General features: G+C 60.4%; 122 protein-coding genes, 1 tRNA gene and 1 pseudogene (1 of these 124 cut by a window edge). 52 read left to right on the top strand and 72 right to left on the bottom strand.

Going from position 1 to position 108364, the window contains the following annotated elements:
* From B9Z34_RS11535 to B9Z34_RS11520, 4 genes are all read right to left on the bottom strand, one after another.
* Window positions 1-372 carry the 5' portion of a copper chaperone PCu(A)C gene (locus B9Z34_RS11535; RefSeq protein WP_108428258.1) on the bottom strand. The gene continues 117 nt to the left of window position 1, outside the view, so 372 of the gene's 489 nt are visible here — the first part of the coding sequence; it begins with the start codon at window positions 370-372; its stop codon lies beyond the left edge, outside the window.
* A gap of 137 nt (window positions 373-509) precedes the next feature.
* Entirely contained in the window at window positions 510-875 is a 366-nt protein-coding gene (locus B9Z34_RS11530; RefSeq protein WP_108428285.1) for a DUF2946 family protein, read from the bottom strand.
* 34 nt (window positions 876-909) lie between these two features.
* Window positions 910-1608 carry a response regulator transcription factor gene (locus tag B9Z34_RS11525; RefSeq protein WP_108428257.1) on the bottom strand — a complete coding sequence of 233 codons (699 nt, stop codon included), beginning with the start codon at window positions 1606-1608 and terminating at the stop codon, window positions 910-912.
* The gene (locus tag B9Z34_RS11520; RefSeq protein ID WP_108428256.1) at window positions 1605-3614 is read right to left on the bottom strand and encodes a sensor histidine kinase; all 2010 of its coding nucleotides are present in this window, start codon (window positions 3612-3614) and stop codon (window positions 1605-1607) included. The genes B9Z34_RS11525 and B9Z34_RS11520 overlap by 4 nt, the downstream gene beginning before the upstream one ends.
* Before the next feature lie 339 nt (window positions 3615-3953).
* Between B9Z34_RS11520 and B9Z34_RS11515 the strand changes: the two genes are divergently transcribed.
* Genes B9Z34_RS11515 through B9Z34_RS11500 form a run of 4 tightly spaced genes read left to right on the top strand, consistent with a single transcriptional unit; the run spans window position 3954 to window position 14569 of the window.
* Window positions 3954-5096, top strand: coding sequence for a TolC family protein (locus tag B9Z34_RS11515; protein WP_158268725.1), 1143 nt, complete (start codon window positions 3954-3956; stop codon window positions 5094-5096).
* A gap of 50 nt (window positions 5097-5146) precedes the next feature.
* The gene (locus B9Z34_RS11510; RefSeq protein ID WP_158268724.1) at window positions 5147-7237 is read left to right on the top strand and encodes an ATP-binding cassette domain-containing protein; all 2091 of its coding nucleotides are present in this window, start codon (window positions 5147-5149) and stop codon (window positions 7235-7237) included.
* On the top strand, window positions 7234-8418 hold the full coding sequence (locus B9Z34_RS11505; RefSeq protein ID WP_108428253.1) for an HlyD family type I secretion periplasmic adaptor subunit: 1185 nt from the start codon (window positions 7234-7236) through the stop codon (window positions 8416-8418). Before B9Z34_RS11510 ends, B9Z34_RS11505 begins: the two co-directional genes overlap by 4 nt.
* A 37-nt stretch (window positions 8419-8455) precedes the next feature.
* On the top strand, window positions 8456-14569 hold the full coding sequence (locus B9Z34_RS11500) for a hypothetical protein (RefSeq protein ID WP_108428252.1): 6114 nt from the start codon (window positions 8456-8458) through the stop codon (window positions 14567-14569).
* A 232-nt stretch (window positions 14570-14801) separates the two neighbouring features.
* Here B9Z34_RS11500 and B9Z34_RS11495 read toward each other — a convergent pair whose 3' ends face one another.
* From B9Z34_RS11495 to istA, 3 genes are all read right to left on the bottom strand, one after another.
* Window positions 14802-15134: a helix-turn-helix domain-containing protein gene (locus B9Z34_RS11495; RefSeq protein WP_108428251.1), complete on the bottom strand. Its 333-nt coding sequence runs from the start codon at window positions 15132-15134 to the stop codon at window positions 14802-14804.
* 91 nt (window positions 15135-15225) lie between these two features.
* On the bottom strand, window positions 15226-15984 hold the full coding sequence (istB, locus tag B9Z34_RS11490; RefSeq protein WP_108428250.1) for an IS21-like element helper ATPase IstB: 759 nt from the start codon (window positions 15982-15984) through the stop codon (window positions 15226-15228).
* A gap of 11 nt (window positions 15985-15995) precedes the next feature.
* Window positions 15996-17540 (bottom strand): IS21 family transposase, encoded by a 1545-nt coding sequence (gene istA, locus B9Z34_RS11485; RefSeq protein WP_108428249.1) that lies wholly within the window; start codon window positions 17538-17540, stop codon window positions 15996-15998.
* 50 nt (window positions 17541-17590) lie between these two features.
* On the opposite strand from istA, the gene B9Z34_RS14500 reads away from it, so the two are divergent.
* The 5 genes from B9Z34_RS14500 to B9Z34_RS11465 all read left to right on the top strand — a co-directional run bounded on the left by B9Z34_RS14500 (window position 17591) and on the right by B9Z34_RS11465 (window position 20228).
* Window positions 17591-17833, top strand: coding sequence for a hypothetical protein (locus B9Z34_RS14500; RefSeq protein WP_146179656.1), 243 nt, complete (start codon window positions 17591-17593; stop codon window positions 17831-17833).
* Window positions 17834-18042: 209 nt separating this feature from the next.
* Complete coding sequence (locus B9Z34_RS11480) at window positions 18043-18693, top strand: glutathione S-transferase (protein WP_108428248.1); 651 nt, start codon at window positions 18043-18045, stop codon at window positions 18691-18693.
* An 84-nt stretch (window positions 18694-18777) separates the two neighbouring features.
* Window positions 18778-19146, top strand: a complete 369-nt coding sequence (locus B9Z34_RS11475) for a TraR/DksA C4-type zinc finger protein (RefSeq protein WP_108428284.1) — start codon at window positions 18778-18780, stop codon at window positions 19144-19146.
* Between the two features lie 63 nt (window positions 19147-19209).
* Window positions 19210-19623, top strand: coding sequence for a VOC family protein (locus B9Z34_RS11470; RefSeq protein ID WP_199220118.1), 414 nt, complete (start codon window positions 19210-19212; stop codon window positions 19621-19623).
* 5 nt (window positions 19624-19628) lie between these two features.
* Window positions 19629-20228: a MarC family protein gene (locus B9Z34_RS11465; protein ID WP_108428283.1), complete on the top strand. Its 600-nt coding sequence runs from the start codon at window positions 19629-19631 to the stop codon at window positions 20226-20228.
* 18 nt (window positions 20229-20246) lie between these two features.
* Here the strand turns inward: B9Z34_RS11465 and mrdA are convergent, their stop codons facing one another.
* The 4 genes from mrdA to B9Z34_RS11445 all read right to left on the bottom strand — a co-directional run bounded on the left by mrdA (window position 20247) and on the right by B9Z34_RS11445 (window position 24807).
* Window positions 20247-22229: a penicillin-binding protein 2 gene (gene mrdA / locus B9Z34_RS11460; RefSeq protein ID WP_369907647.1), complete on the bottom strand. Its 1983-nt coding sequence runs from the start codon at window positions 22227-22229 to the stop codon at window positions 20247-20249.
* A 2-nt stretch (window positions 22230-22231) separates the two neighbouring features.
* The gene (gene mreD, locus B9Z34_RS11455; protein WP_108428246.1) at window positions 22232-22753 is read right to left on the bottom strand and encodes a rod shape-determining protein MreD; all 522 of its coding nucleotides are present in this window, start codon (window positions 22751-22753) and stop codon (window positions 22232-22234) included.
* The gene (gene mreC / locus B9Z34_RS11450; RefSeq protein ID WP_108428245.1) at window positions 22750-23691 is read right to left on the bottom strand and encodes a rod shape-determining protein MreC; all 942 of its coding nucleotides are present in this window, start codon (window positions 23689-23691) and stop codon (window positions 22750-22752) included. The genes mreD and mreC overlap by 4 nt, the downstream gene beginning before the upstream one ends.
* Before the next feature lie 72 nt (window positions 23692-23763).
* Window positions 23764-24807, bottom strand: a complete 1044-nt coding sequence (locus tag B9Z34_RS11445; protein WP_090044524.1) for a rod shape-determining protein — start codon at window positions 24805-24807, stop codon at window positions 23764-23766.
* Between the two features lie 213 nt (window positions 24808-25020).
* On the opposite strand from B9Z34_RS11445, the gene gatC reads away from it, so the two are divergent.
* The 7 genes from gatC (at window position 25021) to B9Z34_RS11410 (ending at window position 30362) form a co-directional block, all read left to right on the top strand.
* Window positions 25021-25320, top strand: coding sequence for an Asp-tRNA(Asn)/Glu-tRNA(Gln) amidotransferase subunit GatC (gene gatC, locus B9Z34_RS11440; RefSeq protein ID WP_108428244.1), 300 nt, complete (start codon window positions 25021-25023; stop codon window positions 25318-25320).
* 3 nt (window positions 25321-25323) lie between these two features.
* The gene (gene gatA, locus B9Z34_RS11435) at window positions 25324-26784 is read left to right on the top strand and encodes an Asp-tRNA(Asn)/Glu-tRNA(Gln) amidotransferase subunit GatA (RefSeq protein ID WP_108428243.1); all 1461 of its coding nucleotides are present in this window, start codon (window positions 25324-25326) and stop codon (window positions 26782-26784) included.
* A 4-nt stretch (window positions 26785-26788) separates the two neighbouring features.
* Window positions 26789-28240, top strand: a complete 1452-nt coding sequence (gene gatB / locus B9Z34_RS11430) for an Asp-tRNA(Asn)/Glu-tRNA(Gln) amidotransferase subunit GatB (RefSeq protein WP_108428242.1) — start codon at window positions 26789-26791, stop codon at window positions 28238-28240.
* Window positions 28241-28257: 17 nt separating this feature from the next.
* Window positions 28258-28746, top strand: coding sequence for a hypothetical protein (locus B9Z34_RS11425; RefSeq protein ID WP_108428241.1), 489 nt, complete (start codon window positions 28258-28260; stop codon window positions 28744-28746).
* A 29-nt stretch (window positions 28747-28775) separates the two neighbouring features.
* Window positions 28776-29342: a hypothetical protein gene (locus B9Z34_RS11420; protein ID WP_146179655.1), complete on the top strand. Its 567-nt coding sequence runs from the start codon at window positions 28776-28778 to the stop codon at window positions 29340-29342.
* 336 nt (window positions 29343-29678) lie between these two features.
* On the top strand, window positions 29679-29939 hold the full coding sequence (locus tag B9Z34_RS11415) for a type II toxin-antitoxin system prevent-host-death family antitoxin (RefSeq protein WP_108428281.1): 261 nt from the start codon (window positions 29679-29681) through the stop codon (window positions 29937-29939).
* Window positions 29940-29948: 9 nt separating this feature from the next.
* On the top strand, window positions 29949-30362 hold the full coding sequence (locus tag B9Z34_RS11410; RefSeq protein WP_108428239.1) for a type II toxin-antitoxin system VapC family toxin: 414 nt from the start codon (window positions 29949-29951) through the stop codon (window positions 30360-30362).
* Here the strand turns inward: B9Z34_RS11410 and B9Z34_RS11405 are convergent.
* On the bottom strand, window positions 30355-31365 hold the full coding sequence (locus B9Z34_RS11405) for a fumarylacetoacetate hydrolase family protein (RefSeq protein ID WP_108428238.1): 1011 nt from the start codon (window positions 31363-31365) through the stop codon (window positions 30355-30357). The two genes, B9Z34_RS11410 and B9Z34_RS11405, sit on opposite strands and share 8 nt — an antisense overlap.
* A gap of 103 nt (window positions 31366-31468) precedes the next feature.
* On the opposite strand from B9Z34_RS11405, the gene B9Z34_RS11400 reads away from it, so the two are divergent.
* The 3 genes from B9Z34_RS11400 to B9Z34_RS11390 all read left to right on the top strand — a co-directional run bounded on the left by B9Z34_RS11400 (window position 31469) and on the right by B9Z34_RS11390 (window position 33851).
* On the top strand, window positions 31469-32299 hold the full coding sequence (locus B9Z34_RS11400) for an IclR family transcriptional regulator (protein WP_108428237.1): 831 nt from the start codon (window positions 31469-31471) through the stop codon (window positions 32297-32299).
* A gap of 89 nt (window positions 32300-32388) precedes the next feature.
* Complete coding sequence (locus tag B9Z34_RS11395) at window positions 32389-33516, top strand: DUF3108 domain-containing protein (RefSeq protein ID WP_233249569.1); 1128 nt, start codon at window positions 32389-32391, stop codon at window positions 33514-33516.
* A 53-nt stretch (window positions 33517-33569) separates the two neighbouring features.
* Complete coding sequence (locus B9Z34_RS11390; RefSeq protein WP_108428235.1) at window positions 33570-33851, top strand: DUF3567 domain-containing protein; 282 nt, start codon at window positions 33570-33572, stop codon at window positions 33849-33851.
* A 123-nt stretch (window positions 33852-33974) separates the two neighbouring features.
* Here B9Z34_RS11390 and B9Z34_RS11385 read toward each other — a convergent pair whose 3' ends face one another.
* Window positions 33975-35057: an AbrB family transcriptional regulator gene (locus tag B9Z34_RS11385; RefSeq protein ID WP_108428234.1), complete on the bottom strand. Its 1083-nt coding sequence runs from the start codon at window positions 35055-35057 to the stop codon at window positions 33975-33977.
* Between the two features lie 57 nt (window positions 35058-35114).
* On the bottom strand, window positions 35115-36449 hold the full coding sequence (locus B9Z34_RS11380; protein ID WP_108428233.1) for an aminotransferase class III-fold pyridoxal phosphate-dependent enzyme: 1335 nt from the start codon (window positions 36447-36449) through the stop codon (window positions 35115-35117).
* Between the two features lie 175 nt (window positions 36450-36624).
* On the opposite strand from B9Z34_RS11380, the gene purU reads away from it, so the two are divergent.
* The 3 genes from purU to B9Z34_RS11365 all read left to right on the top strand — a co-directional run bounded on the left by purU (window position 36625) and on the right by B9Z34_RS11365 (window position 40031).
* Window positions 36625-37473 carry a formyltetrahydrofolate deformylase gene (purU, locus tag B9Z34_RS11375; protein ID WP_108428232.1) on the top strand — a complete coding sequence of 283 codons (849 nt, stop codon included), beginning with the start codon at window positions 36625-36627 and terminating at the stop codon, window positions 37471-37473.
* Complete coding sequence (locus B9Z34_RS11370) at window positions 37473-38348, top strand: LysR substrate-binding domain-containing protein (protein WP_108428231.1); 876 nt, start codon at window positions 37473-37475, stop codon at window positions 38346-38348. The genes purU and B9Z34_RS11370 overlap by 1 nt, the downstream gene beginning before the upstream one ends.
* A gap of 174 nt (window positions 38349-38522) precedes the next feature.
* Entirely contained in the window at window positions 38523-40031 is a 1509-nt protein-coding gene (locus B9Z34_RS11365; protein WP_108428230.1) for an FAD-linked oxidase C-terminal domain-containing protein, read from the top strand.
* Between the two features lie 133 nt (window positions 40032-40164).
* Here the strand turns inward: B9Z34_RS11365 and B9Z34_RS11360 are convergent, their stop codons facing one another.
* Window positions 40165-40665 (bottom strand): transposase, encoded by a 501-nt coding sequence (locus B9Z34_RS11360; protein ID WP_108428229.1) that lies wholly within the window; start codon window positions 40663-40665, stop codon window positions 40165-40167.
* Window positions 40666-40935: 270 nt separating this feature from the next.
* On the opposite strand from B9Z34_RS11360, the gene B9Z34_RS11355 reads away from it, so the two are divergent.
* From B9Z34_RS11355 to fahA, 5 genes are read left to right on the top strand one after another with little or no spacing between them, the layout of a single operon-like run.
* Window positions 40936-41370 (top strand): MarR family winged helix-turn-helix transcriptional regulator, encoded by a 435-nt coding sequence (locus tag B9Z34_RS11355; protein WP_108428228.1) that lies wholly within the window; start codon window positions 40936-40938, stop codon window positions 41368-41370.
* Window positions 41371-41391: 21 nt separating this feature from the next.
* Complete coding sequence (locus B9Z34_RS11350; RefSeq protein ID WP_108428227.1) at window positions 41392-43083, top strand: FAD-dependent monooxygenase; 1692 nt, start codon at window positions 41392-41394, stop codon at window positions 43081-43083.
* 9 nt (window positions 43084-43092) lie between these two features.
* Window positions 43093-43281, top strand: a complete 189-nt coding sequence (locus B9Z34_RS11345; protein ID WP_108428226.1) for a DUF2783 domain-containing protein — start codon at window positions 43093-43095, stop codon at window positions 43279-43281.
* A gap of 25 nt (window positions 43282-43306) precedes the next feature.
* Window positions 43307-43843, top strand: a complete 537-nt coding sequence (locus B9Z34_RS11340; RefSeq protein WP_108428225.1) for a VOC family protein — start codon at window positions 43307-43309, stop codon at window positions 43841-43843.
* Window positions 43844-43852: 9 nt separating this feature from the next.
* Window positions 43853-45172, top strand: coding sequence for a fumarylacetoacetase (fahA, locus tag B9Z34_RS11335; RefSeq protein WP_108428224.1), 1320 nt, complete (start codon window positions 43853-43855; stop codon window positions 45170-45172).
* A gap of 191 nt (window positions 45173-45363) precedes the next feature.
* On the opposite strand, the gene B9Z34_RS11330 is transcribed toward fahA, so the two are convergent.
* Window positions 45364-47160, bottom strand: a complete 1797-nt coding sequence (locus B9Z34_RS11330; protein WP_369907649.1) for a carboxyl transferase domain-containing protein — start codon at window positions 47158-47160, stop codon at window positions 45364-45366.
* A gap of 96 nt (window positions 47161-47256) precedes the next feature.
* Between B9Z34_RS11330 and B9Z34_RS11325 the strand changes: the two genes are divergently transcribed.
* Entirely contained in the window at window positions 47257-48273 is a 1017-nt protein-coding gene (locus tag B9Z34_RS11325) for an asparaginase (protein ID WP_108428222.1), read from the top strand.
* Window positions 48274-48291: 18 nt separating this feature from the next.
* Here B9Z34_RS11325 and B9Z34_RS11320 read toward each other — a convergent pair whose 3' ends face one another.
* Entirely contained in the window at window positions 48292-48975 is a 684-nt protein-coding gene (locus B9Z34_RS11320) for a YggS family pyridoxal phosphate-dependent enzyme (RefSeq protein ID WP_108428221.1), read from the bottom strand.
* A gap of 132 nt (window positions 48976-49107) precedes the next feature.
* Between B9Z34_RS11320 and B9Z34_RS11315 the strand changes: the two genes are divergently transcribed.
* Window positions 49108-50013, top strand: coding sequence for an NAD(P)-dependent oxidoreductase (locus B9Z34_RS11315; RefSeq protein WP_108428220.1), 906 nt, complete (start codon window positions 49108-49110; stop codon window positions 50011-50013).
* Between the two features lie 105 nt (window positions 50014-50118).
* Here the strand turns inward: B9Z34_RS11315 and B9Z34_RS11310 are convergent, their stop codons facing one another.
* The 3 genes from B9Z34_RS11310 to B9Z34_RS11300 form a co-directional block, all read right to left on the bottom strand.
* A complete protein-coding gene (locus tag B9Z34_RS11310) occupies window positions 50119-50745 on the bottom strand; it encodes a BON domain-containing protein (protein ID WP_108428219.1) in 627 nt (208 codons plus the stop codon).
* The gene (locus B9Z34_RS11305; protein ID WP_108428218.1) at window positions 50746-51330 is read right to left on the bottom strand and encodes an SIS domain-containing protein; all 585 of its coding nucleotides are present in this window, start codon (window positions 51328-51330) and stop codon (window positions 50746-50748) included.
* 65 nt (window positions 51331-51395) lie between these two features.
* Entirely contained in the window at window positions 51396-51782 is a 387-nt protein-coding gene (locus tag B9Z34_RS11300; RefSeq protein WP_108428217.1) for a YraN family protein, read from the bottom strand.
* Window positions 51783-51796: 14 nt separating this feature from the next.
* Between B9Z34_RS11300 and rsmI the strand changes: the two genes are divergently transcribed.
* A complete protein-coding gene (gene rsmI / locus B9Z34_RS11295; protein ID WP_108428216.1) occupies window positions 51797-52696 on the top strand; it encodes a 16S rRNA (cytidine(1402)-2'-O)-methyltransferase in 900 nt (299 codons plus the stop codon).
* Between the two features lie 165 nt (window positions 52697-52861).
* Here the strand turns inward: rsmI and B9Z34_RS11290 are convergent, their stop codons facing one another.
* The 13 genes from B9Z34_RS11290 to hpaR form a co-directional block, all read right to left on the bottom strand.
* Window positions 52862-53785 (bottom strand): DMT family transporter, encoded by a 924-nt coding sequence (locus tag B9Z34_RS11290; protein ID WP_108428215.1) that lies wholly within the window; start codon window positions 53783-53785, stop codon window positions 52862-52864.
* A 61-nt stretch (window positions 53786-53846) separates the two neighbouring features.
* The gene (locus B9Z34_RS14560; protein ID WP_158268723.1) at window positions 53847-54008 is read right to left on the bottom strand and encodes a hypothetical protein; all 162 of its coding nucleotides are present in this window, start codon (window positions 54006-54008) and stop codon (window positions 53847-53849) included.
* A gap of 101 nt (window positions 54009-54109) precedes the next feature.
* Window positions 54110-55132, bottom strand: coding sequence for a 2-dehydropantoate 2-reductase (locus B9Z34_RS11285; protein ID WP_108428214.1), 1023 nt, complete (start codon window positions 55130-55132; stop codon window positions 54110-54112).
* Window positions 55129-55923, bottom strand: coding sequence for a class II aldolase/adducin family protein (locus B9Z34_RS11280; protein ID WP_108428213.1), 795 nt, complete (start codon window positions 55921-55923; stop codon window positions 55129-55131). Before B9Z34_RS11280 ends, B9Z34_RS11285 begins: the two co-directional genes overlap by 4 nt.
* Before the next feature lie 25 nt (window positions 55924-55948).
* Window positions 55949-56938 (bottom strand): Bug family tripartite tricarboxylate transporter substrate binding protein, encoded by a 990-nt coding sequence (locus B9Z34_RS11275; RefSeq protein ID WP_108428212.1) that lies wholly within the window; start codon window positions 56936-56938, stop codon window positions 55949-55951.
* Between the two features lie 65 nt (window positions 56939-57003).
* On the bottom strand, window positions 57004-57819 hold the full coding sequence (locus tag B9Z34_RS11270) for an aldolase/citrate lyase family protein (RefSeq protein WP_108428211.1): 816 nt from the start codon (window positions 57817-57819) through the stop codon (window positions 57004-57006).
* 167 nt (window positions 57820-57986) lie between these two features.
* Window positions 57987-58802, bottom strand: a complete 816-nt coding sequence (gene hpaH, locus B9Z34_RS11265) for a 2-oxo-hept-4-ene-1,7-dioate hydratase (protein ID WP_108428210.1) — start codon at window positions 58800-58802, stop codon at window positions 57987-57989.
* Between the two features lie 107 nt (window positions 58803-58909).
* Window positions 58910-59341: a 5-carboxymethyl-2-hydroxymuconate Delta-isomerase gene (locus B9Z34_RS11260; RefSeq protein WP_108428209.1), complete on the bottom strand. Its 432-nt coding sequence runs from the start codon at window positions 59339-59341 to the stop codon at window positions 58910-58912.
* Between the two features lie 10 nt (window positions 59342-59351).
* Window positions 59352-60278: a 3,4-dihydroxyphenylacetate 2,3-dioxygenase gene (hpaD, locus tag B9Z34_RS11255; protein ID WP_108428280.1), complete on the bottom strand. Its 927-nt coding sequence runs from the start codon at window positions 60276-60278 to the stop codon at window positions 59352-59354.
* 36 nt (window positions 60279-60314) lie between these two features.
* Complete coding sequence (gene hpaE / locus B9Z34_RS11250; RefSeq protein ID WP_108428208.1) at window positions 60315-61784, bottom strand: 5-carboxymethyl-2-hydroxymuconate semialdehyde dehydrogenase; 1470 nt, start codon at window positions 61782-61784, stop codon at window positions 60315-60317.
* Window positions 61785-61943: 159 nt separating this feature from the next.
* Window positions 61944-62708, bottom strand: coding sequence for a fumarylacetoacetate hydrolase family protein (locus B9Z34_RS11245; RefSeq protein WP_108428207.1), 765 nt, complete (start codon window positions 62706-62708; stop codon window positions 61944-61946).
* Window positions 62705-63349 carry a fumarylacetoacetate hydrolase family protein gene (locus B9Z34_RS11240; protein WP_108428206.1) on the bottom strand — a complete coding sequence of 215 codons (645 nt, stop codon included), beginning with the start codon at window positions 63347-63349 and terminating at the stop codon, window positions 62705-62707. The genes B9Z34_RS11245 and B9Z34_RS11240 overlap by 4 nt, the downstream gene beginning before the upstream one ends.
* Window positions 63346-63837 carry a homoprotocatechuate degradation operon regulator HpaR gene (hpaR, locus tag B9Z34_RS11235; RefSeq protein WP_108428205.1) on the bottom strand — a complete coding sequence of 164 codons (492 nt, stop codon included), beginning with the start codon at window positions 63835-63837 and terminating at the stop codon, window positions 63346-63348. Before hpaR ends, B9Z34_RS11240 begins: the two co-directional genes overlap by 4 nt.
* Before the next feature lie 370 nt (window positions 63838-64207).
* On the opposite strand from hpaR, the gene B9Z34_RS11230 reads away from it, so the two are divergent.
* The 6 genes from B9Z34_RS11230 (at window position 64208) to B9Z34_RS11205 (ending at window position 69168) form a co-directional block, all read left to right on the top strand.
* Window positions 64208-64984, top strand: coding sequence for a hypothetical protein (locus B9Z34_RS11230; RefSeq protein WP_146179654.1), 777 nt, complete (start codon window positions 64208-64210; stop codon window positions 64982-64984).
* A 9-nt stretch (window positions 64985-64993) separates the two neighbouring features.
* Window positions 64994-66043, top strand: coding sequence for a nitronate monooxygenase family protein (locus tag B9Z34_RS11225; protein ID WP_108428203.1), 1050 nt, complete (start codon window positions 64994-64996; stop codon window positions 66041-66043).
* Between the two features lie 28 nt (window positions 66044-66071).
* Window positions 66072-67457 (top strand): DNA repair protein RadA, encoded by a 1386-nt coding sequence (gene radA, locus B9Z34_RS11220; protein WP_108428202.1) that lies wholly within the window; start codon window positions 66072-66074, stop codon window positions 67455-67457.
* Window positions 67458-67474: 17 nt separating this feature from the next.
* Complete coding sequence (locus tag B9Z34_RS11215) at window positions 67475-67915, top strand: glycerate kinase (protein WP_108428201.1); 441 nt, start codon at window positions 67475-67477, stop codon at window positions 67913-67915.
* A gap of 94 nt (window positions 67916-68009) precedes the next feature.
* A complete protein-coding gene (locus B9Z34_RS11210; RefSeq protein WP_108428200.1) occupies window positions 68010-68948 on the top strand; it encodes a branched-chain amino acid transaminase in 939 nt (312 codons plus the stop codon).
* Window positions 68949-68961: 13 nt separating this feature from the next.
* On the top strand, window positions 68962-69168 hold the full coding sequence (locus B9Z34_RS11205) for a zinc-finger domain-containing protein (protein WP_108428199.1): 207 nt from the start codon (window positions 68962-68964) through the stop codon (window positions 69166-69168).
* A 49-nt stretch (window positions 69169-69217) separates the two neighbouring features.
* Here the strand turns inward: B9Z34_RS11205 and B9Z34_RS11200 are convergent, their stop codons facing one another.
* The 3 genes from B9Z34_RS11200 to B9Z34_RS11190 form a co-directional block, all read right to left on the bottom strand.
* Window positions 69218-70558 (bottom strand): HAMP domain-containing sensor histidine kinase, encoded by a 1341-nt coding sequence (locus B9Z34_RS11200; protein ID WP_108428279.1) that lies wholly within the window; start codon window positions 70556-70558, stop codon window positions 69218-69220.
* Between the two features lie 7 nt (window positions 70559-70565).
* On the bottom strand, window positions 70566-71267 hold the full coding sequence (locus tag B9Z34_RS11195; protein ID WP_108428278.1) for a response regulator: 702 nt from the start codon (window positions 71265-71267) through the stop codon (window positions 70566-70568).
* A gap of 264 nt (window positions 71268-71531) precedes the next feature.
* Entirely contained in the window at window positions 71532-72902 is a 1371-nt protein-coding gene (locus B9Z34_RS11190; RefSeq protein ID WP_108428198.1) for an MFS transporter, read from the bottom strand.
* 73 nt (window positions 72903-72975) lie between these two features.
* Here B9Z34_RS11190 and B9Z34_RS11185 point away from each other — a divergent pair, with 73 nt between their 5' ends.
* Window positions 72976-73848, top strand: a complete 873-nt coding sequence (locus tag B9Z34_RS11185) for a M48 family metallopeptidase (protein WP_108428197.1) — start codon at window positions 72976-72978, stop codon at window positions 73846-73848.
* Window positions 73849-73939: 91 nt separating this feature from the next.
* Here B9Z34_RS11185 and B9Z34_RS11180 read toward each other — a convergent pair whose 3' ends face one another.
* A complete protein-coding gene (locus B9Z34_RS11180; RefSeq protein WP_108428196.1) occupies window positions 73940-74581 on the bottom strand; it encodes an MBL fold metallo-hydrolase in 642 nt (213 codons plus the stop codon).
* Window positions 74582-74800: 219 nt separating this feature from the next.
* Window positions 74801-75181, bottom strand: a complete 381-nt coding sequence (locus B9Z34_RS11175) for a hypothetical protein (RefSeq protein WP_146179653.1) — start codon at window positions 75179-75181, stop codon at window positions 74801-74803.
* 326 nt (window positions 75182-75507) lie between these two features.
* Between B9Z34_RS11175 and B9Z34_RS11170 the strand changes: the two genes are divergently transcribed.
* A complete protein-coding gene (locus B9Z34_RS11170; protein WP_108428194.1) occupies window positions 75508-75822 on the top strand; it encodes a BON domain-containing protein in 315 nt (104 codons plus the stop codon).
* Between the two features lie 146 nt (window positions 75823-75968).
* Entirely contained in the window at window positions 75969-76682 is a 714-nt protein-coding gene (locus tag B9Z34_RS11165; protein WP_108428193.1) for a methyltransferase, read from the top strand.
* 96 nt (window positions 76683-76778) lie between these two features.
* Here B9Z34_RS11165 and B9Z34_RS11160 read toward each other — a convergent pair whose 3' ends face one another.
* Window positions 76779-77570: an exodeoxyribonuclease III gene (locus B9Z34_RS11160; protein ID WP_108428277.1), complete on the bottom strand. Its 792-nt coding sequence runs from the start codon at window positions 77568-77570 to the stop codon at window positions 76779-76781.
* A gap of 10 nt (window positions 77571-77580) precedes the next feature.
* On the opposite strand from B9Z34_RS11160, the gene pyrE reads away from it, so the two are divergent.
* Both pyrE and B9Z34_RS11150 read left to right on the top strand, forming a co-directional pair.
* Window positions 77581-78285, top strand: a complete 705-nt coding sequence (gene pyrE, locus B9Z34_RS11155) for an orotate phosphoribosyltransferase (protein WP_108428192.1) — start codon at window positions 77581-77583, stop codon at window positions 78283-78285.
* A gap of 106 nt (window positions 78286-78391) precedes the next feature.
* Window positions 78392-78931 carry a C40 family peptidase gene (locus B9Z34_RS11150; RefSeq protein WP_108428191.1) on the top strand — a complete coding sequence of 180 codons (540 nt, stop codon included), beginning with the start codon at window positions 78392-78394 and terminating at the stop codon, window positions 78929-78931.
* Between the two features lie 54 nt (window positions 78932-78985).
* Here B9Z34_RS11150 and B9Z34_RS11145 read toward each other — a convergent pair.
* Window positions 78986-79061, bottom strand: a tRNA-Arg gene (locus tag B9Z34_RS11145).
* A 141-nt stretch (window positions 79062-79202) separates the two neighbouring features.
* Here B9Z34_RS11145 and B9Z34_RS11140 point away from each other — a divergent pair.
* Window positions 79203-79727 carry a cytochrome c5 family protein gene (locus B9Z34_RS11140; RefSeq protein WP_108428190.1) on the top strand — a complete coding sequence of 175 codons (525 nt, stop codon included), beginning with the start codon at window positions 79203-79205 and terminating at the stop codon, window positions 79725-79727.
* Between the two features lie 43 nt (window positions 79728-79770).
* Here the strand turns inward: B9Z34_RS11140 and B9Z34_RS11135 are convergent, their stop codons facing one another.
* The 12 genes from B9Z34_RS11135 to B9Z34_RS11080 all read right to left on the bottom strand — a co-directional run bounded on the left by B9Z34_RS11135 (window position 79771) and on the right by B9Z34_RS11080 (window position 89121).
* Window positions 79771-80328 carry a DUF2946 family protein gene (locus B9Z34_RS11135; RefSeq protein WP_108428189.1) on the bottom strand — a complete coding sequence of 186 codons (558 nt, stop codon included), beginning with the start codon at window positions 80326-80328 and terminating at the stop codon, window positions 79771-79773.
* Window positions 80321-81331 carry a YheT family hydrolase gene (locus tag B9Z34_RS11130; protein ID WP_108428188.1) on the bottom strand — a complete coding sequence of 337 codons (1011 nt, stop codon included), beginning with the start codon at window positions 81329-81331 and terminating at the stop codon, window positions 80321-80323. The genes B9Z34_RS11135 and B9Z34_RS11130 overlap by 8 nt, the downstream gene beginning before the upstream one ends.
* Before the next feature lie 4 nt (window positions 81332-81335).
* Window positions 81336-81785 (bottom strand): nuclear transport factor 2 family protein, encoded by a 450-nt coding sequence (locus B9Z34_RS11125; protein WP_108428187.1) that lies wholly within the window; start codon window positions 81783-81785, stop codon window positions 81336-81338.
* 118 nt (window positions 81786-81903) lie between these two features.
* Window positions 81904-82317, bottom strand: coding sequence for a F0F1 ATP synthase subunit epsilon (locus B9Z34_RS11120; RefSeq protein ID WP_108428186.1), 414 nt, complete (start codon window positions 82315-82317; stop codon window positions 81904-81906).
* A 70-nt stretch (window positions 82318-82387) separates the two neighbouring features.
* Complete coding sequence (gene atpD / locus B9Z34_RS11115) at window positions 82388-83791, bottom strand: F0F1 ATP synthase subunit beta (RefSeq protein WP_108428185.1); 1404 nt, start codon at window positions 83789-83791, stop codon at window positions 82388-82390.
* A 38-nt stretch (window positions 83792-83829) separates the two neighbouring features.
* Entirely contained in the window at window positions 83830-84717 is an 888-nt protein-coding gene (gene atpG / locus B9Z34_RS11110; RefSeq protein ID WP_108428184.1) for a F0F1 ATP synthase subunit gamma, read from the bottom strand.
* 27 nt (window positions 84718-84744) lie between these two features.
* On the bottom strand, window positions 84745-86298 hold the full coding sequence (gene atpA, locus B9Z34_RS11105; RefSeq protein WP_108428183.1) for a F0F1 ATP synthase subunit alpha: 1554 nt from the start codon (window positions 86296-86298) through the stop codon (window positions 84745-84747).
* 44 nt (window positions 86299-86342) lie between these two features.
* Window positions 86343-86873, bottom strand: coding sequence for a F0F1 ATP synthase subunit delta (locus B9Z34_RS11100; RefSeq protein ID WP_108428182.1), 531 nt, complete (start codon window positions 86871-86873; stop codon window positions 86343-86345).
* A 22-nt stretch (window positions 86874-86895) separates the two neighbouring features.
* Complete coding sequence (locus B9Z34_RS11095) at window positions 86896-87366, bottom strand: F0F1 ATP synthase subunit B (protein WP_108428181.1); 471 nt, start codon at window positions 87364-87366, stop codon at window positions 86896-86898.
* A gap of 36 nt (window positions 87367-87402) precedes the next feature.
* On the bottom strand, window positions 87403-87651 hold the full coding sequence (atpE, locus tag B9Z34_RS11090) for a F0F1 ATP synthase subunit C (RefSeq protein ID WP_019429175.1): 249 nt from the start codon (window positions 87649-87651) through the stop codon (window positions 87403-87405).
* Window positions 87652-87708: 57 nt separating this feature from the next.
* Complete coding sequence (gene atpB / locus B9Z34_RS11085) at window positions 87709-88587, bottom strand: F0F1 ATP synthase subunit A (RefSeq protein WP_108428180.1); 879 nt, start codon at window positions 88585-88587, stop codon at window positions 87709-87711.
* A 15-nt stretch (window positions 88588-88602) separates the two neighbouring features.
* Window positions 88603-89121 carry an ATP synthase subunit I gene (locus B9Z34_RS11080; RefSeq protein WP_199220117.1) on the bottom strand — a complete coding sequence of 173 codons (519 nt, stop codon included), beginning with the start codon at window positions 89119-89121 and terminating at the stop codon, window positions 88603-88605.
* Between the two features lie 191 nt (window positions 89122-89312).
* Between B9Z34_RS11080 and B9Z34_RS11075 the strand changes: the two genes are divergently transcribed.
* The 5 genes from B9Z34_RS11075 to yghU are packed head-to-tail and all read left to right on the top strand — an operon-like array spanning window position 89313 to window position 92729.
* A complete protein-coding gene (locus tag B9Z34_RS11075) occupies window positions 89313-89759 on the top strand; it encodes a CopD family protein (RefSeq protein WP_108428179.1) in 447 nt (148 codons plus the stop codon).
* A gap of 25 nt (window positions 89760-89784) precedes the next feature.
* Window positions 89785-90084, top strand: a complete 300-nt coding sequence (locus tag B9Z34_RS11070) for a DUF493 family protein (protein WP_108428178.1) — start codon at window positions 89785-89787, stop codon at window positions 90082-90084.
* 2 nt (window positions 90085-90086) lie between these two features.
* A complete protein-coding gene (gene lipB, locus B9Z34_RS11065; protein WP_199220116.1) occupies window positions 90087-90749 on the top strand; it encodes a lipoyl(octanoyl) transferase LipB in 663 nt (220 codons plus the stop codon).
* 47 nt (window positions 90750-90796) lie between these two features.
* Window positions 90797-91807 (top strand): lipoyl synthase, encoded by a 1011-nt coding sequence (gene lipA / locus B9Z34_RS11060; RefSeq protein WP_108428275.1) that lies wholly within the window; start codon window positions 90797-90799, stop codon window positions 91805-91807.
* Window positions 91808-91844: 37 nt separating this feature from the next.
* Entirely contained in the window at window positions 91845-92729 is an 885-nt protein-coding gene (yghU, locus tag B9Z34_RS11055) for a glutathione-dependent disulfide-bond oxidoreductase (RefSeq protein WP_108428176.1), read from the top strand.
* A 4-nt stretch (window positions 92730-92733) separates the two neighbouring features.
* On the opposite strand, the gene ptsP is transcribed toward yghU, so the two are convergent.
* Genes ptsP through B9Z34_RS11030 form a run of 5 tightly spaced genes read right to left on the bottom strand, consistent with a single transcriptional unit; the run spans window position 92734 to window position 97040 of the window.
* The gene (ptsP, locus tag B9Z34_RS11050; protein ID WP_108428175.1) at window positions 92734-94482 is read right to left on the bottom strand and encodes a phosphoenolpyruvate--protein phosphotransferase; all 1749 of its coding nucleotides are present in this window, start codon (window positions 94480-94482) and stop codon (window positions 92734-92736) included.
* A gap of 40 nt (window positions 94483-94522) precedes the next feature.
* Complete coding sequence (locus B9Z34_RS11045) at window positions 94523-94792, bottom strand: HPr family phosphocarrier protein (RefSeq protein WP_108428174.1); 270 nt, start codon at window positions 94790-94792, stop codon at window positions 94523-94525.
* A complete protein-coding gene (locus B9Z34_RS11040) occupies window positions 94761-95204 on the bottom strand; it encodes a PTS sugar transporter subunit IIA (RefSeq protein WP_108428173.1) in 444 nt (147 codons plus the stop codon). Before B9Z34_RS11040 ends, B9Z34_RS11045 begins: the two co-directional genes overlap by 32 nt.
* Before the next feature lie 13 nt (window positions 95205-95217).
* Window positions 95218-96495, bottom strand: a complete 1278-nt coding sequence (locus tag B9Z34_RS11035) for an MFS transporter (RefSeq protein WP_233249567.1) — start codon at window positions 96493-96495, stop codon at window positions 95218-95220.
* Window positions 96492-97040: a hypothetical protein gene (locus B9Z34_RS11030; RefSeq protein ID WP_108428172.1), complete on the bottom strand. Its 549-nt coding sequence runs from the start codon at window positions 97038-97040 to the stop codon at window positions 96492-96494. The genes B9Z34_RS11035 and B9Z34_RS11030 overlap by 4 nt, the downstream gene beginning before the upstream one ends.
* 53 nt (window positions 97041-97093) lie before the next feature.
* Between B9Z34_RS11030 and B9Z34_RS11025 the strand changes: the two genes are divergently transcribed.
* Together B9Z34_RS11025 and B9Z34_RS11020 are read left to right on the top strand one after the other, a co-directional pair.
* Window positions 97094-98338 carry a CaiB/BaiF CoA-transferase family protein gene (locus B9Z34_RS11025; protein ID WP_108428171.1) on the top strand — a complete coding sequence of 415 codons (1245 nt, stop codon included), beginning with the start codon at window positions 97094-97096 and terminating at the stop codon, window positions 98336-98338.
* Window positions 98338-99066, top strand: coding sequence for an alpha/beta hydrolase (locus B9Z34_RS11020; RefSeq protein WP_108428170.1), 729 nt, complete (start codon window positions 98338-98340; stop codon window positions 99064-99066). Before B9Z34_RS11025 ends, B9Z34_RS11020 begins: the two co-directional genes overlap by 1 nt.
* A 41-nt stretch (window positions 99067-99107) precedes the next feature.
* On the opposite strand, the gene B9Z34_RS11015 is transcribed toward B9Z34_RS11020, so the two are convergent.
* Complete coding sequence (locus B9Z34_RS11015) at window positions 99108-99770, bottom strand: DUF4197 domain-containing protein (RefSeq protein ID WP_108428169.1); 663 nt, start codon at window positions 99768-99770, stop codon at window positions 99108-99110.
* Between the two features lie 36 nt (window positions 99771-99806).
* Here B9Z34_RS11015 and B9Z34_RS11010 point away from each other — a divergent pair, with 36 nt between their 5' ends.
* Window positions 99807-100322, top strand: a complete 516-nt coding sequence (locus B9Z34_RS11010; protein WP_108428168.1) for a TlpA disulfide reductase family protein — start codon at window positions 99807-99809, stop codon at window positions 100320-100322.
* Window positions 100323-100358: 36 nt separating this feature from the next.
* Here B9Z34_RS11010 and B9Z34_RS11005 read toward each other — a convergent pair whose 3' ends face one another.
* On the bottom strand, window positions 100359-100811 hold the full coding sequence (locus tag B9Z34_RS11005; RefSeq protein WP_108428273.1) for a cytochrome c: 453 nt from the start codon (window positions 100809-100811) through the stop codon (window positions 100359-100361).
* A gap of 87 nt (window positions 100812-100898) precedes the next feature.
* On the opposite strand from B9Z34_RS11005, the gene B9Z34_RS11000 reads away from it, so the two are divergent.
* Window positions 100899-101579 (top strand): cytochrome b/b6 domain-containing protein, encoded by a 681-nt coding sequence (locus B9Z34_RS11000; protein ID WP_233249565.1) that lies wholly within the window; start codon window positions 100899-100901, stop codon window positions 101577-101579.
* Between the two features lie 61 nt (window positions 101580-101640).
* The gene (locus tag B9Z34_RS10995; protein ID WP_108428166.1) at window positions 101641-102126 is read left to right on the top strand and encodes a GNAT family N-acetyltransferase; all 486 of its coding nucleotides are present in this window, start codon (window positions 101641-101643) and stop codon (window positions 102124-102126) included.
* A gap of 60 nt (window positions 102127-102186) precedes the next feature.
* Here the strand turns inward: B9Z34_RS10995 and B9Z34_RS10990 are convergent, their stop codons facing one another.
* The 13 genes and pseudogenes from B9Z34_RS10990 to B9Z34_RS10930 all read right to left on the bottom strand — a co-directional run.
* A complete protein-coding gene (locus B9Z34_RS10990; RefSeq protein ID WP_108428272.1) occupies window positions 102187-102693 on the bottom strand; it encodes a peroxiredoxin in 507 nt (168 codons plus the stop codon).
* 104 nt (window positions 102694-102797) lie between these two features.
* Window positions 102798-103067 (bottom strand): 30S ribosomal protein S17, encoded by a 270-nt coding sequence (rpsQ, locus tag B9Z34_RS10985; RefSeq protein WP_108428165.1) that lies wholly within the window; start codon window positions 103065-103067, stop codon window positions 102798-102800.
* Between the two features lie 9 nt (window positions 103068-103076).
* On the bottom strand, window positions 103077-103271 hold the full coding sequence (rpmC, locus tag B9Z34_RS10980) for a 50S ribosomal protein L29 (protein ID WP_108428164.1): 195 nt from the start codon (window positions 103269-103271) through the stop codon (window positions 103077-103079).
* A 17-nt stretch (window positions 103272-103288) separates the two neighbouring features.
* Window positions 103289-103705 carry a 50S ribosomal protein L16 gene (gene rplP / locus B9Z34_RS10975; protein WP_108428163.1) on the bottom strand — a complete coding sequence of 139 codons (417 nt, stop codon included), beginning with the start codon at window positions 103703-103705 and terminating at the stop codon, window positions 103289-103291.
* 11 nt (window positions 103706-103716) lie between these two features.
* Window positions 103717-104595 (bottom strand): 30S ribosomal protein S3, encoded by an 879-nt coding sequence (gene rpsC / locus B9Z34_RS10970; protein WP_108428162.1) that lies wholly within the window; start codon window positions 104593-104595, stop codon window positions 103717-103719.
* Between the two features lie 12 nt (window positions 104596-104607).
* Window positions 104608-104937 carry a 50S ribosomal protein L22 gene (gene rplV / locus B9Z34_RS10965; RefSeq protein ID WP_019426902.1) on the bottom strand — a complete coding sequence of 110 codons (330 nt, stop codon included), beginning with the start codon at window positions 104935-104937 and terminating at the stop codon, window positions 104608-104610.
* A 9-nt stretch (window positions 104938-104946) separates the two neighbouring features.
* Window positions 104947-105225 carry a 30S ribosomal protein S19 gene (rpsS, locus tag B9Z34_RS10960; RefSeq protein WP_007847809.1) on the bottom strand — a complete coding sequence of 93 codons (279 nt, stop codon included), beginning with the start codon at window positions 105223-105225 and terminating at the stop codon, window positions 104947-104949.
* 10 nt (window positions 105226-105235) lie between these two features.
* Window positions 105236-106060 carry a 50S ribosomal protein L2 gene (gene rplB, locus B9Z34_RS10955; RefSeq protein WP_019426904.1) on the bottom strand — a complete coding sequence of 275 codons (825 nt, stop codon included), beginning with the start codon at window positions 106058-106060 and terminating at the stop codon, window positions 105236-105238.
* A gap of 2 nt (window positions 106061-106062) precedes the next feature.
* Entirely contained in the window at window positions 106063-106377 is a 315-nt protein-coding gene (gene rplW, locus B9Z34_RS10950; RefSeq protein WP_053172819.1) for a 50S ribosomal protein L23, read from the bottom strand.
* Window positions 106374-106994, bottom strand: a complete 621-nt coding sequence (rplD, locus tag B9Z34_RS10945; protein WP_019426906.1) for a 50S ribosomal protein L4 — start codon at window positions 106992-106994, stop codon at window positions 106374-106376. Before rplD ends, rplW begins: the two co-directional genes overlap by 4 nt.
* Window positions 106994-107659, bottom strand: a complete 666-nt coding sequence (gene rplC, locus B9Z34_RS10940; RefSeq protein ID WP_108428161.1) for a 50S ribosomal protein L3 — start codon at window positions 107657-107659, stop codon at window positions 106994-106996. Before rplC ends, rplD begins: the two co-directional genes overlap by 1 nt.
* 182 nt (window positions 107660-107841) lie before the next feature.
* Entirely contained in the window at window positions 107842-108156 is a 315-nt protein-coding gene (gene rpsJ, locus B9Z34_RS10935) for a 30S ribosomal protein S10 (protein WP_019426908.1), read from the bottom strand.
* A 74-nt stretch (window positions 108157-108230) separates the two neighbouring features.
* Window positions 108231-108364 (bottom strand): annotated as a pseudogene (locus B9Z34_RS10930) (elongation factor Tu); the annotation flags it as partial.

The following is a 108364-nucleotide window of genomic DNA, read 5'->3' as shown; positions in this document are numbered from 1 at the left end:
CGTCAGGGTCAGGGCCACACTGCTGTCTTTCATGAGCGGGGCTTTCAGGTCCATCAGCATCAGGTGGTAGCTGCCGGGCTTGAGCTCCACCACCTGGTTGGCGGGCAACTCCAACATGGGCATGGCGCGCATTTTCATGACCGTGCCGTCCATCTTCATTTCGTGGATCTCGGCCACCCCCGCCACCGGGGTGGACACGGCCACCAGGCGGGTGGCCTGCGGGGCGGTGAGCTTCATGAAAGCGCCCGTGGCTTTTTGGCCCTGCACGGTGGCACGGGCCCAGCCGCCTTCGATCTTGACCTGGGCACAGGCGAGGCTGCTGACCAGCAGGCCGATGAGCAAGCCGACGAGGTGTTTGGATGTGATGTTCATAGTGTGTTCTGGATTAAAAATGGATAAACCGGGTCCTGCTCCAGAGCGATGCGGTTTTTGCGCATGAAATTTCCTGAAAACAAAACACGGACGACGCAGCCAAGCGGCATCTGCCGCAGCGGCGTCAATGGAAAAGTTCAGGAAAATGCAGGCGGGCCGCGTGGCGGCAGCGGGGAGCCGGTCAGCCAGGCGATGTGGGCTGCCAGAATGGGGCGCAAAGCTTGAGCCAGGCCGCTGACCCGCTCAAAACCCGTCACCACGGGCGGTGGTGGCGCGCTGACATGGGTGCACAAGGGGCAATCCAGGCCACCCGAAGCGGCTGGGCCGTCGCCAGCATCGTCGCCCACCACCATTTTCATGCCGCCCATGGCCGAGCAAACCATCTCGGCGGCTTGGGGCTTGACCAGCGGCGATGCAACCGATGCCCCGATGAACAACGCAAACCACACCAGCACGAAGCGGGTGAGGAGGTGGGCGTTGCGCAATTTCTGCAAGGTGGACATGGTGTCCATTATTGCATCGGATACGCCACAGACATCAAGACAAACCAATCCGGATATTGGCTGTGAACGCATACCCTTGCCGGTGGGCAGTCTCCAAAGGCAGGGCCGTGCCCCAGGCCTCCTTGGCTTTGTTGCGCAGGCGTCGAATCAAAATTTCCAGACGTCTGAAATCGTAATGCTCTGGCTGATGCCCCAAGCTGATGACCAATTCCTCGCGTGAAACCGCCTGCCCCGAAAACTTGGCCAAGCGCTGCAGCAACACATGCTCCGAATGGGTCAATTTGAGCGCACGCCCGTCCGGTGCAAGCAATCGCCACCCTGTTTCATCCAGAACCCAAGACACAGGCGTCTGCCCGCGCAAACGCCGCATCAGGTTATGCACCAATGAAACAATCTCTTCGGGCAATACAGGCTTGACCAGATACACATCCGCCCCCGCACGAACACCGGTCACCCGGCTGAGCGCGTCACTGCGCGCGGTGGTAATGATCACGCCTTTATCACGCAGATCGTTGCGCTTTCTCAACCAACTCAAACCATCGCCATCGGGAAGGCCCAGATCGAGCAACAGCACATCAAAATCGTTCGAACCCATCCACACCTGCGCATCCGCCAGACTGCTCAAGCCATGCGCATCCAGTCCCTCCATGTTCAGGTAGGTGACCAGGGCATCTTGAAGATCAGGCTCATCCTCAATCACAAGAACACGGGCAAGTGGTGGCGAAAGCGTCATGGCGCGTCCTTGAATTGAATGTCTGGCAACCAGATACAAAAAGTGGCACCTTGCCCCGGGGTGCTGTTCAGCGTCACATGCCCGCCGTGCGCCTGGACAATGCGCTGAACAATGGACAAGCCCAGACCCACGCCACGCACCTGGCTTTCGGGTGCCAGTCTGAAAAACTCGGTAAAAATTTTCTCCTGCGAATTCGGGGCGATCCCCGCCCCCTCATCGATCACCGCAATCCCGACATACCCGGTCTTTGCCTGCGTCGCGATGGTAATGGTCGTGTCTGCCGGTGAATATTTCGCGGCATTGTCAATGAGGTTGGTCAGCGCCACACCCAAGTGGTATTCGTCGGCCACCAGGGTGTCGACTTCCGCAGCCAACTGCCAATTCACTGCATGGTTAAGCAAGAGATGGGGATTGGTCTGGATCAGCGTGCGCAGCCAGGCTTGCAAGGCCAGTGGTTTGGGCTCCAGCACCTCAAGGGACTGTGCAATCGAATCGCTGTGCAGCCATTTGTCAAACATCACGGTCAGCCGGTGGGTGGCACTGCCAATGGCCTCGAGCCGTTTAGTGATCTGATTGAGGCCTCGTTCGTGCTCCTTGCGCATCAGGCTGGCCTGGCTCTGGATGATGCTCAAAGGCGTGCGAAATTCATGCGAAATCATTGAGCCAAAACGCACATACTGCTCTCGCAGATTTCTCTCCAGCTTCAGGGCTGTTTCCAATTGCGCCGTTCGTTCCTGGACCGCCTGCTTGAGCTTGCCCTCGGAAGCCTGCGTCACCTCCAGCAAAGCCTGATTGGCTTGCAACGTTTGCGCCTGCGCAGAAACGTAGGCCCGGTGCTCCGTCCGCAAAATATCCGCCAGCGCCAACGCCATGAACAACATTTCAACCACCGTGGACAGCTGCACAGCATAAGACGTGAACCCATTGCTGGGCAGCACGCCATAAGACCGCAGAGTGGCAACCCCCACGCCCACCCAGAGGACCAGCCATCCGGTCATGAAAAAGCGGACATCCTGCCGCTGGCGCATGAATTCCTGCACCCCAGCAAAGCTGACCAGCAGGCCCATGACCAATGCATTGAACAACAACAACTGGTTGGCAAGCCCCTGCGCGCCGGGCAGCAAAAGTTGTACAAAGGACAGGGCAGCCGTGCACAAAAACAACGCTTCACTCACGCGCATAACCTGAACAAACCAGGGTCTTCCCTCGTGTGTGACCAATATCTTGCGGGCGAACCATGCGGCAAAAAATGCCGCCAGACTGAAAAACGCCGTTTGCGACACATCGTCGAAAGCTGGTGAGTCAGGCCAGAACTGCTGACGCCCAAAGCCATTACTGGCAAACATGCCCACACCAGCGCTGATGATGTAACACGCATAAATGAGGAAGCGCTTATCGCGCAAGGCAAGGTAAATAATCAACCCGTACATAGCCAGCACAACCAAACCACCGTAATACATGAACTGCAGCCACTGAAAACGTTGCTGATGCTGACGATAAGCGTCCGGTTGCCACACAGTCAGGGGGATGGTCAGTGAGTAATTCGACGTGACACGCAGGTAAAAGTGTTCCGCTTCGGTACTCACCTCCAGCGGAAAAACAAAGTGCCGATCGTAGTAAGGCCGACTGCTGAAAGGCCGACTGCTCCCAGTACGGACAACCGGCCCGCTCGGCGGATAAAAATCCAGTTCAGCCAGCTTGGCGAAATGCACCTCCAGCAGCCAGCTGGCGGGCGCGCTTTCCTGGCGCTGCAAAGGCACACGAATCCAATACGCCGATGAGGTGAAGCCGAAGTTCATCTCGGTGCCGCCACGCGTCCAACGGCGAAACTTGGCCTCCATGCCGCGCACGTCGTCCAAAGTCCATTTTCCGTCACGGTCTTCCAGGAATTCCGCGCCAGCCAGAAGGTTCACCTGCATGGACTGGCTGTTCAAAACCGAAGCTTGAACCCACTGGGCCAGCAGGCACCAACAAAGCGCCAGGATGGTGTGTTTCGCAAATTTCATAGGTTTCACAAAGATTATCCGCCGGCATTAGACGGCAGGAGTGCTTCACCGAGCAATGTCGGAATTTGTCGAAAAAATGTCGCATCAAGTCGCGAGTGACAGGAATTTGACGGAACTTGTCGACCTGGATGTATAGCGGATGAACACGTATCCCATAAAAATCAATATCAGCAATTTCAATCATCAATAACAACAAAAATCAATGATCGACGCATCCACGGATTGGGAGAAATCGGTATGAGGGCATGGATCCCCCTGTGTCTGGGCGCACTGGTCTTTGTAACGTCGGTCCATGCCCAAAGTGATGCAAGGGCCGGTTTTCTTGAGGCCGTCAGGATCATGGCCTACGCCCACCCCGCCACCCAGTCTGCCGCACGCAACCTCGATGCGGCAGCCCAGGATCAGAACGCCGCCCGTTGGCAACGCTTTCCCACCCCCAGCTTCCAAAGCCTCTCGCCCCAAGGTGGCGCAGTGGGCGACAAAACCAACCGACTGGTGCTGGAACAACCCTTGTACGCCGGAGGCCGCATTGACGCAGGCATCGCTGCCGCCGACCACCGCCTCACCGCTGGTCAGCACCAGCATCTGCAAGTGGCACAAGAAACTGCCATCAAACTGGTCAATACCTGGTACGACTGGCTACGCCTCAAAGACAGGGTAGGCGTGCAACAAGAAGGCGTGGAAGCACACCGCAAGCTGCGCCAACAAATCGAGCGTCGCGCACAAGAGGGTGTCAGCACTGAAATCGACTTGGCCTTAGCGGCTGCGCGTCTAAGCCAAGTTCAAAGTGAACTGTCTCAAACCCAGTCGGCACTCAGCGCCACACAAGAACAGCTGCGCCAACTGGCAGGCGAGCACTTGCCCATGCTGATCGCCGCAGGCACAGCGCTGCAATCACAAGCCCTGCCGCAACCCCGAACCTACTGGCTGGAAACCGCCCAACTTCGAGATCCACAACTGGCCAAGCTTGCCGCCGAATTACTGGCGGCCGATGCCGACATCCGCGCCAAGCAGGGGCAGCTCATGCCCACTGTCAGCGTCATGGTGGACCGCAATTTCACAGGTCTTCAACAAGGTACACGCACCTGGCTGCAAGTCAGCGTGCAGCCAGGCGCGGGCTTGTCCAGCGTGGCCGCCATACGCGCTGCGGTGGCACGCAAAGAGTCGGCAGCCGAAACCCGTCGCACTGCCGAACTTGAACTGCGCCAAAACCTGGCGGCCGACCTGGCCAGCCACCAAGCTGCACGCGAACAAATGGGCGTGGCCAGTTTGCTGCGGCAATCGACACAAGACGTTGCCGACTCTTACGCACGGCAATTTGTGGCAGGCCGCAAAAGTTGGCTCGAAGTGCTCAACGCCGTGCGCGAAGCCATGCAAGCCCGCTTGTCGGTGATGGACGCGCAAGCTTTGCTCGGACAAACCGCCTGGCGGCTGCACCTGCGCGCCTTTGGCCTCGAAACCTCGCCGGGAGCTGTCCTGTGAATGCCTTGTTCCCCGCTTTCATGCACCTATGCCGCCTCAGTCGCCAAGGGGTGAACCACCACACCGTGGTGTTCGCACTCGAAGACATCGGCGACGGCGAGCACAACCCCCAAGAGCTGCTCACCCGGCTTTGGCAGCACCTGGGTCGCCAGGGCGAGCCCATGCTCATGGAAGCACTCAGCCCCGACATGCTGCCTGCGCTTGTGTTCCACCCCGAGCGCGGCTGGGGCGTGGCAGAAGTGGTCGATGTGCGTGGCGGTCTGGTCGTAGCGGACGGGCGTGGTGACCAAACCCTGTGGAACCAGGAGACGCTCACTGCCGTTTCCAGTTTTCTGCTGCCCCCGCCAGAGGTCACCCAGTCCAACTCCACCTGGGCCCTCATCAAAGGCGCATTGACCCGGCACCGCAAAACCCTCATCAGTGCGGCGCTGGCCACCGCGCTCGTCAATGTGATCTCACTGATCGTTTCGCTCTACAGCATGCAGGTGTACGACCGCGTCATTCCCACGGGCGGCACCGCCACGCTGGTGGTGCTGACGGCGGGTGCCATCCTGGCTTCGCTGTTCGAGTTTGGCTTGAAATGGCTGCGCGGCCACGCGATTGACCAAGTCGGTGCGCTTGTCGACACCGATGTCTCGCGCCAACTGGTGGCCCGCCTGCTGGCGATACGCCTCGATGCGCGCCCGGCCCAAGTCGGCACGCTGGCCGCACAAGTGCGGGGTTTTGAGCATGTGCGCCAACTCATGACATCGGGCACTTTGTTCTTTGTGGTGGATCTGCCATTCGGCCTGCTCTTCCTGGCCGTCATCGCCATGTTGGGCGGCTGGACCGTGCTGCCACCACTGATCGTGGCCGCTTGCAGTGTCGCTCTGGGCTTGCATGCCGTGCGCAGGGTTCAAAACCTGAGCGAAAAAAGCGTGGTCGAAAGCAACCGCAAAAACGGTGTGCTGGTCGAAGCCATTGAAAGCGGCGAAACCCTCAAAGCCAGCCGTGGCGAATGGCGCCTGATGCGCCGCTGGAACGACTTGGTCGAAGATGTCGCCGTGACCGACCTGGCACTGCGCCAGCACAATGCCACCACCAGCTACCTGGTGACCCTGCTGCAAGGCATGGGTTATGTGGCCATGATCGCCACCGGCGCCATGCTCGCCATCAACGGTCAACTCACCACCGGTGCGCTGCTGGCTTGCTCCATCCTGAATGGTCGGGCCGTCAGCCCCTTGCTGCAACTGCCCTCGTTGTTGGTGCAATGGAGCCAGGCCAAGGTCTCGGTGCGCATGCTTGACCGCCTGCTGGCCTTGCCCACCGACACCGCCCCCGACAGCGAGCAGATCACCCCTGACCAGACCCTGGGCGACCTGCGGGCAGAACAGCTGCGGTTTGGTTACGCAGACGCCCCTGCACCCAGCCTCGCACTGTCCAACCCGCTGCACATTCGTCCCGGCGAACATGTCGGCATCCTGGGTGAAATCGGTTCGGGCAAATCCACCCTGCTCAAGCTGCTGGCCGGTTTGTACCGCCCCCAAGGCGGCATGGTGCAGCTGGACGGCATCGACATGGCGCACCTGAGCCCCGACTACCTGCGTCACGCGCTGGCCTATCTGGCGCAGGACTACTGCCTGGTTGGCGGCAGTCTGCGGGACAACCTGACCCTGGGCCTGGCAGACCCTGGCGATGCCGCCCTCATGCAAGCTTGCACTGCCACCGGGCTGATCCAGCTGGTCAACCGGCACCCCAAAGGCCTGGCCCTGCCCATCAGCGAAGGCGGGCGCGGTGTCTCGGGCGGTCAGCGCCAGCTGATCGGCCTGACGCGGCTCATGTTGGCCAAGTCACCGGTCTGGCTGCTCGACGAGCCCACCGCATCGCTCGACCAGACCACCGAAACCGCCGTGCTCAAGGCCCTGCAACAACACAGCCAGGGCCGCACCCTCGTTGTGGTCACCCACAAACCCACTTTGTTGCCCTTGTTTGACAGACTCATCGTCGTGAACCAAGGCCGCATCGTGCTCGATGGCCCGCGCGACGCGGTGCTGGCGCGGCTGCAAACCTCACGCAACGAGGGCCCCAACAAAACCGAGACGGCCCCTGTAACAGCGCTTCGCCCAACAAACCCTGCCACCATGAAAAAGGTCAGCGGATGAACACCCTCGTCAACACCCGACCCGGCACACGACTGGTCGCCCCCACCCCCCGTGCCGGTCGTCTGGTTTGGGCCACCGCCATCGTGGTGCTGGGGTTTGTGGCTTGGGCCTCCTGGGCTGACCTGGACCAGATCACCCGTGGCAACGGACAAGTCATCGCAAGCAGCTACACCCAGGTGCTGCAGGCGGTCGACGGCGGCACCCTGCACACGCTGGAGGTGAAAGAAGGCGACAGTGTCAAACGCGGCCAACTTCTGGCCAGGCTCGATGCCGTCAAAGCCCAGTCGAGCTATCAGGAAACGGCGGCCCGAGCCGCCGCCCTGAGCGCCAACATGGCCCGACTACGGGCTGAAGTGTTTGGCGGTGAGCCGCGTTTTGGCCCCGAGGTCACGGGCTACCCCGAATTTGTGAGCAACCAGCGCTCTCTGTTTGCCAAGCGCCAGTCGGCCATCCGCGAAGAAGTGGCCGCCCTGCAAGCGGCACTCGCCCTTGCCCGCAAAGAGCTGGACATGAACCTGCCCTTGGCCAAAAGCGGCGACGTGAGCCAGGCCGATGTGCTTCGCCTGCAACGCCAAGTGGCCGACCTGCAAGGCCAGATCACCAACCGCAGCAACAAATACATGCAAGACAGCCAAGCCGAGCTGTCCAAAGCCGAAGAAGACCTGGCAGGTGTGTTGCAGGTGCTGGCGCAACGCAAAGACCAGTTGGGTAACACCCGCTTGGTGGCACCGGTAGACGGCATTGTGAAAAACGTGCGCGTGACCACACTGGGTGCGGTGCTCAAACCCGGCGAAGAATTGCTGTCCATCGTGCCCGGCGGTGACGAGCTGATTGTCGAAGTCAAGATCAAACCCGCCGACATCGCCTGGCTCAAAACCGGATTGCCAGCCACCGTGAAATTTGATGCCTGGGACTACGCCCTGCATGGCAGTTTTGCGGGGCAGGTCAGCTACATCAGCCCCGACACCCTGCGCGAAGACACCCGCCAGGGCGAACAGACCTATTACCGCGTCAAAGTGGCCCTGAACCAGACCTCGCTGGTCAGCCACAAAGGCCACACCATCCCGCTGCAGCCCGGCATGACCGCCCAGGTCGACATCAAGACCGGTACGCAAAGCGTCCTCGAATACCTCACCAAGCCCATCACCAAAACCCTGTCGGAATCGATGGGCGAGCGTTAAGCATAGTTTCCCCGTTTATTTGTCCAAGGAGCCAAGCATGAGCAAAACTGTCGCCAAAACCAACCCTCAGGTCAACATAGAGCGCCTGCTGCACACTGCGCCGCAGCCTGAAAAGCGTGCCAGCGCCAAGCAAGACCCACGCAAAAAGCACGAAGAAGACACCCAAGTGGTGAGCGATGCCGATGCGCCACAAGGTGACGACATGGTTGTGGCTGCAGCACCAGCTGCTAGCGAGGCCCCCATGGTGCTGGCCCAGGCCAGCACAGCAGCTGCCGAAACCAGCACCGCCGCTGCGGGTGCGGCGGCTGCACCCGCCGTCAGCGGCTGGGTGATCGGCTTGGCTGCACTGGGTGGACTGGCCTTGGCCGCTAACAGTGGTAGCAGCAGTGCCGCCACTCCCACCTCTCCCACTACCCCCAATAGCAGCGTCTCTGGTACCGCCATTGATGGCTATCTGATCGGAGCAAAGGTTTACCTGATCGCACCCGATGGAACCAAAATTGACACTGGCGTGACTACCAGCACAGAAACTGGCCAGGAGGGCCGATTTACCATTCAGAATCCGAATAACTATGTCATCCAAATTGAAGGAGGCGTCAACGCTGACACGGGCCTCGAAAATACTGTAGTGCTCAAAGCGCCAGCTACGACAAATGGCAGCATCGTAGTCACACCCTTGACCTCGATGATCCAAGCACTGGTGGAAAACAACACCAGCATGACCCTCTCTCAAGCAGAGAGTGCTGTCAAACTTGCACTTGGCATAGACCCCGATAACAGCATTTCATTGACAACTTACGATCCAATTTCAGCCGGCAAAGAAGCTGATCAGGCCATCGCTGAAATCGGTGTGGCTGTGCAAAAAGCAGCCGCCTCGGTTGCCGCACTGATCGTACAAGCACAAGCGTCTGCAAGCGGTGATCCAGGCAAAATGGAAAGCATTGGCGCCGCAGTGCTACAGTCTTTGATCAATGAAGTGATAACGATTACTGTTGATCCGAACAATGTCACCCCGCTCAGTTTAACGAATCCAGGTACGGTAACTACGCTGCTGACAGCAGCTGCAGCCCAGATTACGGATAATTCACTCCAAGCATCTCTCAGTGGTGTTATCGCAACGGTTGTCTCCAAGGTTGTAGAAACTAACATTTTGATTTCATTGGCTAGCAATCTGGACAATATTGCAAACGCTCAAAAAACTACGATAGCCTCACCCACCAGTGCTGTCTGGAAGCTCAATAACAACATAGACATTTCAGCGAAAAGCACCGCCTCACTTGAGAACCTACTGCTTGGGAAAACTGGCGGTATGGATCTGAATGGCAAAACTCTGACTCTGAATCTCATCCAAGCCAACAACTTAATCGACATCTTAGTGAACACCAACAACGGCCAAATGATCGTTGTGGGCAACGTAGCCGAATTGAGTCAGGCCAACATCTCCAACAGTAACATCCCCATTACGGTTAACGGTGACTCTGTCCAAGCGTCGTATATTGTGATCGATAGTGCCGAGCAAATTCTCAGCGCAAATACAGATATCTTATCGGGGGCTATTTCTATCAAATTATCTGGCAACGCCATCGTAACAGAAGCAGAAAAGGCTGTTTTACTCGCATTACCGAATTTCGATGCCAACGAATATGAGTTCATATTGCCTTCCATTTTTACTTTGCTGGAAGACACCGATTTCAGCACCGCAGACAATGCATTGCTACTAAGCGACGCCACCGGCATCGACCTCAATGGGTTTGACGCCACCATCACATTGGCCCAAGCCAATGGCTTGCAGGATTTCATCATTGGCGATGCGTCCCTGACGATCATTGACGCTTCTAACACTCCTGTTTTGCAGACAGTCAATTACCCAAATTGGGAAGAAACTGATATTAAGTTATTAGCGAATGTTGACTTCACCAATCAAGCCACATTCATGGTCAATGCGAACTTTTCGTTCCGATATGAATACGTCTGGTTAGATCTCAATGGCCACAAGGCAACATTGAGCATTGGTCAATATGAAGACTACATTGAGCGGACGTGGGACAGCTCAGGTAATGGCAAGATCCAAGTGGCGCTCAGCGATGACTACACGCGCAGCAGCAGCATTAGTTTCGGGGGCATTGAGGTCATCGTGGATCTCAATGGCTACCAGTTAATTGTCGAGTCTTACAGTTATCTCTCAATTATTGACAGCTCAGATGAGAAATCCGGGACAGCCATCTTGGTCAATAGCGTAGATTACATAGCAGATATATTTGGCGTTTGGACCAGTGACTATTCGGAGCTCTTGAATGAGCCACCTGTGCTGTTGGGAGGCTTCACTGGCTATATCCTCAAAGACTCCGCAGGCAACATCGGTCAGGCCAAGTCGGCGCTCTTGGATGTTGCCTCGGGTGTCACATTAACTGTCGGCGGAAACATTTCTCTCGAAACACTCAGCATGCTTCTGAGCTTTGGCAGCAATTTTGACCTCAACGGGCAGAGTATCGCTATTGAAGATACCGGGGCCAACTTCAAGAACTTCCTTGTCAACAAAACTCTGCCAGACTGGATTAGTGCGCTGATGATCGAGGGCGGTGAGCTGTCGGTTGCAGATGTTCAGACCTTGATTGCACTCAATGGACAATTGAATTTGGATGCCGATGCCTTCTTGTTCAGCTACAGCCTCAAAGACACGCTGGCCAATTTGGCGGCAGCTCCGAACGACATCTTTGCCAACTATGTGGAATATGCAATAAACGATCCCATTGCCTCCGAAGGTCCAGGGCCGTTCGAGGACAAGTTGGTTTCGGAGATCCTGACAGCCAACGAACTCCAGCTCTTGCTAGGTGCCAACAATTATTTGGATTATCCGCACAGCCTAAAAGACACCTTAGAGAATTTCATGGCTGGTGTGACAGAAATTGAGGGCTTTAACGATTATCTGGTGCAAGTGGATTACTATTTGACGGACACAATTTTTCATGCCGAAGCCATTAACTCAAACCTGAGTGATTTGATTTTCAATATCAACGAAGCACAGGCAGGATATTTCAGCTCTGACATAAAAGATATTGCATACCGTGCCAGCAACTCCAGCGATATCACCATCAACGTGCCCTTCACCATCGTGGATACAGGCGAAAACATATTGGCAGCTTATAACGCCGGCGAGTTACCCGATAACGCCCTAGGCTACAAACTATCAGCAGATGCATTTGTAACAGAAGCAGAAAAGGCTGTTTTACTCGCATTACCGAATTTCGACGCCAACGAATATGAGTTCATATTGCCTTCCATTTTTACTTTGCTGGAAGACACCGATTTCAGCACCGCAGACAATGCATTGCTACTAAGCGGCGCCACCGGCATCGACCTCAACGGGTTTGACGCCACCATCACATTGGCCCAAGCCAATGGCTTGCAGGATTTCATCATTGGCGATGCGTCCTTGACGATCGTTGACGCTTCTGGCAATCCTGTATTGCAGACGGTCAACGATCCTTACGAGTACCAAGAAACTGATATCCGACTTTTAGCTGATGTGAATTTCGACGCTGATGCCACATTCCTGCTCAACGCAAATTTCACTTTCAAGTACGCTGACTTCTACATCGATATCAATGGCTTCAAGGCGACGTTCAGTACCGCCTTGACCGACACCTTCAATGAACAATACGTGGCATGGTATTGGTACTGGGATGGCAGCAGTGGCGGGGAGGTTCAGCTCGTGCTAAGCGGAGATACTGACTACAGCGGCGAAGATTTATATTTGGTCAAAGCATTCGATCTCAACGGACATCAACTGATCATCGACGGTACCGCTTACAACAATTTCGTGCTGACCGACTCTTCAACTGAACAAACAGGATCTATTTACCTGAGCATTGGGGCTGAAGATGTCCGAAGCAGTTGGAATGAAAGCAATAGCACGATAACGCTACCGGACGATGTGACGGGCTATGTGATCTCTGACTTTCCGAATCTGCTCGATACGCTCACCCAAGATCAACTAGGTGGTGCTGTCGCAGTAAGACTCACTGGTTGGGGAGAAATCTCTCTAGCCACGACGGCATTTTTGCTGGAATTAGATAACAAATTCCAAGCCAATGGAAAACTCGCTGGCATCAAGGATACCGCAGCTAACATCATTGACCATTTCGCCAATTCCGATGCCTTTTTACCAACCTGGATTCGGGCAGTGACCGTGTCAGGGAATGAGATAACGGTGACGGAAGCTCGCGAACTTGCCGCCCTTCAAGCCGATGGCAAATTTGGAAGTTCGGAAATTTATTGGCCGGACTATCACCTGTTAGGAACACTTGCCGAACTCTTGGCAGCCAACGACATTAGGGATAATTTTGGCGGATGGATGCTCACCGAGACCGTTTTCACGACAGACGCCATTGAATCCGACATTGAAGGTCTGGCTGCCGCTCGCAACGCCGTACAGTCCAGTTTTTTCAATAACGATGAAGCCTACACCATTGCGCAAGCAGGAAATGGAGGAAGTGTCAGTGTCGAGGTGCCCTTCATCATCGTCGACACCGCCGCCAACCTACTGACTGCTTACAACAACGACACCTTACCATCAGGGGCATTGGGATTCAAACTCTCGGGCGATGCCACGCTGTCCGCGTTACAAAACACCCAATTTCAAGCCTTGCTTGTGCAGCTTGGCGAAAAGTTCGACGAAGCGGGCTTCACGATCTCGGTTTCAACGGCTTTTGGTGTGGCGTTTGACGAATCATCCGGCATCCTCATGATCGAGAACGATGATGGCAATCCCGTTACCGTGCAGATTGACCCTGTCATTGGAACGATGACGTTTTCATGCGACGGCCAGACGGTTGAAGCACCCTTGGGGGAAATTAATAAAACGACACCGTGGGGTGATGAACTTTTCGACTTCACCGGTGTAGACCTTCAACTTCAAGAGGGGCAAAAACTCCTTTTGCCGGGCAGCGCTTACAACATCATCTACGGTTTGAATGTGAGCGGCAACGGGGCCATTGAATTCCAGAACATGGATACGAGCCGCTATTACTGGCAGGACCAGGACGATGCTGGCGAAGTCATTGTGGCCACAACTGTTCAGCGCACATTCACTCTACTAGACACCTGGGCAAACCTCAACGAAGAGTACTCATTGACCGAAAGATCCAGCAGCTTCAGCTTACTGGTTGATGGAGACTACTTAGCAACCACCATTTCAGATCAACTTGGGCAAGACGTTGACTTACTCAGTCTGCCCAATTTCTCTGGCTTGATTCGGCTTCAGCAGACCACCAATTTCGACGAAAACTGGGGCCAAATTTGGCCCGAGTTGAACACCTACATCAAGACACTGGACCTCAATGGTTGCCAAGCCAGTCTTTTGGACCTGCAACTTGCGCAATTGCAGATCATCGACAGTGCAGGCGGCGGAGTGATCAGTCTTTACGTGGATTCAGTGACTGCCAACCTGACGCTTACAGAGAGCTTGTTTGCTTATCTGGCCAATATTGAGTCTTTGTCAGGCTCGGTAGTGCCTTTCAAGGTCACTACTGATGACGGAACCACTGATTTGTTCGAACTGACGCTAAATGAAAGTGGTCACACTTTGACGATCTTGCACGATGGGGTCGATCTCAGCGCCTACGACAGTGTTTTATATTCTTACCTTTACATGAACAACTATCCTGTCGGTACGGCGGCGCTGGATCTCAACGGACAGAGCGTGAAAATTTCATACGGGCAATACACCGGACTCATTCAAGATGATGGGACAGGAGAATGGGTCGATGCAGATGATGATGGGTATGGCGAATACACGATTCCAAATTGGACTGCAGGCATCACCAACACTGGTTCTGGCAACCCCACTGTGACCGTGGTAGTAGGTGCAAGCGATTCATTTTCTTCACCACTCCCTCCCTCCACCTATCTCGCAGGCATTGAAGTGCGGGCGCAGGTGCGATATGCCGGTGGACTCGACGATGATGGCATTGTTGATGAACTGGATGGTGTGACCACCTCAGGTGAGTGGAATTGGGACCCATCAACCCATCAACTCTCGTGGTGGAGCGACGCATGGGGCGAGAACAGCGCTCGAAATACTGTGCAACTCGACGCCAGCGTGAATAACGTGACGCTTTACAGCGATAAATACGCATTTGTTATCACTTAAACAGTGCTTGCCAAGCTGATTCCCGCAACCATCCGGTTGCGGGAGTTTTTTCGCACACCACGATACCCAACCTCTAGCAACTGCCGGCCTCGGCCGAACCACCAACTGATTACCCTAGCCTAACCTCAAAAGATCCAGCAACTGTGCCACGTTTTTCGGCGGGCGCTGCATTCAAATCAGCCGTCAACCACAAGAGGTGAATTAATCGCTGCGGGTCGCTGTCGTCTTGCTGCTATTGCACTGACAACTGAACGTGTTTGCCCGTCCGTGCCAGCATGTCCACCAGTGCGTCGATGGTGAACTTGATGGCTTTTTTGTTGACAACGTCGGATACCCGCGGACGTGTCACGCCGAGAATCTCGGCGGCTTCAGATTGCCTGAGTTTTTTCTCGTCGATCCAATGAGCCAGCTCCGACATCAGGCTTTCTTTGATGGCCAGCTTTTCAGAAATGATGCGTTGCGATTTGGCTTTCAGCACTGCCGCCTCTTTCGGGTCAAACCCCAAATCAGCAAATACGTTGCCGCCAGCAGGGGTGATGTGTGTCGATCGGGTTTCGTTATTCATTTCTTGCGTATTCCGGCGAATGTGACCGCCGATTCCGGTGATCGTGACCGATGGCGGTATTGCGCGCTTTGATTTTAGAGTGCTGTCGTTTTCAGCCCTGGTTTTCCTCCCTTTTTTGACTTGGTCTGGCCTTGCGAAGTGACTCACCTGTCAGGGTCAGCCGATGGTGGTTCTGCATGATCCTGTCCAGCATCGCGTCAGCAACCGTAGCATCACCGATCCATTCGTGCCAATGCTCAATGGGCAACTGACTGGTGATGACCGTGGCCTTTCTGCCCGCCCTGTCGTCAATCATCTCCAGCAAGTCCGTGCGCGTTTGCGCATCCATCCCCACCAAGCCCCAGTCATCGAGCACCAGCACATCCGTGTTCTTCAAGATGTCCAGCCAGCGTGTGAACGTGCCATTGGCGTGCCGGATTCGCAGCTCTTCGCCCAGGCGCGGCACCCGTTGGTAGAACGCACTGTGCCCCTGGCGGCAGGCGTGCTGAGCCAGTGCACAGCCCAGCCAAGACTTGCCCACACCCGTTGGCCCCGTGATCAGCACCGTGTGGCCGCTGCTCACCCAAGGCCCCAGCGTCAAGCTCATCACCGTGGCGCGGTCAATTCCTCGTGAGGCCCGGCAGTCCAAGTCCTCGATCATGGCTTGCGGGTATTTGAGGCGGGCGGTTTTGAGCAATTTGGCGCAGCGCCTGTCTTGCCTGCCGTGGACCTCCCTGTCTACCAGCAAAGCCAGGCGCTCTTCAAAGCTCATGGCGCTGATGCCGCTTTGCTGCATTTGCTCTTGTAGCGCCTGGGCCATGCTCACCAGCTTGAGCCCGCGCAATTGATCCAGTGTGGTGTTCATCATCATGTCTGCCCCCTTCACTGGTAATACCCAGCGCCGCGCACATGGGCGTGTACGGGGCTGCTCCAGTCACTGGCCGCGCTGGGCTGCACCAAGTCTCGGCGGTTGACCAGAATGTCCCGAATGTGTGAGAACTTGGTGGTGCCCACTTGGCGTGCCATGGCACAAGCCGCCTCCAGTCGTTGCTCGCCATAGCGTTTGCTCAAACTGAGTAACCCCAAGCAAGCGCGGTAAGCGTGCTCGGGGTGGCGCGGGCGCTGCAGCATCAATTGGACCGTTTGGGCGCAAGCCAGGCCTATGCGCTCGCCCCATGCCAGTAGCCTCTCGGGCGACCACTGTGCGTGCGCCTGGTGGCGCTCGGGCAGGTGCTCTGTCACCGTGGTAAACCCCCCCTTGTGAGCGCAGCGCCTGTGGCTGGCCACCCGCTGGCCCCGGTGCAGCATCTCCACCGCTTGGGCCGTCACGCGCAATTGCAGCACCTGGCCGACCAAGGCGTTGGGGGCGCTGTAGCGGTGGCCTTCAAATTCGACATGGCTGTCCACATGCACCCGCACGGTCTTGAAGACAGCCCACTCCCAGGGCTGGGTGGGCAGCGCCATCAAAGCCGGGGCATCGATCTGAGCAAACACGCTGGCTCTGCAGCCGGGCAGCTTTTGAAAGGCGCGCTCGTTCAGGTACGTCAGCAACGGGGCGATGGCTTCGTTGACCTCTTGCACGCTGGCAAAGCGTTGTTTGCGAAGGCGTGCCAGTATCCAGCGCTCAACCAATTGGACGCTGAGCTCCACCTTGGCCTTGTCTTGGGGGTGGTAAGCGCGGGCGGGCAACATGGAGCAGTCATAGTGGCGGGCAAAGTCCAAGGCCGACTCGGTCAGGCGGGGCTCATAGCGGTTGGCCTGGGCCACCAAGGCGCGGGGGTTGTCGGGCACGATGAGCTGGGGCACACCGCCGTAGAACGCGAGGGCTTGGGCTGTTGCGCCTAGCCAATCGGCCGCCGTTTGAGCTGGCGTGGCCATGGCAAAGCAATGCCCCGAAGCGCCCATGGCGGACACAAAGATGCTGGCGCGCTCCCCGCCGGTCAGCTCCAGCGTCGGTCCGGCAAAGTCGATGAACAGCTTCTCACCTGCCCGGTGGATTTGCCGCATGGAGCGTTTGAGGCTCTTGGCAAAGCGGCGGTAGTTCTCACAAAACTGGGAGTAGCGCCAAGGCTTGACCGGGTGGTCGGCGCTGAACAGGTCGGCCGTCTCGGCGCAGTATTCCTCCCAGAGCAAGGCCAGCGTCATGCCTTTGCGGCGCAGCTCTTGGTGAATGCGGCCGTAGTCAGCGGGGGCATAGGTGTCGCTGGGCCTGGGGGCGGGCAGCAAACGCCGCTCCAGGCTGGCCTCGTCCATGGCAGCGATGGCGGGCCAATCCAGGCGTGCGGCGATGGCCAGGCCTGCGTATTTGGTGACCACGCCTTTGGAGATGCCCAAAGCGGTGGCGATTTGCTGGTGGGACTGCTGGCCCTCGAATTTGAGACGCAGTGCGTCTTTGAGTTTGCGCATGTTGATCCTTGGGGCGGGCATAGCGGTCCTGCAAAAAGGACTGACGCTAACCCGGCCGAAATATGAAATACATGCGCAACACCGTGCCGATGTTGTGGACCAGCGTACCGGTCACGATGACCGGAATGGCTGGTCACGATCCCGGAATCAGCGGTCACGTTCGACCGGAATCACTGGTCACGTTGCTCCGGAATACCCAATTTCTTGCTCCTTTCCTGTATCACGGCTTTGTATCGCGTGGTAGCCATGTCTTTGTCACGTTGACTGGTGGATGTCGTTTTCTTTTTGAAGCAGTTGATGTCACGCAGCGATGACCCTCGCCGGTCAATGGGTTTTTCGCTCATCCGCTTGCTCCCCTGCACCCATTGTATAAGAATTTATACATCTCAATTCGGCGGCACGCCTTTGAAGTCGTGGTCTTGGACGCATGGGCACGCTTTAACTTCTGCAAATAGCGTCATCTGGGTGACGAGCTCTTTCGATGATTGCGTTTAATCTGGTTGAAACTCTTTTGGAGACCCCCATGCTCACACTCTGCGGCTTTTCGGCCAGCAACTACTACAACAAAGTCAAATTTGCCCTGCTCGAAAAAGGTGTGCCCTTCACCGAAGAGCTGGCTTGGGTGGGCCAGACCGACCCTCAAGCCAGTCCCTTGGGCAAGGTGCCCTACCTCAAGACCGCACAAGGCACGCTGTGCGAGTCGGGCGTGATCATGGAGTACATCGAAGACCAATACCCACAGCACCCCTTGCTGCCCGCCGACCCGTTTGCGGCGGCCAAGGTGCGTGAACTGGTGACCTTTCTGGAGTTACATCTGGAGCTGGTGGCACGCAACCTCTACCCGCAAGCCTTCTTTGGCGGGCAGATCAGTGACAGCGCCAAAGAAAAAACGGGCGCCCAACTTGAAAAGAACGTGGCGGCGTTCGCGCAACTCGCCAAGTTCAACCCCTACATGCTGGGCGACAGCCTGAGCTTGGCCGACTGTGCGGCGGTGGTCCATCTGCCCCTGGTGTCGGCGGCCACCAAAATCGTTTACGGTCGCGACTTTTTGGCCGACTTGCCCGTGCGCGATTACCTCAAGCGCATGGGCGAACGCCCCACCCTGCAACAAGTCAACGCCGACCGCAAGGCCAACACCGAACTGATGATGGCTCGGGCCAAAGCCAAGGCCTGATCGTGCACATCGCAAGTGCCGCTGCGCACCGTTCAATTGATGCAGGTCAAACACCGCTTGGCATGCAAGGTCCATGATGAACACATGAGCACACCATCCCCTTCCCTAGACAGTCACAAGGCCCAACTGTTGGAGGCACGCGCCGAGTTGCTGGCACGCATCGCCTTCGAGCGCGGCGGCGTGGTGTCGCGCGCCGACATGGCCGCCGAGCACTTTGACGACAGCTTTCAGTCGCGAGCGCAAGCCCTGACCGAGCGGGAAACCGAGTTCGCCATGAACGAGCACGAAACCGCCGAGCTGGGCGACATCGACGCCGCGCTGGCGCGCATTCAGGCGGGCACTTATGGGCAATGCACCGACTGCGGCGTGACCATCCCGACTGCACGCCTGAACGCTTACCCCACCGCCAAACGCTGCATCGCTTGCCAGACCGTGGCCGAGCAGCGCCGCTGAAACAGCTGCACTGCGGGTTCTTCCGGCTGTTCCAGCCGCTGGCGGGCTGATATGCTTTGGCGCATGCACAGCCTGTTTCATTTCGCTTTTCACGTCACCGACCTCGACGAAGCCCGCCGTTTTTACGGCGGCGTGCTTGGTTGCAAAGAGGGTCGCTCTACCAACACCTGGGTGGACTTTGACTTTTTCACACACCAGATTTCCCTGCACCTGGGCGAGCCCTTCAAGACCAGCCTGACGGGCCATGTGGGAGACCATCTGGTGCCCATGCCCCACTTCGGACTGGTCTTGCAAAAGGACGACTGGCAAGCGCTGGCAGACCGACTGACCCGGCACGGCATGCAGTTTGTGGTGGCACCCCACCTGCGCTTTGCGGGTCAACCTGGCGAGCAATGGACCATGTTTTTCATGGACCCGTTTGGCAACCCGATCGAGGTCAAAGGTTTTGCCGACCTGAGCACCGTGTACGCGAGCTGATGGGCATGGAGCACACCTTTGCTTCGGCCACCATCTTGCTGCTGCTGATCACCGACCCGTTGGGCAACATCCCGATTTTTGTCAACAGCTTGCGGGCTGTCCCACCCGAGCGGCGTGCCCGCGTCATCGTGCGCGAGGTCTTGATCGCTTTTGGTTTGCTGCTGGCCTTCATGTTTGTTGGGCAGTCGTTCTTGAAGGCGATGAGCCTGTCGGATGTCTCCTTGCAAATCGGCGGCGCGGTGGTGCTCTTCTTGATTGCCCTTCGCATGATCTTTCCGCCACCACCACAGGACTCGCCCGTGCCTGTGGCCGAGCCCTTGATCGTGCCTTTGGCCATCCCCGCGCTGGCGGGTCCATCGGCCATGGCCACCGTGCTGCTGCTGGTCAGCCAAGCCCCCGAACGTCGGCTGGAGTGGGTCGCGGCGCTCACGGTGACCATGCTGGTGTGCGCCGTGGTGCTGCTGCTGGCCGAGCGTTTGCAGCGCGTGGTGGGTTTGCGTGTGGTCTCGGCCTTTGAACGTTTGATGGGCCTGATTCTGGTGTCCATCTCGGCGGAGATGCTGATCCGGGGCCTGAAGTCCCTGGCGCAAAGCTGGCCACACTGAGGCGCCTGAGGCGTGGCTTCAGTTGGCTGAAAGGAGCTTTCGGCTTTCCAGGGGGACGTCCTGTTTGGCACGGGGCTTGCCGATTGGGGCGGCGGTCTGGCCTTTTTGCGTGGCCGCCATATCTTCTTCACTGGGGTATTGCCCCAGCAGCCAATAGTCAAACACACGCCGGGCGATGGGGGCGGCTGACGCCGCACCAAAACCCGCGTTTTCCACCACCACAGCGACCGCAATCTGCGGCTTTTCAACGGGTGCGTAGGCCATGTACAAAGCATGGTCACGCTGGTATTCAGACAAGTTGGCCGCGTTGTACTTTTCCTTTTGCCCGATGGTCACGGCCTGGGCCGTACCCGTTTTGCCCGCGCTGGTGTAAGCCGCTCCGGCAAATACACGGGCCGAAGTGCCTGAGGTGACCACCCCGGTGAGCCCGTTGCGGATGACCTCCATGTGCTCGGGCTTGAAGCCCAGGTTCACCGGCTCGGTCGTGTTGACCCGCGTCTGGGCGTGCGTCAAGGCGTCTTGCGTGGCCGTGACCACCCGGGGCTTGAACTGCAGCCCGCCGCTGGCCAACGTGGCCGTGGCCGAGGCCAGTTGCAGCATGGTGAAGGTGTTGTAACCCTGCCCAATGCCCAGCGAAATGGTTTCGCCGCCGTACCACTTCTTTTGCTCGGGCTTTTTGTAATAGTTCCGCTTCCACTCGGTGCTGGGCAAGATGCCGCGCACTTCGCCCGGCAAGTCGATGCCGGTGATCTGGCCAAAGCCCAGCGGCTTCATGAAGTCATGGATGGCGTCCACCCCCATCTCGTTGGCCAGCGAGTAGTAATAGACGTTGCTGGACAAAGCAATCGATCGCACCATGTCCACAGGGCCGAGCCCCGTGTCGCCATGGCTGCGAAAGGTGTGACCGCCATAGGTCCACGAGCCTGCATCGTTGATGATGGTCGTGGCACTGCGTTTGCCCGTGGCCAAAGCGGCCATGGCCATGAAAGGCTTGTAGGTGGAGCCCGGCGGGTAGGTGCCACGCAAGGCGCGGTTGAGCAAGGGCTTGTCGATCGACTCGTTGAGCATTTGCCAGTTCTCGACATCGATACCATCGACAAACAAATTGGGATCGAATGTGGGCTTGCTGACAAACGCCAACACCTCGCCGGTGTTCGGGTCGAGCGCGACCAGCGCGCCACGACGGGTGCCAAACAGGTCTTCCACCATTTTTTGCAACTGGATGTCGATCGACAAAACCACGTTCTGGCCGGGTGTGGCCAGGCGGCTGGACAGGCTGCGGGTGGCCCGCCCACCGGCCGAGGTCTCGACCCGGTTCACCCCCGTGATGCCATGCAGCTCTCGCTCGTAGCGTTGCTCCACGCCCAGCTTGCCGATGTATTCAGTGCCCCGGTAATTGCCCGCGTCGTCCTCTTCTTCAATGCGCTCTTTTTCTTTGGCGTTGATGCGGCCGATGTAGCCGACCACATGGCTGGCCAATTCGCCGTAAGGGTATTGCCGGAACAACCGGGCCTTGATGTCCACCCCCGGGAAACGGTAGCGCTGGGCGCTGAAACGCGCCACCTCTTCGTCACTCAAGCGGGTGCGGATGGGCAAGGAGTCGAAGCTGCGCGCGTCTTCACGCAAACGCTTGAACCTGCGACGGTCTTTGCCCTGGATCTCCACCACCTCGGCCAGAGCGTCGATGGTGGCTTCCAGGTCAGGCACCTGCGAAGGTGTGATTTCGAGGGTGTAGGCCGAGTAATTGCTGGCCAGCACCACGCCGTTGCGGTCCAGGATGGTGCCGCGGGGCGGCACGGTCGGGATCACGGCCGTGCGGTTGCTTTCGGCTTGTTCGTGCAAGTCTTCATGGCGCACGATCTGCAAATAAGACAGACGAGCCACCAGTAACAAAAAACACACCAGCACAAACACCTGCACCACCGCCACCCGGGCGCGGAATCTTTGCAATTCGGCCTGGCTGTCGCGCAACTCGGCAATGGAAGGCAGCCTGAGCGACATGGTCAAAGGGGGCGGATGTTGTCGGGATTGAACGCACGCCGCTGTGGCGCCAGCAGCACCACACCGACCAAGGGCCACAGCGCAGCCTGCATGAAGGGCGCCAGCAATTGGCTCCAGTGCGGCCAGGCATCGTGAACGATGAGTCGGGTGACCCACTCCAGCAGGGCCGCCACCAAAAACAAGGGCACGATCTGCAGGGCTTGTTCGCGCAAAGGGAACCACAACAGGCGGCGCTGTACGGCCAGCGCCATGCTGCTGAGCACCACATAAGACAAGGCGTTCTGCCCCAGCAAAGCCGACTCGTGCACATCCAGCGCCAGGCCGAGCACAAACGCCAAAACCACGCCCACCCGCCGTGGCTGGTACACATTCCAGAACACCACCACGATGGCCAGCACATCAGGCAGCCAGCGCCAGCCGACCAGGCCCAACAACATGTTCAGCAGCAAACCCACCACCACCGTCAAGGCGATGAAGCGGGGGTTGGCAGGCAAGAGCAGGGGACGCCCTGCGGGCATGATCATGGCTTGCCTCCTGATGCTGCAGGGGCCACCGCACGGCCTTTGCCGCTGCGCTTGGGCTCTGGTGCAGCCGCTGGCAGCTTGGGCCAGTCTTTCACCGGCATCAGCACCAGCAAATGCCGCCCTCGTGGTTTGGCCGACGGGGTGGCATGCACCCGGGCAAACGAGGAATCCACACGGCGGTCAATCTGGCTGACTTGTCCCACGTGCAAGCCCGGGGGGTAGACGCCATCAATGCCACTGGTGGTGAGCAAATCACCTTGCTTGACGTCGGTGCCTGAAGGCACAAACTTCAACTCCAGTGCGCCACCCGCTATGCCGGGGTTGCCCACGGCCACATGGCGGCTGCCGGTGCGTGCGTTCATGACCGGGATGCTCTGGTCACGGTCGGTCAGCAGCGTCACTTCGCTGACCAAGGGGTAAACACGCGTGACCTGGCCCACCACACCGCCCACATCGATGACGGCCGAGCCTTGCACAATGCCCGCCACCTGCCCACGGTCGACCACGATGCGGTCGGTGTAAGGGTCTGCTGTGTCGTAGAGCACTTCTACGGCCTTGGATGGCCCGGCCATTTGCTCGCGCAAATCCAGCAGCTCCCGCAACTGGGCGTTTTCCTGGGTCAGCTGCTCCACTTGTTGCAGCCGCCGGGCCTGTGCGATGGTGCGGGTCTGGAAGCTTTGCGCCGCGTCCTGGGCCGCCTCGAGATCACTGAAGTATTGGCCCAAACCGCTGACCGCGCGCACGGGCTGGAGTGCGATCCATTGCAAAGGGGCCAACACCACGGCGATGCCCGAGCGCAAGGGTTGCGAGATCTGGAAACGGTGGTCCGAAGCCATCAACAAAATGGACAACAAGGACAGCAACACCAGTTTGGAGGTCGCAGACAGACCCTGCCGAAAGATCGGCGGGGCACTGCGTTCGAGGGTATCCAGAGCCATGAATGTGTTGCGCCGGATTCAGGTGAGGAAAAGCGAGTTCTTTGACCGATGGCCGACAGCCCGAAGCAAACCTTATTCGCTGGTGAAAATGCTGCCCAGCTGGTCCATGCGCTCGAGCGCCATGCCGCAACCACGGGCCACGCAGGTCAGCGGGTCTTCGGCCACCAGCACGGGCAGGCCGGTTTCTTCGGCCAGCAAGCGGTCCAGATCGCGCAGCAAAGCGCCGCCGCCCGTGAGCATCATGCCCCGCTCGGCGATGTCGGCACCCAGCTCGGGCGGGGTGTGTTCCAGCGCGGTCTTGACGGCCGAGACGATCTGGTTGAGCGGATCGGTCAGGGCTTCGAGGATTTCGTTGGAGCTGATGGTGAAGCTGCGTGGCACGCCTTCGGACAGGTTGCGGCCCTTGACTTCCATTTCCTTGACTTCGCTGCCGGGGAAAGCCGAACCGATGGTCTTTTTGATGGCTTCGGCGGTGGGCTCACCGATCAGCATGCCGTAGTTGCGGCGGATGTAGCTGATGATGGCTTCGTCAAATTTGTCGCCACCCACGCGCACGCTGCCTTTGTAGACCATGCCGCCGAGCGAGATCACGCCCACCTCGGTGGTGCCGCCGCCAATGTCGACCACCATGGAGCCGGAAGCGGCCGACACGGGCAAGCCCGCGCCAATGGCTGCGGCCATGGGTTCTTCGATCAGGTAGACCTCGGATGCGCCTGCGCCCAGCGCCGATTCGCGGATGGCTCGGCGCTCGACCTGGGTCGAGCCGCAAGGCACGCAAATGATGATGCGGGGGCTGGGGCGAAAGGTGCTGCGGGGGTGCACCATGCGGATGAACTGCTTGAGCATCTGCTCGGTCACGGTGAAGTCGGCGATCACGCCGTCCTTCATGGGGCGAATCGCCTCGATGTTGCCGGGCACCTTGCCCAGCATGGCCTTGGCTTCATGGCCCACGGCTTGCAGGGTTTTCTTGCCTTGGGGGCCGCCTTCGTGGCGAATGGCCACCACCGAGGGCTCGTCGAGCACGATGCCCTTGTCGCGCACAAAAATCAGGGTGTTGGCGGTGCCCAGGTCAATGGCCAGGTCGCTGGAGAAATAACGGCGGAAAGAGGAAAACATTCGGGGGTCCTTTGACGCGCCATACACCAAGCGCATGGGTGGCAGTGCTGGGGCAAGCGCGGCTGTCAAATCAGGGGTGTCGTCAGGGCGGGCTCAGAGACGGCGCAGTGAGCGGCACCAAACGCAGGATAATACCCGATCCCCCGGTAAAACAGGTGCGCAGCAGCCCCGTTTGGGCCGGAAAAACACGTCCTTTACAACTCTTTTCAAACCATGTCCCTGACCCCGCAGGATATTGCCCGGATCGCCAATCTGGCCCGGCTGGAGCTCAAGCCCGACGAAAGCGAGCGCATGCTCACTCAGATCAACGGCTTCTTTGGCATCGTCGAAGCCATGCAGGCGGTGGACACCACCGGCATCACCCCCATGGCCCACCCCGTGGCCGCCATCCAGGACATCACGCTGCGCCTGCGCCCCGACGTGGCCAGCGAGCCCAACCAACGCGATCTGAACCAGCAAAGCGCCCCGGCCGTCGAGCGCGGCCTTTTCCTGGTCCCCAAAGTCATCGAGTAAGCCATGAGTGACCTGCACAACCTCAGCGTGAAAGCGCTGGCCACCCTGTTACAGACCCAAGAAGTCAGCGCCGTCGAGGTCGCGACGCGCTTTCTGGCCCGCATGGGCGGCAACCCGCACAACGCCTTTCTGGACATCGACAGCGAAGTGACGCTGGCCCAGGCCCGCGCCTCGGACGCCAAGCTGGCGGACGGCACAGCAGGCCCGCTCGAAGGCGTGCCCGTGGCGCACAAAGATGTGTTCGTCACCCGCGATTTCGACACCACCGCAGGCTCCAAAATGCTCAGCGGCTACCGCTCACCCTTTGACGCCACCGTGGTGCAGCGCCTGCGCACGGCCGGCATGGTGACTTTGGGCAAGCTCAATTGCGACGAATTTGCCATGGGCTCGGCCAACGAAAACTCGGCCTACGGCCCGGTGCAAAACCCCTGGGACACAGCCCGCGTGCCCGGCGGCTCGTCGGGCGGCAGCGCAGCCGCTGTGGCCGCATGCCTGGCCCCCGCCGCTACCGGCACCGACACGGGCGGCTCGATCCGCCAGCCCGCCAGCTTTTGTGGCATCACCGGCATCAAACCCACCTATGGCCGCGCCAGCCGCTACGGCATGATCGCCTATGCCTCGAGCCTCGACCAGGCCGGCCCCATGGCCCGCAGCGCCGAAGACTGCGCCCTGCTTTTGAGCGCCATGTGCGGCGGCGACATTGACCGCGACTCGACCTCGCTGGACATGCCGACCGAAGACTTTGCGGCATCCCTGAACAACTCGCTCGAAGGCCTGCGCATTGGCGTGCCCAAAGAGTTCTTTGGCGAAGGCCTGCACGCCGACGTGCGCACCGCCGTGGATGGCGCTTTGCGCGAGTATGAAAAGCTGGGCGCCAAGCTGGTGCCCATCAGCCTGCCGCGCACCGAATTGTCGATTCCGGTCTACTACATCATTGCCCCAGCCGAAGCCAGCTCCAACCTGAGCCGCTTTGACGGCGTGAAGTTCGGCCACCGCGCCAAGGACTACACCGACCTGGTGGACATGTACAAAAAGACCCGCGCCGAAGGCTTTGGCAACGAGGTCAAGCGCCGCATCATGACGGGCGCTTATGTGCTGAGTCACGGTTACTACGACGCTTACTACCTGCAGGCACAAAAAATCCGCCGCATGATCGCCGACGACTTCCAGAACGCGTTCAAGCAGTGCGACGTGATCGCTGGCCCCGTGGCCCCTTCGGTGGCCTGGAAGTTTGGCGACAACGCCAACGACCCGGTGGCCGACTACCTGGCCGACATCTTCACCCTGCCCGCCTCGCTGGCGGGCCTGCCCGGCATGAGCGTGCCTGCAGGCTTTGGCGCGGGTGGCATGCCCGTTGGGTTGCAGCTGATTGGCAACTACTTCAAGGAAGCCCAGTTGCTGAATGCTGCGCACCGCCTGCAACAAGCGACCGATTTCCACCTCCAGAAACCAGCGGGGGTTTAAGACCATGAGCAAACTCGTCCAAGGCTACGAAGTCGTCATCGGCTTTGAAACACACGCCCAACTCTCGACCACCAGCAAAATCTTCAGCCGCGCCCCAACGGCCTTTGGTGCCGAAGCCAACACACAAGCCTGCGCGGTGGACATGGCCCTGCCCGGCACGCTGCCCGTGATGAACATCGGTGCGGTAGAACGCGCCATCGAATTCGGTCTGGCCATCAACGCCCATGTGGCCGAGCGCAGCATCTTTGCGCGCAAAAACTACTTCTACCCCGACCTGCCCAAGGGCTACCAGATCAGCCAGTTCGAGATCCCGGTGGTGCAAGGCGGCGAGGTGTCGTTCTTCCTCGAAGAAGGCAAAGATACAGTGCGCAAAACCGTGCGCCTGGAGCGTGCCCACTTGGAAGAAGACGCAGGCAAATCGCTGCACGAGGACTTCATTGGCCAGAGCGGCATAGACCTGAACCGCGCAGGCACGCCCCTGCTGGAAATCGTGACCCAGCCCGACATACGCAGCAGCGAAGAAGCCGTGGCCTACGCCAAAGAGCTGCACAAGATCGTCACCTGGATCGGCATCTGCGACGGCAACATGCAAGAAGGCTCATTCCGCTGCGACGCCAACGTGTCCGTGCGCAAACCCGGCCAGCCGCTGGGCACCCGCCGCGAGATCAAGAACCTGAACAGCTTCAAGTTCATGCAGCAAGCCATCGACTACGAAGTGCGCTGGCAGATTGAGCAAATCGAAGACGGCCACACCATCCAGCAAGCCACCGTGCTGTTCGACCCCGACACGGGCGAAACCCGCGCCATGCGCACCAAGGAAGACGCCGCCGACTACCGCTACTTCCCCGACCCGGACCTGCCGCCGCTGGTGATCGGTCGCGACTGGGTCGAGCGCGTCAAAAGTGAAATGGCCGAGCTGCCCCGCGTGATGGCGGAGCGCTTTGTGCGCGACTACGCCCTGCCCGAATACGACGCCACCCAACTGACCCAAAGCAAGGCCGTCGCCGCGTACTTTGAAGCCACCGCCAAAGCCTGCGGCCAGCCCAAACTGGCCAGCAACTGGATCATGGGCGAGGTGTCGCGCCGCCTGAACGCGAGTGAATTGACCATTGAGCAAACGCCGGTCAGTAGCGCCCAATTGGCCACCCTGATCGGCCGCATCAGCGACAACACCATCAGCAACAGCGCGGCACGTCAGGTGTTTGAAGGTCTTTGGAACCAGGAAGGCGAAGTCGACGCCATCATCGAAGCCAAAGGTCTCAAGCAGATGAACGACACCGGCGAGTTGGAAAAGATCATCGACGAAGTCCTGGCCACCAACCCCAAGAACGTGGAAGAGTTCAAGGCCGGCAACGCCAAGGCCCTGAACGGCCTGGTCGGCCCGATCATGAAAGCCAGCAAGGGCAAGGCCAATCCAGGGCAGGTCAATGCTTTGTTGATGAAGAAGCTGGGCTGAAGTTTTTCGAGCGACCGATGGCACTGCTGGATGAACAACTGGTCGAAGAATGGCTGAATCGCCAAAACTTCTTCACGATGCGTGGCATCAAGTGCGGCGTGGATGAAATCGACCTTTTAGCCATCCGACCTGTGCCAGCCGGATTTGAATGTTGGCATGTAGAGGTTCAGATCAGCTATCGCCCTGTTGGGTACATTGGCGGAGATACAAACGCACGCAGACGTACGCCAGATGAATTGAGTGCCGGTGTAGGGCAATGGGTTGAAAAGAAGTTCACGAGTCCACGCAAGATCCAACGCAGAAATGAGATATTGCCCGGTGCCCAGTGGCGGAATTTCCTCGTTCATGCAGTTCTGAAAGATGAAGCAGAGCTATCCCTCATGCAAGCGTTGGGCGTTGAACTCATCCCATACAAGCAGGTCCTGAACGACCTCTGTAATGACAGCAAAAACAAGAGTTCATCCGTAGCAACTGGGATTATTGAGATGCTCAACTTCTTGAAATGATCATCTAGCAATAGAGCCACAACCACCATATGGTCATTTCCAATAATCTCACCATTTACTACCTCCCCGGTCATGGAGGTCAGTTATCCACGGGTCTTGGTCAAGGCCTGATGGATCGGGGTTTCGATGTCACCGGCCGCGAGACGCGGAGCGATTTCCGGATGCTGCCCTTTGATGAACAAGTACAGACCATCGTGGATGATCTGCAAAACCATTTCTGGCATGAACAGGCACGGGTGATCTGCAATTCCTTCGGCTCATATCTTTTCTTGCATGCGCAAACACAAATGCCATCTTTCGTGGGCCGAGTGCTGTTGCTGTCACCCATCGTTGGCGAGTTCACGAACGAACAAGTCAGGACCAGTTTTTCGCCACCAAGACCAGAACGGCTGAAAACGCTGGCCGAGGCAGGACAATTCAATGCACCTGCCCGCTGTGAAATTCATGTCGGTGAAGAAGACTGGCAAAGCATCCCGGCCAATGTCCAGGCCTTTGGTCGGTTGACGGGCATTCCCGTCACGACCGTCCCCAAGGGCGAGCATGATCTGGGTAAAGCCTATGTAGGGCCGCTGCTGGATCGGTGGCTCGCCATTTGATACGGCTTCCCCGCCCACATCTGCACCAATACACCCATCTCGCACAGCGCCGTGAGTTCGCAATACGCGGTGGCGCATGACACGCGGTACAGCGTTCACGTATTTCTCCGTACTGATGCCATTGGCCAATCCATCAGGCTCCACGTCAAAAGTTTGCTGTTCTATATAGGCGTGAGCTGTGGCTCCTATCGCATCAAAATTTACGCTTCAAATGTGAAGCGTAAATCGTTTTTTTGTGCTTCACGACCCTGAGCAACTTTCAGTTGATCGAGAGGTTTGCATTGACAAATCGACTAATTGTCGTAACATACAAACATTAAACCCGAGGTGATGATCATGAGCATTCACACGTTTTCAAGCCGCGATTTCACACGCGATGTGTCCGCAGCCAAGCGCGCTGCCGTGGATGGCCCGGTATTCATCACCGACCGGGGTCGCCCCGCCTTTGCATTGCTCAAAATCGACGACTACTACCGCATGGCTGGAAAATCAGCCCCCTCCCTGCTGGAGGTGATGGACGGTATACCGGGGGGTGAAGGCATCGATTTCGATCCGCCCAAGCTGGGCATTCAGATTCAAGCCGCGAACTTGGACTGAAGGCGATCCATGTTCATTCTGGACACCAACGTCATTTCCGAGCTGCGTCAAGGCAAACCCAACCCGTCCATGGCGGTCCGGCAATGGGCCGCAGGTCAGCCCAGCAACCAGCTGTTTTTGTCAGCCATCACGCTGCTGGAGTTGGAATTGGGCATTCAGGCACTGGAGCGCAAAACACCGCCACAAGGGAGTGCTTTGCGCCATTGGCTGTCTGGCGTTCGCGCCGCTTTTGCGGGCCGCATATTGCCCTTTGCAGAAAACACCGCACCCGTGTGTGCAGGGCTGCACATCCCCAACCCACGCTCTGACCGCGACGCGATGATTGCGGCCACAGCCCTTGAGCACCGATTCACCGTCGTGACGCGCAACGTGGCGGATTTTGAGGCGACGGGAGTGGCGCTTTTGAATCCTTGGCTCAGTTAGCCAAGGGCACGATCTCTTGCTCGATCGCCCCAAACAGGCTCTCGCCGTTCAAGCCTTTCATCTCGATGCGGATGGTGTCGCCGTATTTCATGAACTCGGTGCTGGGCTTGCCGTCCAGGATGGTTTCGATGGCGCGTTTTTCGGCGATGCAGCTGTAGCCTTTGGGCCACTCGGGTTTGCCATTCACTTCAACGCTTTTGTTGCTGACGGTGCCGCTGCCCACGATGGAGCCTGCGCGCACGTTGCGGGTTTTGCAGATGTGGGCGATCAATTGGCCGAAGTGGAAGGTCATCTCGGGGCCGGCTTCGCACATGCCCACTTTGCGGCCGTTCCAGGTGGACTGCAGGGTCAGGTGCACCCGGCCGCCTTGCCATGCGTCACCCAGTTCGTCGGGTGTGATGGCCACGGGGCTGAAGGCGGTGGCGGGCTTGCTTTGGAAGAAGCCAAAGCCCTTGGCCAACTCATTCGGGATCAGGTTGCGCAGGCTCACGTCGTTGACCAGCATGATCAGGCGCACGCCTTCGATGGCATCGTCAGCGCTGGTTTGCATGGGCACGTCGCCCGTGATGACGGCGATTTCGGCTTCAAAGTCGATGCCAAAGGCTTCGCTGGCACACACTACCGGGTCGCAGGGGCCAATGAAATCGTCGCTGCCACCCTGGTACATGAGCGGGTCGGTGTAGAAGCTGCTGGGCACTTCCGAGTTGCGTGCCGCACGGACCAGTTCCACATGGTTGATGTAGGCTGAGCCGTCGGCCCACTGGTAGGCGCGGGGCAACGGGGCCATGCATTGGGCCGGGTCAAACGGGAAAGCGTGGCGTGCTTTGCCTTGGTTCAAGGTCGTATACAGATCCTCCAGCTGGGGGGCCAGAAAGTTCCAGTCGTCCAGCACTGGCTGGAGTTTGCTGGCGATGCCGGTCGCATAATGGGCAGTGCTCAAATCGCGTGAGACCACCACCAGTTGTCCGTCGCGTGAGCCGTCTTTGTAGGTCGCCAGTTTCATGTTGAATGTGTCCGTTCGGGTCGCAATGGGCTACAGTGTGCACCACCGAGAAGTTACGCATTGTTAAACCCGTTTAACTAAACGGAACCCGATTTTAGGCGACATGAACCCAGACAGCACAGCCATCCAAGCCAGAGAGAGCGACAAGGAACGCGCAGGCATTCAGTCGGTGGAGGTCGGTTTTGCCCTGCTGGATGTGCTGGCGCAAGCCCCCGCCCCATTGATGCTGCGAGACCTCGCAGCGGCCGCCCACATGAGCGCCGCCAAAGCCCACCGTTATTTGGTCAGCTTCCAGCGTTTGGGCCTGGTGGTGCAAGACAGCACTAGCACCCGTTACGAGCTGGGGCCCGCCACCTTGCGCTTGGGGCTGGCCACCTTGTCGCGTCTGGACGCCGTGAAGATGGCTCGCGAGCGTTTGCCCGCCTTGATCGAGGCCACCGGGCACACCATGGCCCTGGCCGTCTGGGGCAACCGAGGGCCCACCTTGGTGCATTGGCAAGAAACCCCGCTGGCCATGCCGGTCAGCTTGCGCCTGGGCGATGTGATGCCGCTGTTGTCTTCGGCCACGGGGCGGTGCTTTGCCGCCTTCAACAGCCACGGCGGCGCTGCCGAAAAAGCAGGCCCGATGATCGAAGAAGAATTGGCCTTGGCCCGCAAACTGGGCCGCACCGACTTGCCCAGCACGCCCGCCCAACTGCAGGCCATGGTGAAAGAAACCCGAGAACAGGGCCTGGGCCGCGTGGTCAATGTGTTGCTGCCCGGCATTTCGGGCTTTTGTGCCCCAATTTTTGATGCCGACGGGCACTTGGTGCTGGGCGTGGTGGCGCTGGGTTCGTCCGCCACACTCGACACCGCATGGGATGGGCCGATTGCGCAAAGCTTGCGGCAATTTGCGCAGCAACTGTCGGCCGATCTGGGCTGGCGCAGCTGCTGAACGGGGGCGGTCGGGTGTCTGCACGCTCCAGCGCCAACGCAAGCTCGATCGGGTCAGCGCTGCCGACACGTCGTGCACCGCTCTGGCTCGTGACCGCTGTGCTGGCCGTGCACATGGCCCTGATATTGGGCCTGACCGGCACCTTGGAGTGGCGGTTGCAAACGGGAGAACCGGTACGCGTCGCCCCCATGCAAACCCGCTGGGTGCCGCCCACCCCTGCGCCAAAGGCCACGCCCGTCCAAGCCGCCGCCCCCAAGCCCCGCACCCGGGTAGCCACCGAGCCCAAAGCCGCACCGGCACCGTCTGTTGAGCCCGCCACGGCCCCGCCTGTCGATGTGGCCAGCGCCAACGACAGCAATGCGGCCGAGCCCCCACCTCAGCAGACGGCGCAAGCCCCTGCCGAGGTGCCCACTTCAGTGGAGGCACCAGGGCACAACGCCAGCCCGAACACCAGCGTGCCCGCGCCTGACACCCCAACGCCTGCAGCAGCCCCCGAAACGGCCAGTCTGACCTTGCCGCCCATTCCGCTGGGCGCATTGCCGCCCCCGGTTTTGTTGAGCTACCGTTTGACGGGCCAGGACAAGGGATTGACCTACCACGCCAGCGGTGAATTGCGCTGGCAGCACAACCAATCAGCTTATGCGCTGGCCCTGTCGGTGAAGGCGTTTTTGGTGGGCTCGCGCCATTGGCGCAGCCAGGGTGACATCACCAGCGCCGGCCTGGCCCCCACCCGGTTTTCAGACAGCTGGCGCAACGAGCGGGCCGCCCACTTTGACCGCGTGCAAAACCGGGTGGTCTTCAGCAACAACGCTCCGGTGGCCGCACTGGAGGCAGGCGCGCAAGACCAAATCAGCCTGTATGTGCAACTGGCCGCGGCCATGGCCGGTGAGCCACAGCGCTTTCAGCCCGGCACACGTTTGCAGCTGCAGACCGCTACCGTCCGGGACGCCCTGCCCTGGCTGTTGACCCTGGGTCCGCCCGAAACCCTGCAGCTGAACGGTCAAGCGGTCTCCACCCTCAAATGGGTGTGTCAGCCGCGCAACCGTTTCGATGCCACCGTGGAGTTCTGGGTCTCGGCCCAGCACGCGTGGATGCCGGTGCGCATCCGCATCACCCAGGTCAGCGGCAGCTTCATTGACTTGGTGCTGCGCGGCCAGGAAGCCCTGCCCCCACTGCCTGCCGCAGCACCTGCCGGAGAAAAAACCACACCATCTTGAAGTTGTTCTGCGAAGCCCCACTTGTGAAGCAGAACTTGAGGGAGAATGAACGCATGAACCTGCTTTACGAATCCGAAACTTTTGCCGTGATGCATGTGTTGGCCAACGCGCCTGCGGAACCGGCTCCCGTGACCAGCCAACCCCAGCTGGAGCGCCATGGTTTTGAAATCGTGGACAAGCGCTCGGGCAAAGAGGTGTACCTGGACGGCTCATGGGCCGAAATGTTCCAGCAGCAAATCCAGGCCTGGCAACAGCACACCCCCACGCAGGAAGAAGTCGAAGACACCCTGGAGGGCTACACAGGCCTGGCCCAGCAACCGGTGGTGGTGCACTGACACCGCTTGTCGGTATCGGTGGTTTGTTGTTTTGTCATGCCCGACTTGATCGGGCATCGACGGAATTCAAGCCATGGATACCCGCATGTGCGGGTATGACACGGTTCTTTGATTTGTCACCCCTCAGGCGGCTTGATTGCGTCCACCGACCCACTTGTAAATCGGCCCCACCAAAATCAGTACCGCCACCAGACGGCAGACTTGAAAGGCCGTGACCACGGGCACCCCCAGCTGCAAAACCTTGGCGGTGATCGCCATCTCGGCAATGCCGCCGGGTGAAGTGCCCAAAATCAAGGTGGCCGGGTGCAAGCCCGTGGTGTGGGCCAGGAACAGGCCAAACCCCAACGACAACAGCATCATCACCACCGTGCCTGTGGCCACCGAGGCCAGCCAGCGCGGCGCGGTGTGCACAAACTCGCGCTGAAAGCGCACGCCCAAGCTCACCCCGATGACCAGCTGCGCGGCATTGGACAACGCCGTGGGCACCGCCGACCAGTTGACACCCGACAGCGTCAGCACCATCGACACCAGCAAAGCCCCCATGAACCAGGGGTTGGTGCGCTTGAACCAGATCATGAGCAAGGCACCGCCCGCCGTGGCCAGCGCCAACCAGAGCAAACCCGGCCACTGCGCCACACGCGCGCCGGGCAGCAGGCGCGCATCCACCTGCAAGCCCCAGTAGTTCTGCGCCCATTGCATGGCAAAAGGCACCGACACCACCACGATCACCAGCCGCACACTGTGCGCTGCCGCCACCAGATCGGTGCGTGCACCGTGCCGCTCGGCCAGCAAAGTCATCTCGGACGCGCCGCCAATGGCACTGGCAAAGTAACTGGTGGCCCGCCAAGCGCCGGGCGGCAGGTGCGCAAAATCGGCCACATGCTGGCGTTGCAACCACAGGCCAAACAAGGCCCCCAGTGCCAGCGCCCAAAGCACCGCCAGCGCAATCGCCCACCACAGGCTGACCACCAGCTCGCCGACTTGCGGCGTGAAATACAGGCCCAGCGCCGCGCCAATCACCCACTGCCCGCCGTAGCGCAGCAGTGGCGCACTGCGTGTCGGCGCGCCCAGCACCGACGCCACCGCCGTGGCCAGCAAGGGCCCCAACATCCAGGGGATGGGCGTGTGCAGCCAGACGCACAATTGCGCGGCAGCCAGCGCCGCCAGCAGGGTCAGCGCCACCCGGGTCAATTCACGAAAATTCATGGGCTCAAAAAAAGACCGCCCACGCGGGCGGTCAGGGTCAGGTCAAAAGTGGTCGCATCAGGCGTGGCGGCGGATGCTGTCGGCCACCGTCTGCACGATCTGGTCGATGTGCGCGTCTTCCACAATGTAAGGTGGGCAAATCACCAAATTCTCGCCAGCCGGACGCACCCAAACGCCCTTGTGGAAGCAGTCCATGAAGATGTCATAAGCCCGCTTACCGGGCGTGCCCGGGATGCTGGCCAACTCCACCGCCCCGGCCAGGCCCAGTGTGCGGATGCCGATCACATTGGGCAAGCCCTTCAGGGCGCTGTGCATCGCATCGCCCAGAACACGCCCCTTTTGCCCTGCACGGGCAAACAGGTTTTCTTCCTTCATCAGGTCCAGCGTGGCAATGGCGGCCGCGCAAGCCACAGGGTGACCGGAATAGGTGTAACCGTGGAAGAACTCGATGGCGTGGGCGGGTGAGTTGGCGTTCATCATCGCGTCGTAGATGAAGTCGCGGCAAATCACGCCACCCAGCGGGATCACGCCGTTGGTCACCGCCTTGGCGAAGTTCAGCATGTCGGGCACCACGCCGTAGTAGTCGGCACCAAAGTTCACGCCCAGGCGGCCAAAGCCGGTGATGACCTCGTCAAAAATCAGCAGAATGCCGTGCTTGTCGCAAATCTCGCGCAGGCGCTTCACATAGCCCTTGGGCGGGATGTACCAGCCCGCGCTGCCTGCAATCGGCTCGACGATCACGGCCGCCACGTTGCTCGGGTCGTGCAGCACCAGGATGCGGTTTTCCAGCTCCAGCAGCGGGTCTTCGGCCCACACCGGTTCTTCGTGGTGGATGTAGGCATGGTTCACCGGGTCGTGGATGAAGCGCATGTGGTCGACACGCGGCAGCAGCTGCGCGCCGTACACCTTGCGGTTGGCCGGCAGGCCGCCCACGCTCATGCCGCCGAAGTTGACGCCGTGGTAACCCTTTTCACGGCCGATGAACACGTTGCGGTGGCCTTCGCCCCGGGCGCGGTGGTAGGCCAGCGCCACTTTCAGGGCGGTGTCGGCCGCCTCAGAGCCCGAATTGCAAAACAGCACCTTGTTCAGGTCGCCGGGGGCCATGTCGGCGATCATTTGCGCCGCCTTGAAGGCCTTGTCGTTGCTGGCCTGAAAAGCCGTGGCGTAGTCCAGCGTGTCCAGCTGCTTTTTGATGGCCTCGTTGATCGGGCGGCGGTTGTGGCCCGCGCCCACGCACCAGAGGCTGGAGATGCCGTCGATGACTTTTTTGCCGTCGTGCGTGGTGAAGTGCATGCCCTCGGCACCCACAAACACCCGGGGGTCCTGGCGGAAAGTGCGGTTGGGGGTGAAGGGCAACCATTGGTTGTCCATGTTCAGGTCGGTATGGGCCACGGCAAAAACTCCTCTGAATCGATCAAGCCAGTCAGTTTAAAGCGCAAACGGGCAGGAGCTCGCTCCGGCGTGACACCCTGCGCGATCGGCCAACAGGGGTCTCCTACAATAGAAGGCGACGAAACGACCGTGCCCACCCTCTCCAAGGTCACGGCGAACCCCGCAGTTTGCAGCCATGACGACCACCTACATCCTCACCCTCTCCTGCCCCGACCGTACCGGCATCGTGCACGCCGTGTCGGGTTTTTTGCTGGAGCGGGGCGGCAACATCGAAGAAGCGGCGCAGTACAACGACCACGATACGGGCCTGTTTTTCATGCGGGTGCAGTTCGCCTGCGCCCAAGCCGATGGTCAGGCCCTGAACGCCGAGTGGGGCGCGTTTGCCCAGTCCTTCCAGATGAAATGGGACTTGCACACGGCCACTCAGCCCATGCGCACCGTGCTCATGGTCAGCAAGGAAGGGCATTGCCTCAACGACCTGCTGTTCCGCTGGAAAAGCGGCCTGCTGCCCTTGGACATCCGCGCCATTATCAGCAACCACCGCGAGTTTTACCAACTGGCCGCCAGCTACAACGTGCCGTTTCACCACATCCCGGTGACGGCGGCCACCAAAGAGCAGGCCGAAGCCCGCCAGTACGAGATCATCCAGGCCGAAGGCGCTGAACTGGTGGTCCTGGCCCGCTACATGCAAATCCTGAGCGACGACCTGTGCCGCAAGCTGGCTGGCCGCGCCATCAACATCCACCACAGCTTTTTGCCCAGCTTCAAGGGGGCCAAGCCTTACTACCAGGCCCACGACCGGGGCGTGAAGCTGATTGGCGCGACCGCCCACTATGTGACGGCCGACCTGGACGAAGGCCCGATCATCGAGCAGGACGTGGCCCGTGTGGACCACAGCAAGACGGTGGAAGACCTGACGACCACGGGCCGCGACACCGAAAGCCAGGTGCTGGCCCGCGCGGTCAAATGGCACAGCGAGCACCGCGTGCTGATCAACGGCCACAAGACGGTGATTTTCAAATAATGTCCGCCAACTCACGCATCCCGCCCATCCAGTGCCTCTTGACCTTTGAGGCGCTGGCGCGCTTGCGCAGCGTGACCCAAGCGGCCGAAGAGTTGTGCGTGACGCCCAGCGCGGTGAGCCACCGCGTCAAACAACTCGAGCAGATCATCGGCACCAAGCTGTTTGGCCGGGCCGATTTTTCGCTCACGACCGAGGGCATTGAATACCTGGCCCATGTGCGCGAGGGGCTGGTGTCGCTGCAGCGTTTTCCCAGCGCCAGCCAGACACCGGGCCGACGCAAGCTGCGGCTGGCGGTCACGCCCACGTTTGCCCGCTCGGTGCTGATGCCACGCCTGAAACACTTTCTGGACGCCTACCCCGAGATCGACATCACGCTCCAAGTCAGCATTCCGCTGTTGGACGTGGTGGCCGAAGACGCCGACCTGACGGTGCGTTTTGGCACAGGCCGCTACTCGGATGTCGAGTACGTCTGCCTGGCCAAGGACGAAGTCACGCCCTTGGCATCCCCGGCCTGGTTGCGCGAAAACGGCCCTTTCAGCAGTGCAGAGGAATTGCAAGGGGTGTCCTTGCTGCGCAGCCCATTGGAGCCCTGGCGTACCTGGTTTGCCGCGCACGACCTCGACTGGCCCGAACCCATGGACGGGTCGTCCTTCAACGACATTGGCCTCATGTGCGACGCCGCAGCCCAAGGCCTGGGTGTCGGCCTGATCCGCACCAAGCTGGGTGCGCCATGGCTGGAGAGCGGCCAGCTGGTGCGCCTGTTTGAGCGCAGCGTGCCCAGCCCGCACGCCCACTACCTGTGCTGGCGCACCGGCACCATGGAGCGCTGGGAATGCGCGACCTTTGCTGACTGGCTCAAAAGCGTGTTGGCCTGACCACCGCTTTGCGATACCCGGCTCCCTGAATCGTCATACCCGGCTTGACCGGGTATCCATGACCCCTAAGGCATGGCCCCATGTGCGCTTTTCACAAGCCCATCAAAGATTATTCAGCCCTTCCGGCCGGGCTTGGGCTTACAGTGGAGCCTTCATTTTGAGGTTTTGCATGCCATGAGCGCCAACACCCCCACCGAAATCCGCGAACTGACCGCCACCGAACGTGCCGAGCGCCAACGCGCCGTGGTGCAGGCTTTGGGCCGGGTATTGCCCGCCGACGCCATCCTCTACACCCCCGAGGACACCACGCCTTACGAATGCGACGGCCTGACCGCCTACCGCGAGCGGCCACTGGTGGTCTGCCTGCCGGAGACCGAGGAACAAGTGCAAGCCGTACTCAAAACCTGCCATGCGCTGCAGGTGCCGGTGGTGGCGCGTGGCGCGGGCACCGGCCTCTCGGGCGGAGCCATGCCGCACCGCATGGGCGTGACGCTGTCGATGGCGCGTTTCAACCAAATCAAAACCGTGGACCCGGTCAGCCGCACCGCCGTGGTGCAGTGCGGCGTGCGCAACCTGGCCATCAGCGAAGCCGCTGCGCCCTACGGCCTGTATTACGCGCCCGACCCGTCCAGCCAGATCGCCTGCACGATTGGCGGCAACGTGGCCGAAAACTCAGGCGGTGTGCACTGCCTCAAATACGGCCTCACCGTGCACAACGTGCTCAAAGTCAAAGGCTTCACCATCGAGGGTGACCCGATCGAATTTGGCAGTGATGCACTCGACACCCCCGGCTACGACCTGCTGGCGGTGCTGGTGGGCAGCGAAGGCATGCTGGCCGTGACCACCGAAGTCACCGTCAAACTGGTGCCCAAGCCGCAACTGGCCCGCTGCATCATGGCCAGTTTTGACGATGTGCGCAAAGCGGGCGACGCGGTGGCGGCCGTCATCGCGGCAGGCATCATCCCGGCCGGGCTCGAGATGATGGACGGCCCCATGACGATTGCGGTGGAAGACTTTGTGCACGCGGGCTATGACCTGAGCGCAGCGGCGATTTTGCTGTGCGAAAGCGATGGCACGCCCGAAGAAGTGGAAGAAGAAATCGGCCGCATGAGCGAAGTGCTGCGCAACTGCGGTGCGACCGCCATCACCGTGAGCCGCGACGAAGCCCAACGCCTGAAATTCTGGAGCGGCCGCAAAAACGCCTTCCCGGCTTCAGGCCGAATCAGCCCCGACTACATGTGCATGGACTCGACCATCCCGCGCAAGCGCCTGGCCGACATCCTGCAGGCCATCTCGGAGATGGAAGAAAAATACGCGCTGCGTTGCCTGAACGTGTTCCACGCGGGCGACGGCAACCTGCACCCGCTGATCCTGTTCGATGCCAACGACCCCGACCAGCTGCGCCGCTGCGAGTTGTTTGGCGCCGACATCCTGGAAACCAGCGTGGCCATGGGCGGCACCGTCACGGGCGAGCACGGTGTGGGCATCGAGAAAGTGAACAGCATGTGCGTGCAGTTCAGTGCTGAAGAAAACGAACAGATGTTCGCCGTCAAACGCGCCTTCGACCCCCAAGGCCTTTTGAACCCCGGCAAGGTCATCCCGACCCTGAACCGCTGCGCGGAATACGGGAAGATGCTGGTGCGGGCTGGGGCGATCAAGCACCCCGATTTGCCCCGGTTCTGAACAATACAGTGCCAGTAGGCTGTAGGTCAGTGGCTTCAGCCCCGACATAAGGCCTTTGCAAATTCCGCAGCGTCAGCGCCGCTGAAGACATCGTCGGACCTGAAGGTACCGACCTACAAAAAACAAAAACACATCACTCTCTGATGCCGGGCAATGGGCCTGGGGCGCTACCCCAGTCGGGTGGATAAACGCCATTTTTGACATACCGATGAAACGTGCTGTGCGGCCAATTGCGCACGTGTTGCACATGGCCGTGCTTGACTGGGTTGTAGTGGATGTAATGCATGTGCTGCTCGACATCGCGCTCATCACGCAAGGTGTGCTCCCAGAATCGCCCTTGCCATAAAGCCTGAACCCCCATGCGACGGCGCAGCCTGTGCACCACACCTTGCTTGATGAGCATCCAGCGGGTCGAAAAATCAGCGTCATCCGGCGGCAAACGCCAGATGGCATGCAGGTGGTCGGGCATGAGCACCATGGCCAGGTTTTCGAAAGGCCGCTGCGCGCGCACATGCCGCATCACCTCGCCCAAAGTCTTCACACAGCAAGGCTCTACCAGCCAGGGCTGCCGTTCGTGGGTCACCACCGTGAAAAAGAATGTGCCGCCCGGCGTGTCTGAACAACGGTATTGCATGGCAGCTTCTCCCTGATTTTTTGAAGTCATTGAGCCACGGTTTGAACGAGTCAGCAAGTATGGATTCAGGAGTTGGAATGGCAGTCTGGTAGATCGGCAGCTTTTCCTCTGACACATGTCGATGGTTCACCCCGTCGGGGCTGAAGCTACCGACCTACAATAGAAATCTGGTTGCACACGCAACCATGCGTGCTTCTACTTAGTTGCGTGCGCAACCAGATAAGCCTAAGATCAAGGCTTCGATCCACACCATTCAGACTGAAACACGGCATGTACACGCCCCTCGACCGCACGCTGACCTACCGTCTGCACCAGTTGCACAAGCTGACCGATGCGGACAGCCAGTCGGTTTATCCTGAGCAGACCGGCTTGTCGATGAGCGACGGGCGATGCCTGACCACGATCGGCACCTTCGAGCCCTTGTCGGTCAAGGAGCTGGCCGAAAAATCCAACCTGAACAAGGCCCAGGCCAGCCGCGGGGCGCAAGCCCTGGTGGACCAGGGTCTGGTGCGCAAGGAAGACCGCCCCGACGATGGCCGGGGCGTGGTGCTGACCCTGACCCCCGCCGGACGCAAAGTGTTCAAACGCGCCATGGACATGGTCAACCAGCGCAACGAACAGATTTTCGGCTGCCTGTCTGACAAAGAACAAGCCAGCCTGAGCGCCATGTTCGACCGCCTGATTTCGCACGCCCGCCCCCGCTGAACCCCACACCACGGAAACCACATGCACACCCCCAGCACCGAAGCACGGCCTTCGATTTACTACCACTACGAGGTTTTCAAGCCCTGGCTGGCCTCGAAACACCCCCAGCAAGACCGGGAAAAAGTCGTGGTCGTGGGCTCCGGCCCAGCCGGCATGGTCACCGCGCTCGAACTCGCCCGCCACGGCGTGCCCAGCGTGGTGCTGAGCGCCGAGCTGCAGTTCTCGCAAGGCAGTCGGGCGATTTGCTTCACCCGCCGCTCGATGGAGATCCTGCAGCAAGTCGGCGTGGCCGATCGCATGACTGCAGGCGGCTTGCCCTGGCGCTTTGGCAACTCGTTTTACCGGGGCCAGCGCGTGTTCCGCATGGAGGCGCCGCACGATGCCGATGACCGGTTTTTCCCAATCATCAACGTGCAGCAACAGTTCATGGAGGAGTACCTGCACGACGCCTGCAAAGCGAACCCGTTGATCGACTTCCGCTGGGGCAACAAGGTCACCCGGGTGAACCAGGAAGACGGCTACGCCGTGCTCGAAGTGGACACACCGGAAGGTCCTTACACGCTGGAAAGCGATTGGGTCGTGGCCGCCGACGGCGGGCGCTCGGCCATCCGCAGCGCGATGAACCTGCAGATGGAAGGCGCGTCCTACGAAGGCTTTTTCGTGATCGCCGACATCAAGATTGATTTGCCCTACCCCACCGAGCGCTTGGCCTTTTTTGACCCCGAGTGGAACCCCGGCAACACCATCCTGATGCACCGCGAACCGAACGGCATCTGGCGCGTGGACTACCAGCTGCCCCCCGGCGAGACGCCCGAAGAGGCACTGCGCCCCGAATCGCTCAAGGCCCGCATCGACGCGCAACTGGCCATGATCGGCCACGCAGGCGTGCCGTGGGAGATGGACTGGTCTTCGGTCTACTCGGCCCGCACGCTCACCCTGCCCGACTTCGTGCACGGCAGCGTCATCTTCACGGGCGACGCGGCGCACCTGCTGCCGATTTTTGGCGTGCGCGGGGCAAACACCGCCTTTCAGGATGCGCAGTCGCTAGGCTGGCATCTGGCCTTTGTGGTCAAGGGCCTCGCAGGCAAAAAGCTGCTGGCCAACCACAGCGCCGAGCGCGTGGGCGCGGCCCGCGAAATCATCACCGAAGCGGGCAAAAGCACCCGCTTCATGACACCGCCCAGCCCAGGCTTCAGGTTGCTGCGCGACGCGGTGCTGTCGCTCTCGCTCACGCAGGAATTCGTGCGCCCCCTGTACCACTGGCGCACCTCGCGTCCGCACGAGTACACGCACTCCATGCTCAACAGCACGGGCGACGACAACGCCTTGTTCAAGAGCGACCCAGCCCACGGCGCGCCGCCGCAAAACGTGCGCCTGGGCGCCAACGACTTCCTGCTCGACCACCTGGGCGGCGGTTTTGATCTGCTGTACTTCAGCGACGCGCGCGCTGTACCCGATGCACTGCAGCAAGTCATTCAACAGGCGCGAAAACAAGGCCTGCCGATCAAAGTGATCGCTGTCGGCGCGAGCCAGCCTGTGACAGGCGCTGACAAAACCCTGCCCGATGCCGATGGCCACCTGCGCCAGCGCTACGGCGTGCCTGCCAACGGCGGTGCGTATTTGCTGCGCCCCGACCAGCACATCTGTGCGCGCTGGCTCACCCTCGACGCCACGCGCCTGCAAGCCGCGCTGACCACCGCACTGCCCCAATAAGGACACCCCATGTCACAACCCACACTCACCATCGACGGGCTGGAGTCCGTGTACGACGCCTTGGCTACTGCCATTGACCAGGCCGGCCCGGACAAGACCACTTTGTTTCTCGTCAAATTGGCCTTGCTCAACGCCAACGCGCTGGCCGACGCACAACTCTTCCAGCAGCAGATCACCACCGCCCTGCAAGACCTCTGAACCTATCATTCACCAGGAGACCCCCATGCTCGTTCAATCCGTTCACCACGTCGCCTACCGCTGCAAAGACGCCAAAGAAACCGTCCAGTGGTACGAAAAGCACCTTGGCATGAAATTCGTGCTGGCCATCGCCGAAAACGAAGTGCCCTCGACCAAGGCCCCAGACCCCTACATGCACGTCTTTCTGGATGCAGGCCACGGCAACATCCTGGCTTTTTTTGAGCTGCCCAACCAGCCCGAAATGGGTCGCGACGAAAACACCCCCGCCTGGGTGCAGCACCTGGCGCTCAAGGTCGACTCACTCGACACCCTGCTGGCAGCCAAAAAGAAACTGGTCGATGCGGGCATCGAGGTGCTCGGCCCCACCGACCACACCATCTTCAAGAGCATTTATTTCTTTGACCCCAACGGCCACCGCCTGGAGCTGGCCGCCGATTGCGGCACGCCCGAGATGATGAAAAAACTCGACGACGTGAAATGGGACATGCTCGAAGAATGGAGCCAGACCAAGCGCGCACCCAAGCACGCCGCCTGGATGCACGACGGCAGCATGGCTTCTTGAGGACGGGTGATGACCTTGCTCAACGAAACCCATAACCCGGCCCTGCAAAGCTGGCTCGCCTCAGCCAACAGCGCAGGCTGTGACTTCCCGATCCAGAACCTGCCGTTTGCGGTGTTCCGCCGCAAGGGCTCGGCCGAAGCCTTCCGTGGTGGCGTGGCCATTGGCGACCAGATCGTGGACCTGGCTGCACTCGCCAAGTCAGGCCTCCTGAAAGGCGAAGCCGCCACTGCGGCACAAGCGGGTGCGCAAGACAAACTCAACGCCTTGATGGCGCTGGGCAGCACCGCCTGGAGCGCGCTGCGCCTGGCCCTGTCACGCGCCCTGCGCGAAGGCTCGACAGTCCAGGCCGCCTTGCAAACCTGCCTGGTGCCGCAAGCCGAGGCCGAATACGGCGTGCCCGCCCGCATCGGCGACTACACCGACTTCTACACCTCGGTCTACCACGCCACCAACATCGGCAAACAATTTCGCCCGGACAACCCGCTGCTGCCCAACTACAAATGGGTGCCGATTGGCTACCACGGCCGCGCGTCCAGCATTGGCGTGTCCGGCCAGCAGTTTCACCGCCCTGTGGGCCAAACCATGCCGCCCGGCACCACCGAGCCATCGTTCGGCCCCTGCAAGCGGCTGGACATCGAGCTGGAGCTGGGCATTTTCATCGGCACCGGCAACGCTTTGGGCGAACCGGTCGCCATCACCGAAGCCGAAGACCATGTGTTCGGCATCTGCCTGCTCAACGACTGGTCGGCGCGGGACATCCAGGGCTGGGAATACCAGCCCCTGGGCCCCTTCCTGTCAAAGAACTTTGCGTCCACCGTCTCGCCCTGGGTCGTCACGCTCGAAGCGCTGTCCCCCTACCGCGTGGCCTTCACCCGGCCCGAGGGCGACCCGCAGCCCATGGCCTATCTGGACTCCGAAGCCAACCGCACGCAAGGTGCTTTCGACATCCAGCTGCAAGTGGGCCTGCAAACGCCCAAGATGCGTGAAGCCGGACAGGCGGACGCCAGCATCTGCCGCACCAGCTACCGCCACGCCTACTGGACAGTAGCGCAAATGGTTGCACACCACACGGTGAACGGCTGCAACCTGCAGCCGGGCGACCTGTTTGGCAGCGGCACGCTCTCAGGCCCGACGCTGGACCAGGCCGCAGCCCTGATCGAGCTGACCACGGGTGGCAAGAACCCGATTGCGCTGCCGAATGGCGAGCAACGCACCTGGCTGGAAGACGGTGACAGCGTGGTGCTGCGCGGCTGGTGCGAGCGCGATGGCGCAGCGCGGATCGGCTTTGGCGAATGCGTGGGCACGGTGCTGCCTGCACGGGTGCCTTGATCACGGTCGACCTGATCGGGCGTCTATGGCTTCGGTGGGGAATGGATACCCACATACGCGGGTATGACAGCTCCACTTGTCACGCCCGACTTGATCGGGTGTTCGTGCCTCCGGTAGGGAATGGATGCCCGCCTGCGCGGGTATGACAGACCTTTGTCGCCCCCGACTTGATCGGGGGCCCATGACAGCCATCACCAAGTGTCGATGGCCAAGGTGCCATCGACGGGCTTCACCCGCCCGGCCTGCAGCCCCGCCACCAGCCACTCGCGCGTGGTGGCCGGGTCGATCACCGCATCGATCTCCAGCGTGGCCGCCATGTTGATCGCGCTGCCGTTGTCGTATTGCTGCGCCAGCAGCTGCTCAAACAGGGCTTCACGCTCGGGGCCCTCGGGCACGGCTTCGAGTTCCTTGCGATAACCAAGACGTACCGCACCTTCCAGGCCCATGCCGCCAAACTCGCCCGTGGGCCAGGCCACCGTGGCCAGGGTTTCATGAAAGCCCCCACCCGTCATGGCCATCGCACCCAGCCCGTAGCCCTTGCGCAGCACCACGCTGAGCAGCGGCACCCGCAGATGCGCCGCCACCACGAACAGGCGCGAGACGTGGCGCACCTGCGCGGTAGCTTCGGTGTCGGGCCCCACCATGAAACCGGGTGTGTCCACCAGGCTCACCATGGGCAGACCGTGCGCGTTGCACAGCTGCATGAAACGGGCCGCCTTGTCGGCCGCGTCGGCGTCGATCGCGCCGCCCAGATGCAAAGGGTTGTTGGCCAACAGCCCCACCGGGTGCCCGGCCACGCGGGCCAGTGCGGTGTGGATGCCCACGCCAAAACCCGTGCGCAACATCAAGAGGCTGCCTTCGTCGGCGATGCCCTGCATGGCCGCGCGGGTGTCGTACACACGCAGGCGGTTTTCCGGCACCACATGGCGCAGGGCTTGCGCGTCTGGCGCTTGCCAAGAAGCTGCCGCGCCCTGAAAGAAAGACAGGTAATGCCGCGCCGCCGCCACAGCTTGCGCTTCGTTATCCACCAGCACATCGATCACGCCGTTGTTGTGCTGCACGTCGCTGGGGCCAATCTGCTCGGGCTTGAAGACACCCAACCCGCCGCCTTCGACCATGGCCGGGCCGCCCATGCCAATGTTGCTGCCGCGTGTGGCGATGATCACATCGCAGCACCCCAGCAACGCTGCATTGCCTGCAAAACAGCGCCCCGCCACCACGCCCACCACCGGCACCCGGCCATTGAGGCGCGCAAACGAGGCAAAGGTGGCCAGGTTCAGGCCCGCCACGATGGCCACATCCACATCGCCCGGCCTGCCGCCCCCGCCTTCGGCCAACAGCACCACGGGCAAGTGGTTTTGCAGGGCCACGCCCAGCATGCGGTCGGTCTTCTGGTGGTTGCGCATGCCCTGCGTGCCCGCCAGCACGGTGAAGTCGTAGGCCATGACCACGACGCGCTGGCCGTTGACGCAGCCGATGCCGGTGACCATGCCGTCGGCCGGGGTGTTGCGCATCAGGTCGTCGGAGCTGCGGCGGCGGCTTTGCGCGGCCACGGCCAAGGCGCCGTATTCGACAAAGGAATCGGGATCGCACAGATCAGCGATGTTTTCGCGGGCGGTGCGCAGCCCCAAGGCATGGCGCTTGGCCACGGCTTCGGGGCGTGCAGCATCCTGGGTGAAGGCCAGGCGCTCTTGCAGTTTTTGCAAATCGGCGCGGCCCTTTGAAAAGGGGGCGCTTGGCGTGTGGGCGGCAAGCGCCTCAGGTCGGGACGCATCCTCGGCCAAGGGCACGAGCACACCCAGCACCTCGCCTTCGGCCACCGCCTCGCCTGCCTGAAAGTAGAGCTCGCCCACACGCCCGGGCTGGTTGGCGCGGATTTCGTGCTCCATTTTCATGGCTTCCAGAATGACCAACACGTCGCCTGTGGCCACGGTCGCACCGGGGGCCACCAACCATTGAACCAGTTGCGCCTGAAGGGGAGAATGGATGTTGTGCATCCATTCATTGTGCGCGGCTGCCCCGGCGACAGCGGGTCAAGTCCGGGACAATTTAAACTGGGTTTTTGCATGCGTCCGAACAAGCCCATGAACTTTGAACCCCTGATCGAACTGACCCGCAACGGCATCCAGGAATGCGTGCACATGGGCGCGCTGGCCGTGACCGACACCGAAGGCCGGGTGCTGGCCCAGGTGGGCAACCCACACTGGCTGTGCTTCACCCGCTCCACCCTCAAGGCCATGCAGGCGCTGCCGCTGGTGCAGTCGGGCGGGGTGGCGCATTTCGGTTTCACGCCCACCGAGCTGGCCCTGATGTGCGCCAGCCACAACGGCGAGGACATGCACGTCGAGCAGGTCACATCCATCCTGCGCAAAATTGGCAGCAACACGCGCCAGATGCGCTGCGGCTGCCATGTGCCCTACCGTTTCACCTTTTTCGACCGCCCCATGCCCGAGGGCTTTGCCTACGACGAGCGGCACCACAACTGCAGCGGCAAGCACAGCGGCTTTCTGGCCTACTGCGTGCAGCACGGCCTGCCCACTGAGGCGTATACCGAGGTGGACCACCCGCTGCAACAAAAGATTCGGCAGGCCGTGGCGCACCTGGCGGGTCTGCGCGAAGAAGATCTGGCGCTGGGCATCGACGGCTGCTCGGCCCCCAACTACGCCATGCCCCTGTCGCGCCTGGCCCGCAGCTATGCCCGGCTGGCCCAGCCGGAGTCAGACGGCCTGTACGGCGAGAGCCTGCAACAACTGGGCGAGGCCATGAGTGCCCACCCCGAGCTGGTCTCGGGCACGGGCCGCAACGACGCCGACTTCATGCGGGTCGGCCGGGGCGACTGGGTCACCAAAGTAGGTGCAGACGGCGTGCAGGTGGTGGGCAGCCGTTCGCGGGGGCAGGCCCTGGCCATCAAGATCATGGACGGCAACAAGGCGGCGCTGTTTGCCGCCACCGTGGAGGCGCTGGACCAACTGGGCTGGCTGGACGATGCGCAGCGTCAGGCATTGGCCCCTTGGCGTGCGCAGGTGCTGCTCAATGTCGCCGGGATGCCTGTGGGCGAGCGGCGCAGCCTGTTCCAGCTGCGCGCGGGCGAGGGCGCCTGAAACTCAGGTCTTGAGCGTTCAGCGTTGGCCAAAAATCGCCGTGCCCACCCGCACCATCGTGCTGCCCTCGGCAATGGCGGCTGCCATGTCGGCGCTCATGCCCATCGACAAGGTGTCCAGCGGGAAGCCTTGCTGGCGCAAAGCCTCGAAAAGCGCTTGGGCCCGAGCGTGCACCGCACGCATCTGCGCTTCGGTCTCGGCGGGCTCGGGAATGGTCATGAGGCCGCGCAACTGCAAGCGCGGCAAGGCGGCCACGGCCTGCGCCAGCGCGGGCAGCTCTTGCGGGCTCACGCCCGATTTGTTTTCGCCGCCGTCTATGTTCACCTGAATGCACACCTGCAAGGGTGGCAGCTCGGGCGGGCGCTGCTCGGACAGGCGCTGGGCAATTTTGAGGCGGTCCACGCTGTGCACCCAGTCGAAATGCTCGGCCACCAAGCGCGTCTTGTTGCTCTGGATCGGGCCGATGCAGTGCCATTGCAGCGGCAAATCGCGCAAGGCGGTGATTTTGTCCACCGCTTCCTGGATGTAGTTTTCGCCAAAGGCGGTTTGCCCGGCCGCATGGGCCTGTCGCACCGCATCAGGCCCCCAGGTTTTGGACACGGCCAACAGCTGCACGCTGTCCGGTGCACGGCCTGAGGCCTGGCAAGCGGCCTGAATTTGCGCCCGCACACGGGCGACGTTGTCGGCGATCGAGGAGTTCATGGTCTGAGCGTACCAAAAGCGGCGCTGTCACCCCTGATGTCTCGCAATGGTCAGCCCAAAGCACCCAGTGCGCGCCAGAACACCGACAGGCTGCCAAAATAGCCGTTTTATCCACTTCACAACGAGACACCCATGAGCCAAATCGCTGCCAAAACCTACGATGCCACCCCCGCCAAGAAAGTCGCCTTTTTGGGCCTGGGCGTGATGGGATACCCCATGGCCGGCCACCTGGCGCGTGCCGGGCACCACGTCACCGTGTACAACCGCAGCGCCGCCAAAGCCGCTGCCTGGGCCGCCGAATGCCCCGGCAACGCCACTGCCGCCACCCCGCGTGAAGCGGCAGCGGGTGCCGACATCGTATTTGCCTGCGTGGGCAACGATGCCGACTTGCGCAGCGTGGTCTTGGGGCCGGATGGCGCTTTTGCGGGCATGAAGCCCGGCGCGATCTTTGTGGACCACACCACGGCCTCGGCATCCGTCGCCCGGGAGTTGTCGGCGCAAGCGCAAAAACAGGGCCTGCAGTTCATCGATGCCCCCGTCTCGGGCGGTCAGGCTGGCGCACAGAACGGCCTGCTCACCGTCATGTGCGGTGGCGACGCTGCTGCCTTTGACGCCGTCAAGCCCGTGGGCATGGCTTTCTCTCGCGCTTTCACTTTGCTGGGCGAATCCGGTGCGGGCCAGTTGGCCAAAATGGTCAACCAGATTTGCATTGCCGGTCTGGTGCAGGGCCTGTCTGAGGCGATCGCCTTCGGCCAGCAAGCCGGGCTGGACATGCACCAGGTGCTGGACGTGATCGGCAAGGGTGCGGCGCAAAGCTGGCAGATGGACAACCGCGGCAAGACCATGGCCGACGACAAATTCGAATTCGGTTTTGCGGTGGACTGGATGCGCAAGGACCTGGGCCTAGTGCTGGACGAAGCCAAGCGCAACGGTGCCCGCCTGCCTGTGACCGCCCTGGTCGATCAGTTTTACGCCGATGTCCAAAAAATGGGCGGTGGCCGCTGGGACACTTCCAGCCTGATCCGCCGTCTGCGCTGAGCGGCTAACCACAGGTCATCGCCAGCCGCTCAACGCGGCTGAGATGGCCTTGGCAAAAAAAAGAGCGGCCCACAGGCCGCTCTTTTTTGTGGCGCATCCCCGTTGTTACTTGGACAAAGGTGGCTGGCTCAAGCGCTTGAGTTCTTCTTCAGAAATCTCGTCAAACACGCGCACGACTTTGGTCACGCCACCGATGCCGCGCACGATGTCGCTGGCACGTTTGGCTTCACGGGCGGTCACACGGCCCATCAAATACACGATGCCCCGCTCGGTGACCACCTTGATAGAGTTGACCTGCAGGTCTTTGGCGTCGATGAAGGCAGCCTTGGCCTGGCTGGTGGTCACCGTGTCTTTGGAGCGCTGGGTCAGGCTGCTGGGGGGTGCCACCGCCAAGTCGTTCACCACAGACTGCACGTTTTCCTGGCTTTGCGCCAATTTTTCAGCGCGGTCCTTGTCGGCCTGCGTGCGGGCCTCGCCAGTGAGCAGCACCTTGCGGTTGAAGCTGGTCACATTCAGGTGCACACGGTCACCCAGCTCCTGACGCACGGCGCTGGCCACTTTGAGCTCGATGCCCTCGTCTTCCACCTGCGCACCCGTGGTGCGTCGGTCGGTGGCCACAATGCCGGTCATGACCGCGCCGCCCACGATCAACGGTGCGCAGCCGGAGAGCGCCGTCAAGGTGCTGGCCAACACGGCACTGGTCAAAACCCAAGATTGAAGATTGCGTTTCATTTAAACAGGCTCCTGTTCACCCAACAACTGGGTGTCAATTCCATCACACAGACAATGCAGCACCAGGTGCTGCACCTCACGAATTCTTGCCGCCCGCTCGTGCGGCACGCACACATGCACATCGGTTTCACGCAACTGGCGGGCCAGGCCACCGCCATGGTGTCCGGTCAAGGCCAGCACCGTCATTTCACGGTCGTGGGCGGCCTGAACTGCGTCGATCAGGGCCGGCTCACCGCCATCGGCACTGATGAGCACCAGCACATCACCGGTTTGGCCCAGTGCCAGCACCTGGCGGGCCAAGGCCTGACCATCGGCCCAGCGGGTGGCCGTCAAGGTGTCCGAGGCCAATGCCATGGCCGCCAAACCCGGGCGCTCACGCTCAAACCCGCCCACCAGCAAATTGGCCAGGTACTTGGCCAATGCAGCAGATGGGCCCATGCCACCGACCAGAACTTTGCCACCCCCTGTAACGCAGGCCAGAACCGCCTGAACAGCCGCATCCACAGGCTTGGCCAAGGTCTCGGCCACCTGGTAGTGCAGATCGGCACTGTCGATGAAATGTTGTTGGATTCGAAGGTCTAGCATGCGCAGGGAATGATAACCCCGCCCACAGCGCTGCCGCCCTGAAATACAGTTTTTTACCCGGGATTTCAGGCGGCATCAAAAGCGGCCTGCAGCCATTGCGGACCGGTCGCCTCGATGGTCACCACGTCAAAGCGTGCCGGGGGCAGTTGACGCCATCGCAAAAGGTAATGGTGAGCCGCAAAAACAATGCGTCTTTGCTTGGCGTGGCCAATGCTCGCGGCCGCCCCGCCATGGTCGGTGCGGCTGCGTTTTCTGACCTCGACAAACACCACCGTGCCATCACCCGCCTGCATGATCAGGTCGATTTCACCGCCGCCACGGCCGGGCGTCCGATAATTGCGCTGCAGCAGGCGCAAACCGCGCGCCTGCAAATAGGCCAGCGCCTCGTCTTCGCCCGCATCACCCCGGGCCTTGGTGGTCTGGCCCACCTTGTCTTTTTTGAGGAATTGCATTGACGCCCTCTCCCTTGTCTGCCTCGTTCGCCAAAGCCCTGGAGGCCGCGCACGACGCCGCCGGATCGCAAAACCACCCGGCCAGCACACTGTATGTCGTGGCGACCCCGATTGGCAACCTCGCCGACATCAGCCTGCGTGCCTTGCATGTTTTGTCGCAGGTGGATGCCGTTGCCTGCGAGGACACCCGCCACACCCAGCAGCTGCTCAGGGCCTATGGTCTGGACCGCCCTGGCTCGCAGCTGTTGGCGGTTCACCAGCACAACGAAGCCGAAGCCGCCCACAACGTAATCACCCGCCTGGGCCAAGGCGAGCGGGTGGCGTACGTGAGCGATGCAGGCACTCCCGCCATCAGTGACCCCGGTGCCCGGCTGGTGAGCGCCGTGCGCCAAGCCGGTTACCGCGTGTTGCCCTTGCCGGGGGCCAGCAGTGTGACCACCGCGCTCAGCGCATCGGGCATGACGGGTGACAACGGTTTTGTGTTCGCGGGTTTTTTACCCAGCAAGTCAGCCGAACGCGCACGCGCCGTGCAAAGCCTGGCGATGGAAAGCCGAGCCGTGGTGCTGCTGGAAGCACCGCACCGCATCGAAGCCTTGGCACAAGCGCTGTCGATGCTGGGCGAACGCGCCATCACTGTCGGGCGCGAGTTGACCAAGCAATTTGAACAAATCGAAACCCTCAGCGCTCAGGCCCTACCGGGCTGGCTGGCTGAAAAACCCGAGCGCCTGCGCGGTGAGTTTGTGCTGGTGCTGCACGACGCGCCAGTGGCGGCATCTGCAGGCGAGGGCCTGCGGGTGTTGCAAGTGCTGCTGCCCGAACTGCCCCTGAAAACCGCCGTCAAACTCGCTGCCGAGATCACGGGCGAGTCCAAAAACGAGCTTTACGACAAGGCCCTGGCACTGAAGAACGGCTGACCGCTGCGCAAGCGGCCGCTCGCATATGGGATCAGCCTTTTGGTGGGAGCGAGCCCCTGCTCGCGAATTTTGGCCGGAGCCACATCACGCATTCGGCCGCAGGGGCAGCCTCCCACAACAAAGGCTTCAAATTTTTTACAGCACGGGTGCCGCTAGCGAAAGGTTTCAGCGCTTGCGCAGACCCAGCCACATGACGGTGGCGACCACCACCAAAGCGCCTACCAATTGCATGGGCGCGATCGTTTGCCCCAAGAGCGCCCAGGCCAGCACCAGCGCAAAGACCGGCTCCACATTCATGATGGCCGAGTTGCCCACCACGCCCAACTTGGGCAGCACGGTGAACATGATGGTGAAGGCCGTGCCGTACAAAAACGTCAAGGCCCCCAGGCCCCACCAGCCTGCACTGGCGTTGGGCAAATGGATGCCGCTTTGGGTCAGCGCCACCACAGCCGCCAAAATCGCCACCGTGCCCATGGTGGTGAAAGTGCGCAAGCGCCCGTCCACATCGGCTGCTTCGTGCTGGGTGATGACCAGCGCCAAACCGAAGGTGGCGGACGCAGCCAGCGCAAATGCCACGCCTGCGCCAATCTGTCCCCAATGCTCGGCAGCCCCGAGGCCTGAAGCCGCGCCCAGCACATCCAGCGCCAGCGCCAGACCCAGCAGCATCACCGGCATGGCCAGCAAGACCATGCGCTCAGGGCGGTGGCCGTACAGGAGACGCGCCCAAAACGCGGTCAACAAAGGGTAGGTGTTGAAGGCCAGCAAGGCCAAGGCCACGGGCAAGCGTGCCACGGCCGAGTAAAGGCAAACACTTTGAACGGCGATCAAAGCGCCGATCAACAAGAGGCTTTTTCGGTGACGGCCCGTGAGTTGCAGCGAGACCTTTTGTTGCCACAGAATCAAGGCGACCACGAAGGCGGTGACGGTGCTGCGAAAAGTGACGGCGGTCACCACGTCCACCCCATGATTGAAGGCCGTGCGGGCCGCGACATGGTTGGCGCCCATCATCAGGGCGATCAGCAAGAGCGTGAGGAATCCGGTCAGGGACAACCGGGACAAGGGAGCGGGGGGTGCTGAGGCGGAGGACATGGGGGCAATTTAACGCCCCGCAAGCCCGGGAGATGACATCCAAGCGACTGGATGAAGGGGGTCAGGCCCCGGCGTAGGTGTTGGCAGCGCGTTTGTTTTTCAGTCGCTCTGCGCGGGCCATGGCCTCGTGGATGTCGTCGCGTTCGATGTCCTGCACGGTCTTGAAATACAGAACACCCAGAAAAACCATCAAAACACCCAAGAGAAGCATTGAAATCAACATAAAAGCACCTTTTAATACCAAAGCATCTAGAATTGTTTGTTGAGGTGATTATGAGCGAAAGATACTGCTTAAGTTGTTAAAGATTGTTAGATGGGTGCCGTTCAACGGTCAGCGCGGGCCTCGTACAGCCCCAGCCCTTGGGCATGCAAGCGGCTGAGCCCCAGCAAAACATCGGTCAGTGGCGTTGGGACCTGGGTGAGTTGACCCAACTCACGCACCGCCGACACCAGCGCATCGAGCTCGACAGGCTTTGACGCCTGCACGTCCTGCAGCATGGAGGTGCGAAACGCCCCCAGTTTGCGCGTCACCGCATGACGGTCTTCTGGCTCCTGCGCAATGGGGATGCCGATCTGTGCTCCGATGGCTTTGGCTTCGAGCATGACGCCCGAGATGAATTGGCGCACCAAGGGGTCGTCCAGGATCCGATCGGTGGTGGCCCCGGTGAAGGCGCTGATCGGGTTGATCGTCATATTGCCCCAAAGTTTGTACCAGATGTCTTTCTGGATTTGCGGCGACAGCGTGGCATTGAAGCCCGCCAGACGCATCAGCGCGTGCAGCGCTTGCACACGCGGGGTGGTCTCTCCAGAAGGCTCGCCCACGATCAGGCCGTCACCAAAATGGTGGCGAATGACGCCAGGCGCATCCACCGAGCAGCTGGCATGGACCACGCAGCCGATGATGTGCCGAGCAGGCAAGGCACGGGCGATGGCACCGCCCGGGTCCACCGCATCGAGCGAACGCCCAGCCACCAGGCCGCCGAAACCCTGCAAAAACCACCACGGCACACCGTTCATGGCCGTCAGCACCACGGTGTGCGGGCCGATCAACGGACCCACCTGCTGTGCCACTGTGGCCAAGGCCGGGGCCTTGACAGCGATCACCACCAGGTCCTGCTCGCCCAGCGCGGCAGCATCGCTGGAGGCCTTCACGGACACGGTGTGCAACTCACCGCCTTGATGCAATTGCAAGCCGTGCTGCTGCAAAGCTTGCAGCGTGTCCCCGCGTGCCAATACGCTGAGCTGCGCACGAGCATGGGCCAGGTGCACGCCCATCCAGCCGCCGATGGCTCCTGCACCGACGATGGCGATTTTTTGGAATGGCATCTCGTTCATCTTGTCGTTCATGCACGCCACCCCGCATCGATACGGTCCACCTGGCGCACCAGGGCATCAAACACATCCTGTCCTGCACCGTGGTTCGGGTTGAACTGCAGCGCGTCGCGCGTGCATTGGGCGGCAATCGCTTCGGGCACGGGAATCGGTGTGCCCATGCTTTGCGTGGCCAGCTGGATTTCGCAGGCGCGCTGCAGCGTCCACAAGATCGCAAAGGCCTGCGGCAAGGTATGACCCCAGGACAACAAGCCATGGTTGCGCAAAATCACAGCGGGCTTGTCGCCAATGCTCTGGAGCACACGCGGGCCCTCTTCGGCGTGGATGGTGATGCCCTCGAAGTCGTGGTAAGCCACCATGCCGTGCAACTGCGCCGAATAAAAATTGCTTTGCGACAGCCCCCCCTCCAGGCACGCCACCGCCACGCCCGCCGTGGTGTGGGTGTGCATCACGCAGTGCGCGCCTTCGATGCCGCCGTGCAGCGTGGCATGCACCACGAACCCGGCGGGGTTGACCTTGTAGGGCGAGCCATCGAGCACCTCGCCTTGCAGGTTGATCTTGACCAGGTTGCTGGCGGTGACTTCGCTGTAATGCAGCCCAAAAGGGTTGATCAAGAAATGCTTTTCGCCCCCTGTGGCACTGTCGGGCAGACGCAGCGTGATGTGGTTGTAGATCATCTCGGTCCAGCCGAGCATGGCAAACACGCGGTAGCAGCTGGCCAGCTGGCGTCGCGCCTGCCATTCATCAGGGTGCATGTGCGCTGGGGCAGGCACATCGGTGGGCACAGATTTCAAAATGGCATTCATGGCGCGAACTCCAGACTTTTGAAAATCAAGCCTCGGCGGTGAAGCCGATGGTCTTGACGATGGGAGCCCACTTGGCCGTGTCCTTGCGGATCAGCTCGGTGAGCTCGGCGGGCGAGCTGGACATGGCCTCCAGGCCAAAAGTGGCCAGGCCGTCGATCACGTCCTTGGATGCCAGGGCGCTCTTGACGGCCACATTCAGGCGCGCCACCACCTCGGGCGTGGCCTTGGCAGGCAGGAAGAAGGCGAACCACTCGCTGTGCACCATGTCCTTGAGGCCTTGCTCAGCGTAAGTGGGCACATCGGGCGCGAAACGGTTGCGCTTGGCACCCGATGTGGCCAGGATGCGCACCTTGCCCGTGGGCAGGTGCTGGGTGATGTCACCGATGGGGCCGCTGACTGCTGCGATCTGGCCGCCCAGCAGGTCGAGCATGGCCGGTTGGGTGCCACGGTAAGCGACGTGCTTGATCTCGACCCCGGCATGGCGTCCGAGCAAAGCGCCCACAAAGTGCGGCGTAGAGCCTGCGGCGGGCGAGCCGAAGTTAGCCAAAGTGGGGTTGGCCTTGGCCCAGGCCATGAAGTCGTTGATGTTTTTGACGCTGTCGGGCACAGCCGGGCCCACGGCAAAGCCGAAGTCGAACACGCAAGCCAAAGACACCGGGCTCAGGTCGGTAGCCGGGTCGTAACTGAGCTTTTTGTAGATGTGCGGGTAAATCGTCAGCATCGAGGTAGGCGTCTGCAGCATGGTGCTGCCATCGGCCGGCTGGCTCTTGACGAACTGGATGGCGATTTGGCCGCCCGCACCCGTCTTGTTTTCAACCACAGCGGTCTTGGCGTAGCTGCCCGTCAGGCGAGCGGCCACGCGGCGGCAAGTGGTGTCCGAGGTGCCCCCGGCGGCAAAGCCGGTGACGATCTTGAAGTTGTCAATCTGGGCCTGGGCCATGACCTGCTGGCCCAGTGTGGCCAGTACAGCGCCGGCACTGGCGGATTGGACGAATTGACGACGGGAAATGCGCATGGAAGTCTCCTGGTTGAATGTAAAAAACGCTCGCTGAAAAATGGAATGAGGCCACTGGCACCGCGTCAATAAGTCTGGCCTTTGTCGGCCGACACCGCCTTGACTGTGGTTTTGAAGTGCGCAGCCAGCTCGGCAGTCTGGCGCATCAGGATTTGCGTGTCCAGACCCACCGCGACAAACACTGCGCCCAGTTTCAGGTACTGCTCGGCCAACTGACGGTCGGGGGTCAGGATGCCCGGCGCCTTGCCGGCTTTCAGGATACGGGCGATCGCGTCGGCAATCGCGGCCTGCACATCGGGGTGCGCGGCGTTGCCCACATGGCCCATGGAGGCCGAGAGGTCGGCTGGGCCAATGAACACGCCGTCCACGCCGGGCGTGGCGACGATGGCATCGAGGTTCTTCAGCGCTTCACGTGATTCGACCTGCACCAGCAGGCAAACCTCTTCGTTGGCGCGCTTGAAGTAGTCGCTGTAGTGACCCCAGCGCGAAGCACGTGCCCCGGCCATGCCCCGCACGCCGCCCTGCCCGTCGTCTTGCGGGTAACGCATGGCACGCACCAACTGCGCGGCCTGCTCGGCGGTATCGACCATGGGCACCAGGATGTTTTGCGCCCCCAGGTCCAGGTATTGTTTGATGAGCGCCGTCTCCCCCACAGGTACACGGCACACCGGGTGGCTGACGGGGTAAGCAGCCAGGGTTTGCAACTGGGCCTGGATGCTGGACAGATCGTTGGGCGCGTGTTCACCGTCAATCACCAACCAATCGAATCCGGCCAAAGCACAGATTTCGGCGGTGTAGGCGCTGGCCAGTCCCATCCACAGGCCGATTTGGGGCTGTTGGTTTTGCAGGGCTTGTTTGAATAGATTCACAGGGGTGTTCATGGCGAAGTTCCTCTCGTTAAAGGCCAAATGGCTCACAGGATGTTGGGGCCGGGGTGGCGGCTTGGGCAATGTGGCAAAGCGAAGCGCCTCTGAGCCCGGGCCGCCACCCCGGCCCCAGCAGCCTCCCGCTAACGCAAGACGAAGCCACTGCAGACGCATCCAAAGGCTCAAACAAACCGAAACTCCAGCTTACCCAGCGGCCCGTAGTCCACCTCAAACAGATCGCCCACTTTGGCGGGCGCGGGTTTGGTGAACGAGCCGGCCAGAACAATTTCGCCCGCCTGAAGGTGTTCACCCCAGGGGGCCAGCTTGTTGGCCAGCCAGGCGATGCCGACGGCCGGGTGACCTTGCACGCCCGCCGCCAGACCCGTTTCCTCGACCACGCCGTTTTGGCGTAGCACCGCACCGCACCAGGGCAAGTCGGTGGTGAGCGGGTCGACCCGCTTGGCGCCGAGCACGATGCCTGCGTTGGCCGCGTTGTCGCTGATGGTGTCGTACACCTTGCGCATGGCCTTGGTATGGCGGTCAAACTGCTCGATGCGCGAGTCGATGATTTCGATGGCGGGCGTCACGTAGTCGGTGGCGTCCAGCACCTGCTCCACGGTCACATCGGGGCCGCGCAGCTCTTTTTTGAGGATGAAAGCCAGCTCCACCTCGACACGGGGCGCGATGAAATCTGTGAAGGGGATGTCCAGCACTTGACCGGGGGTGCAGGTGTAGAGCATGTCGTCCAGCAGGGTGCCGTAATCGGGCTCGTCGATCTGGCTGGACACCTGCATGGCGCGGCTGGTCAGACCGATCTTGTGGCCGATCATCTTTCTGCCTTCGGCGAACTTGAGCTGCATCCAGGCGCGGTTGATGCGGTAACCGTCCTCGACGGTCATGCCCGCAAAGCGCTTGGAAAATTGCTCGATCTGGGTGCGCGATTTTTCGGACTGGTTCAGCTCTTGGGCGAGCTGCTGGATCAAGGCGTCGTCAAACATGTTGGTATTTCCCTGTGGGAGCGCGCCCCTGCGCGCGAATCGCTAATGGACCACCATGCATTCGCGAGCAGGGGCTCGCTCCCACACCCGTCAGGATCAATGTCATGTCAAGCCTTATTGAAAAGCGGATGGAGGTTGCTGTGCTTGGCGTCGAACACTTCGGGGCCAACGTCGATCTGCAGCGTGATGCCGATGTGGCGCTGGGCCATCACCGGCGCGAAGAAGGCTTTGGCCACCTCGACCAGCGTGGTGCCTGCGCGATGCTGCGTGGCTTCGGTGCGGCCACGGCCCATGCGCAGGTTCAGGTAGACAAAGGCGTAGTCGCCTGTGCCCCCCGCAGCCAGGCCTGCAGCGCCGCCATCGGCCACCGCGTAGTGAGGCGCGGGGTAGGCCAGCACGCGCGTGCCGCCGGTGGGAAAGACCTGTTTGCCGGCTTCGTCTTGCACAGTGAGCATGGCGTCGGCCATCTGGCGGCACAGTTGCTTCATCTCGACTTCCTGGTCGAGTTGGCCGGTGTAAAGAATCACAAGGTGGGGCATGCTGGTCTCCTCACAGCCGCGTGCTGATCGCGGTGTAGCCCTCGGCCTGGCTGGCCACCGCCGCAGGGATGTGCGAGCCGTCTTGCGGCGTCACGTCAAAAATCGCGTTGAGCTGGCCCGTGCCGCTCGCACCGAAGTAAGGCGTGACCATGTCCACGCCACCGTCGTAGCCCGTCCAACCCAGTGCGCCCATCAGCATGGCGGTGTCGTGCATGAAGCCTTCGCCGTGGCCTTTGCTGGCGTACTCGGGCAGCATCTCGCAAAAGGCTTTCCACTCACGGCGTTCCCACATCTGCAACACCTGCTTGTCAAGTTGCTCCAGGAAAGGACTCCAGATTTTGTGGGCGTATTCGGGGGCCAGGCCGTTTTGCGCGAAACGGTGCGACAGCGAGCCGCTGGCCAGGAAGGCCACCTTGCCGTCGTAGTGCTTTTCCACCGCCTCGCGCATGGCCCAGCCCAGGCGCGCGCTGTCATTCAGGTAATGCACCATGCACAAAGCCGAGACCGAGACCACCTTGAAGTGCTGGTCTTCGTTCATGTAGCGCAGCGGCACCAGCGTGCCGTACTCGGGGTCGAGCGTAGTGTTGTCGTGCGCCAGCGTTTCCACGCCATGTTCATTGGCAACCTTGGCCAGCAGATGCCCCAGCTCGGGGTTGCCGGGCGACTCGAACGCCATGTGGTTGATGAAGTGGGGGAGCTCGTTGCTGGTGTAGCTGCCCTTGAAGTGCGGCGCGCAGTTGATGTGGTAGTTCGCATTCACCAGCCAGTGCGTGTCAAACACCACCAAGGTGTCCACACCGAGCGCACGGCAGCGGCGGCTGATTTCCTTGTGGCCGTCGATGGCGCTTTGGCGTGTGCCAAAGCGCGGCCCGGGAATTTCACTCAGGTACATGCTGGGCACGTGGGTGATTTTGGCGGCCAATGCGAGCTTACCCATGGCGAGCACTCCTGGTGTTTTCGAGTTGTCCCATGGTCAAACTCCCCAGTGCGGGATGTGGTGACCGCCGAGGCTCACCGCCACGTTTTTCGGTTCGCAGAACACTTCGTAGCTCCAGGTGCCGCCTTCGCGGCCGGTGCCGCTGGCCTTGGTGCCGCCGAAGGGCTGGCGCAGGTCGCGCACGTTCTGGCTGTTGACGAAGCACATGCCCGCTTCGATGGCCGCGGCCACGCGATGGGCACGGCCAATGTTCTCGGTCCAGACGTAGCTGGACAGGCCGTAGTCGATGTCGTTGGCTTTCTCGATGGCGTCCGCCTCGTCCCTGAAAGGGATCAGGCAGGCCACCGGGCCGAAGATTTCTTCTTGTGCGATGCGCATGCGGTTGTCCACGTCGGCGAACACCGTGGGCCAGACGAAGTTGCCGCCCTTCACATGCGCGGGCAGATCGGCGGCGTAGCTGGGTTGGTCCAGCCCGCCGCAGAGCAGGGTTGCGCCCTCTTTGGGGCCCAGCTCGATGTAGCTGCGCACCTTGGCCAGGTGATTCTTGCTGATCATCGGGCCGACGATGGTTTTTTCGTCGAGCGGATCGCCCACCACGATGCGCCTGGCGCGCTCGGCAAATTTCGCGGCGAAGTCGGCGTAGATGCTTTGCTGCACCAGGATGCGGCTGCCGGCGGTGCAGCGCTCGCCGTTGTTGCTGAAGATCATGAACACGGCCGCGTCCAAAGCGCGGTCGAGGTCGGCATCTTCAAAAATCACAAAGGGGCTCTTGCCGCCGAGTTCCATGCTGAACTTTTTGAGGCCCGCGCTTTGCACGATCCGGTTGCCGGTGACGGTGGAGCCAGTGAAGCTGATGGCGCGCACATCGCGGTGCGAAACCAGGGGCTCGCCCGCCTCCTTGCCGTAGCCGTGCACCAGATTCAGCACACCCGCAGGCACGCCCGCCTCCAGCGCCAGCTCACCCAAGCGGGCGGCCGTGAGGGGCGAGAGTTCGCTCATCTTGAGCACGGCGGTGTTGCCAAAAGCCAGGCAGGGCGCGACCTTCCAGGTGGCGGTCATGAAAGGCACATTCCACGGGCTGATGAGCGCGCACACGCCCACCGGGTGGAACAGGGTGTAGTTCAGGTGCGTGGGCGTGGGGTAGGTGTGACCGTCCACACGGGTGCACATCTCGGCGAAGTAATGGAAGTTGTCGGCCGCGCGTGGCACCAGCTGCTTGCCGGTCTGGCTGATGGTCTGGCCACAATCTTTCGTCTCGGTTTCCGAGATGTCAGGCACGTGTTTCGTGATCAGGTCGCCCAACTTGCGCATGATTTTCGCGCGCTCGGTCGCGGGGGTGGCGGCCCACTTCGGGAAGGCGGCTTTTGCGGCTGCGACGGCAGCGTTGACTTCGATCTCGCCGCCCGAGGCGACTTCGGCCAACACCTCTTGCGTGGCGGGGTTGACGGTTTCGAAGTAGTCGCTGCCCGCGACACTCTTGCCGTTGATCAGGTGGTTGATTTTCATATCGTGTCTTTCTTTCAGGCTTGTCGGGGCTAAAGCCACCGACCTACTGGGCTGTCATTCCCGCGAACGCGGGAATCCATGCAGGCAAGACGCCAACACCGTGGATCCCCGCATGCGCGGGGATGACGAGCAGTGGTTTGCAGTCTGTATGTGTCATGTTCACGCAGCAACAATGGTGTTGGTCAAAGCCCCGATGCCTTCGATTTCGGTGACGATCACGTCGCCGGGCTGGCAGTCCACGATGCCGTCGGGGGTGCCGGTCAGAATCAGGTCGCCGGGATTGAGCGTCATGAAACTGCTGAAATATTCGATCAGCGTGGGCACATCAAAAATCATGTCGGCGGTGCTGCCGCTTTGCGTGACCTGGCCATTGACGGTGGTCTGTAACTTGAGCGCCATGGGGTTCGGGATGTCGGCTGCGTCCACCAGCCAAGGGCCAATCGGTGTGCAGGTGTCGCGGTTCTTCACGCGCAGGTTGGGGCGGTACCAGTTTTCCAGGTAATCGCGGATGGCGTAGTCATTGGCCACGGTGTAGCCGGCAATGTGGTCGTAGGCATCTGCCTTCTTCACATGGCGCGCCGTGCGGCCGATCACCACCGCCAGCTCGCATTCGTAATGCATGTAGGCCACATCCGCCGGGCGCTTGGTGAAGGCTTTGTGGCCGATCAGCGAGGCTTCTCCCTTCATGAAGGCCAGCGGTTCTTCGGGCGCCTTGAAGGCCAATTCCTTGGCGTGGTCGGCGTAGTTCAGGCCCAGCGCGATCACGGTGCGTGCCTGAGCTGTGGGTGCGAGCGGAGGCAGCCAGACGACCTCGTCAAAAGCCACGCAGCGGCCCTTGTGCGGACCCTGGGTGATGAGCAACTGGCCGTCGGCTTCAACGGCTTGCTGAATGGCGCCGGACCAGGCGATGCGGGCGTGTTTCATGCGGCACCTCGAACCGTAGTGATGACCGAGGCGAAACCTGGCGCGGAAATCTCCACCTGGTCACCGGCTTTGGCGCGTGGGCGCGTGCCGTCTGCCAAGCAGTCGGTGCCGACCATCAGCACATCACCGGGTTGCAGCGTCATGAACTCGTCCACATCGGCCAGCAGTGCGGGCAGATTGCGCATCAGACCACGCAGATTGACGGTTTGCACCCGCTCGCCGTTGCGGCGCACATCCATTTGCAATGTGGCCCAGTCCTCCACCTTTCCAGCCATGACCTGTGCGGGGAAGCCCAGAAAACCGTCGCGGCAGCGGAACTTGACCGGTGGGCGGTAATAGCTGGTGTGCGGCACGCTCCAGTCATTGAGCAGCACCGCGCCCACGACCTGCGCCTGTTCACCGATCACCAGACCCAGCGTGGCGCCGATGTCCACTTCGCTCACGCCGTCCTGCAGCAGCAGGTCCTGCCCAGCGGGGCAGAAAGTGTTGGCCGTCTTGACGTAAAGCACGGGCGCTTGGGGTGCGGCCTTGTGCGGATCCTGCGTCATGCGCGCAGACCACAGGTCCCACTCGCGGCGAAAATTGAGCAAGGTGCCGTACACCGTGCCCTTCGGGGTCCATCGGGGGGTCCACGGGTTCATCGTTCTTCTTCCTCGGCCAGTTCCTCGGCGGTTTCGGTGTCAGGGCTCTCCAGCGCGATCAGTTCATCCAGCAGGGCATACATCTGTCTGAGCTTGCCTTTGCCCAACTGCTGCTCCATCCAGCTGTAATGGGCCTCAATGGTTTGCGACAGCGCCTGCACCTTGTCCAAGCCCAGAGCCGTGGCACGCACCACACTGCGGCGGGCGTCCTGCGGGCAGCGCTCGCGCACGATCAGGCCATCGCGCTCCATGCGCGAGAGCACACCGGTCAGACTGGGCCCCAGTAGGTAGGCCTCGCGGGCGACACGACCGGTTTCGATGCCTGCCGGCTCATGGGCATGCTCGCCCAGCACCCGCAGCACACGCCATTGCTGGTCAGACAGACCATGCTCGCGCAGGCTGGGGCGCGTGTGGGCCATGACGGCCTCACGCGCCTGCAGCAGCAGGCGCGGCAGGTTGCGGTGGACAAAAGGGGTGGAAAGGCTCATTTATTTAACATGTTAAATGAATTCCAACCTTTACCCATGCGGGTTTCTACCGAGAAACGCCATCACGCACTCCAAGCCGATGAGACTTTTCCAATAAGATGGCTTAGCACTTGGAGGTCTCGTGGTCCTTTTCCGTCATTTGAAACATTGGTTGCTGGCCGCATGCCTGAGTCTCGTGGGACTGGGATGTGCCGCCCAGTCTGCGTCGGATTGCAAACCCGCCCCCGAAAATGTCGCCGAGTTGGTGCAAATCCGTCCACGTTTTCATACGGTCAAGGGGCCTTTGGCTGAATTTGACCCTTGTCACAAAGCATCCAGGCTGTCCGTTCCCACCCGCTGGAATGGCAGTCCGCTGCCCAGCAAACCCCCTTTGGTCATCATTGCGCACGGCGGCGGCGGCCTGGGCATGCTTGAAAACAACCTGGCCACAGCGCTGCGCAAGCACGACATCGCCACACTGGTTTTTGACGCTTACCAACTCAACGGTTTTTACCAAGGCTACCCATTCTGGGGCTCGCAAGCGACCAACGAGTCGCGCCAGCGCATGATTTACAAGGCCGCCCTGGGCGCTTACGAATGGGCCCTCAAGCAGTCCGACAAAATCGACACCCGGGCCATCTTCCTGCAAGGCGTGTCAAACGGTGCAGCGGTGGTGGCCAACCTGGCCAGCGTGGTCAGTCCCGAACATGTTCGAGCTGTCATTCCAGAAGGCCTGCCAGGCATGGGCATCGGCTTGCCCGACACGGTGGCTGTACCCGTCCGGCTTGTTTTTGGCAAGTTGGACAACTACGGGGGCAAGCACCAAGAGGACTGGATGTGGCAACGCCAGGAGAGCTGTCGTGTCAACCGTCTGCCCAGCCCCGAGATCCCGATGGGGAATGCACAACAATGCAACGGACGACAAAACCCGGCAGACATGACCGAGAAACCCATCGACTGGATGCAGCGGCTCAAAACCCAAGGCGCAGACATCGACGTTTGGTTTTACGACGACGCTGCCCACGGCATTTTTCAGGGTCCCATCGACCGAAAAATGCTGACCTATGGCACAGACAACACCACTTTCTCATGGACCGGCTCCAACCCTTCCGCCAAGGAAAAAATGTTGGCCGATCTGGTCAAGCTGATCCAAAGCTCACGGCCTTGACACAAACACATGAAGCCCCATCACCGATTGCTGGACATCCTGCCTCCTATCGTGCAAGCCCCCATGGCTGGCGTGCAAAACCACCGACTTGCAGCCTCTGTGTGCGAAGCCGGTGGCCTAGGTTCACTGCCGGCAGCCATGCTGGGCCCAGACGCGTTGCACGCCGAATTGACGGCGCTGAAGGCCCTGACAGACCGGCCGTTCAACGTCAACTTCTTTTGCCACGCCCCGCCCGCACCCGATGCCGCCCGTCAGCAGGCCTGGCATCGGACCCTGGAACCTTATTACCGCGAACTGGGGCTCGACCCTGAAACCATTCCGACAGGACCGGGGCGCGTGCCCTTCAGGGCCGAAGCGGCCCATGTGCTGGAGGCCTTTCGTCCAGCGGTGGTGAGTTTTCACTTTGGACTGCCGTCTCCCGAACTGGTCGCACGCGTCAAAAGCTGGGGCAGCCTGGTCCTGTCTTCGGCCACCACCGTGGCCGAAGCCTTGTGGCTGCAGGCCCACGGGGCGGACGCCATCATTGCGCAGGGCCTGGAGGCCGGGGGACACCGAGGCATGTTCCTCACCGACGAGCTCAGCACCCAGGTGGGCACCTTTGCCCTGCTGCCCCAGATCGTGCAGGCGGTCCAATTGCCGGTGATTGCGGCTGGCGGGATCAGCAGCGCGGCAGGCATCGCGGCCGCCAAGGCGCTGGGCGCCGCAGGCGTGCAGGTCGGCACTGCCTACCTCTGCAGCCACGAAGCCACCACCAGCGCTCTGCACCGCAGCGCTCTGCAGTCGCCCGCCGCGCAGCACACCGCCTTGACGACCCTGTTTTCTGGACGCCCGGCGCGCGGCATCGTCAATCGCTTGATGCGCGAACTCGGGCCCCTCAACGCTGCAGCACCCGCTTTTCCGTTGGCCACGGCCGCCATCGCGCCCCTGCGCGCGGCCGCAGAAGCGGCGGGCAGCAGCGATTTCACGCCGCTGTGGTCGGGCCAGAACGCCAGTGGTTGCCGCGATTTACCCGCCGCCGACATCACCCGCGAATTTCTGCAGGCATGGGTAAGCGCATGAGCCTTGCGCTCAGGCACACTTGCACCCCATGGCCAAAGACAAATCGATATTCACCTGCACCGAATGCGGCGGCATCAGCGCCCGCTGGATGGGCAAATGCCCCAGCTGCAACGCCTGGAACACCCTGATCGAAGGCCGCACCGAGCCAACGGCTGGCAAAAACCGCTTTGGCTCGGTCCATGCCTCGCTGGCCCCCACCTCAGAGGTGTTGCCACTCGCCCAAATCGAAGCGGCCGACTTCGAGCGCCACCCCACCGGCATTGACGAACTCGACCGGGTGCTGGGCGGTGGCATGGTCGAAGGCGGCGTGGTGCTGATCGGCGGCGACCCGGGCATCGGCAAATCCACCTTGCTGCTGCAGGCGGTGGACGCGCTGCAGCGCAGCGGCATGAACACCCTGTATGTCACGGGCGAAGAAAGCGGCGCGCAAGTGGCCATGCGCTCTCGCCGTTTGGGCCTGCCGGACTCTGAGGTGCCCGTGTTGCCCGAGATCCAGCTGGAAAAGATTTTGCACACCCTGCAGTCGCGCCAGCCCGGCATCGCCATCATCGACTCGATCCAGACGGTGTATTCGGACCAACTGACCAGCGCCCCTGGCTCGGTGGCACAGGTGCGCGAATGCGCAGCGCACCTGACGCGCACCGCCAAATCCACCGGCACCACCATCGTGCTGGTCGGCCATGTGACCAAAGAAGGCGCACTGGCTGGCCCCCGTGTGCTGGAACACATGGTGGACACGGTGCTGTACTTTGAAGGCGACACGCATTCCAACTTCCGGTTGATCCGCGCCATCAAGAACCGCTTTGGCGCGGTGAACGAAATCGGCGTGTTTGCCATGACCGAAAAAGGCCTCAAGGGTGTGAGCAACCCCAGCGCCATCTTTTTGAGCCAGCACGCCGAGCCCGTGCCCGGCAGCTGCGTGATGGTCACGCTCGAAGGCACACGCCCTCTGCTGGTCGAAATTCAGGCCCTGGTGGACAGCGGCGGCCCATCGCCCCGCCGCTTGAGCGTGGGCCTGGACCGCGACCGCCTGGCGATGCTGCTGGCCGTGTTGCACCGACATGCGGGTGTGGGCTGCATGGACCAGGACGTGTTCGTGAACGCGGTGGGCGGTGTGCGCATCAGCGAACCGGCCGCCGACCTGGCCGTCATGCTGGCCATCACCAGCAGCCTGCGCGGCAAGCCCTTACCCAAAGGCTTCATCGCCTTTGGCGAGGTGGGTCTGGCCGGTGAAGTGCGCCCCGCATCGCGCGGGCAAGACCGCCTGAAAGAAGCCGCAAAACTCGGCTTCAAAGTGGCCGTGGTGCCCAAAGCCAACGCACCCAAAAAGAACGACAAAGCTTTTGAGGGCTTGACGATCTACCCGGTCGAGCGCATCGAAGAAGCCATGCAGGTGGTGCGAGGGTTGGACTGAAGGCACAATCCACGCCCATGAATTTCACCAAAATACTGACCCCACTGGCCATCATCGTTTTCACCGTCGGGGCTTGGCAGGCCTTTCAATGGGCGGGCATTGCCCTGGCTGTAGGGGGGGTGGTCATGTGGATCCTGCTGCACTTCACACGCATGGTCACCATCCTGAAAAAAGCCGCCAACCGACCCATCGGCCATGTGGCCAGCGCCGTGATGCTCAACGCCAAACTGAAAAAAGGCGTCACCTTGATGCATGTCATCGCCATGACACGCTCGCTGGGTGCGCTGCAAACCGAAAAAGACGCCCAACCCGAGGTTTACCGCTGGACCGATGCTGGCCAGTCACGTGTGGACTGCACCTTTGTCGGTGGCAAATTGACCGAATGGTCACTGGAGCGCCCCGCTTCTGAGGGCAGCGAAGCCACCACACCAGACAGCGCAAGCCCTGCCCTCGACTGAGCCCGGGTGGCGCCAGCGCCAGCCCCCCCGGACGCGAGACCTTAAAATCTCCTTTTTGTATTGTTGACTGCCCCCTTCTTTAAAGGACACTTTCATGAGCGTTGTCATTCCTTCGATGTCAGACCGTGACGGCAAAATCTGGATGGACGGCCAGATGGTCGATTGGCGCGATGCCAAGATCCATGTGCTGAGCCACACCCTGCACTACGGCTGCGGCGCTTTTGAAGGCGTGCGCGCTTACAAAACCGAGCAAGGCACCGCCATCTTCCGCCTGGCCGAGCACACCGAGCGCCTGTTCAACAGCGCCAAGATCTTGCGCATGGCCATCCCCTTCACACAGGCCCAAGTGAACGACGCCCAGCGCGCCGTGGTGCGTGAAAACAAGCTCGAAAGCGGCTACATCCGCCCCTTGACCTGGATCGGCGACAAAAAGCTGGGCGTCAGCCCCAAGGGCAACACCATCCACCTAATGGTGGCCGCCTGGACCTGGGGTGCCTATTTGGGCGAAGAAGGCATGAAGCGCGGCATCCGCGTCAAGACCAGCAGCTACACCCGCCACCACGTCAACATCACCATGACGCAGGCCAAGGCGGTGAGCAACTACACCAACAGCATTTTGGCCAACATGGAAGTGACCGACGAGGGTTACGACGAAGCCCTGTTGCTGGACACTTCGGGCTTTGTGTCTGAAGGCGCAGGCGAGAACATTTTTGTGGTCAAGAATGGCGTGATCTACACCCCCGACTTGTCGGCTGGTGCCCTGAACGGCATCACCCGCAACACGGTGTTCCACATCGCCAAAGACCTGGGTCTGGAGATCGTGCAAAAGCGCATCACCCGCGACGAGATCTACATCGCCGATGAAGCCTTCTTCACCGGCACCGCCGCTGAAGTCACGCCCATCCGCGAACTCGACCGCATCCAGCTGGGCGCGGGCAGCCGTGGCCCGGTGACCGAGAAAATCCAGACCGCGTTCTTTGACATCGTCAACGGCCGCAACCCCAAATACGCCCACTGGCTGACATTGGTTTGAGGAGCCCAAGAGCATGAGCACCCAAGCTGTTGAATTGCTGGCCACCGACCTGAACCCCCAGGGCGGTGTGTTTTGCCCCAGCCCCAAAGCCGACATGAAAATCTGGAACAGCCACCCCAAGGTCTACCTGGATGTGGCCAAAACCGGTGAAGCCAAGTGCCCTTATTGCGGCACCGTTTACAAACTGAAAGCGGGCGAGGTGGTGGGCCACCACCACTGAGCAACCGGTGCCGCCATCAGGCGATGGCCAGACAAATCACGGCGAACACTCAGGTGTTCGCCGTTTTGCTTTGGGGCAAGCTCACCTCGAAGCAGGCACCACCACCGGGCCGGTCTGTGCACTGCACCCGACCGCCATGGCGCTTGGCAATCGATTGGACCAGTGACAGCCCCAAGCCCACGCCGCCCACGCGTTCGCTGGCACCGGGCAGGCGGAAAAAAGGCTCGAATATCCGCTCGCGGTATTCAGGGGGTACGCCCGGGCCATGGTCACAAACGGTGATGCGAACCGTCGAACCCTGCTGAGTCAAGCTCAGGGCAATGCCCCTTTCCTCTGGCGCTGACTGTCCGCTCGCCCCGTAACGCCGGGCGTTCTCCAACAGGTTGCGCACCAGACGCCGCAGCAGCTTGGCCACCCCCGGCACCTCCAGCTGCGGCTGACCTGGCGGCACTTCCAAAGTCGCCCCCACCCGCGCACACTCCTCGGCACACAGCCCCACCAGATCCACGGCCTCCACGGTGCCAATATCGGCTTCCTGGGCATCCAGGCGACTGGCCAGCAAGATCTCGTCGATCAGCTGGTCCAGCTCGGCCATGTTGCGCAAAATTTCAGCCCGGCTGCGGGCCTGCGCGGATGCATCGGCTGTGGCGCTGCCCATCAACTCCAGCCCCATGCGGATGCGGGCCAGCGGCGAGCGCAACTCGTGCGAAGCATTGGCCAGCAATGACTTTTGTGACGCCATGAGACCTTCGATGCGCTCGGCCGCCGCATTGAAGCGCTTGGACAGGTCGGCCACCTCGTCGTCGCCCTGCACCGGCACGCGCACCGACAAATCGCCCTCACCCCAACGCTGCACACCACGCTGCAGACCTTCCAGCCGCTGCGTGAGCCTGCGCACCACCGGGTAAAGCCCCATCGCCACCGCCAGGCCAATCAGGCCCAGCATCCAGAAAAACCCCGAAGGCTTGGCCCACCAGGGCATGTCCTTGCGCAGGTGAGGGGGTAAATGGGGTGGCAAATGGGATGAAAAAGGCCCCGCACCTCCGGGCACAAAGCCTGGCATGCCCGGCATGGCCTGCGGGCGGTCCCGCTCCCCACTGCGCTCCCCGTTGCGCTGCACTTGCAGCTGGAGTTGCTGCCCATCGGGCAAGGTCAGATCAAACGCCAACGGTGCACCCGGCCCGGCCCGGGTGGTGCTGGCCAGCACCTCACCTTGGGCGTTCAATACCACCCACTCGCGCGGCGTGGGCGGGGCCGCATGGTGCTCGACCGTGGCGCGCCAGGCCCAGCCCACCACCAGCATCAACAGCGTCACCACCAGCACCACGGCCAACCAGATGCGCAGGTACAGGTGGCGTGACCAGTAGCGCGAGAAGCTGCGAATGGGCATGGGCCGCTCAGTCTTGTTGGCGGGCAAACACATAGCCCACACCGCGCACCGTCAGAATGCGTTGCGGCGCTTTGGGGTCCGCCTCGATGGCGGCGCGGATGCGGCCCATGTGCACATCGATCGAGCGGTCAAAGGCTTCCAGCTCCCTGCCTCGCACAGCCTCCATGATCTGGTCACGCATGAGCACGCGCCCCGCACGTTCGGCCAAGGCCACCAGCAGGTCGTATTGGTAAGAAGTCAGATCACACGCCTGGCCCTTGACACTGACGCGCCGTGCATCGCGGTCGATCTCGAGCGAACCGAATTGCATCAGCTGTTGGGCGTTGTCAGGGGCGCTGTTTTGGCGGCGCAAGATGGCCTTGATGCGGGCCAGCAACTCGCGGGGCTCAAAGGGCTTGGGCAGGTAATCGTCAGCGCCCATTTCCAGGCCAATGATGCGGTCCATCGGATCGCCTTTGGCCGTGAGCATGAGCACCGGCACTTGAGCCAGGCTGCCGGGCAAGGCGCGGATGCGTTGACACACCTGCAAACCATCCATGTCGGGCAGCATCAGGTCCAGGATCACCAGATCGACACTTGCGCTTTGCAATCGGGCCAGACCACTCTGCGCATCGGGCGCATGGGCCACAGCAAACCCGTTTTGCCCCAGATAGTCCACCACCATGCCCGCCAGACGGGCATCGTCTTCGATCATCAAGAGTTGTTGCATGGGGGAATCATCGCCTTTTTGCAAGCCTTGAACGTGTCGGTTGTGTAAATCTGGGTAAATCCGAGGGGTGCCCATTTCTTTGTCATCCCGACTTCCTGCGCTTTGTCATCCCGACCTCCCACTCTTTGTCATCCCGGCCTCCGAGCCGGGATCCATCTCCCCGGGAACTTGAAACATGGACCCCGGGTCAAGCCCGGGGTGACAGTCTGGGGCATAAACCCCGGGTCAAGTCCGGAGTGACGCTTAAGGGGCAAAGACGCCGGGTCAGGCTTGGGGTAGCGACCTTGGGGGTGGCGGGTTTTTCGCGTGCACACGTGAGGCCAGCATCACCAGCAACAACACCGGCACACCCAACCAGGCCGTGGCTGTGAAGAAGCTGGCGTAGCCGTGGGCATCCACAAACTCCCCCGAAAACCCGGCAATGAACTTGGGCAGCAGCAGCATCATGGAGCTGAGCAGCGCGTATTGCGTGGCCGAATAACTGATGTTGGTGAGCGAGGACAAATAGGCGATGAAGGCCGCAGACGCAATGCCGCTGGCCAGGTTGTCGGCCGAAATCACCCACACCAGCGCCTGCACATCGTGGCCCACGCCGCTGAGCCAGACAAACAGCAAATTGGTGAGCGCACTCAAGAGCGCCCCCAACATGAGCACACGCATGACGCCCAGCCGTGCCGCCAACAAGCCGCCCACAAACGCCCCCACCAAAGTCATGATGACGCCGTAGACCTTGGTCACGCTGGCCACCTCGCTTTTGGTGAAACCCATGTCCACATAAAACGGGTTGGCCATGATGCCCATGACCACGTCGCTGATGCGGTAAACCGCGATCAGCGCCAACACCAGCACCGCCTGCCAGCGGTAGCGCAGCCAGAAATCGGCAAAGGGCTCGATCACCGCGCCCCGCAGCCACTCGGCCACATTGCGCGCTGGCGCAAAGGGCGCGGGCACCGGCTCGGGCGAGGCCAGCACCACCCACATGCCCGGCAACATGCTCAGCGCCATCACCAAATAAGCAGCTTGCCAGGCCGCTTGAGAGTAGCCCGAAGCTTGGTCGCCTTGCGCCCAGGCAGCCACCCACAACACGCCCGCTCCGGCCCAGATCATGGCCAGACGGTATCCTGTCTGGTAGCTGGCAGCCAAAGCGGCTTGGGCATTCACCTCGGCCGACTCGATGCGGTAGGCGTCCAGCGCAATGTCTTGTGTGGCCGAAGCAATGGCCACCGCCAAAGCGCAGGCCACCAAGGGGCCGAGCAGCTGCGAGGGGTCATTGAGCGCCATGCCCACCAGCCCCAACGCAATGACCAGCTGCGACAGCAGCAACCAGCTGCGCCTGCGCCCCAATTGGCGTGTGAGCCAGGGAATGGGCATGCGGTCCACCAGTGGGGCCCACATCCATTTCACGCCATAGGCCAAACCCACCCAGCTGAGGTAACCAATGGTGCTGCGGTCAATGCCCGCCTCACGCAGCCGAAAACTGAGCGTGCCCAGCACCAGCAACAGCGGCAAACCCGCAGCAAAGCCCAGCGCCAGCATGCGCAAACTGGCGGGTTGCAAATACAGGCGCAACGCCTCGCGCCAGGTGCGCACGGTGCTTGGTGGGGCGTTTTCGGGAGGGGGTGCGGTTTCGGCCATGCGCCCATTATCGACCGACCCGACAGCGCTTCATGCACCTTGAAGTCGGCCAAGTCGCTATCATTTGCCAATCATGTGCTTACTCTGCGACCTCAAAAACCCTGCCGCCGATCCCGCCCTCACCGCATCGGCAAGCGCTGCGCCGCGCTGGCATGCCCGGCGCGCCTTTTTGTTGGCGGCCGGGGCCTCGGCCGCTGGATCGGCTTTGGCACAGGTGGACGTGGGCTCGTCCTCGGGTTTGCGCAAACTGGTGCCGGCCGAAACGCTGGAAACCTCAGCCCGGCAGCAATACGCGCAGGTGCTGGCAGATGCCCGCGCCAAAGGTGCCCTGGCCCCCGACGGCCACCCGCAACTGCAGCGCTTGCACACCATTGCGCAAAAGCTCATTCCGCATACGGCGTCCTGGAACCCACGTTCGCGTGACTGGAAGTGGCAAGTCAACCTGATTGGCAGCAAGCAAATCAACGCCTGGTGCATGCCTGGCGGCAAGATTGCTTTTTACACCGGCATCCTCGACCAGCTGAAACTCAACGACGACGAAGTGGCCATGATCATGGGGCATGAAATGGCGCACGCCCTGCGCGAACACGCACGCGAACGTCTGGCCAAAAGCCAGGCCACCAGCATCGGTCTGTCCATTGCTTCTCAACTGCTGGGTTTGGGCTCTTTGGGCGATGTGGCGGCCAACCTGGGCACACAATTGCTCACCCTGAAGTACAGCCGCGACGACGAAACCGAATCTGACCTGGTGGGCCTGGAAATCGCCGCACGCGGCGGCTATCGCCCCGAAGCCAGCGTGAGCCTGTGGCAAAAAATGCAAGCCGCCAGTGGCAACGGCAGCCCCTCATTCCTGTCCACGCACCCCAGTGGTGCCAACCGGATTCAGGAACTCGAAGCCAACTTGCCCAAAGTCCAACACCTGTACGAACAAGCACGCAGGGGCTGAAACAGCCCTGGTTGCCAAGCACACGGCCCCCCAAAGGTGACCTGTCACGCTTGTCTATTGTCATGCCCGACCTGATCGGGCATCCATCCCCTCAACGGTCGTGCACGTAAGGGTTGGTTTGCCGCTCACGCCCAAACGTGCTTTCGGGGCCATGCCCAGGAATGAACACCGTGTCATTGCCCATAGGCCACAAACGCTCGGTGATGCTGGCAATCAAATCGTCGTGATTGCCTTGCGGAAAATCGGTGCGGCCAATGCTGCCCGCAAACAGCACATCGCCCACAAACGCACGCTTGATCTCGGGCGAATAAAACACCACATGGCCCGGTGTGTGGCCTGGGCAATGGCGCACCTGCAAGGTGTGCGCCCCCAAAGTGACGGTATCGCCATCAGCCAGCCAGCGCGTGGGCTTGAACACACGCGCTGGCGGAAACCCGTAGGCCGCCGCCGCCGCAGGCAAACCATCAATCCAGAACTGGTCTGCCGGATGCGGTCCGATGATGGGCAGGCCACCCAAGCGCTCGGCCAACTCGGCCGTACCTGAAGCATGGTCCACATGGCCGTGGGTGATCCAGATCTGCTCCAGCTTCAAGCCCAAACGCTGGATGGCCGCCAACAACACATCCAGATCACCACCCGGGTCCACCACCGCCGCCTGCAGGGTCTGGTCGTCCCAGATCAAGGAGCAGTTTTGCTGGAAGGGCGTGACGGGAATGGTTTGGTATTTCAACATTCGCAAATTATAGGAAGCCCCTACACAAGTCACAGCGCCCGCACAATTACGGCGCCCCAAACACGCACCGTTAAGGCAACTCGGTGTTTGGGGTAACCGTGCCATGGCCTGGCGCACCGAGAAGGCGTCGGATCAAGATCAGCCACACAGGATCACGCAAAGCATCGGTAAGCCTGAGCCTCGAAACAGCCAACCTTTGCACTGGCGTCAATGTGTTGTTCATGCGGTTTGCGCTTGTTGTATGGCCTGAATGTCCAGCTGGATTTGCGTGCGGATTTCACTCAGGATGGGCTGTAAGTGCAAGCTATGGGCCCGCCACCAGCAAATGCCACTGATGACCAAGGTGCTAGCGGGCAGCGCGAACAAAACCCACGGGTGAGGCGCATCCTGCAGCGGCAAAACACTCCACAGCAGCAAAGCCACGCCGCCAAACACCACCGCCAACAACAGCGCCAGTGCACTCAGGCCGTACATCATCCATCGGTTTTTGAGTGTGCGCAGATAGCGGGCGCTCAATTCACTGGCCAAGTCTGCATACGCTTGCGCATGCGACTTGAGCAAGTCCGGCGGCAGTAACAGCAGTTTCAGCAGCGTGGACATCAGGACTGGCGTGAGCACACGAAACAGGAAACTGCAAGGGCAGCCAAGCCACCCGTGCCCACCGCGAAAATGTTCGCGCTCATCGACGAAATTTTTTCCGGTGCCGTTTTTTGATTTGACATAAAAGCCTTTTGAATGAAGCCGAGCCATGCAGAGGCCCACTTTAGAAGATCAAACAAACAGGCGTCTGTGGTTTGGCACACCTACGGCAGGTCTGTGAGTCAGAGCACAGACAGGCGGACCAATGGCATTCAAGATAAAACTCAGTTGAGGCTGATCAGGCTGCGCCTTGACTCGTTCAACTTTCACCCAACTGAGGATTCATCATGATCCGTCAAACATCGCTGGCCGCCATGGCCGCTTCCCTGGTTCTTTTGGCTGCATCGGGTTGCGCGGTGACGCGTGGGCAAGAAACGGTTGGGGCTTACATCGACGATGCGGGCATCACGACCTTGGTGAAATCCCGTTTTTTTGAAGACAAAGACGTTGCAGGCACCTCGATCAGCGTGGAAACCCTCAACGGTACGGTGATGTTGTCAGGCTTTGCCAAAAACAGCCTGGAGCGCAACAAGGCCGAAACCATCGCCCGTGGTGTCAAGGGCGTCAAGTCGGTCAAGAACGAGATCGCCATCCGTCCATGAGGACAGTGGCGGTTTTCTGACCGTGTCCGTGCGCTGGTTCAAGCTTTTTGCAAAAAGGACGGACAGCGCATGGACTCGACCGGTGTACAGTCGCATCAGCCAGCGTTCCTCCCGTCTTGTGCATTTGCGCTGCAACGATTGTCTTTTTGCAAGCTTCGCCTCCCGGCTACCTGACCAAACAGGAAACCATCGCTGTCCTAGGCGTGGACGATTTGCGGATCCGTTCGCTGCTCGACAAAAACCAGTTCCACGACCCTCTGGACGAAGCCCTCAATCTGGGGATTTCTTCGGCCACCTGGCCCTTGTTTGGCTTGCTTTGGCCTTCAGGTCAGCGCATGGCCGAACGCATGGCTCAAAGGCCCGTGACGGATGAACGGATTCTGGAAATTGGTTGCGGCCTGGGTTTGTCAAGTCTGGTGGCGCATCGGCGCGGTGCCAATGTCACGGCCAGCGACTGCCACCCCTTGACCCATGCTTTTTTGGACGAAAACACCCGCCTCAACGGCTTGCCACGCATGGCTTACCGTCACGGTTTATGGGGCACGGCTGCGCTGCGTGAAGACGGCCTGCCCGTGCTGACCTTGGCACAGGATGCGAATGTCAGTGGCGTGTTTGATTTGATTGTGGGCAGCGACATCCTGTACGAACGCGACGATGAGGGGACACTGGCCAGCTTCATCAACAGCCATGCAGCGCAGCACTCGGAGATCTGGGTGGTGGACCCCAACCGGGGCAACCGGGCTGCCTTTCACAAACACATGGCGCGTGCGGGCTTTGCCATGCACGAGCACCTGCTGGACCAAGCCGCCACGCTGGATCAACCTGCATACAAAGGGCGCATGCTGACCTACACGCGCTAAGAAACAGATCCCGCATCAAGTCCAGGATGACACGCTCACACCACGATCCTGTCACACCGGACTAAATCCAAGGGCCCATGCTGGCAACGCCTTGGATCACAAACTCAAGTCGTAACCGATGGTGATCGGTGCGTGGTCTGAAAACTTTTCGCCTTTGTAGATGTGCTCGGTGCGGGCCTTCTCGGCCAAGGCTGGCGTGGCCAGGTGGTAGTCCAGTCGCCAACCCACGTTTTTCGCATAAGCCTGACCGCGGTTGCTCCACCAGGTGTAACAAGCGTCGGTGGTGTCGGGCTGCAGGCGGCGGTACACGTCCACCACGCCGCCTTCGGTGGTCAGCTGGGTCATCCAGGCACGCTCTTCGGGCAGGAAGCCGCTGTTCTTGAGGTTGCCCTTCCAGTTCTTGAGGTCGGCCTCCTTGTGCGCAATGTTCACGTCACTGCACACAATGAAATCGCGCTCGGCCTTGAGGGCCATCAGGTGCGGGTACATCTTTTCCAGAAAGCGGAACTTGGCCTCCTGCCGCTCAGGGCCCGACGAGCCGCTGGGGAAGTACACGCTGATGATGGACAGCTTGCGACCGGGCGTGTCGAAGCGCGTTTCCACATAACGGCCTTCGGCGTCGAACTCGCCGCCGTCAAAGCCGATGACCACATCGCTGGGCTCATGGCGGGTGTAGACGCCCACGCCCGAGTAACCCTTTTTCTCGGCAAAGTGGAAGTGGCCCTTCAGGCCCGCCAGCTCTTCAAACTTGCCCGCCACGTCAGGCGCCTGGGCTTTGACCTCCTGCACACAAATACAATCGGGTTTCTCTTGGGCCAGCCAGGCTTCGACCCCTTTGGTCGTGGCCGAACGGATGCCGTTGAGGTTGAGGCTGGTCAGTTTGAACAAGGATTTCCCCATGGTGACAGGACAGGCAAGCAGCGCCGACACACAGGCGCTGGCTCAGGAATTTGTGCAGTTTGCGGTCGATTCGGGCGTGCTGCGCTTTGGCGAATTCAAGACCAAAGCCGGGCGGATGAGCCCTTACTTCTTCAACGCCGGCCTGTTTGACGATGGCGCCAAGCTCGGACGACTGGCGCAATTCTATGCAAAAGCCCTGCTGGCCAGCGGCATCGAATTCGACATGATCTTTGGCCCTGCCTACAAGGGCATCCCGCTGGGCGCGGCCGTGGCCATCGAGCTGGCCCGCCTGGGCAAAAACGTGCCCTTTGCCTACAACCGCAAGGAGGCCAAGGATCACGGCGAAGGCGGCTCGCTGGTGGGCGCGCCGCTCAAGGGCCGGGTGCTGATCGTGGACGACGTGATGAGCGCAGGCACCGCTGCCCGTGAATCCATCGAACTGATCAAAGCCGCCGGGGCCACGCCCCACGCCATTGCGATTGCGCTCGACCGCCAGGAAATGGCCACCGAAAAGCAAGCCGATGGCTCGGTCAAAGACGTGGCCCACAGCGCTGTGCAGTATGTGCGGGGCACATTGGGCATGGGCGTGTGCTGCATCGCCCAGCTGTCTGACCTGTTGGCTTATTTGTCGGCGCAAAGCGGCAACGAGCTGGGTCTGCACCTGCCCAAGGTTCAGGCTTATCGTGACCGCTACGGGGTGTGACCCTGGTCGCCAAACCCGATGTCACCTGGCTGCGGCTGCGGCTGCGCGGGTTATCATGTGAAGCTATCGATTAAGTTTTCATAAAGTGAAATTTAAGCCCTTTGCCATGGCAGCCTGCTTGCTGCTGGTCTCTTCGATGCTGTTTGCAGCCCCTGACGACGAAGCGCAGGCAGGGCCCAAACGCGTGCCTGAAAAAATCAATTTGATTCAGCTGGGCGACCAGGTCAAAACCAGCATGAGCGAAAAGACCAATCAGATGTTGGGTCAGGCGATGACCTTGCTGGGTGTTCCCTACAAACGGGGAGGCAGCTCGGCCGACACGGGCTTTGACTGCAGCGGCTTTGTGCGTCACATCTATGAAACCTCAATCGGACGTTTGCTGCCTCGGCGTGCCGAAGAACAGGCCATGGCCACCGAAAAAATCGATCGCAGTGAACTCCATCCTGGTGATCTGGTGTTTTTCAACACTATGCGCCGCACCTTCAGCCATGTTGGCATTTACATCGGCGATGGCAAATTCATCCACGCACCCAGCGCGGGCAAGGCGGTGCACGTGGAAGACTTGAGAGCGGCTTACTGGACAAAGCGCTTCACCGGCGCACGGCGTGTCCAGGAGCCTGCGACCACCGACAACGTCAGCCGCTGATCGACACCCGCGCACACACAAAAACGCCACCGCAAAGGGTGGCGAACTTGAATTTGGTGCGGCTGGCGGGGATCGAACCCACGACCCTTGGCTTCGGAGGCCAATACTCTATCCACTGAGCTACAGCCGCACGCTGCATTGCGCATGGATTATCTCACGGCTTGCCTTTCTTCCTCGCGCTTGCAAGCTCGGCGAAGGGTGGGCGGCTATAATATTGGGTTGATTCCGGTCAATCCCAAGGCCCATCGGCCAAGCCCTACAAGAGGATTTCATGAGCGACAACAGCCACGATCAGCACGAAGCACACACCGGCCCGGTGAAAACGCCCAAGCAAATGCTTTTGCTGAGCCTTGCATCTTTCATCATTCCGGTGTTCATCATCATCGGCTTGGTGTTCTACGTCACATCGGCCAACAAACCCGCTGCCGGCGCTGTTGACACCGAAAAAGCCACCGCTCAGCGCATCCAAAAAATCGGCATGGTCGAGATTCGTGACGCCAACCGTCCCCTCAAGGCCGGCGAAGAAGTTTACAAAGCGCAGTGCGCAGCCTGCCACGCAGTGGGTGCAGCCGGTGCTCCCAAGTTCGCCGATGCCGCCGCCTGGGGCGCTCGCATCAAACAAGGCCTCGATACCTTGGTGACTTCTGCCCTCAAAGGCAAAGGGGCCATGGGTGCACAAGGTGGTGGCGATTTCAACGACGTGGAGATCGCACGCGCTGTGGTGTACTTGGCCAACAGTGCGGGTGGTAAGTTCGAAGAGCCCAAAGCACCCGCTGCCGAAGCAGAAAAAAAGTGATGGCCTGAGGCCTCCCAAAGAACCGACCTGAGGGTCGGTTTTTTTATGCCTGGCTGGATGGCATGGCGTTTTGCCCACTTTGTGGACTGATCACGAAACCAAAACGCGAGGGCAAGGTACTGGCCATGCATTCCTCAGGCGCCCAAAGGCCTTGCTCGATCGCCTCGGCCACCAAGCCGACGTCCCAGGTGTGCACCAGCCCCAAGCCCAATGGCGTGTGCAAATAGACGCGCCCGAGTTCATCGACCAGACAGGCCAGCGCCTGAGTTGCCTGACCGGTGTGGGCTGTCGGCTCAAAGCGCTCGTTCAAGCGCCACACATAGGGCGTGGTTTCCAGCTCCACATAGACCCTTTGTGGCCCATTTTGAAAATACCAACACCCATGGGCATCGACCTCGTAATTGCGGTGGATGAAGTCGATGAGTTTTTCATGTCGCAGCACGGAGCCCTTGGCACCGTCCACCCCGCTCTGGAACCCGCCCAACTGTTGAATGCGGTCATCCCGCATGAGCCATTGGCCCCGACTGTCCAACCCCAACCAGCCATAACAATCGGGCACGTTCGGCCATTTGGCCATGGCTTGGCGAACAATGTCATCCATGTGATCGCTCCTGCTTGAAGGCTTGCCCGGAGGCGGTCATCAACCAAGAGCCAACCGCATCCGGCAAACCGCGCACGTGGCTAGGCCAAGGTCCTTGGGCAAAACCCACGTGGCCACCCTGTTCGGGTTGCCAGAGCGTGACCGCATCTGACACATCCACGCGCTGCGGCAAGCTGCTTGCAGGCACAAAAGGGTCATTGCGTGCGTTCAATGCCAACGCCGGAATACGGATGTCTTTCATCAACGGTTTGGACGAAGCCCTTGACCAGTAATCGTCGGTGTTCTTGAAGCCATGCAAGGGTGCGGTGAACACATTGTCAAATTCGTACAAATCGCGGGCCGCTATGAGTTGTTGCCGGTCAAACAAACCCGGATGTTGCGCCAGCTTGGCCAATGCCTTGGGCTTCATGCTGCGCAAAAACATGCGGGTGTAAATCTGTCGGTTCAAACCTTGCCCAATGGCTTGACCGCTTTGCATCAAATCCAGGGGAGAGCAAATCGATGCAATCGCGTCCGCGCTTTGCGAGGCTGATGCCCCGTGTTCGGCAGCCCAGCGCATCAAGGCATTGCCCCCCAGCGACACGCCAGCCGCGACCATGGTTTGTCCGCCCTGCGTCCGGTGTTGCTGTCGCAATCGCCGCAGCATCCAATCGATTTCCTGATGATCGCCTGAATGGTAGGCACGCGGTCCGTGGTTGAGTTCACCACTGCAGCCCCTGAAATGCGGCAAGGCAAAGTTGAGGTCGTGTGACGCCGCCCAATCGGCAAAGGCCTGTGCGTAGTGGCTGTCGGATGAGCCTTCCAGTCCGTGAAACAGCACCACCATCGGCCTGTCCAGACGGCTTGCTGGCTGTCGATCAACGTCGATGAAATCGCCGTCCGGTGTCACCCAACGTTCGCGCACTTTGGGTAAAGGTGGTCCCCAGCGCCTTCGTGCATACAAAGCAGGCCAAATGGTTTGCGCATGCCCGCCCGGCAACCACGCTGGCGCTCTGTACTGCATCGGTTCAGTGCAAAACCGTGGGTTTGACGCCCACATCCGCCGGGTCATGGGCCGTACCGGGACTGGCATGGTGGGCCACCATGCGCCAGCCTTGCGGGGTTTTGTGATAAACATTGGTGGCCAAGACAAACGCCTGTTTTGCGCCTTGCGGGGTGATCACCTCCACACGCTCCACCAGGTGGTGAACAGCACTCGCCAACGAGACGATCTTGCGCACTCTTTCTGGATGCGCCTGCACACTGCCGTTGGCAAACATGCCCTCGAATGTGGCACGGATGGCACCCTGTCCGATCAAACGCGGGCCACCGGGGTGCACACACACGATGTCATCTTCTTCTGCCCAGCACGCCATGAGCTGTTCGATGTCGGCGTTGTGCAGCGCTTCGTAAAAGCTTTGCTCGATGTCGTCGGGTGACCCACCCACGATGGCGGCGTGCAGTTTGGCTCGTTTCATGATGGGTGAAGTCTACACGCCTGCACGGTGCAGCGGGACACAAAAAAACCCGGTCACAATGTGTGCCGGGTTTTTGAAAGTGTCTGCAAGGCTGCAGACACCCCGCTAGAAGCGCGTCTTATTTCTTGCGGTACTTGCGCAGCGCAGAAAGTTGAGCCGCCAAAACAGCCAACTCGGACTGGGCACGCGCCAGATCGATTTCGCTCTTGGCATTGCGCAAGGCCTCTTCCGCCAATTGCTTGGCGGCGTTGGCCTTTTCTTCGTCGAGGTCTTTGCCGCGGATCGCGGTGTCTGACAGCACGGTCACGCAGTCGGGCTGCACTTCCAGAATGCCACCGGCCACGAAAACGAATTCCTCGCCGCCGTCAGCCTTCTCGATGCGAACCGACCCGGCCTTGATGCGGGTGATCAGCGGGGTGTGGCGTGGGTAGATGCCCAGTTCGCCAGACTCGCCGGGCAAGGCCACAAACCGGGCTTCGCCCGAGTAGATGGACTCTTCGGCACTGACCACATCAACGTGGATGGTGTTCATGTTTACTCCTTAAAAAGGTGCGTTCAAGCGGGCTACGGGAGGGCTGCATCAGCCATCCCGTGGCGCTGCTTTAAGCTGCCTTTTTGGCCTTTTCGAAAGCTTCGTCGATGGTGCCGACCATGTAGAAAGCTTGCTCTGGCAGGTGATCGCACTCGCCAGCCACAATCATCTTGAAACCACGGATGGTTTCGGCCAAGGTGACGTACTTGCCGGGCGAGCCAGTGAACACTTCCGCCACGTGGAAAGGCTGCGACAGGAAACGCTGGATCTTGCGGGCACGGGCCACGGCCAGCTTGTCTTCAGGGGCCAGATCGTCCATGCCCATGATCGCGATGATATCGCGCAGTTCGCGGTAGCGCTGCAGAGTACCTTGCACGGCACGGGCGGTTTCGTAGTGGTCCTGACCCACAACCAAGGGGTCCAGCTGGCGGCTGGTGGAGTCCAGAGGATCCACGGCAGGGTAGATACCCAGCGAGGCGATGTCACGGGACAACACGACGGTGGAGTCCAAGTGAGCGAAGGTGGTCGCTGGCGAGGGGTCGGTCAAGTCGTCCGCTGGCACGTAAACGGCCTGGATCGAGGTGATCGAGCCGACTTTGGTCGACGTGATACGTTCTTGCAAACGGCCCATTTCTTCGGCCAAGGTTGGCTGGTAACCCACGGCAGAAGGCATACGGCCCAACAAGGCGGACACTTCGGTACCGGCCAAGGTGTAGCGGTAAATGTTGTCCACGAAGAACAGCACGTCTTTGCCTTCGTCACGGAAGGACTCAGCAATGGTCAGACCGGTCAAGGCGACGCGCAGACGGTTACCTGGTGGCTCGTTCATCTGGCCGTAGACCATGGCCACTTTGGATTCGGACAGGTTCTCGAGGTTCACCACGCCGGAGTCGGCCATCTCGTGGTAGAAGTCGTTGCCCTCACGGGTACGCTCACCCACACCTGCGAACACGGACAGACCCGAGTGCGCCTTGGCGATGTTGTTGATGAGTTCCATCATGTTCACGGTCTTGCCCACACCGGCACCACCGAACAAACCAACCTTACCGCCTTTGGCGAACGGGCACACCAAGTCAATCACCTTGATGCCGGTTTCCAGCAGCTCTTGGGATGGGCTCAGTTCGTCGTAAGCAGGGGCTTTACGGTGAATGGAGGAAGTGAGTTCCTGGCTGACAGGACCACGCTCGTCGATGGGCGCACCCAACACGTCCATGATGCGACCCAGTGTGGCCTTGCCCACAGGCACGGTGATCGGGTTGCCGGTGTTGGACACCATCAGACCGCGACGCAAGCCGTCAGAGGAACCGAGCGCAATGGTGCGCACGATGCCGTCGCCGAGCTGCTGCTGCACTTCCAGGGTCAGCGCAGAGCCTTCCATTTTGAGTGCGTCATAAACCTTGGGCATCTGGTTGCGTGGAAACTCCACGTCGACCACAGCGCCAATACACTGAACAATTTTTCCTTGGGCTTGCATTTTTCGCTCCAAATAATTTGAATTTGCAGAACTGGGAATCAACCGCTGATCGCGGCTGCGCCAGAGACGATTTCCGACAGTTCTTTGGTGATGGCGGCTTGGCGGGTCTTGTTGTAGACGAGTTTGAGTTCGCCAATCACATTGCCTGCGTTGTCCGTGGCGGCCTTCATGGCCACCATGCGCGCCGCATGCTCAGAAGCCATGTTTTCGGCCACGGCCTGGTAAGCCAGTGCTTCTGCGTAACGGACCAACAACTCGTCAATGACCGACTGCGCATCAGGCTCGTAGATGTAATCCCACCCGTGGACCACGGTACCTGCCGCCTTGGTGTCTGCTTCCATCTGGGTGGAAGACAAAGGCAGCAACTGGTCGATGGTGGGCACTTGCGCCATGGTGCTGACAAACTTGTTGTAGCACAGGTACACAGCGCTCACCTCGCCTGCGGCGTAAGCGTCGAGCAACACCTTGACGGGGCCAATCAGCTTGTCCAGGTGCGGTTTGTCGCCCAGATGGGTCACATGCGCCACCACTTTGGCATTGACGCGGTTCAGAAAACCCAAACCCTTGCCGCCAATGGCCACCGCCAAAGGCGTCTTGCCTTGGGCTTGTGTTTCACGCAATTGAACGGTCACAGCGCGCAACAGGTTGGTGTTCAAGCCACCGCACAGCCCTTTGTCTGTGGTCACCACAATGAAGCCCACCGACTTGCCGTCGTTTTGCTTCATGAAGGCGTGCACGTACTCAGGGTTGGCCTGCCCGAGATGAGTCGCAATCGTGCGAATCTTCTCGCTGTAAGGACGGGCCGTGCGCATACGCTCCTGCGCCTTGCGCATTTTGGAGACGGAAATCATCTCCATGGCCTTGGTGATCTTCTTGGTGTTTTCCACCGATTTGATCTTGGTGCGTAGTTCCTTGCCCGATGCCATCAGCGGCTCCTTTTGATCAGGTGGAAATTAAGCAAAGCTTTTCTTGAAAGCGGCCACGGCGGTGTTCAATTCGGCTTCTGCCTCTTTGTCCAGTGCTTTGGAGCTTTCGATCTTGGCCAGCAATGCAGCGCACGAATCCTTCAGGTAAGCGTGCAAGCCGTGCTCGAAGGCCAGGACTTTCTTGACATCGATGTCGTCCATGTAACCTTTGTTCACCGCAAACAAGCTGGCGCCCATCAGGCTGATGGACAAGGGGCTGTACTGGGCTTGCTTGAGCAACTCGGTCACGCGGGCACCACGGTCGAGCTGCTTGCGTGTGGACTCGTCCAGATCGGAAGCGAACTGCGCGAACGCAGCCAATTCACGGTACTGGGCCAAGTCGGTACGGATACCGCCAGACTGGCCTTTGATGACCTTGGTCTGAGCCGAGCTACCCACGCGGGACACCGAGATACCGGCGTTGATCGCAGGGCGGATACCGGCGTTGAACAGGCTGGTTTCGAGGAAGATCTGACCGTCGGTGATCGAAATCACGTTGGTGGGCACGAAAGCGGACACGTCACCGGCTTGGGTTTCGATGATGGGCAGAGCCGTCAAGGAACCTGTTTTGCCTTTGACAGCGCCTTTGGTGAAGGCTTCCACATAGTCGGCGTTCACGCGGGCTGCGCGCTCGAGCAGACGGCTGTGCAAATAGAACACGTCGCCAGGGTAGGCTTCACGGCCTGGTGGGCGGCGCAGCAGCAGCGACACTTGACGGTAAGCCACGGCTTGCTTGGACAGATCGTCATAAACGATCAGCGCGTCTTCGCCACGGTCACGGAAGTATTCACCCATGGTGCAGCCAGAATAGGCCGACACGTACTGCATGGCAGCAGATTCAGAGGCGGAAGCGGCCACAACGATGGTGTACTCCATCGCGCCGGCTTGTTCCAGAGCGCGCACCACGTTCTTGATCGACGAGGCTTTTTGGCCAATCGCGACGTAAACGCAGGTCATGTTCTGACCTTTTTGGTTGATGATGGCGTCGATCGCGACGGCGGTCTTGCCGGTCTGGCGGTCGCCAATGATCAATTCGCGCTGGCCACGGCCCACGGGCACCATGGAGTCGATCGACTTCAGGCCGGTTTGCATGGGCTGGTCGACCGATTTACGTGCGATCACGCCTGGGGCGACTTTTTCGATCACGTCGGTCATCTTGGCGTTGATCGGGCCTTTGCCATCAATCGGCTGACCCAGGGCGTTCACCACGCGGCCAATCAGCTCAGGGCCGACGGGCACTTCCAGAATGCGGCCGGTGCACTTGACCGTGTCGCCTTCGGAGATGTGCTCGTATTCACCCAAAATCACAGCACCGACCGAGTCACGCTCGAGGTTCAGGGCCAGACCGTAAGTGGCGGCACCTTCTGCAGTGGCCGGGAATTCGAGCATCTCGCCCTGCATCACATCGGACAGGCCGTGCACACGAACGATACCGTCGGTCACGGACACCACGGTGCCCTGGTTGCGGATATCGGCGCTGGCGGACAGCCCTTCAATGCGGCTCTTGATCAGTTCAGAAATTTCTGCGGGATTGAGTTGCATGACTCTTTCCTTCTTTCTTTAAATATGTCCGGTCTCAATCCGCATCAAGCGGTGAGGGCCGATTTCATTTGTTCCAGTCGGGCCTTGACGGAGGTATCGAGCACCTCGTCGCCCACCACCACACGAATGCCACCGATCAGGGCGGCATCGAGCTCGACGCTCACGTTGAGCTTGCGCGCAAAGCGTTTTTCGAGCGTGGACGACAAATCAGCCAAAGCCGAAGCGTCGATGGGGAATGCGCTGTAAACCACCGCATCAGCGGTGCCACCTTGCGCATTCATGAGGGCGCGGTACTGCTGTGCAACCACAGGCAACGCACTGAGACGGCGGTTTTCGATCACCAGGCGCAGGAAGTTCTTGCCAGCCTCGGGCAGTGCTGTGCGCACCACACCGGAGATCAGGTCAAACGCCTGCTCATCGGACACTTTGGGGCTGTCGATGAACTGCTGCAGCTGCGCGTTGTCGGCAACAGCAGCGAGTTCATCCAGCCAAGCGGCCGTGCCAGCAAGATCGGATGCCTGCGCCTTGAACAGCGCTTCGGCATAAGGGCGGGCGATGGTAGCAAGTTCTGCCATGGTCTTCTCTGGCTGGAGCTTTTTACAGCTCGGTCTTGAGGCGGCTCAGCAGATCAGCGTGGACACCAGCGTTGACTTCCTTGCGGAGAATCTGCTCGGCGCCTTTGACGGCCAGGGCAGCGACTTGCTCACGCAGAGCTTCGCGGGCCTTGACTGACTGCTGCTCGGCTTCAGCCTTGGCAGCGGCGATGATCTTGTTGCCTTCTTCGGTGGCTCGTGCCTTGGCTTCATCAATGATGCCATTGGCGCGGCGCTCGGCATCAGCCAGGCGCGAAGCCGTCTCGTTGCGCGACTTGGCCAACTCGGACTCGACACGCGCATTGGCGTTGGCGAGTTCGGACTTGGCTTTGTCTGCAGCAGCGAGGCCGTCAGCGATTTTCTGTGCCCGTTCATCGAGCGCTTTTGTGATCGGGGGCCACACGAATTTCATCGTGAACCACACCAGAATCGCAAAAACGATCATCTGAATGAACAGAGTAGCGTTAATGTTCACGGTTCAGTCCTTCTTCTGTTGGAAGAGGTACGTGGATTACTTCAGAACGAAGGGGTTGGCGAAGGCGAACAGCAAAGCGATGGCCACACCGATCAGGAACGCAGCGTCGATCAGACCCGCCAAGATGAACATCTTGGTTTGGAGTTCGTTCATCAGTTCAGGTTGACGAGCCGAAGACTCGAGGAATTTGCCGCCCATCAAAGCGATACCGATGGAAGCGCCGATAGCACCCAGACCAACGATCAAACCACATGCCAATGCCACCAGGCCGAGAATGTTTTCCATGAGAAGCTCCTAAAAGTTAGTGGAAAAAAGAAACAGGAAACGAGAGAAAAAGTGTCATCAATGTGCGTCGTGCGCTTGACCTGTGTAGATCAGCGTCAACATCATAAAGATGAAGGCTTGCAAGGTGATGACCAGGATGTGGAACAAAGTCCACACGGTACCGGCGATGACGTGGCCAATGGCCAGACCAACGCCTGTTGCCGACAATGCCCAGCCGCCACCCATGAGGGCAATCAACATGAACACCAACTCACCCGCAAACATGTTGCCAAACAGTCGCATGCCATGCGAAACCGTCTTGGCCAAATATTCAATCATCTGCATCAGGAAGTTAATCGGATACAGAGCCCAATGATCGCCGAAGGGGGCAGCAATCAGCTCGTGCGCCCAGCCGCCCAGACCTTTGATCTTGATGTTGTAAACCAGGCAGATGAACAGCACAGAGCAAGACAAACCCAATGTGGTGGACAAGTCGGCCGTGGGCACCACGCGCATGTAGTCCTTGAAACCCATGGCCGGGCCAGCAGCGTGCCATGCAGCAGGAATCAGGTCCACTGGCAACATATCCATCGCGTTCATCAGGAAGATCCAGACGAACACAGTCAATGCCAAAGGAGAGATGAGTTTGCGGCTCTTGGCGTTGTGGATCACGCCCTTGGCCTGGTTCTCGACCATTTCAGACAGGATCTCAACGGCAGCCTGAAAGCGGCCGGGCACGCCCGAGGTCGCTTTGCGGGCAGCAGCCCACAACACGATGCAACCGATCACGCCCAGAATCAGGGAAAAGAAAACCGAATCGAGGTTGAACAGACTGAAGTCAACGATGTTGGTTTGCTTGACGCCTTCAAATGAGAAATTCATTTGCAGGTGTTGCAAGTGATGCTGGATGTACTCTCCAGCCGTTGGGGCGTGTGCGCCAGCGTTTTCAGCAGCCATAAATCACCAATCAGTTCAAAAAATAGTCGGTTTCGATTTGCGTTGCATCCAGCCCAGCGCCATGGCCAGCCAATACACCTTCATCGTCACCACAAAGCCGGCCACCAAGGCAAACCAGCTCAGGTCTGAAATCACTTTGGGCGCCACCAAAAGCAGCGCCACGGTCAAGACAACCTTGACCAACTCCCAAACAAACAAACCCACCAAGGCAGAGCCCGGTTGGGTTCGCCGCATTTGCCGGCTCAAAGCCCTGACAAACACCACGGCGGGAATCACCACCGCCACCGAACCCCAGGCCGCCGAAGCCGCCAGATGCCACTGGCCGCTGATCAGCCCTGTGAACAGCGCCAGCACGGCACCGACCCCCACCTGCAACAGCAACACACGCCAAGGCGATGCCTGTGGGTTGTTTTGCCGCCAGGCCTGCGCCTCTTCGGCGCTCAGGGGCTTGAAATCGGGTTCGGAACCTTCATCTGCAGCATCTGTCGTGTCACTGGGCATACCCGTTTTCAGGGATGAGGCGATTTTGGTCATCTCAAATTACACCGGGGTTACGTACACGGCGAACACTGCAAAGCCTCTGATTATACGTAGAAACCCGTGCGCGCCCACTTTTTTTGATCCAGATCCAATTGCCCCACGCCCAACACGGCCAAGACCAACAGCGACAATCGCCCAGCAAGCCCATGGGGCCTGCGCTTTTCACGCTGTAGATCGGTAGAAATATGTACGAATGGTTTAAATTTTTCCATCTGGCCGCCGCCATCGTCTGGCTTGGCGGCATGGCCCTGGTCATTCTGGTTCTGCGCCCCGTGGTGATCGCCCAAATGGCCCCACCGGAGCGTCTGACTTTGATGTGCAGCGTCTTGAAACGGTTTTTTGCCATGGTCTGGGGCTCGGTGGCCCTGATTCTGGCCACTGGTTTCTGGATGCTGTCGATGACCGACATGGCCCTCGCCCCCAAGGGCTGGCATGCCATGTCAGGCTTGGGCCTCCTGATGTGCCTGATTTTTGCGCACATCTGGTTCGCCCCATTTCGCCGGCTGAAAGCGGCCGTGGCGGCCTCCGACTGGCCTGCGGCAGGCAATGCCCTGGGCCGGATTCACCCTTTGGTCATGACCAACTTTGCATTCGGCTGGCTGGCGGTGTTGGCCGTCGTCGTCTGGCGTTAAGCTTGTAAGCCCAACGGAACATCTCATGAGCGCCTCCATCACCCCACCCCAGGGCATCGACCCACGCAAAGACACCTTGATCGAGTACCCCTCGGTTTTTCCGATCAAGGTCATGGGCGCCATGGTTGACGGCTTTGCCGAGGCCATGTGCCAGGTCGCCCTGCAATTCGACCCTGGCTTTGACGCCAGCACCATCGAGCTGCGGCCCAGCAAAGGCGGCAACTACCTGGGCGTGACGCTCAGCATCACGGCCACCAGCCGCGAGCAGCTCGACGACCTGTACCGGGCCCTGACCTCGCACCCGATGGTCAAAATCGTGCTTTGAGCATGGACATCCGGTTGCTCGGACGGGTGGACTACCTGCCCACCTACGAGGCCATGCAGGCCTTCACAGCGGCTCGCACGCCCGAGACGCCCGACGCGCTGTGGCTGTGCGAACACCCGCCGGTGTTCACACAAGGGCTGGCGGGCCAGGCCTCGCACCTGCTCATGCCCGGCGACATTCCGGTGGTGCCCACCAACCGGGGCGGACAGGTCACTTACCACGGACCCGGTCAGGTCATGGCCTACCCCTTGGTCAACCTGCAACGCGCCGGCTACTACGTCAAGGAATACGTTTTCAAGCTCGAAGAATCGGTTATCCGGACCCTGGCACACTTCGGCGTCACAGGTCACCGGGTGGCGGGCGCCCCCGGCATTTACGTGCGTCTGGACGACCCCTTCAGCCATGCGGCGCTGGTGGGGCCGGCACCCGCTGATGACCCCTTCAAAGGCCTGGGCAAGATCAGCGCTTTGGGCATCAAGGTCAGCCGCCATTGCACCTACCACGGTGCCGCACTCAATGTGGCGATGGACCTGGAGCCCTTTGACCGCATCAACCCCTGTGGTTATGCCGGATTGAAAACCGTGGACCTTTCTACAATCGGCGTAGAAACCACCTGGAACGAAGCCGCCCAAGTGCTGGCCCAGCAACTGGCCGCCCGTTTATGAACCCCCGACTGCCGACCCCCTTGGGCGGCAGCGACCGAAAGAAAACCATGAGCAACACCCCCGCCGAACGCCACGTGGTCCGCGAAGCCCAAAGCGTTGAAAACTACGACCCCATGGCCAAGCAAAAAGCCGCGGCCAAACTCTCGCGCATCCCGGTCAAGGTGGAAGCGGGCGAAGTGCTGAAAAAGCCCGAATGGATTCGCGTGAAGGCGGGCTCACCCACCACCCGCTTTTACGAAATCAAGGACGTGCTGCGCGCCAACAAACTGGTGACCGTGTGCGAAGAAGCCAGCTGCCCCAACATCGGCGAATGCTTTGGCAAGGGCACGGCCACCTTCATGATCATGGGCGACAAGTGCACACGCCGCTGCCCGTTTTGCGATGTGGGCCATGGCCGACCCGACCCGCTGGATGTGAACGAACCCGACAACCTGGCCCGGACCATCGCGCAGCTCAAATTGCAATACGTGGTCATCACCAGCGTGGACCGCGACGACCTGCGCGACGGCGGTGCCGGGCACTTTGTGGAGTGCATTCGCAAAACCCGCGAACTCTCGCCCACCACCCAGATCGAGGTGCTGGTGCCCGACTTCCGGGGCCGCGACGACCGCGCCCTCGACATCCTGAAAGCTGCGCCGCCCGATGTGATGAACCACAACCTGGAAACCGTGCCGCGCCTGTACAAGGAAGCACGCCCCGGCTCGGATTACCAGTTCTCGTTGAACCTGCTGAAAAAATTCAAGGCGCTGTTTCCGAACGTGCCCACCAAGAGTGGCCTGATGGTGGGCCTGGGCGAAACCGACGAAGAGATTCTGGACGTCATGCGCGACATGCGCGCCCACAACATCGAGATGCTCACCATTGGCCAATACCTGGCCCCCAGCAACAGCCACCTGCCCGTGCGCCGCTACGTGCACCCCGACACCTTCAAGATGTTCGAGGCCAAGGCCTACGAAATGGGTTTTTCGCACGCGGCTGTGGGTGCCATGGTCAGATCCAGTTACCACGCCGATCAGCAGGCGCATTCGGCGCATCTGAGTCTGGCCGAGAAGTCCTGAGCAAGCCACCACCCACACGTTTTCACTCAAGGCCGTCATGACCGATCACACCCCAGAAAGCACTCCCTACACCCCACCCAGAATCTGGACCTGGAACAAAGCCAACGGTGGGCGTTTCGCCAACATCAACCGCCCCATTGCAGGCCCCACGCACGAGCAGGAACTCCCACGCGGCAAGCATCCTCTGCAGCTGTACTCCTTGGGCACGCCCAATGGCGTCAAGGTCACGATCATGCTCGAAGAATTGCTGGCCCTGGGGCATGCGGGCGCCGAATACGATGCCTGGTTGATCCGCATTCAGGAAGGTCAACAGTTCAGCAGCGGCTTTGTGAATGTCAACCCGAACTCCAAGATCCCGGCGCTGCTCGATTGCAGCGGTGAAAAACCGATCCGCGTGTTCGAGTCAGGGTCCATCCTGTTGTACCTGGCGGAGAAGTTTGGCGCCTTGGTGCCCACCGATCCGGCCCAACGTGCCGAATGCCTGTCCTGGCTGTTCTGGCAAATGGGCAGCGCGCCCTATCTGGGCGGAGGCTTTGGCCACTTTTATGCCTATGCACCCGTGAAAATCGAATACGCCATCGACCGCTTTGCGATGGAGGTCAAGCGGGAAATGGATGTGTTGAACCGGCGTTTGGCCGAGAGCCGATTCATCGCAGGCGACGACTACACCATCGCCGATATCGCCATCTGGCCCTGGTATGGCGGCATGGCCAAGGGCACCATGTACGAGGCGGGCGAGTTCCTGCAGGTGCACGAATACGAACACGTCATCCGCTGGGCTGACGAGTTGGCGCAACGCCCTGCGGTGCAACGTGGGCGCATGGTTAACCGGGTCATCGGGGCACCCGAAAGCCAATTGCACGAACGCCATGACGCCAGCGATTTCGACACACGCACCCAGGACAAGCTGCGCAAGACATGAGCCTTCAAGTGGCCATGCAACTGGCGGGATCGTCGCTGTTGAGCACTTGATCAGCCCACAGCGCCAGCTTGGCGGTGTCTGAGCGCAGCACCTGGTGCTTGACCGACAGGATTTGCGACGGGTGCATCGAAAAACTGCGCAAACCCAGACCCAGCAGCAAGCGGGTCATGGCCACATCGCCCGCCATTTCGCCACACACCGACACGCCCTTGCCTTGCCGATCGCACTCGGCAATGGTGTCGGCAATCAGGCGCAGCACTGCGGGGTGCAGCGGGTCATACAAATGCGCCACCGACTCATCGGCACGGTCAATCGCCAAGGTGTACTGGATCAAATCGTTGGTGCCGATCGACAAGAAGTCAAAGTACTTGAGGAACAGGCGCAAGGACAAGGCTGCCGCCGGGATCTCGATCATGGCCCCTAGGCGCACCGGGCCATAGGCTACGCCACGGCGATCCAGCTCCTGGCGGGCCTGGTCGATCAAGGCCATGGTTTGGCGAATTTCGCTGCCGTGGGCCAGCATGGGGATAAGCAGATTGACTTTGCCATGGGCGGCCGCACGCAAAATGGCCCGCAGCTGTGTCAAAAACATGGCGGGATCGGCCAGACTCCACCGGATGGCCCGCAAGCCCAAGGCAGGGTTCAGGTGCGCCGCATCGTGGCGCGCCTCATCCAGGGGTTTGTCCGCCCCGACATCGACCGAGCGGATGGTGACCGGCAAGCCATTCATGCCATCCACCGCACGCCGGTAAGCCTCGTATTGTTCGTCCTCACCCGGCAAATCGCCCTGGCGACCCATGAACAAAAATTCGCTGCGGAACAAACCGACGCCCACCGCCCCGGCCGTGATGGCCGCGCCCGTGTCCTCCGGCATCTCGATGTTGGCCAGCAATTCGATTTTCTGGCCATCCAGCGTGACCGCCGGGGTATGGCGCAAACGGGCCAACCGTTCCCGCTCCAAATCACCTTGGCGTTGCTTGAACCCATAGTCGGCCAGGATGATGGGCGACGGATCGACGATGACCACACCCGCATCGCCGTCGATGATGACCCAGTCGTCTTGTTTGATCAGCTGGCTGGCGGTGCGGGCACCCACCACAGCCGGAATGTCCAGACTGCGCGCTACGATGGCCGTGTGCGAGGTTTTGCCGCCCACATCGGTCACAAAGCCGGTAAAGATGCTTTGCTTGAACTGCAGCATGTCGGCAGGCGACAAATCGTGGGCCACCAAGACCAAAGGCACATCGGTGTCACCCAGCTGCAGCTCTTGCTGGGGTCTGGCCGGGCGGGCGACCTTGGCTACCAGTGAGCCCGTCCCTTTGAGGCTTTGCAGCAAACGCTCCGCGACCTGCTCCACATCGGCCTTTCGCTCGCGCAGATACGGGTCGTCCATCTCGTCAAACTGACGCGCAATGATTTCGAGCTGGCTGGTCAGCGCCCATTCGGCGTTGTACAGGCGGTCCTTGATCCAGTGCGCCACGCTGGCATTGAGCTCGTCGTCCATCAGCAGCATCAGGTGCACGTCCAGCAAGGCGGCCAACTCGTGTGGCGCGTCCTTGGGCATGTCGCGTTGCAAGCGCTGCAGCTCGTCGATCACGGCATCGCGTGCAGAACGCATGCGCTCGATCTCGGCTGGCACCTGTTCGGCCTGAATGAAGTAATGCGCCACATCGACGCGGCTGGAGGCCACCAGCACAGCACGGCCAATGGCAATGCCCCGAGCCACTGCCAAACCATGAATGCTGAAAGTCATCGCAGGCGCTCCGTGGTTTTTTTGGGCAGCAACAACACCTTCACTCGCCTTCGCCAAATTTATCGGCAATCAGCACCAGCAACGCATCGAGCGCCTCCTGCTCGCGCTCACCCGAAGTTTCCAGCAGCACTTCGCTACCCAGCCCGGCGGCCAGCATCATCACACCCATGATGCTTTTGGCATTGATGCGACGCTCGCCCTTGCTCATCCAGACATCGCATGGAAAGCTGCCAGCCAACTTGGTCAGCTTGGCCGAGGCCCGGGCGTGCAAACCCAGTTTATTGCTGATGGTCGTGGTGGCTTGGGGCATGTCTCTTTCCTGTTTGATTTTGGGGGGCGGTGCTGCCCACGGGCATCACGCCTTGCGTGCCACCAGCCTGGGCGCGGGTGGCCAAGGCCTCCAGGCTTTCGTGGCGGTAGCAGACGCTGCGCAGCAGCATGGGCAAATTGGCACCCGCCACCAGCCGCGTGTGCAGGCCGTCGTTGAGTTGTTGGGCCACGTTGCAAGGGGTCGCGCCAAAAACATCGCTGAGCAAGAGCACTTCGGATGTGTTCAGGGCGCCAATGGCCTCACGTGCCTTGACCAGACTGGCTTCTGGCGCATCATTGGGCAACACATCGATGGCCAGAACCCCGGCCGCACAATCCGGAAAAACGTGCAAGGCACAGTCGCGCAAGGCGCTGGCCAATGGGGCGTGAGCAATGATGAGGATGCCGATCATGAGGTTTTGATTATCAGGGCTGAACCGGCTTTTTCAGCAAGAAGTACAACCAGGAAAGCACGGAGCAAATGCCAAAGCAGGCCAGCGCGGCCTGGTAGGCGGCAGGCTTGGTCAAGCCGATACTCAGGCCTGCGTCGACCAGCAAGCCGATGCCCCACTGGACCACGAAGATCCCGGCAAACACCACCAGGTTGTAGGCCGACAGCGCACGACCGGCCAGATATGACGGAAAGGCCATGCCCACGGCTGGCTGGGCCAGCGCCACAAAGGTGCTGGTCACGCACAGCAAGGCCACCCCTACGGCTGCCCCGTCGCCCACGGCGGGTCCCATCCAGACCAAAGTGCCAATCACCAAAAAGCTCAAGGGAACGCCCCAGGCAATCAGGCGCTCGACCGGGATGCCCTTGCGCGCCAAACCCGGTGTGACCAAGCCCCACAGCCAAAAACTCACGAGCATGGCCAGGTTGATGAGGAACAAACCCTGAGCCGCTTCGCCAGCAGTCCATCCGGCCACTTGGGTCATCCAGGGGCCTGCCCACAAGGTTTGGATGGCCACCATGCCGCCGTAGGTGAAAAAGCCAATCGGTGTCATGCGCCAAAAGTAAGCACTGCGCCAGATTTCGCGGTAAGTGCCATCGTCCTCAGATGTCGACTGTGGCGTGCTGGCCTTGGGACTCGCCTTTTGCCAAACCGGCACCACCAAGGCAATCAAGAGCATGGCGATGGCGATCATCACGCCCAGCATGACAAACAGGGCACGCCAGCCCCAAATGGGCATGAGCCACTGCACCGGCAAAGTGGCGGCCAGCATGCCCAAAGAGCCGGTCATCAGCATCCAGGAGTTGGTACGCAGTTGGGTGCTGGCATCAAACCAGCGCCGGTAGCCGGTCAGGGGTGCCATCAGGCAAGCGCTCACGCCCATGCCGCACAACACCCGCGCAGCCAGCAGGCCATGAAAGCTGCCCGCCCAGGCAAAAGCCAGACAACCCAGCACCGCAAACATCAAAAAAGCCAGGATGACTTTTTTCGGGCCGTGTTGGTCCAGCCAGCGCCCCAAGGGCAGCTGGGTGAGCGAAAAGCCCAAAAAGTACCCCCCCGCCAGCAAACCCAGGTCTTGCGCACTCAGGTTGAACTCGCTGGTCAAAGTCGGGGACAAAGTGGCCGTGATGGCCCGCACCAGGGCGGAAAAGAAATAGGCCAGCGCAAAGGCCAGAAACACCACCACCGCCATGCGGCGTGGCAAGTGGTCAGGGTGTGCCAACGTGTTGGAGGTCATGGTAGCAGCGCTCATGGCTTGACTCCATCAAACAAGGTGTTGGCCAGCTCTGCTGCGATGTTGCGGTCATACACCACGGCATGAAGCAATCGCACCCGCTCACCTTCGGCCACAGCACCCCACACGGCGTCCATCTGGACAGGCTCGCCATTGGCACGCTGACCCGTCGCTTGCACACGCACAGAGGTTGCCAAAGGCAACTGGCCGGGCCGCAACCAGGCCTGCTGCTGCCCGGCCGCCAAGGGCTGGGACACGCGGGCATTGTCCAGGGTGGCTTTTTGCCAGGCGGCCATCACCGCGCTGGCATCGGTGCCGGCCGGCAAGGAAGCCGTCATGACGGCCACCATGGCACTGCCACTTTCGCAGCCCACCACGTGCAAGTCCACAGGCACACCGCCCAGGGGCACGCTGCGGGTGGTGCGGTCGGGTTTACAGGGCAGCTGGGCCTTCAGGCTGGTGCCCTCCAAAGTGATGTCTCGCCAGTTCTGGTCGGGGCTGCAAGCACTCAAAGTCAGGGCCCACACCAGGCTGGCCGTCAGGGCCGGAGAAAAGATTCGCATGGGGTGATTATCCTGATCAGCGGCCGCATCGGGTTTTGGCGACAATGTGCCCCATGAATTCACTCGACGGCATCCGCGTTCTCGACCTATCCCGCGTACTGGCGGGCCCCTGGTGTACCCAGACCTTGGCCGATCTGGGGGCCGATGTCATCAAGATCGAGCGCCCCGGTACGGGCGACGATACCCGCACCTGGGGGCCACCTTTCTTGAAGGATGCTCAAGGCCAGGACACCGCCGAGGCCGCCTACTACTTGGGCGCCAACCGCAACAAGCGATCGGTGACGTGTGACATCGCCCAGCCGGAAGGCCAGGCGCTGATCCGCGAACTGGTTCGGCACTGCGACGTGTTTGTAGAGAACTTCAAGGTCGGCGACATGGCCCGCTACGGGCTGGACTATGCCAGCCTGAGTGCGCTGAACCCCAAGCTGGTCTATTGCAGCGTGACGGGGTTTGGACAGACCGGACCTTACCGCGAGCGAGCAGGCTACGACTATGCGGTGCAAGGCATCGGCGGCTTGATGAGTGTGACCGGCGAGCGCGACGACCTGGGTGGCAGCCCGCAAAAAGTGGGCGTGGCGGTGGCCGACCTGTTCACGGGCATGTACGCCACGGTGGCGATCCTGGCGGCATTGCGCCACGCCGAGCGCACGGGTGAAGGCCAGCATGTCGACATGGCCTTGCTCGACACGCAGGTCGCCATGCTGGCCAATTTGGGCTCCAATTACCTGGTCAGCGGCAAAACGCCGGGACGCGCTGGCAACGCGCACCAGAACATCGTGCCCTACCAGGTGTTTGAAGTCATGGCCCCACCCGGTGCAGCGCCTAGCAGCCGCGACCACCTGATCTTGGCGGTGGGCAACGATGGGCAGTTTGCCAAGTTCTGCGCCGTGGCCGGCTGCCCCGAGCTGGCGCAGGACGCGCGCTATGCCCTGAACGCCGACCGGGTTCGCCACCGCGCCACCTTGGTGCCCCTCTTGGAGGGCATCCTCAAAACCCGAACTAAGGCCGACTGGCTGGCGGCACTCGAAGCCGCCAAAGTGCCTTGCGGGGCGATCAACACCTTGAGCGAGGTCTTTGTGGACCCGCAAGTCGAGGCTCGCGGCATGGTGCAGTCATGGCAGCACCCGGTCAAACGCGACCTGAAGCTGGTGGCCAGCCCGATCAAGATGAGCCGCACCCCCGTGCGCCGGGACTTGCCACCGCCCATGCTGGGCCAGCACACGGCCGAAGTCCTGACCGAAGTGCTGGGCTGGTCCGCCGAACAACTGGGTCCGCTGCGCGGCAAAGGGGTGATCTGATGGCCAACTTTTTGCTGGTGCACGGCGCTTGGCACGGGGCTTGGTGCTGGCAACGTGTCTTGCCAGGTCTGTTCCAAGCCGGCCACCGTGCCCATGCCGTCACCCTGACCGGGGTGGGCGAGCGCGCTCACCTGCTCCACCCAGGCATCGATCTGGAAACCCATATCACCGACGTGATGGCGGCCATGGACGCCGAAGAAATGAACGAGGTGGTGTTGGTCGTGCACTCGTACGCGGGCATGCTGGGCACGGCAGTGGCCGACCGCAGGCCCGAGCGCCTGCGCCACCTCGTGTATCTGGATGCCGTGCTGCCCAAACCCGGTGAAAGCTGGAGCAGCACACATGCCAGCGCCACCCGCAATGCCCGCATCGCCGCATCACAAGCCAATCCCTTGCACGCATTTCCTGCGCCAGACCCTTCGGTTTTTGGCTTGAGCGATGTCGACCACGCCTGGGTGCAAAGGCGTCAAACCCCACACCCGGGCGGTCCTTACACCCAGGTGCTCGACTTTGACCCCCAACGTGTGGCCAGCGTGCCACGCACCTTCATCAACTGCACCACCCCGCCTTTGGGCACCATCGACGTCAGCCGCCTGCGCATGGTGGACCCCAAATTCTGGGACGGCGCCTGGTTGCCGGGCTCACAAGTGCTGGAGATGCACACCGGTCATGACCCCATGGTCAGTGACCCACAAGGTTTGCTGAAGCTCTTGCTGACCATCGTTTGACAAGCTCACAGAGCCCTGAGGGCCGGTCCTGATGTGACCGATCAGCGCAGAGCACCGAAGACTTTGGTCAAGATGGCGCTGCCGGCCTGCGCAGGGTTTTGTCGGATTTTCTTTTCCTCTTCGCCGATCATGAAATACAGACCATCGAGGGTTTTGGCCGTGACGTGCGTCTCCAATTTGGCTTTGTCCTTGTCCAACAGCCCCATGCCGGTGAGTTTGACGGCCACCGCATTGAACTGATTCACCACCCCGAGTTTTTCCAAAGATTGCTTGACCGTGGGCATGAACTCCACGGTCAAAGGTTCACGCGTCTTGCTGGCAAAAAACTGCGTGACCGAATCGTCTCCACCTTGCAAGATGCTTTTGGCGTCTTGCACACTCATGGTCTCGATGGCTTGCGTTAGCCATTTTTGGGCTTTAGGCACAGCGGCTTCTGCGGCGCGGTTCATTTGCAAATTCAGCTCATCCAGCTGCTGGCCCATGCCCAAAGACTTGAGCAACTTGCCCGCTTTGTTAACCGCATCTGGCAATGCGATGCGCACTTTGTCATTGCCCCAAAAGCCATCATGTGCACCCAGCAGCTGTACAGCCACTTCGCCACCTTTTTGCAACGCCTGTTTCAGCCCCCTGGACGCATCGGCCGATGTGAGCGCAGCCAAACCCTGCGCCTGTACGGGCACAATGACCAAGGCGCCTGCGGACATGGCAAACGTATTAAACTTTCTTCGATGAAGATGCATATGAAAACTCCCTGGAATCTGCAGCCTGTGAGCCGTCGTGTATTGAATGCGCTTGGCACACTTGGACTTTTGTTGACCCTGTGGGGGTGTGCAGGTGAACGCGCACCCCAATCTTCCTTTGTTTTGCTCGATGGCAGCACCCTCAGCACCCAACAATTGCAAGGAAAAGTATCGCTGGTCAATTTCTGGGCCACCAGCTGCACCACCTGTGTGGCCGAGATGCCAGAACTTGTGGCCACTTACAACAAGTACAAGGACCGGGGCTACGTCACTTTGGCCGTGGCCATGAGCTACGACCCGCCCAGCTACGTGGTCAATTTCGCCCAATCGCGTCAGCTGCCCTTCCAGGTCGCCATTGACAACACCGGTGCTGTGGCCCGCGAATGGGGCGACGTCAAGCTCACGCCCACCACTTTCCTCGTCAACAAGCGGGGAGAGATCGTCAAACGGTTTGTGGGCACCCCCGACTTTGCCGAACTGCACAAGCTGATCGACAAGTTGCTGGCCGAAACCTGAACAAGCGGGACCGCGGGCCCGCTGCTGAGCGCTTGTTTAGTCTTTTCGGAAGTTGTCGTGACAGGCTTTGCACGATGCGGCTGCAGGGCCGAAAGCCGCTTTGAGGGCATCGATGTTGCCTGACTTGGCTGCCACATTCAATTTGCCGATTTCAGCCTGCATCTTGTCTGCTGCGTCTTTGTACTTGGCGGCCTCTTTCCAGATTTCCGGTTTGGCGCGTGTATCGCCTTTGTCCGTGCCTTCGCCAAACGCGGCCCATGGCAATTTGGACAGCGTCAGCACCACATCCGCATTTTCAGCGGCCATTTTGGCGTCATAGGGGGTACGTCCGTTGGCCATCGCACCCAAACGGCCAAAATGGGCAGCCATCACTGTGAAGCTGGCTTTGCGATACTTGACCGCATCCTCCGGCTTGGCAAACTGCGCGTGGACAGGTAAGGTCACGGCCACGGCCATGGCGACACCGAACAGACTGGACATTGTTTTCATGCTCGACTCCAAAAGTGTGATGGACAACTCCAGGCTGTTGTCCTGGATGCATGGCCAGTCTCGCACGTTTTTGTTTCACCAGCATCCATGAAAGTCCTTATGGTCCGCATCCGCATCCGCATTTGGGATTTGCCCACCCGTCTTTTTCACTGGGGCCTCACCGCCTGTGTGTTGGGCTTGGTCATCACGGGCAATGTGGGTGGTCAGGCCATGATTTGGCATTTTCGGTTGGGTTATGCCGTGCTCGGTCTTTTGTTGTTCCGAATCCTCTGGGGCTTCTTGGGAGGGCATTGGTCGCGCTGGACACAATTTCCCCTGCAACCTGCAGGTGTTTGGGCTTATGTCAAAGGTCGTCATCAGAGCCGCTACTTTGCAGGCCACAACCCTTTGGGTTCGTGGTCGGTGTTGGCTTTGCTCCTGGTGCTGGCCCTGCAGGTGAGCACCGGTCTCATCAGTGATGATGAAATTGCCAACATGGGGCCCTTGTCCTCGCTGGTGTCTGCATCCTGGGTCAGTTGGGCCACGAGTTGGCACAAAGGCTGGGGCAAAACCATTTTGATCTTTCTTGTGGTTCTGCATTTACTGGCCCTGGCTTGGTACACATGGCGCAAGCGGCAAGCATTGGTCTCGGCGATGTGGCATGGCGACAAAGCCTTGCCTCATGAGACAACCGCCACTCGCGACAACGGTCCGTCCCGAGCCATGGCCTTGCTGCTGTTGGCCATATCGGTCTTGGCGGTTTTCGGGCTGGTCTCTTTAGGCGCTTGACTTCGCCCTTTTTGCGCTGCGGCTACACTGTTGTCTTCTTTTTTTCTGGTCTGCCTTGTTCATGTCGACCATTCAATTGTTGCAACCGGCCAGCGTCGCTGACTGGGAAGCGACCCGTGTCATCTTTCAGGAATATGCAGCGAGCCTGAAAGTGGACCTGTGTTTCCAGGGCTTTGAGGACGAGCTGAAGGCTTTGCCCGGCTACTATGCCGAGCCTCGCGGTGCGCTCTTATTGGCCTGGGTTGACGGTGCTTTGGCCGGGTGTTGCGCCTTGCGTCCGCTGGATAGCTCCGACTACAGCAATGCGGCAGAAATGAAGCGCCTGTATGTCCGCCCGCCCTTCAGGGGTTTGGGACTCGGTCGGCAATTGACGGAGGGTATCCTCGATGCGGCGCGCAAATCGGGTTACAGCTGCGTCTTGCTCGACACCCTCGATGACATGGAGTCGGCGCGGGCGTTGTACGAAGACCTGGGCTTTGTCGAAATTCCGCCCTACTATCACAACCCATACGCTGGCGCGCACTACCTCAAGGTCGACATCTACTGAGCCCAGCGGCTCGCCACAAAAAAGGGACCTGCGGTCCCTTTTTTGTCATGCTGCGGTGGTTCAAGCTTTGGCTTGGGCCAGCAAGGTAGCCGCGTCACTGACTTCAAATTTGCCAGGACCTTCCACGTTCAAAGTGACGACTTTGCCGTCTTTCACGAGCATCGAGTAGCGGTTGCTGCGCAAACCCATGCCACGCGCTGTCAGGTCAAGGGTCAGACCCGTGGCCTTGCTGAACTCCGCACTGCCGTCACCCAGCATGCGCACTTTGGTGCCGGTTTTCTGATCGCGCGCCCAGGCGCCCATGACGAATGCGTCATTGACGCTCACGCACCAGATTTCGTCTACGCCAGCGGCCTTCAGGGCATCGTGGTTTTCCACATATCCCGGCACATGTTTGGCCGAGCAGGTGGGCGTGAAAGCGCCTGGCAATGCAAACAAGGCGATGGTTTTGCCCGCAGTGGCTTTGGCCACATCCACAGGGTTGGGGCCAATGCTGCAACCGTTGCCTTCCACTTCGACGTATTCCATCAGCGTGGCCGCTGGCAAGGTGTCTCCGACTTTGATCATGTTGTGCTCCTTATTTTTGATTTGGCGATATTGCCGGGGTAAAAAAAAACGACCCACCATTGTGGGTCGTTTTTTGAAAGTTTGCAGAAGTCGGGCTTTTGGGCTCAGACCGATGCAGCTTTCTGAACCAGGCGAGTCGCCACCCAGTTTTTGGTCTTCGAAATCGGACGGCTTTCCGTGATTTCGATGGTGTCGCCCAGGTGGTATTGACCTGTCTCGTCGTGCGCGTGGTACTTGCTCGACTTGGCCACGATCTTGCCGTAGAGGGCGTGTTTCACGCGACGCTCGACCAGCACGGTCACGGTCTTGGCGCGCTTGTCGCTGACCACCTTGCCAATCAAGGTGCGCTTGAGGGATGTTTTAGCTTCCGTCATGGTCACTCCTTACTTGGCGGCTTGCTTTTGGGCAAGGATGGTTTTGGCACGGGCGATGGCACGGCGAGTCTGGCTCAGCGTACCGGTGTTGCCGAGTTGTTGCGTGGCTTTTTGCATACGAAGGCCAAAGTGAGCTTTTTGCAGCGCTTTGATTTCGTCCTTGATACCAGCAACGTCTTTTTGGCGCAATTCAGCAGCGTTCATTTCTTGTTTCTCCTGAATTATTGGCCAATCATGCGCGCCACAAACGTGGTGCGCAGGGGCAACTTGGCAGCGGCCAATTTGAAGGCTTCACGGGCCAACTCTTCAGGCACGCCCACGATTTCGTAGAGCACCTTACCGGGTTGGATTTCGGCCACATAGTACTCGGGGTTACCTTTACCGTTACCCATACGCACTTCAGCAGGCTTGGTGGAAATCGGCTTGTCGGGGAACACACGAATCCAGATACGGCCGCCACGCTTGACATGACGGGAAATCGCACGGCGTGCGGCTTCGATCTGGCGGGCCGTCAGACGGCCACGGTCTGTGGACTTCAGGCCGAAGTCACCGAACGCCACCGTGTTGCCACGGGTAGCGATGCCGGTGTTGCGGCCTTTCTGTTCCTTGCGGAACTTTCTGCGAGCAGGTTGCAGCATGTTGTTACTCCTTATTGACCGTCAGCTGCTGCAGCTGGCGCGGCGACTGTGCGTACGCGCTTAACGGCGGGTTTGGCATCACCACCCGCGCCGGCAGGCTTGTCGCTGCCGTCGGTGGGTGCTGTGTTGGTGCCTGCGGGACGACGTGGGCCACCACGGCGGTCGCCACTTGGGCGCTCACCAGGACGGGCATCACGACGTGGACCACGTGGACGACGCTCTTCTTCGGCACGTGGCTCGGCCAGTGCAGGCGCGTCATTGCGGCCCAGTGTGTCGCCCTTGTAGACCCAGACCTTGACACCGATGATGCCGTAGGTGGTCTTGGCTTCGGACGTGGCGTAGTCGATGTCAGCGCGCAGGGTGTGCAATGGCACACGGCCTTCGCGATACCACTCGGTACGCGCAATTTCGATACCGTTCAAACGGCCAGCCGACATGATCTTGATGCCTTGGGCACCCAGACGCATGGCGTTTTGCATGGCACGCTTCATGGCACGGCGGAACATGATCCGCTTTTCGAGCTGTTGGGTGATGCTGTCTGCGATCAGTTGGGCATCGATTTCAGGCTTGCGCACTTCTTCGATGTTGACCGCAACAGGCACGCCCAGACGGGCAGCGAGTTCCTTTTTGAGCAACTCGATGTCTTCGCCTTTCTTGCCGATCACCACGCCCGGACGAGCCGAGAAGATGGTGATGCGGGCACTCTTGGCAGGACGCTCGATCAGCACGCGGGAAACCGCGGCGTTCTTCAGCTTGGCCTTGAGGTACTCACGCACCTTGATGTCTTCGGCCAGCATGCCGGCGAAGTCTTTGTTGCTCGCGTACCAGCGGCTTGCCCAGTTACGGCTGACAGCCAGGCGGAAACCGGTAGGATGGATTTTCTGTCCCATAGTTCTTCCTGATTAATTGCCGACCGTCACATACACATGGCATGTGGGCTTGCTGATGCGGTTACCACGGCCTTTGGCGCGGGCGGTGAAACGCTTGAGCGTGGTGCCTTGTTCGACGTAGATGGTTTTCACCTTCAACTCGTCGATGTCGGCGCCGTCGTTGTGTTCAGCGTTGGCGATGGCGGACTCCAGAACCTTCTTGACGATGCCTGCAGCTTTTTTCTGCGTGAAAGTCAGGATGTTCAGAGCTTGATCCACTTTTTTACCGCGAATCAAATCGGCGACCAGGCGGCCTTTATCGACCGACAAACGGACGCCCCGGAGGACTGCACGTGTTTCCATGGTCTTTCCTTATTTCTTCTGGACTTTTTTGTCCGCAGGGTGACCCTTGAAGGTGCGGGTCAGTGCGAATTCGCCCAATTTGTGGCCAACCATCTGGTCGGTCACATACACAGGAACGTGTTGCTTGCCGTTGTGAACGGCGATGGTCAGACCGATGAAATCGGGCAAAACCATGGAGCGACGCGACCATGTCTTGACGGGCTTTTTGTCTTTGGTGGCAACGGCTTTTTCAACCTTGGCCAACAAGTGGTGGTCAACGAATGGACCCTTTTTGAGAGAGCGTGTCATTGTCTAACCCTTACTTCTTGCGACGCGACACGATCATGACCTGTGTGCGCTTGTTGTTACGGGTACGGTAGCCCTTGGTGAGGTTGCCCCACGGGTCTACTGCATGACGGCCTTCGCCGGTACGGCCTTCGCCACCACCGTGCGGGTGATCCACTGGGTTCATAGCCACGCCACGAACGGTTGGGCGGATACCCATCCAGCGTTTGACACCGGCCTTGCCCAATTGGCGCAGGCTGTGCTCTTCGTTGGCAACTTCACCAATGGTTGCACGGCACTCGATGTGGATCTTGCGAACTTCACCGGAGCGCATGCGCACTTGAGCGTAAATGCCTTCGCGAGCCAGCAAAGTGGCCGAAGCACCAGCCGAGCGGGCGATCTGCGCACCAGCACCGGGCTTGAGCTCGATGCAGTGGATGGTCGAACCCACGGGGATGTTGCGGATAGGCAAAGTGTTGCCAGCGCGGATCGGGGCTTCAGCGCCCGACATCAGGGTCGCACCGGCTTCAATGCCACGGGGGGCAATGATGTAACGGCGCTCGCCATCGGCGTAGCACAGCAAGGCAATGTGCGCAGTACGGTTGGGGTCGTACTCGATGCGCTCGACCTTGGCCGGGATCGCATCTTTGTTGCGCTTGAAGTCCACCACGCGGTAGTGGTGCTTGTGACCACCGCCTTTGTGGCGTGTGGTGATGTGACCGTTGTTGTTACGGCCAGACTTCTGGTGCTGGGGTTCCAGCAATGGCGCGTAGCCTTCACCTTTGTGCAGGTGGTCACGCGTGACTTTCACCACGCCACGACGGCCTGGGGATGTCGGTTTGATCTTGATGACAGCCATGATTACGCGGCCTCCCCGGACAGGTTCAGCTCTTGACCTGGTTGCAGCGTGACATAAGCCTTGCGAACGTTGTCGCGACGGCCGATGGTCTTGCCAAAACGCTTGGTCTTGCCCTTGGTATTCACCACAGAGACGCCTTTGACCTCGACCTTGAACATCAATTCCACAGCGGCTTTGATTTCAGGCTTGGTAGCGTCCTGCAGCACTTTGAATGTCACAGCGTTGGATTTTTCTGCAACCATGGTGGCCTTTTCGGACACGATGGGCGCAACCAGCACAGACATCAGACGACCTTCGTCAAACTTCACGGCGCTCATGCAAACATCTCCTTGAGTTTGTCCATGGCACCTTTGGTCACGAGGACTTTCTTGAAGTTCACCAAAGACACGGGATCGGCGTAACGGGGCTCAACAATCAGGATGTTGATCAGGTTGCGCGATGCCAGGTACAGGTTTTCGTCGACTTCGTCGGCGATCACCAGCACGTTGTCGAGACTCATGGCCTTGAACTTGGCAGCGAGCTGCTTGGTTTTAGGTGTCTCAACCTTGAAGGAATCCACCACAGCCAGGCGGCCTTCGCGGGCCAGCTGCGAGAAGATCGAAGCCATACCGGCACGGTACATCTTCTTGTTGATCTTCTGGGTGAAGTTTTCGTCGGGCATGTTCGGGAAAATCCGACCACCGCCACGCCACAGAGGCGAGGAAGTCATACCAGCACGAGCGCGACCTGTACCTTTTTGTTTGAAAGGCTTTTTGGTGGAGTGGTGAACTTGTTCACGGTCCTTTTGGGCGCGGGTGCCTTGACGGGCATTGGCCTGATAAGCCACCACGATCTGGTGAATCAGGGCTTCGTTGTATTCACGACCGAACACAGTCTCGGGCGCGTCCACTTTGGAAGCGGCTTGACCTTGGTCGTTCAGGAGTTCGAGCTGCATCAGTTCGCTCCTTTAGCTTTGATGGCGGGACGCACGGTCACGAAACCACCTTTGGAACCGGGAATGGCACCCTTGATCATCAACAGACCACGGGCTTCGTCAACGCGGATGACGGCCAGGTTCTGGGTGGTGCAAGTCACATCACCGAGGTGACCCGACATTTTCTTGCCAGGGAACACACGGCCAGGATCCTGCGCCATCGAAATCGAACCAGGCACATTGTGCGAACGGCTGTTACCGTGCGATGCGCGCTGCGATTTGAAGTTGTGACGCTTGATCGTGCCGGTGAAGCCTTTACCGATGGAAGTGCCTTGCACGTCCACTTTCTGGCCCACAGCAAACACAGCAGCCACGGGCACAGTCGCGCCAGCGGCGTACTGGGCAGCCGTGTCGGCGGTCACGCGGAATTCTTGAATGATTTCACCGGCTTCAACACCGGCTTTGGCCAGGTGACCAGCGATGGGCTTGGTCACGCGCGATGCCTTGCGGGCACCAAATGTCACTTGCAAAGCGACATAGCCATCGTTCTCTTGGGTTTTGACCTGGGATACACGGTTGTTGGACACATCCAGCACTGTGACAGGAACGGAATCCCCATCATCAGTGAACAGACGCATCATGCCCACCTTGCGGCCCAGCAACCCGAGGGAGTTGCTCAGACTCATTGTTTTCTCCAAAACTTTCACCGAGGCCACTTCAATTGGCAGCCCCGTTTGGTGTGTGAAAGACTGTTAATAAATCTCACCCCAAAAGAGGTGAGCCTGAAATTATAGCCCGACTCGCCATTTTTGGCAAATCAGGCCTTGTTTCAAGTTTTTGGATGGCCTATCGGCCACCCCAAGCCGCATTACTGCAGCTTGATTTCGACGTCCACACCAGCAGGCAGGTCGAGTTTCATCAGGGCGTCCACAGTTTTGTCTGTGGGGTCCACGATGTCCATCAAACGCTGGTGGGTGCGGATTTCCAACTGGTCACGGCTGGTCTTGTTGACGTGCGGCGAGCGCAGGATGTCAAAACGCTTCATGCGTGTTGGCAAAGGCACGGGGCCCTTGACAATCGCGCCGGTGCGCTTGGCGGTGTCAACGATCTCGGCAGCGGACTGGTCGATCAATTTGTAGTCAAACGCCTTCAGGCGGATGCGGATTTTTTGCTTGGATGACATGTCAATTCCTTGTGGTGAGTGTTTGCTTGTCGCAGCGCAAGGGCAAACCCCCACGCCACCGATCCACAAAAGAATTAAGCAATGATCTTGGCAACCACGCCAGCGCCGACGGTACGGCCACCTTCGCGGATAGCGAAACGCAGACCTTCTTCCATCGCGATGGGGTTGATCAGCTTCACAGTGATCGACACGTTGTCACCTGGCATCA

Source organism: Limnohabitans sp. Hippo3 (genome assembly GCF_003063665.1).
GTDB lineage: Bacteria > Pseudomonadota > Gammaproteobacteria > Burkholderiales > Burkholderiaceae_C > Limnohabitans_A.
Note: the sequence above shows the minus strand (reverse complement) of the source record. Positions and strands in the feature narration are given on the sequence as shown.

Excerpts from the sequence above, each read along its gene's own strand:
- B9Z34_RS11530 (WP_108428285.1), bottom strand. The coding sequence starts at position 875 with ATGTCCACCTTGCAGAAATTGCGCAACGCCCACCTCCTCACCCGCTTC.
- B9Z34_RS11525 (WP_108428257.1), bottom strand. The coding sequence starts at position 1,608 with ATGACGCTTTCGCCACCACTTGCCCGTGTTCTTGTGATTGAGGATGAG.
- B9Z34_RS11520 (WP_108428256.1), bottom strand. The coding sequence starts at position 3,614 with ATGAAATTTGCGAAACACACCATCCTGGCGCTTTGTTGGTGCCTGCTG.
- B9Z34_RS11515 (WP_158268725.1), top strand. The coding sequence starts at position 3,954 with ATGGCCTACGCCCACCCCGCCACCCAGTCTGCCGCACGCAACCTCGAT.
- B9Z34_RS11505 (WP_108428253.1), top strand. The coding sequence starts at position 7,234 with ATGAACACCCTCGTCAACACCCGACCCGGCACACGACTGGTCGCCCCC.
- B9Z34_RS11500 (WP_108428252.1), top strand. The coding sequence starts at position 8,456 with ATGAGCAAAACTGTCGCCAAAACCAACCCTCAGGTCAACATAGAGCGC.
- B9Z34_RS11495 (WP_108428251.1), bottom strand. The coding sequence starts at position 15,134 with ATGAATAACGAAACCCGATCGACACACATCACCCCTGCTGGCGGCAAC.
- istB (WP_108428250.1), bottom strand. The coding sequence starts at position 15,984 with ATGATGATGAACACCACACTGGATCAATTGCGCGGGCTCAAGCTGGTG.
- istA (WP_108428249.1), bottom strand. The coding sequence starts at position 17,540 with ATGCCCGCCCCAAGGATCAACATGCGCAAACTCAAAGACGCACTGCGT.
- B9Z34_RS14500 (WP_146179656.1), top strand. The coding sequence starts at position 17,591 with ATGCGCAACACCGTGCCGATGTTGTGGACCAGCGTACCGGTCACGATG.
- B9Z34_RS11480 (WP_108428248.1), top strand. The coding sequence starts at position 18,043 with ATGCTCACACTCTGCGGCTTTTCGGCCAGCAACTACTACAACAAAGTC.
- B9Z34_RS11475 (WP_108428284.1), top strand. The coding sequence starts at position 18,778 with ATGAGCACACCATCCCCTTCCCTAGACAGTCACAAGGCCCAACTGTTG.
- B9Z34_RS11470 (WP_199220118.1), top strand. The coding sequence starts at position 19,210 with ATGCACAGCCTGTTTCATTTCGCTTTTCACGTCACCGACCTCGACGAA.
- B9Z34_RS11465 (WP_108428283.1), top strand. The coding sequence starts at position 19,629 with ATGGAGCACACCTTTGCTTCGGCCACCATCTTGCTGCTGCTGATCACC.
- mrdA (WP_369907647.1), bottom strand. The coding sequence starts at position 22,229 with ATGTCGCTCAGGCTGCCTTCCATTGCCGAGTTGCGCGACAGCCAGGCC.
- mreD (WP_108428246.1), bottom strand. The coding sequence starts at position 22,753 with ATGATCATGCCCGCAGGGCGTCCCCTGCTCTTGCCTGCCAACCCCCGC.
- mreC (WP_108428245.1), bottom strand. The coding sequence starts at position 23,691 with ATGGCTCTGGATACCCTCGAACGCAGTGCCCCGCCGATCTTTCGGCAG.
- B9Z34_RS11445 (WP_090044524.1), bottom strand. The coding sequence starts at position 24,807 with ATGTTTTCCTCTTTCCGCCGTTATTTCTCCAGCGACCTGGCCATTGAC.
- gatC (WP_108428244.1), top strand. The coding sequence starts at position 25,021 with ATGTCCCTGACCCCGCAGGATATTGCCCGGATCGCCAATCTGGCCCGG.
- gatA (WP_108428243.1), top strand. The coding sequence starts at position 25,324 with ATGAGTGACCTGCACAACCTCAGCGTGAAAGCGCTGGCCACCCTGTTA.
- gatB (WP_108428242.1), top strand. The coding sequence starts at position 26,789 with ATGAGCAAACTCGTCCAAGGCTACGAAGTCGTCATCGGCTTTGAAACA.
- B9Z34_RS11425 (WP_108428241.1), top strand. The coding sequence starts at position 28,258 with ATGGCACTGCTGGATGAACAACTGGTCGAAGAATGGCTGAATCGCCAA.
- B9Z34_RS11420 (WP_146179655.1), top strand. The coding sequence starts at position 28,776 with ATGGTCATTTCCAATAATCTCACCATTTACTACCTCCCCGGTCATGGA.
- B9Z34_RS11415 (WP_108428281.1), top strand. The coding sequence starts at position 29,679 with ATGAGCATTCACACGTTTTCAAGCCGCGATTTCACACGCGATGTGTCC.
- B9Z34_RS11410 (WP_108428239.1), top strand. The coding sequence starts at position 29,949 with ATGTTCATTCTGGACACCAACGTCATTTCCGAGCTGCGTCAAGGCAAA.
- B9Z34_RS11405 (WP_108428238.1), bottom strand. The coding sequence starts at position 31,365 with ATGAAACTGGCGACCTACAAAGACGGCTCACGCGACGGACAACTGGTG.
- B9Z34_RS11400 (WP_108428237.1), top strand. The coding sequence starts at position 31,469 with ATGAACCCAGACAGCACAGCCATCCAAGCCAGAGAGAGCGACAAGGAA.
- B9Z34_RS11390 (WP_108428235.1), top strand. The coding sequence starts at position 33,570 with ATGAACCTGCTTTACGAATCCGAAACTTTTGCCGTGATGCATGTGTTG.
- B9Z34_RS11385 (WP_108428234.1), bottom strand. The coding sequence starts at position 35,057 with ATGAATTTTCGTGAATTGACCCGGGTGGCGCTGACCCTGCTGGCGGCG.
- purU (WP_108428232.1), top strand. The coding sequence starts at position 36,625 with ATGACGACCACCTACATCCTCACCCTCTCCTGCCCCGACCGTACCGGC.
- B9Z34_RS11370 (WP_108428231.1), top strand. The coding sequence starts at position 37,473 with ATGTCCGCCAACTCACGCATCCCGCCCATCCAGTGCCTCTTGACCTTT.
- B9Z34_RS11365 (WP_108428230.1), top strand. The coding sequence starts at position 38,523 with ATGAGCGCCAACACCCCCACCGAAATCCGCGAACTGACCGCCACCGAA.
- B9Z34_RS11360 (WP_108428229.1), bottom strand. The coding sequence starts at position 40,665 with ATGCAATACCGTTGTTCAGACACGCCGGGCGGCACATTCTTTTTCACG.
- B9Z34_RS11355 (WP_108428228.1), top strand. The coding sequence starts at position 40,936 with ATGTACACGCCCCTCGACCGCACGCTGACCTACCGTCTGCACCAGTTG.
- B9Z34_RS11350 (WP_108428227.1), top strand. The coding sequence starts at position 41,392 with ATGCACACCCCCAGCACCGAAGCACGGCCTTCGATTTACTACCACTAC.
- B9Z34_RS11345 (WP_108428226.1), top strand. The coding sequence starts at position 43,093 with ATGTCACAACCCACACTCACCATCGACGGGCTGGAGTCCGTGTACGAC.
- B9Z34_RS11340 (WP_108428225.1), top strand. The coding sequence starts at position 43,307 with ATGCTCGTTCAATCCGTTCACCACGTCGCCTACCGCTGCAAAGACGCC.
- fahA (WP_108428224.1), top strand. The coding sequence starts at position 43,853 with ATGACCTTGCTCAACGAAACCCATAACCCGGCCCTGCAAAGCTGGCTC.
- B9Z34_RS11325 (WP_108428222.1), top strand. The coding sequence starts at position 47,257 with ATGAACTTTGAACCCCTGATCGAACTGACCCGCAACGGCATCCAGGAA.
- B9Z34_RS11320 (WP_108428221.1), bottom strand. The coding sequence starts at position 48,975 with ATGAACTCCTCGATCGCCGACAACGTCGCCCGTGTGCGGGCGCAAATT.
- B9Z34_RS11315 (WP_108428220.1), top strand. The coding sequence starts at position 49,108 with ATGAGCCAAATCGCTGCCAAAACCTACGATGCCACCCCCGCCAAGAAA.
- B9Z34_RS11310 (WP_108428219.1), bottom strand. The coding sequence starts at position 50,745 with ATGAAACGCAATCTTCAATCTTGGGTTTTGACCAGTGCCGTGTTGGCC.
- B9Z34_RS11305 (WP_108428218.1), bottom strand. The coding sequence starts at position 51,330 with ATGCTAGACCTTCGAATCCAACAACATTTCATCGACAGTGCCGATCTG.
- B9Z34_RS11300 (WP_108428217.1), bottom strand. The coding sequence starts at position 51,782 with ATGCAATTCCTCAAAAAAGACAAGGTGGGCCAGACCACCAAGGCCCGG.
- B9Z34_RS11290 (WP_108428215.1), bottom strand. The coding sequence starts at position 53,785 with ATGTCCTCCGCCTCAGCACCCCCCGCTCCCTTGTCCCGGTTGTCCCTG.
- B9Z34_RS14560 (WP_158268723.1), bottom strand. The coding sequence starts at position 54,008 with ATGTTGATTTCAATGCTTCTCTTGGGTGTTTTGATGGTTTTTCTGGGT.
- B9Z34_RS11285 (WP_108428214.1), bottom strand. The coding sequence starts at position 55,132 with ATGAACGACAAGATGAACGAGATGCCATTCCAAAAAATCGCCATCGTC.
- B9Z34_RS11280 (WP_108428213.1), bottom strand. The coding sequence starts at position 55,923 with ATGAATGCCATTTTGAAATCTGTGCCCACCGATGTGCCTGCCCCAGCG.
- B9Z34_RS11275 (WP_108428212.1), bottom strand. The coding sequence starts at position 56,938 with ATGCGCATTTCCCGTCGTCAATTCGTCCAATCCGCCAGTGCCGGCGCT.
- B9Z34_RS11270 (WP_108428211.1), bottom strand. The coding sequence starts at position 57,819 with ATGAACACCCCTGTGAATCTATTCAAACAAGCCCTGCAAAACCAACAG.
- hpaH (WP_108428210.1), bottom strand. The coding sequence starts at position 58,802 with ATGTTTGACGACGCCTTGATCCAGCAGCTCGCCCAAGAGCTGAACCAG.
- B9Z34_RS11260 (WP_108428209.1), bottom strand. The coding sequence starts at position 59,341 with ATGCCCCACCTTGTGATTCTTTACACCGGCCAACTCGACCAGGAAGTC.
- hpaD (WP_108428280.1), bottom strand. The coding sequence starts at position 60,278 with ATGGGTAAGCTCGCATTGGCCGCCAAAATCACCCACGTGCCCAGCATG.
- hpaE (WP_108428208.1), bottom strand. The coding sequence starts at position 61,784 with ATGAAAATCAACCACCTGATCAACGGCAAGAGTGTCGCGGGCAGCGAC.
- B9Z34_RS11245 (WP_108428207.1), bottom strand. The coding sequence starts at position 62,708 with ATGAAACACGCCCGCATCGCCTGGTCCGGCGCCATTCAGCAAGCCGTT.
- B9Z34_RS11240 (WP_108428206.1), bottom strand. The coding sequence starts at position 63,349 with ATGAACCCGTGGACCCCCCGATGGACCCCGAAGGGCACGGTGTACGGC.
- hpaR (WP_108428205.1), bottom strand. The coding sequence starts at position 63,837 with ATGAGCCTTTCCACCCCTTTTGTCCACCGCAACCTGCCGCGCCTGCTG.
- B9Z34_RS11225 (WP_108428203.1), top strand. The coding sequence starts at position 64,994 with ATGAAGCCCCATCACCGATTGCTGGACATCCTGCCTCCTATCGTGCAA.
- radA (WP_108428202.1), top strand. The coding sequence starts at position 66,072 with ATGGCCAAAGACAAATCGATATTCACCTGCACCGAATGCGGCGGCATC.
- B9Z34_RS11215 (WP_108428201.1), top strand. The coding sequence starts at position 67,475 with ATGAATTTCACCAAAATACTGACCCCACTGGCCATCATCGTTTTCACC.
- B9Z34_RS11210 (WP_108428200.1), top strand. The coding sequence starts at position 68,010 with ATGAGCGTTGTCATTCCTTCGATGTCAGACCGTGACGGCAAAATCTGG.
- B9Z34_RS11205 (WP_108428199.1), top strand. The coding sequence starts at position 68,962 with ATGAGCACCCAAGCTGTTGAATTGCTGGCCACCGACCTGAACCCCCAG.
- B9Z34_RS11200 (WP_108428279.1), bottom strand. The coding sequence starts at position 70,558 with ATGCCCATTCGCAGCTTCTCGCGCTACTGGTCACGCCACCTGTACCTG.
- B9Z34_RS11195 (WP_108428278.1), bottom strand. The coding sequence starts at position 71,267 with ATGCAACAACTCTTGATGATCGAAGACGATGCCCGTCTGGCGGGCATG.
- B9Z34_RS11190 (WP_108428198.1), bottom strand. The coding sequence starts at position 72,902 with ATGGCCGAAACCGCACCCCCTCCCGAAAACGCCCCACCAAGCACCGTG.
- B9Z34_RS11185 (WP_108428197.1), top strand. The coding sequence starts at position 72,976 with ATGTGCTTACTCTGCGACCTCAAAAACCCTGCCGCCGATCCCGCCCTC.
- B9Z34_RS11180 (WP_108428196.1), bottom strand. The coding sequence starts at position 74,581 with ATGTTGAAATACCAAACCATTCCCGTCACGCCCTTCCAGCAAAACTGC.
- B9Z34_RS11175 (WP_146179653.1), bottom strand. The coding sequence starts at position 75,181 with ATGTCCACGCTGCTGAAACTGCTGTTACTGCCGCCGGACTTGCTCAAG.
- B9Z34_RS11170 (WP_108428194.1), top strand. The coding sequence starts at position 75,508 with ATGATCCGTCAAACATCGCTGGCCGCCATGGCCGCTTCCCTGGTTCTT.
- pyrE (WP_108428192.1), top strand. The coding sequence starts at position 77,581 with ATGGTGACAGGACAGGCAAGCAGCGCCGACACACAGGCGCTGGCTCAG.
- B9Z34_RS11150 (WP_108428191.1), top strand. The coding sequence starts at position 78,392 with ATGGCAGCCTGCTTGCTGCTGGTCTCTTCGATGCTGTTTGCAGCCCCT.
- B9Z34_RS11140 (WP_108428190.1), top strand. The coding sequence starts at position 79,203 with ATGAGCGACAACAGCCACGATCAGCACGAAGCACACACCGGCCCGGTG.
- B9Z34_RS11135 (WP_108428189.1), bottom strand. The coding sequence starts at position 80,328 with ATGGATGACATTGTTCGCCAAGCCATGGCCAAATGGCCGAACGTGCCC.
- B9Z34_RS11130 (WP_108428188.1), bottom strand. The coding sequence starts at position 81,331 with ATGCAGTACAGAGCGCCAGCGTGGTTGCCGGGCGGGCATGCGCAAACC.
- B9Z34_RS11125 (WP_108428187.1), bottom strand. The coding sequence starts at position 81,785 with ATGAAACGAGCCAAACTGCACGCCGCCATCGTGGGTGGGTCACCCGAC.
- B9Z34_RS11120 (WP_108428186.1), bottom strand. The coding sequence starts at position 82,317 with ATGAACACCATCCACGTTGATGTGGTCAGTGCCGAAGAGTCCATCTAC.
- atpD (WP_108428185.1), bottom strand. The coding sequence starts at position 83,791 with ATGCAAGCCCAAGGAAAAATTGTTCAGTGTATTGGCGCTGTGGTCGAC.
- atpG (WP_108428184.1), bottom strand. The coding sequence starts at position 84,717 with ATGGCATCGGGCAAGGAACTACGCACCAAGATCAAATCGGTGGAAAAC.
- atpA (WP_108428183.1), bottom strand. The coding sequence starts at position 86,298 with ATGCAACTCAATCCCGCAGAAATTTCTGAACTGATCAAGAGCCGCATT.
- B9Z34_RS11100 (WP_108428182.1), bottom strand. The coding sequence starts at position 86,873 with ATGGCAGAACTTGCTACCATCGCCCGCCCTTATGCCGAAGCGCTGTTC.
- atpE (WP_019429175.1), bottom strand. The coding sequence starts at position 87,651 with ATGGAAAACATTCTCGGCCTGGTGGCATTGGCATGTGGTTTGATCGTT.
- atpB (WP_108428180.1), bottom strand. The coding sequence starts at position 88,587 with ATGGCTGCTGAAAACGCTGGCGCACACGCCCCAACGGCTGGAGAGTAC.
- B9Z34_RS11080 (WP_199220117.1), bottom strand. The coding sequence starts at position 89,121 with ATGACCAAAATCGCCTCATCCCTGAAAACGGGTATGCCCAGTGACACG.
- B9Z34_RS11075 (WP_108428179.1), top strand. The coding sequence starts at position 89,313 with ATGTACGAATGGTTTAAATTTTTCCATCTGGCCGCCGCCATCGTCTGG.
- B9Z34_RS11070 (WP_108428178.1), top strand. The coding sequence starts at position 89,785 with ATGAGCGCCTCCATCACCCCACCCCAGGGCATCGACCCACGCAAAGAC.
- lipB (WP_199220116.1), top strand. The coding sequence starts at position 90,087 with ATGGACATCCGGTTGCTCGGACGGGTGGACTACCTGCCCACCTACGAG.
- lipA (WP_108428275.1), top strand. The coding sequence starts at position 90,797 with ATGAGCAACACCCCCGCCGAACGCCACGTGGTCCGCGAAGCCCAAAGC.
- yghU (WP_108428176.1), top strand. The coding sequence starts at position 91,845 with ATGACCGATCACACCCCAGAAAGCACTCCCTACACCCCACCCAGAATC.
- ptsP (WP_108428175.1), bottom strand. The coding sequence starts at position 94,482 with ATGACTTTCAGCATTCATGGTTTGGCAGTGGCTCGGGGCATTGCCATT.
- B9Z34_RS11045 (WP_108428174.1), bottom strand. The coding sequence starts at position 94,792 with ATGCCCCAAGCCACCACGACCATCAGCAATAAACTGGGTTTGCACGCC.
- B9Z34_RS11040 (WP_108428173.1), bottom strand. The coding sequence starts at position 95,204 with ATGATCGGCATCCTCATCATTGCTCACGCCCCATTGGCCAGCGCCTTG.
- B9Z34_RS11035 (WP_233249567.1), bottom strand. The coding sequence starts at position 96,495 with ATGAGCGCTGCTACCATGACCTCCAACACGTTGGCACACCCTGACCAC.
- B9Z34_RS11030 (WP_108428172.1), bottom strand. The coding sequence starts at position 97,040 with ATGCGAATCTTTTCTCCGGCCCTGACGGCCAGCCTGGTGTGGGCCCTG.
- B9Z34_RS11025 (WP_108428171.1), top strand. The coding sequence starts at position 97,094 with ATGAATTCACTCGACGGCATCCGCGTTCTCGACCTATCCCGCGTACTG.
- B9Z34_RS11020 (WP_108428170.1), top strand. The coding sequence starts at position 98,338 with ATGGCCAACTTTTTGCTGGTGCACGGCGCTTGGCACGGGGCTTGGTGC.
- B9Z34_RS11015 (WP_108428169.1), bottom strand. The coding sequence starts at position 99,770 with ATGTCCGCAGGCGCCTTGGTCATTGTGCCCGTACAGGCGCAGGGTTTG.
- B9Z34_RS11010 (WP_108428168.1), top strand. The coding sequence starts at position 99,807 with ATGAAAACTCCCTGGAATCTGCAGCCTGTGAGCCGTCGTGTATTGAAT.
- B9Z34_RS11005 (WP_108428273.1), bottom strand. The coding sequence starts at position 100,811 with ATGAAAACAATGTCCAGTCTGTTCGGTGTCGCCATGGCCGTGGCCGTG.
- B9Z34_RS11000 (WP_233249565.1), top strand. The coding sequence starts at position 100,899 with ATGAAAGTCCTTATGGTCCGCATCCGCATCCGCATTTGGGATTTGCCC.
- B9Z34_RS10995 (WP_108428166.1), top strand. The coding sequence starts at position 101,641 with ATGTCGACCATTCAATTGTTGCAACCGGCCAGCGTCGCTGACTGGGAA.
- B9Z34_RS10990 (WP_108428272.1), bottom strand. The coding sequence starts at position 102,693 with ATGATCAAAGTCGGAGACACCTTGCCAGCGGCCACGCTGATGGAATAC.
- rpsQ (WP_108428165.1), bottom strand. The coding sequence starts at position 103,067 with ATGACGGAAGCTAAAACATCCCTCAAGCGCACCTTGATTGGCAAGGTG.
- rpmC (WP_108428164.1), bottom strand. The coding sequence starts at position 103,271 with ATGAACGCTGCTGAATTGCGCCAAAAAGACGTTGCTGGTATCAAGGAC.
- rplP (WP_108428163.1), bottom strand. The coding sequence starts at position 103,705 with ATGCTGCAACCTGCTCGCAGAAAGTTCCGCAAGGAACAGAAAGGCCGC.
- rpsC (WP_108428162.1), bottom strand. The coding sequence starts at position 104,595 with ATGGGACAGAAAATCCATCCTACCGGTTTCCGCCTGGCTGTCAGCCGT.
- rplV (WP_019426902.1), bottom strand. The coding sequence starts at position 104,937 with ATGGAAACACGTGCAGTCCTCCGGGGCGTCCGTTTGTCGGTCGATAAA.
- rpsS (WP_007847809.1), bottom strand. The coding sequence starts at position 105,225 with ATGACACGCTCTCTCAAAAAGGGTCCATTCGTTGACCACCACTTGTTG.
- rplB (WP_019426904.1), bottom strand. The coding sequence starts at position 106,060 with ATGGCTGTCATCAAGATCAAACCGACATCCCCAGGCCGTCGTGGCGTG.
- rplW (WP_053172819.1), bottom strand. The coding sequence starts at position 106,377 with ATGAGCGCCGTGAAGTTTGACGAAGGTCGTCTGATGTCTGTGCTGGTT.
- rplD (WP_019426906.1), bottom strand. The coding sequence starts at position 106,994 with ATGCAGCTCGAACTCCTGAACGACCAAGGTCAAGCCGCTTCCAAAGTG.
- rplC (WP_108428161.1), bottom strand. The coding sequence starts at position 107,659 with ATGAGTCTGAGCAACTCCCTCGGGTTGCTGGGCCGCAAGGTGGGCATG.
- rpsJ (WP_019426908.1), bottom strand. The coding sequence starts at position 108,156 with ATGTCATCCAAGCAAAAAATCCGCATCCGCCTGAAGGCGTTTGACTAC.